A 113,636-nucleotide genomic window follows, 5' to 3' on the forward strand; every position below is an offset into this window, starting at 1 on the left:
AGAACTTAGAACTTAGAACTTCCACATCATCAGGCAGGATATCGAAACCCATCAAAACTCCCGACCCAACCTGTAAGAGGCTAACTCACCCCTCACCCACCACGACGAGCATTAAAAGTCCACCAACCGATAAACCTCATAGGCCGGCGTCTCATACGGATGACTCTGCTTGAGCGCAGCAACAACCTGACGAATCAGGTCATCGCCCACCACAAGCTCTACCCTCCACTCCTCCACCACCTCGACCTGACCCGCCCGCCCAAGAAACGGCGAACTGCCGTCCAATGGACGAAACTGGCCCTGGCCCAAGGTCTGCCAAGCACAGTGGTCATAATCACCCATGTGCCCACCACCTGCGGCGAACACAGCAGCCTTGACCACCTCCACATGGCTGGCAGGGACGAAGAAGGCGAGCTTGTACACGCCTTAGTTCACCCACACCCGCGCATTGCGGAACATACGCATCAGCGCCGCATCTTCCTGCCACTCATCCGGGCGCCACGAGTTCTGCACGGCACGGAACACACGCTCCGGGTGCGGCATCATGATGGTCACGCGGCCGTCGCGGCTGGTGAGCCCCGTGATACCGCGTGGCGAGCCGTTGGGGTTGGCCGGGTAGGCCTCGGTGACCTTGCCGTGGTTGTCCACGTAACGCAGCGCCACGCAACCGGACACATCGGCCTCCAGCAAGGCCTCTTCACTGGCGAACTCGGCATGGCCCTCGCCGTGGGCGATGGCGATCGGCATGCGCGAGCCGGCCATGCCCTGCAGGAAGATCGAGTTGGACTTCTGCACCTCGACCATGGCCACCCGCGCCTCGAACTGCTCGGAGCGGTTACGCACGAAGTGCGGCCAGTACTCGGTGCCCGGAATCAGCTCGTGCAGGTTGGACATCATCTGGCAACCGTTGCACACCCCCAGGGCGAAGCTGTCGTTACGCTCGAAGAACGCCTGGAAGGCATCACGCGCACGGCTGTTGAGCAGGGCCGACTTGGCCCAGCCCTCGCCTGCACCCAACACGTCGCCGTAGGAGAAGCCGCCACATGCGACCAAGCCCTTGAAGGCCTCGAAGTCCACGCGACCAGCAAGGATGTCGCTCATGTGCACGTCGATGGCCGCGAAACCGGCACGGTCGAAGGCAGCCGCCATTTCGACCTGGCCGTTGACGCCCTGCTCACGCAGGATGGCCACTTGCGGGCGCACGCCTTTCTTGATGTAGGGCGCGGCGATGTCGTCGTTGACATCAAAGCCCAACTTGACCGACAGCCCTGGGTTGTCTTCTTCGAGCAGCAGGTCGAATTCCTGATCCGCGCAATCGGCGTTGTCGCGCAGGCGCTGGATCTGGTAGCTGGTCTCAGCCCACTGGCGCTGAAGCATGCGGCGGTCGTCATCGAACAGCACTTCGCCGTTCAGGCTGATGGAGACTTCGGCGTTGTTGACCGGCTTGCCGATCACCGCCACGCACTGCTCACCCAAGCCAGCGGCGCTGAACTGGACCAGTACGTCCGGGGTAGCGTCCTGACGCACCTGAATGACCGCGCCCAGCTCTTCGTTGAACAGGATGGCCGGGATGTCGGCCTTGCTGTCGGTCAGCGGATCGAGGTGCAAGTCCAGACCGCAGTGACCCGCGAAGGCCATTTCCAGCACGGTGGCGAAGAGGCCGCCGTCGGAGCGGTCATGGTAGGCCAGCAGGTGGCCGTCGGCATTCAGGCCCTGGATGACGGCGAAGAACGCCTTGAGGTCTTCGGCATCGTCCACATCCGGCGCCTGGGCACCGAGCTTGCCGTAGGTCTGCGCCAGGATCGACGCGCCCATGCGGTTCTTGCCACGGCCCAGGTCGATCAGGATCAGGTCCGTCTCGCCCTTGTCCATGCGCAATTGCGGGGTCAGGGTGCCGCGGATGTCGGTAACCGGCGCAAAGCCGCTGACGATCAGCGACATCGGCGAGGTCACGCTCTTGTCCACGCCGTCCTCGCTCCACTTGGTTTTCATCGACATGGAGTCTTTGCCGACCGGAATCGTCAGGCCCAGCTCTGGGCACAGCTCCATGCCCACAGCCTTGACGGTGTCGTACAAGCGGGCGTCTTCGCCCGGGTGGCCGGCGGCCGACATCCAGTTGGCCGACAGCTTGATGTCGGACAGTTTGTCGATACGCGCGCCGGCCATGTTGGTCAGGACCTCGCCGATGGCCATGCGCCCGGAAGCCGGGGCATCGAGCAGGGCCAGCGGGGTACGCTCGCCCATGGCCATGGCTTCACCGGTGTACACGTCGAAGCTGGTGGCGGTGACGGCACAGTCAGCCACCGGCACCTGCCAGGGGCCGACCATCTGGTCGCGCGCCACAAGGCCGGTGATGGTGCGGTCGCCAATGGTGATCAGGAAGCTCTTGCTGGCAACGGCCGGGTGGTTCAGCACGCGCTGCGCAGCGCTGTCCAGGTCCAGGGTGCTCGGATCGAAGTCGTCGCCCAACTCGGCTTCGCGGCTGACCGAGCGGTGCATGCGCGGCGGTTTGCCGAGCAGCACGTCCAGCGGCATGTCGACCGGCGTGTTGCCAAAGTGGCTGTCGGTCACAGTCAGGTGCGGCTCGGCAGTCGCCTCGCCGACGACTGCGAACGGGCAGCGCTCGCGCTCGCAGATGGCCTGAAAGCGCTCGAAGTCCTCGGCGCTGACTGCCAGTACATAGCGTTCCTGGGATTCGTTGCTCCAGATTTCGTGCGGGGCCATGCCCGGCTCGTCATTGGGCACGTTGCGCAGCTCGAAGCGGCCACCGCGACCGCCGTCGTTCACCAGTTCAGGGAACGCATTGGAGATACCGCCCGCCCCCACGTCGTGGATGAAGGCGATGGGGTTGTGTTCACCCAACTGCCAGCAACGGTCGATGACCTCCTGGCAACGGCGCTCCATCTCGGGGTTTTCGCGCTGCACCGAGGCGAAGTCGAGGTCGGCCGAGCTGGCGCCGGTGGCCACCGACGAAGCGGCGCCGCCACCCAGGCCGATCAGCATGGCCGGACCGCCCAACACGATCAGCTTGGCACCGACGGTGATCTCGCCCTTCTGCACGTGATCTTCGCGGATGTTGCCCATGCCGCCGGCCAGCATGATCGGCTTGTGGTAACCGCGCACTTCTTCGCCGTGCGGGGTGTTGATGGACTGCTCGAAGGTACGGAAGTAGCCGGTCAGGGCCGGACGCCCGAACTCGTTGTTGAAGGCAGCGCCGCCCAGCGGGCCTTCGACCATGATGTCGAGGGCGTCGACGATGCGGCCAGGCTTGCCGTAGTCCTGCTCCCAGGGCTGCTCGAAGCCTGGGATGCGCAGGTTGGACACGGTGAAGCCGGTGAGGCCGGCCTTGGGCTTGGCGCCACGGCCGGTGGCACCTTCGTCACGGATTTCGCCGCCAGAACCGGTCGATGCCCCGGAGAAGGGAGCGATGGCGGTCGGGTGGTTGTGGGTTTCCACCTTCATCAGAATGTGTACCGGCTCCTGCACCGCACCATACTGGCGGGTTTCAGGGTTCGGGTAGAAACGACCAGCAACGTTGCCGACGATGACCGAAGCGTTGTCCTTGTACGCCGACAGCACACCTTCGCTGTGCATCTGGTAGGTGTTCTTGATCATGCCGAACAGGCTCTTGTCCTGCGCCTGGCCGTCGATGTCCCAACTGGCGTTGAAGATCTTGTGGCGACAGTGCTCGGAGTTGGCCTGGGCGAACATCATCAGTTCGATGTCGTTGGGGTTGCGCTTGAGGCCCTGGAACGCGGTGACCAGGTAGTCCACCTCGTCCTCGGCCAATGCCAGGCCGAGGTCGATGTTGGCCTGGGCCAGAGCGTCGCGGCCACCGGCGAGGATGTCCACTGACGTCATGGGCCTTGGCTGGGCGTGGCTGAACATGTCGGCGGCCTGCTCAAGCTGGCCCAGCACGCGCTGGGTCATGCGGTCGTGCAACTGCGCCGACACCTGCTCGGCCTCGGCGTCGCTGAGGTCACCGGCAACGTAGTACGCAATGCCGCGCTCCAGGCGCTGGATCGACTGCAGGCCGCAGTTGTGGGCGATGTCGCTGGCCTTGCTGGCCCAGGGCGAAATGGTGCCCAGGCGCGGTACGACCAGGAACAGGCGACCGGCGGGCTCCTGCACCGGTACGCTCGGGCCGTACTTGAGCAGACGGCCCAGCACCTGCTGCTGGTCGGCGGTCAGCTCGCCGTCGGTATCGGCGAAGTGGGCAAATTCGGCATACAAACCAGTAACAGCGGGGACTTTCTGGCTCAGTTGCTCGAGTAACTTACCGTGGCGAAAGGCAGAAAGGGCAGGAGCGCCGCGCAGGATCAACATCGTCGGGACAGCCTCAGAAGGGGTGTGCTTGGAGGCCGTGCATTCTAGCCTAATTCGTTGGCTTGCGGCACCCGCTGTAGCGCATGGCTGCCGGGCGGCGGAACCGGACCGGCGGGTCAAAATTTCCGGGGGTTCTACCACTTGTCAGGGGCCGTGTTGGCAGCTCATCGGCAGCGCCTGCCCGGGCTGGCAAAAGGGGGGGCGATCGCTCTGATGCAGGGCCTGCACCCTGTACCAGACCATGAACGCAGCGCTGGACGGTGCGCACGAGTGACAAACCCCAGTAAGCGCTATCAGACAAGCTAGCCGTTGTCGAGATATGGCACGGCCAGTCCTTTGCGTATACTGCAACCTATGTTCACCCACACTGCTTTGCGCCAGCGTTGCGCCAGATGGCTTTTCGCAACCGGACTCTTTCTGCTGCTTGGTGGCTGCGTTGAAAAACCCAGTACCCTCGAGCGCGTGAAGGAGGACGGTGTGCTGCGCGTGATCACCCGCAACAGCCCGGCCACCTATTTCCAGGATCGCAACGGTGAGACCGGCTTCGAGTACGAACTGGTCAAGCATTTTGCCGATGACCTGGGCGTGAAGCTGGAAATCGAGACCGCCGACAACCTCGACGAACTGTTCGACGACCTTGGCAAGCCGTCCGGCCCGGTGCTGGCAGCCGCCGGCCTTGTCAGCAGCGAACGGCGCCAGGTCCAGGCGAAGTTTTCTCACCCCTACCTTGAGGTGACGCCTCAGGTCATCTACCGCAATGGCCGCTCGCGCCCGACCAGCGCCCAAGGCTTGGTCGGCAAGAAGATCATGGTGCTCAAGGGCAGCAGCCATGCCGATCAGCTGGCCGAGCTGAAAAAACAGTACCCGGGCCTGCAATACGAAGAGTCCGATGCCGTGGAGGTGGTCGACCTGCTGCGCATGGTCGACGAAGGGCAGATCGACCTTACCCTGGTCGACTCCAACGAACTGGCCATGAACCAGGTGTACTTCCCTAATGTGCGCGTGGCCTTCGACCTGGGCGAGTCTCGTGACCAGCGCTGGGCCGTCGCCGCAGGCGAGGACAACAGCCTGTTGAACGAGGTGAACGAATTCCTCGACAAGTCCCAGAAGAATGGCACCCTGCAGCGCCTGAAGGACCGCTATTACGGGCATGTCGACGTACTGGGCTATGTGGGCGCCTACACCTTCGCCCAGCACCTGCAGCAACGTTTGCCCAAGTACGAAAAGCATTTCAAGAGCTATGCCAAGGTCGAGCAGGTGGACTGGCGCCTGTTGGCCGCCATCGGCTACCAGGAATCCATGTGGCAGCCGGAGGTCACCTCCAAGACCGGCGTGCGTGGCTTGATGATGCTGACCCAGCGCACCGCCCAGGCCATGGGGGTTTCCAACCGCCTGGACCCCAAGCAGAGCATCAAGGGTGGCGCCAAGTACTTCATGAAGATCAAGGCCGAGCTGGACGACAGCATCCAGGAGCCCGACCGCACCTGGTTCGCGCTGGCCGCCTACAACGTCGGCAGCGGCCACCTGGAAGATGCGCGCACCCTGGCCAAGCGCGAAAAGCTCAACCCCAACAAGTGGCTGGATGTGAAGAAGATGCTACCGCGCCTGGCGCAGAAGCAATGGTACCGCCAGACCAAGTACGGCTATGCGCGGGGCGGCGAACCGGTGCACTTCGTCGCCAACATCCGCCGCTACTACGACATTCTCACCTGGGTTACCCAGCCTCAGCTCGAAGGCCAGGTGGCCGAGGGCGACCTGCATGTACCGGGTGTGAACAAGGCTAAACCGGCAGAGCAATCAGCGCCGTTGTAGCCGGTCCCGTCACGGCTTGGCCCGGCGAGCCTTGAAGAAGTCACTGAGCACTTGCCCGCACGCTTCGGCCATCACGCCCCCCTCCACCAGCACACGGTGGTTCAGGAAGCCTTGCCCGAAGAACTGGCCCTGGCTCTGCACGATCCCGGCCTTGGGTTCCAGTGCGCCGAAGACCACGCGCATCACCCGCGAATGCACGATCAAGCCGGCGCACATGCTGCACGGCTCCAAGGTCACGTACAGCGTGCTACCCGGCAGGCGGTAGTTGCCGACCGCCCGCGCGGCGGCGCGGATCGCCACCATCTCGGCATGGGCGCTGGGGTCGCTGTCGGTGATCGGGCGGTTGAAGCCCTGGCCGATGACCTGGCCGTCCTGCACCAGCACAGCGCCCACCGGCACCTCGCCCAGCTGGGCGCCCTCGGCGGCCAACGCCAACGCCATGCGCATGTAGGTCTGGTCATGGCTACGGTCGATGATCTGCGGTCGCATCAGACCACCGCGATCGCGGCCATCAGGCCGGTTTCCATGTGGTCGATGACGTGGCAGTGGAACATCCAGGTGCCCGGGTTATCGGCGACCAGCGCAACCTGGGCGCGCTCGTTCTTGCCCAGCAGGTAGGTGTCGGTGAACCACGGCTCCTTGATGTCATGCCGGTTGGAACCAATCACCTTGAAGCTCATGCCGTGCAAGTGGATGGGGTGCTGGTACTGGGTCATGTTCTTCAATTCGAAAATGTAGCTCTTGCCCTTGGTCAGCGTCGCGATCGGGCGATCGGCGCAGGTCTTGTCGGTGATGTCCCAGGCCTGACCGTTGATCTGCCACAGGCTCGGCGGCTTGCCCTGGTCGGTGCCGACCGACACCTTGCCTGCCCACTCGAAGTTGAAGTTGAGCTTTTCGGCGTTTTCCAGGTCCGGCTCGGCGATGGGGTTGGGCGGCAGCGCCGCTGGCCAGTCGCTGGGCGCATCCGGGTTGGCCACCGCGCGCAGGGTGCCCAGGCGCACGAAGCCATCGCGAAGGGAGATCTCTTCGCCGGCCTCGGGAATGCGGATCGCCAGGCAAATGCGCATGCCAGGCCCCAGCCAGTAGTCATCCTCCAATGGCCGGGGGGTGACGGGGTTGCCATCGAGCGCGTAGATCCGCGCTTCGCAGTTGCCCTTGAGGTTGATGCGGTACGTCCAGGTGTTGTCCAGATTCAGCAGGCGCACGCGCACCACCTGCCCTGCCGGCAGCTCGGTCACGGCATCGGCTTGGCCGTTGATGGTGATCAGCCGCCCTGCCGTCCCATTGCGCGCCGCCTCGCGCGGGACGCTGAACGGCATCCAGCCCCCCTGCTCGTCCACATGCCAGGTCTTGAGGTTGAGCGTGCGCTCATGCTTGAAACCGGTGGGTTCGCGCTCCTCGACGATCAGCGGGCCCACCAGGCCCCGGCCCAGCTCTTCGGAGCTGCTGACATGGGGGTGGTACCAGTAGCTGCCGGCATCGGGCACCCGGAACTTGTAGTCGAAATACTCCCCTGGCTTGACTGGCAATTGCGACACATACGGCACGCCATCCATTTCCAGCGGCAAGCGGATGCCATGCCAGTGGATGGTGGTCTCGATCGGCAGGTGGTTGATGAAGCGCACGCGCAGCCAGGTACCCTGCCGCACGCGCAGCTCGGTCCCAGGGGCACTGGGCCCGAACGCCCAGGCTTGAGTCGTGTGTCCAGGGACCAGTTCGACGTCAAGGGGCGCTGCGATCAGCTCGTAGTCATGGCCGGCATTGTCATCTTCGACCTTGCCCAGCCAGTACCGCGCGGCGCCCCCCGCGCCCAGGCCAACCACAACCAGGCCGGTCAGGCCCTTGAGCATTTGTCGACGGGTGAAGGACATCGCAGCGGGTACCTCGTGTTCGGCACAAACAGTTCACCAGCAGGCGCTGATGAGGAAGGGCGAATACGATACACCTGCGAATGGGAAAGATTAAGTGAAGGATCAATCCGATGTGTCCTGGGCGCGCTCAATCGGCTTGAGCGCGCGCCCCGTGCACAGTCGGCCGAACCAGTGGCGCTCCTCGACGCCCGGTGCCCGGGTAGCGGCGAACAGCAGCGCCGGGTCGGGCGCAACACCCAACGCCTGCAGGCGGGAAGCGGCTGCAGGGTGAGTGTCGAAGGGGTGCGCCATGGCGGCACCCAGCACCTCGTCGCCCACCTGCAGCGGGTGATGCTCAAGGTAGCCAGGCAGGGCTCGATCGATACCTTGTCCACCGCACGTCGCCAGCACCGTATCGACCGCAGGCTGCAGCGCAATGATGCGCAGCAAGGTCTGCGCAAACAGCCGTTGTCCGCCGACTGCAGCGCCTGCCTGGTCCGCCAGCAGCTCTTGCGACCGCCCCCAGTGCAGCACCGCACGCTGAAAATGATGCAGGAACTGCCAGGCCATCCACAGCGTCGGGCGTTGCGTCCAGGGCGCGGGCTCGTCATGGCCGACCAGCGCCGAGAAATGAGCACGCATCATGCTGAACTGTGCGTTGGTCTGGCTGGCGCGTTCGGTGTCCTGATGCCGGAAATGGCCCAGCTCGTGTCCAATGACCGCACCCGCTTCTGCCTGGCTGAGCATACCCAGGTAAGGCAGCGGCAAGTACAGCGTGCGCCCCGCCAGCGGCAAGCCTGCAGGCTGAAGCAGAATCGGCACGCTGGTGACGAAAAAGCCCTGATCGAGGCCAACCACGATGTTGTCGGGGACCGGTGCCTGAAGCTGCGCCGCCAGGCCCTCGACCCAGCGCCATACCCCCGGTGCACTGTCCCGATCAAGCGCTCTGCCCAGAAAGGACGTGCCTTGATCGAGCACGAGCGGCCAGCGTCGATGCAACCGCCTGGCCAGTTGCAGGCAGACCAGCACGCACGAAGCCAGCGGCAACACGATGAACAGCACCGTCAACCCACCCTCGGCCACCCGGCTGGTCGCAACGCTCAGCTCGTACAGCAAGGCAAGGCTCAATGCGGCAGCCAGCAAGCCCAGATGCAGTACCAGCCACTTGCCCAGGGCACGCCAACGCTGGGTCATGTGCTGCTGCAGGAACTCAGATGAGCGCAGCGCCCGCCAGGCGTCCAGTCTGAGCCTGAGCCACGCCCCGGCCGCAGTGAGCAGGGCCAGAACCGCCAGCAGGCCGCTCGTGACTGCCAGGACCTTGCGCAGAGACTGCCCGCCAAGGCCCGCCTCATAGCGGTCCACTTCACGCTGAAACCGCTCACGTCGGTCTGCCTGGGGCAGGTATGGGTTACGCTCGGCCTTGGGCAGGGCCTGCAAGAGCGTGTCGCTTGGCGTATCCAGCCACTGGCGCATCACCTGAGCCTGCGCCTGTGCCACCTCGAGGCGCCAGAGTTGCACCTGGCTCCACCCCAGTACCAGCAGCGGCAACAGCAGCAGGGCCAAGCCCCAGCCCAGGCGCCTGAGCAGCCGTATGGCCCCGTTGCTCATGGCCCAGCCCGCCGCAGGGCATCACCCTGGCGAGCCACGGCCGGGAACAACTGTGCCAAGGTACGCCTGGCCTGTGCTGCCTGCAGGTAGGGGTAAAGCACGTCCACCAGTTCTGCCAGCGTGAGCCTGCGCCCGGTCAGGGTGAAGTTACAGGCCCACACCTTGAGCCGCAGGCCACCGGCAATCAGCTGGGCATCAGGGGCTGCCAGCGCTTTGAAACTCGAGGCCTTGAGCACAGGTGCAGCACCGAACGCGGCAAGGCTGAACACCAGGTGCGTACTCAGCCGCCGTTGTTCGACATCGAAGCCCTCGAACGCTTCCCATGGTACTGGGGCCAAGGCGTTGGCGAAGCCGACCGTGTCACGGGTCACCGCCAGTGCGCACTGCCCATGGCGCTGATACAGCGCCCAGGCGCAAACCAGGGCCACCAGCCCGATGCCGGCCAGCCCTGCACCGAATGCCCATAGCAACACCACCACCGCGGTGGAGGTCTGCGGGCCGAAGACCATCGGCAAGCTCGCGAGCCAGCCACCGAGCCCAAGTGCCACCAGCCCGATGATTGCACACGCAAGTGCCTTGCCCAGCGAGTGCTCGCGCAGCTCGAACGACTCATCGGGCCCGACGGCATGGACCTGCAGGTAGGCCAGGTCGTCATTGGCGCCGGAGTTATCCATTGGCCTGCAGCAGCTCGAGCTGACGCTGAGCGTGGGCGGCATCGCAGTAGGCCGTCAGCACGGCCAGCACTTCTTCGTTGGACAGCTTGCGTCCGTTCTGCGCCAGCCCAGCCGACATGATACGGATCTGGGGGCGCGGCTTTTTCAGGACCATGGCCTGGTTACCGAAGAACTGCAGCCTCGCCACTCGGTGGGTAGGCAGTGCAGCATCGCTGCTCATCTCCAGCGTCTGCATCATCACCAGCCCTTCATCCTTGACCGAGATGTCCTGCACTTGGGCCAGGTCCACTGGCGCGTCCAACGTGTCGACGAACAGTTGACGGCGTGTCAGGCGCATGAACACCTGGGTACCGGCGTTGCGGTGCTGCCAGGTCACAACAGCGGCGATGAGCACGATGAAGGCGGTGGCCACGATCGGCCCGGTGCGCTGCATGCTGATGCCGATTCCGAACAGAATCAGGGCACCGACCAGCCATACAGGCCCCCACACGCGGTAACGGCGAGAGTTGGTGAATTCGCTCTGCTCCGGCACGCGCTCGATCACTTGCCGAAGCTCGGCGACCACGCGCTCGCGCTGGGCCGTGCGCGACTGGTCGTACTCATTGCCCAGCGAGCCGGACAGGTCGGCCAATGGATCGGTATGTTCGCTCATGATCGATGCCCCTCGATTATTTCTTGGCGGCCAGGTAATCGGTCAGGAACGCCTCGGCGTTGCCCTGATGCGACAAACCTTCCGAGTAACCGACCTGGCGCGGTTGCGCCTCGCCGGGCAGGTACAGCTCGCCCCCCCACATGCCCTGGATGATCAGCACGACGAATTTCTTGCCGTCGACGTCGGTCCAGTAGCGGGTATCCTTGGCGGTTTTCTCGACGTGCATTTTCTGGATGCGCATATCCCAGTCGTGATCGACGCCTTCCACCTGCACCAGCGCCTCGTTGGCCGCGCGATCGCCAATGCGCAGCGTCCACACCTTGGCCCCTTCAGTGCCCAGGTAGGCGACGACGTTCTTGGCCACGTCCGGGCGGTCCTCGGCCTGGGCTTGACCGATACACAGGGTGAGCGCGGCAACCAGCAAGGCAGCCCATTTCCGATAAGCGAACATGATTTTGTTTCCTGATCTGCAACAAAACGCGTATTGAAGGACTCAATAGCCAGGCTGCCAACCCAGTTGCCCGTTCATCACAACAAACAGCCGGTTGGTCACAACGACTATTGTCGAAAATGTGCGCGCGTTACCATTTCCGGTCGACGCTGCCCCCACCGAGAAACCGAGCCTGCATGCAATCGCTAACCCCCTACCTGGATACCGCCTTCTGTTTCGACAGCCCTGGCTCCCTGGCCCAGGCAGGCGTGCTGGATACGCGTGCCGCTCATGTGATGGGCAGTGCCACGGGGCACTATCGGGCACAGACCGTGCGCCAAGGCTTGCAGTACTTCGACTGCCACCTGCACTTTCCGGAGCCCCTGCGCATCGACAAGGTGCTGCCAGAGAGCCTGTGCATCGTGCAAGTGTTCGACGGCGCCTGGCAGCACAAGGTCGACGGCAGGCTGAACCAGTACGACACCGGTCGGCTGCACGTGCTTGGCCTGAGCGAGAGCCTCGAAGCCCAGGACCAGTTGCCGGTCGACAGCCATGCGCGCATGGCCGGCGTGCGCATTGCCGGTGACGCGTTGCGCGAACTGGCTCAGGACGATCCCCAGTTCCACCCACTGCTGGCCCTGCTGGCCGATGGCATGCAGTTCGACCAGTTGCCCCAGTCCCCCTCGCTGAGCCGCCTGTTCCAGCAGCTTTATCGCTCGCCCTACTGCGGGAGCTTGCGCCGCCTGCACTACGAAAGCCTGAGCCTGGGGATCGTGCTGGAGCTGGCCAGCCATCTGTCGAGCCAGGCCCCGACACCTGAGCTGCAGCAAGACCGTGGCCGCCGCGACCTGGCACTGGAAACGCGTCGGCTGCTGGACACCAGCCCCACTGCCCCGCCGTCCGTCGCCGCCCTGGCCAAACAGCTGAAAGTGAGCGAGACCACCCTGCGCCGGGCCTTCAGCCAGCAGTTTGGCTGTTCGATCCTGCAGTACATTCGCCAACAGCGCCTGGAGCTTGCACGCCTCCTGGTACTGGAACGCAAATGGCAAATCTCGCAGATCGCCTATCACATCGGCTATGCCAACCCGGCGAACTTCTGCCATGCCTACAAGGCCTATTTCGGCCACACCCCCGGCACGGAATAACCGGCGCTACTCACCGCGGCGTTGGCAGGCGGGAACGAAATCAAAGTGCCACCAGTCTGAACGATTGCAGCAACCAGAGGATCGGCCGATACGGTCCGTGAGAGCAGCGTCCCGCCCTGCTCGTTTCAAGCTGAAAAAGGGCAATCCGTTCGGTTTGTCACCTGGTTGTACTTTCAGAGCGTCGCCTGATGAAAAAAACACTACTCGGCCTGCGAGCTTTGATGTCCGTACCCAAGGACAACCCCGACCTGGTCAAGGCGCAATACATCGCGCTGTCGCGCCAGCTGCCCATGATGTACTTCATCCTGCTGATCAACACGCTGATGCTGGCGGGCACCCACTTCACGGTGGCGCCGCGCTGGCTGGTGGTGTACTGCCCGATGATCATGACGGTGTTCGGCCTGGTCCGAGGGATAGAGTGGGTACGTACCCGCAGGCGCGTGCGCAGCCCGGCCCAGATGGTCACGGCACTCAAACGCACCAACACGCTCGCACCCTTCGTTGCCGTGGCCTTCACGGCCTGGTCGCTGGCGCTGTTTCCCTATGGCGACAGCTACACCCGGGCGCATGTCGCCTTCTACATGGCCATCACCGTGATCGGCTGCATTTTCTGCATGATGCACCTGTTGCCAGCGGCCTTGGCCACTACCGCTGTGGTCAACACAGCGTTCGTGGTGTTTTTCGCCTCCACCTCCATCATCACGTTCATTGCCACCGCGCTCGATGTGCTGCTGGTATCGATCGCCATGCTGGTCATCCTCAAGGCGCAATACACCGACTTCACCCGGCTGGTGAACATGCAGGCGCAAACGGCCAGGCTCAGCGAGGAAAACCTGCAGCTGGCCAACGTGGACAGCCTGACCGGGCTTGCCAATCGCCGGCAGTTCTTCTCCCGGCTCGACACGCTGTTGACCCAAGCTGGTGACCAGGGCGCCCGCCTGGCCGTCGGGCTGATTGACCTGGATGGTTTCAAGCCAGTCAACGACCTGTATGGCCACAGTGTGGGCGACCGGCTGCTGTATCAGGTCGGTCAGCGCCTCAACGAGTTGCTCGACGACAGCGTGCACCTGAGCCGGCTGGGGGGCGACGAGTTCGGCCTGATCACTACCCAGGCCCTGGATGACGAGCAGCTACGCGCCTTTGGCGAGAAGGTCTGCACGCGCATGCGCGAGCCATTCGTACTGGTGGACATCCCCATTCAGATCAGTGCGTCGCTGGGCATCGCCACCTTTCCGGATCAGGCATCGTCAGCCACGCAAGTGTACGAATATGCCGACTACGCGCTGTACCAGAGCAAGCGTCATCGCCCTGGCACGGCGTGCCTGTTCAGCACTGCCCATCGTCAGCAACTCAATCGACAAGGGCTGACCGAGCAGGCCCTGCGCAGGGCGGACCTTGATCGCGAGTTTCACATGGTGTTCCAACCCATCGTGGATATCCGCAGCGAGCGAACCGTTGCGTTCGAGGCACTGGCGCGCTGGGAAAGCCCGGAACTGGGTAATGTGCCACCCAGTGATTTCATCCCGATCGCCGAGCGCATCGGCATGGTCAATCGCCTCACGCTGCCCCTGCTGACCAAGGCACTGGACACGGCCGCCAGTTGGCCTGCAGGCATGCGCCTGTCTTTCAACCTGTCTACCCATGACTGTGGCTCGGAAGAGGCCGCCCAGCAGATCGTGGCGTTGATCAGGAGCAGCCGGTTCGACCCTGCGTACCTGGACCTGGAAATCACCGAAACCGCAGCCATCCAGGACCTGCCACAAGCCCAGCGCGCCATCAGCCGCCTGCGTGAATTGGGCTGCGGCATTTCCCTGGACGACTTTGGCACCGGCTACTCCAGCCTCAGCCAGATCCATGCGTTGTCGCTGACCAAGCTGAAGGTGGACCGCACCTTCGTCACCGGCATCCAGCTCAACCCGGCCAGCTTGAAAATCGTCAAGTCGCTGATTGCCCTGTGTCAGGACATGCAACTGGAGTGCATCGTCGAAGGCGTGGAGACTGCGGCAGAACTCAACACCCTGAAGACCCTGGGCTGCACCTGGGCACAAGGCTACCTGTTCTCCAGGCCGATGCGCCCCAACGAGATCGGGGCGTGGCTTGAGGCCGAGCAATGGGTCAAGGTGAAGGCGATCTGACAGGCCGCTTTTTCGGCCGTGACAGCCTGCCGGTGTGAGCGCGCTTTACGCCGTGATCAACCTGCGCCGGCAGAACCGCCTGGCAAGCTGTGCATCGCCTCCAACCGCTCCCGAATGAACGCCAGCAGGGCGCGCACCCGCGCCGTCACTGAATGGCGGTGGCTATACGCCGCCAGCAACTGCAAAGGCGCCGGGCACAGATCCAGTACCACTTCCTGCAACCGGCCAGCCGCCAGATCGTCCTGGCAGGGATAAGCCGCCACAATCGCAAACCCTATCCCCTGCCGCGCGCCCGCCACGGCCAGCTCACCGCTGTTGACGCGGTAACGGCTGCGCACCGGTACCTTGACGATTTCGCCCTTGGCACCTTGAAACTGCCAGGGTTGCCCGCCGAGCGCGCTGAGCGTGGTGATGCAAGGCAACGACTTCAGCGCTCGAACGTGCTGCGGGATACCTGTACGGGCCAGCAGAGACGGGGCAGCGACCACGATGCTCGGCAAGCAGGCCAGCTCGCAGGTGATGAACTCGCTGTCTTCCTGGCGGCCACGGTGAAAGAGGATGCACAGGTCCACGTCCTCACGCAGCACTTGCAGCCCAGTCACCCGGGTATCGCACTCAAGCTCGATGCCAGGGTGCAGGCTGCAAAATTCGGCCAGGATGGGCGCCAGCAGCCTGGGAGCCTCACCCGGCATACACAGCTTCAATGGACCTCGCAGCTCGCGCTGTACAGCACCGAGTGCTTCCTGGGTGCTGCGCAAAGCGTCGAGCAAGGGCTTGGCTCGTGCGTATAACAGCCGCCCCGCTTCGGTCATGCGCAGATGACGGGTGCTGCGCTCGAGCAGGCGCGTGCCGAGCTGTCGCTCCAGTGAAGCGACATGGCGACTGACATTCGAAGACGGCATGGCCAGCACACGCGAGGCGCCGACGAAACTCTGCTCATCCACCACCGCTGTATAAACACGGACCGCATTCAGATCGAGCTCATTGCGCACTGACTATCCCACCTGAGGTATGAAAACGTCCCTTTTTTGCACGCTAGTGATCTGAAGCGGGGAAATCTACGATTGCCCTTTGCCCCCAGCGCTCAATGACCTGGCGCGGGGCAGCGAATGAACAAGGAGGGCTGGAACGTGGACATAGCGATAGTGGGTGCAGGCATTGCAGGGCTGAGCGCGGCGCTGGCGTTGCGCAAGCAGGGCTTCAACCCACGGGTCTTTGAGCGCCGCAGTGTACCGGCAGCCGGAGGGGCCGGCGTGACGCTCTGGCCCAACGCCAGCTTTGTGCTGGAGCAGCTCGGCGTGTTGCACGCTATCCAGGCCGTCGGCGGCAGGCCCCTTGCCATGCGCCGGTACGATGCAGCCGGCAATGCGTTGGGAGGCCTGGATATCGAACTGCTGGACCGAACCATGGGCTACCCCACCGTAACGGTGCTGCGCCGGGATTTGCAGGACGTGCTGCTCGTACATGCAAGGCGGGCGGGGATCGCAGTCGAATTCGGCTGCCAGGCAGTTGCCATCGACCTGGATGCCCAGGGCCAAGCCGTGGCCCGTTTCGGCAACGGCACACGCATCCGCCCAGACGTGCTGATCGGTGCGGACGGGCGCATGGCATCGGTGACACGCAAGTTCGTCGCGGGCGACAACACCCCGCGCTATCAAGGGTTCGTGAACTGGATCGGCGTGGCACAAGGGTCGCGTGCACTGGTGGACGATGTGTCGATCCAGGATTACTGGGGAACGGGGCAGCGCTTCGGTGCGGTGGCGGTTCGACCTGACCTGGTGTATTGGGCCGCTGCGCAAGCATGCCCGTCCAACGAAGGGGCTGGCCAAGCCGATGACCGGGCGCAGGTCGAGCATAAATTCGCCCAATGGCCCGAGCCCGTTTCACGCATCATCCGGGCAACCCCCATCCAGGCCGTCCGGCGAATTGCGGTCCACGACTTGGAACCGCTGCACACGTGGAGCCGCGCGAACGTGCTGTTGATCGGCGACGCTGCGCATGCGCCATTGCCCACCTCCGGCCAAGGCGCCTGCCAGGCCCTGGAAGACGCCTGGCACCTGGCTCGCTGCCTGGCCGTTGCCGGCAACGAGCCCACCGAGGCGTTTGAGGTATTTACAACGATCCGCGCCCCCAAAACCGCACGGCTTTCGGAACAGGGCCGGGGCTTTGCCCGCGCCTTGTTCGCAACGGATGCCCAGACGTGTCGGTTGCGCGATGAGAGGGTCAGGGCGTGCGACCCAGCGCGGGACGTGCAGGTGTTGGCCGCGGGATGGGCGCAGGGTTTACCGATGGCGGGAGGGGTGCTTGATACGCCGTTGCCTGAAGACGGCCGGGACAGCGTTTATCGTTTGAGAGGATGACGATGCTTCATGGGTATCAGAAGGTGTGCTCGGCTTTGGCTGATTCCCCCTCGACTCATAGCCTTTTTGCCGCCACCGGTCGTCCGCTCATACGAAACATGATGTAGCACCTCAACTATCGGGCTTGGCTGCCGTAATCAATGAAAGCCAACCTAAATTTTGTGGAGCTTCAGCATGTCGCTACTTCCCAATCGCATCTCCGGGCGCATGACCCTGGGAATCCTGACGTTGCTGGCACTCACCGCATTGGCGATCTATAGCGTCATGACCCTGGGCGGCAAGCCTGAACTGGTTGCAGCTGGCACCGAGGCGGCGGAACAGTCGGCCAGCGCCATCACCCGCCAGCTGGCCATGCAGGTGAACCGCATCGAGGGCACCGCGGCTGCGATGGCGCACCTGGCCGAGACCCTGCCCCGCGACGAGAACCTGATCAAGGCCAACTTGCCCAACGTGATCGACAGCCAAGGCGATACCGCCATTGCAGGCGGCGGGCTGTGGCCAGAACCCAACAGCTTCGTTGCCGGCACCGAACGCCGCAGTTTCTTCTGGGCACGCAACGCCAGCAATGGGTTGGATTACTCGGACGAGTACAACGCTGCGCAAACCGCGCCGTATCAGGCTGAGTCCTGGTACATCGGCGCCAAAGCCGCGCCCTTGGGCCGCTGTGTCTGGTCGGATGGGTACCAGGACCCGGTCAGTGGCGTCGCCATGACGACGTGCAGCGTGCCCTATCACGCCCAAGGCGCGTTCGCCGGCGTCGCCACCATTGACCTGAAGCTCGACGGCCTTGCGGCCTTCCTCAAGGCCAACGGCAATGTCACCGGTGGCTACGCCTTTGCGGTCGACGCCTCAGGTAACCTGCTGTTCTTCCCCGATGCAAAGAGCGCCAAGGGCTTGCCGACCCTTGCTGGCCTGAGCCAGGAACAACCGTGGTTCAAGCCAGTGGCCGATAGCCTGGCGAGCAAGCCGGCTGGCACCACCACCCTTTATCTGGATAACGATGCGCGCCTCGATGGGCCGGCCTACGTCACCCTGACTACCATGGAAGGCACTGGCTGGCGCATTGGCTTGGTCACCCCCGAAGCTCGTGTTGTCGGCCTGGCGAACAAGCTCACCGGCCAGATCCTGCTGTTCCTGCTGCCCTTACTGGCCATTTTGCTGGGGCTGGCATGGCTGGCGGGCAAGCGGCTGCTCACCCAGATCGACGAAACCACGGCGCAAATCGAAAGCCTGGGTCAAGGCGGCCAGGCGGGTGCTCAGCTAGACGTTGTGCGCAATGATGAGCTGGGCGCTTTGCGCACGGCCGTCAACCAGTACGCCGGCTCTCTGCAGGCCATGCTGCGCCACATAGCCGAGGAGTCGGTGTCACTGGAAGAACAAGCCAACGAGCTGGCGCAACTGTCCACTGGCCTGGCCGATCGGGCAGAGGCGCAACGCGTGGACAACACCCTGCTCGCCACCGCCATCACCGAAATGTCGGCCAGCGCCAATGAGGTCGCGCGCAACACCACGGACTGCTCGGACACGGCTCGCAGCTCATTGGTCGAGGCGCAGAAGAGTCAGGACCAAGTCAGTCGCAACGGTGAATCCATCGAAGGCCTGGCGACCGACATCTCGGGCGCGGCCACCGCGATCACCCAACTGGGCGAAGACATCGAGCGCGTAGGCGGCGTGCTGGAGGTGATCAAGTCGATCTCCCAGCAGACCAACCTGTTGGCGCTCAACGCTGCCATCGAGGCCGCCCGCGCTGGCGAACAAGGCCGCGGCTTTGCGGTGGTAGCCGATGAGGTGCGCACGCTTGCCGGCCGTACACAAACGTCTGCCAACGAAATCCAGGAAATGATCACCCATCTACGCGAGGCATCGTACGCTGCGGTCACCACCATGCAGCACGGTGCGCAGCGCACTCGCGAGTCGGTGCAGCAGGCCGTGGGCGTGGCCACGACCCTGGGCACCACCGTGGGTAGTTTCGACGACATCGTCCAGCGCGCCCAGCAGATCGCCGTCGCCGCCCAGGAGCAGAGCCACGTGACGCAGGAAATCAACGAGCTGGCGGTACGGATCCATGCGGCCAGTGAAGAAGGCGCCCGGGATGCGAGTACGCTCAGGGAGTTGGGCAAGGGGATGCAGTCGATTTCGGCGCGGCTGGGTGGGTTGAGTCGCGGCGGTCGTTAGGACTTGGGGCTTGGGCTTGGCAGCCAAGCATTGAGTGAAAGGCTGTTATCCAATGCAAATGGGGCCGCTAAGCGGCCCCGTCCCTTCCGGCCTCCTGTAAGGGAGCCGAGAGCGCTTCAGCGCTATAGCTCGGTGGCCAACACGCTGTTGCTAAATGGCGTGGATCACGCCCACGCTATTCCAAAAACAGCCTTTCGCCTGCGTCGTCTCAATAGCCAATCTCGGCCAGTCGAGCAAATGCATGGTAGTGGCTATGAGATCAAGGGTGATTCATGGCGCCTGAGTTGGGAACCCATACTGGCTTGAATGAGCCAGCAGAAGCTGGCTCTTTCTTTTCTAGAGACCTACTTCAGGATCGGGATCTCAGCCAATCTACCCTTGAGCGTGATGGCGTCTCACGGCAGGTGCTCGGTGATACCCAAACCAACCACATCAGTCGCCTTGGATACACCGTTGATCAATCGCACGCCTTGGGCGACGCTCATTTTCCCTGCAGGGAAGCCTCGTAAGGGTTGCAGGCCGAGTTAGGGTCGCCGAAGAAGACCGAGCGACACTCAGTCGGATCCAGGACATCCAGATCGAAGTGGATGGCCAGATGCTTGATCTCGTTGACGCGGTTCCACTCCAGCACGCTTGCACTAGATAAGATCTGCGCTTCTGGCGGCGCAACGTTCAGGCTATAGCGCTCGATGAACTCAGCCCCCTGACATGTCAGACCATCGTTCCGCAGCCATGCGAACATCACCTTCTTCGGGTCAATATGCACCTTCACCTGCGCAGCGAGTGGGGTGTTTTATAAGTACCATGGAAACATCAATTACCCAGCGCTCTTGCTACACGAGCGACCCGTTGAATTTGCCTGGGTTCAACCGGCGTGCCGCCAGCCAAACGACGACTCCATCACGCATCAGCACTTTCATTCGGGGCGTAGCGACAGGCCTTTTTCTTGAAGATAACCGTTATGACCGCGAGCCTCGCTCAGGCCAGTTGATGCTACTCCAGCAGGTGCCGGAAGGTCATGTTCGTGATGCCTTCAGGTATCGGGACGCTCAACGTCAGGCGTGCAAACTGGATCATGGGCGGCTCGGGTCAGGCGGGCAGGCGGTCAGGCGTCATCACACTGGAGGACTTGACCGAAGACTCCCTCGCCGCGGCCATTACGCTAACACGGCGGTTATCACCTGATATTTTTGCCAGTATGAAAATCTATAAGGGCGCATTACGTTAGGTACGACGAAAGACAGACTTGAAAACCTAGACAGGCTGCACGCGTCTATTTTTCAATGAGTTTCGATTTTGTCTTCTGCGTCATTAACAATGACGCTGGGGCATGAAAATACTGTCTTTTTCCACAGCTGTAACATTCATCAACAGGATAGAGGTGTCTTATGGGAAAGCGAAGAGAGTCTGCCTTTAAACTTTACTTTGGCTATGACGAGAATAACTCTAAAGCCATTGTGAGGTTCACCGATGATGATGGGCTAGGTATCGGTCTTGACGGTGGCGATGTAGCCAAGACGACGGCGGGTGCAATCTACAATAAGGACAGATATGGACGCGCCTTTCGCACAGATCACACCGAAGGCAAATTAAGGTCTACGTTATGGGTTGAAGTTGTAGACAGCTGGGAAAAAGACGGTAACTGGGGTGGTTACCTTAAGGTTGCCTGCGAGCACTTGAAGGGTCAGTACATCGATAGCACAAAAGGATGGGTGAGGCCCTACAGTAAAAAGTTCGACCCCGTGACGTTCGTCGACAAGGGCGATTATTACGAGATCTGGCAAAGAGAGCCTGGGACGGGTAGGCCATTGAGTATTGAGGGGGGGGTCTTGAGGTTCATGGATGACAAGACGAATATTGGCCATTGGAATATCAAGGACTAAATAGCAAAGACCCGTGTTCCGCCCGGGTAGTTCGTTAATCTAAAAGCCTCTGAATCATTGGGCTATTTATTCAAACAGATAACGAACTACCCGTTCGGGGCACTCGTGTGGTGCTTCATAAGTATCATGGAAACATCATTTGCCCAGCGCGCTTGCTGCACGAGCGACTGAGAGGAGGCTGTCACCAGCCTTCTCATGCCACCGGAATGGTTTCGGAGTCTGGTTGACGTTTCCAAGTAGTGCTCAATCGATGCTTCTAGATCTTGACGCTAACCTGTGCCTGCCGCTTGATCCATTTCTCGCTCAGCGTTGAGAAAAAGCGCTCGACCCCATTCAGGCACGAGGCCGGAGTCGGTGTGAAGTGCATGTTGTAGCGCGGACGCGCCGCGAGCCAGGCCCTGACTTTCGATACAGTGTCAATACTGAGGCAAACGACATGGTATTGAGCGTCATGCATGGCATTAGATGCAGTCAATACCCCGTACCATGTCACACAAACACCGTGCTTGGCGATGCAGAACTCTATCCGAATTTGCCAAACGCAAAAAGCCAAAAGCCCGCAATTACGCGGGCTTCAGGGCATTTTTTGCTAGATCGTGCCGGGCTATACCGGACGCAGGATCACTCCCACTCAATCGTCGCCGGCGGCTTGCTCGACACGTCGTAGGTCACCCGCGAGATACCGTCGATCTCGTTGATGATACGGCCGCTCACGGTTTCCAGCAGTTCGTAAGGCAGATGAGCCCAACGCGCGGTCATGAAGTCCACGGTCTCGACGGCGCGCAGGGCGACGACCCAGGCGTAGCGACGGCCGTCACCGACCACACCAACCGATTTCACTGGCTGGAACACCACGAAGGCCTGGCTGGTCTTGTGGTACCAATCAGCCTTGCGCAGCTCTTCGATGAAGATATGGTCCGCGCGACGCAGAATGTCGGCGTATTCTTTCTTCACTTCACCCAGGATGCGCACACCCAGGCCCGGGCCTGGGAATGGGTGGCGGTAGACCATGTCGTAGGGCAGGCCGAGTTCCAGGCCGATCTTGCGCACTTCATCCTTGAACAGCTCACGCAGTGGTTCGACCAGCTTGAGGTTCATTTCCTCCGGCAGGCCACCGACGTTGTGGTGGGACTTGATCACGTGGGCCTTGCCACTCTTGGCGCCAGCCGATTCGATCACGTCCGGGTAGATGGTGCCCTGGGCGAGGAACTGGATGTTGGGCAGCTTGCTGGCCTCGGCATCGAAGATGTCGATGAAGGTGCGGCCGATGATCTTGCGCTTCTTCTCCGGGTCGGCTTCGCCGGCCAGGTTGTCGAGGAACTGCTGTTCAGCGTCGGCACGGATCACCTTGACGCCCATGTTCTCCTTGAACATGGCCATCACCTGGTCACCCTCGTGCAGGCGCAGCAGGCCGTTGTCGACGAAGACGCAGGTCAGCTGGTCGCCGATGGCGCGGTGCAGCAGGGCCGCGACCACCGAACTGTCCACGCCGCCGGACAGGCCGAGCAGGACGTTGGCCGACCCCACTTGCTCACGCACCTGGGCGATGGCGTCCTCGACAATGTTGGACGGGGTCCACAGGGCTTCACAGCCGCAGATGTCCTGCACGAAACGGGACAGGATGCGACCGCCCTGCTTGGTGTGGGTCACTTCCGGGTGGAACTGCACGCCGTAGTAGCCGCGTGTGTCGTCGAACATGCCGGCGATCGGGCAGCTCGGGGTGCTGGCCAGTACGTGGAAACCGGTCGGCAGCTGGGTGACCTTGTCACCGTGGCTCATCCACACGTCCAGGCCCAGTACGCCGTCGGCGTCGATATGGTCCTCGATGCCGTCGAGCAGGCGGCTCTTGCCGACCACGTCCACGCGGGCATAACCGAACTCACGCAGGTCGGACCCTTCGACCTTGCCGCCCATCTGTTCGGACATGGTCTGCATGCCGTAGCAGATGCCCAGCACAGGCACGTTCAGGTCGAACACGGCCTGGGGTGCACGGGGGCTGTTGGCTTCGTGAACCGACTCGGGGCCACCGGCGAGGATGATGCCGCGCGGGTTGAATTCGCGGATCGCTTCATCGTCCATGTCGAACGGGTGCAGTTCGCAGTACACGCCGATCTCGCGCACGCGGCGGGCGATCAGCTGGGTGTACTGGGAGCCGAAATCGAGGATGAGGATCCGGTGAGCGTGAATATCGAGGGCCATGGGGAATCTCTGATTCAGCTGCGAGCTTGAAGCTGCAAGCTGCAAGTTGATCGGGGAAAACGCAGTGGCTGCGCGAACGCAGCCACCGTCTGGAGCTTACCGCTGAGCAATCAGCCAACCCGGTAGTTGGGGGCTTCCTTGGTGATCTGCACGTCGTGAACGTGGGACTCGGCCATGCCGGCGCCCGTGATGCGTACGAATTCCGGCTTGGTGCGCATCTCTTCGATGGTGGCACTGCCGGTGTAGCCCATGGACGAACGCAGGCCGCCCATCAGCTGGTGAATGATCGCGGCCAGTGCGCCCTTGTACGGCACGCGGCCTTCGATACCTTCGGGGACCAGCTTCTCGGCACCGGCCGAGGAGTCCTGGAAGTAACGGTCGGAGGAGCCTTGCGACTGCGCCATGGCGCCCAGCGAACCCATGCCACGGTAGGCCTTGTAGGAGCGGCCCTGGAACAGTTCGACTTCGCCCGGGGCTTCTTCGGTACCGGCGAACATCGAACCCATCATCACGCAGCTGGCACCGGCGACGATGGCCTTGGACAGGTCACCGGAGAAGCGGATGCCGCCGTCGGCGATCAATGGCACACCGGTGCCTTCCAGGGCAGCGGCGACGTTGGCGATGGCGCTGATCTGCGGCACGCCGACACCGGCCACAATACGGGTGGTGCAGATCGAGCCAGGGCCGATACCGACCTTGACCGCGTCCGCGCCAGCTTCGGCCAGGGCCTTGGCAGCCGCGCCGGTGGCGATGTTGCCGCCGATCACCTGCACCTGCGGGTAGGTTTGCTTGACCCAGCGCACGCGCTCAATCACGCCCTTGGAGTGCCCGTGAGCGGTGTCGACCACGACCACGTCCACGCCAGCGGCGACCAGGGCGGCAACACGCTCGCCAGTGTCCTTGCCGGTGCCGACCGCAGCGCCAACGCGCAGACGACCCTGGTCGTCCTTGCTGGCCAGTGGGTAGGCCTTGGCCTTCTCGATGTCCTTGACGGTCATCATGCCCTTGAGGCTGAAGTGCTCGTCGACGATCAGCACTTTCTCGAGGCGGTGCTTGTGCAGCAGCTCGCGCACCTCGTTCTTGTCCGCGCCCTCGCGGACGGTGACCAGGCGTTCCTTGGGCGTCATCACTTCGCGGACCCTGGCGTCCAGGCGGCTTTCGAAGCGCACGTCGCGGGAGGTCACGATACCGACCAGGTCACCGTTTTCCAGCACGGGCACGCCGGAAATGTTGTTCAGGCGCGTCAGGTCGAACAGATCACGCACGGTGGCGTCGGCCTCGATGGTGATCGGGTCCTTGACCACGCCAGCCTCGAACTTCTTGACCTTGCGCACTTCGCCGGCCTGTTGCTCGATGGTCATGTTCTTGTGGATGATGCCGATGCCGCCTTCCTGGGCCATGGCGATGGCCAGGCGCGCTTCGGTGACGGTGTCCATGGCAGCGGAGACCAGCGGGATGTTCAGCTCGATGCCACGGGTCAAACGGGTCTTGAGACTGACTTCATTGGGCAGTACCTCGGAATAACCAGGTACAAGGAGAATATCGTCGAAGGTCAGGGCTTCTTGGCTGATACGCAACATCGCGGGGGCTCCCGGGCGGGAAAAATGGAAGCGCGCCATTATACTCATGCGTGCCGTGCCACTCAATGTAAATCAAGCCTGAAGTTACAAGTGGCCGTTGCTGCCCTGCGCGCTACCGCCCTGCCCGGCCGCTCGTCAGGCGAGCCGGACCTGCACCACCGCCACCGGTTGGTCCAGCCAATCGGCGAAGCTGTCGATGAACGCCTGGGTGAACCCGGCATCGCCCCAGTTGTTGAAGATGAAGCCCAGGTTGGAAAAGGCACAGGGTTGCAGGAACAGAAAGCCATTGATGTCGTCTTCGAACCCGCACAGCGGGCACGTGAAGTTGTCGCTGACCCCAGGCATCCACTCTTCCAGGCTGTCGAACAACGGCTCGCCCACTTCCCGCCGGCACTGCGGGCAGCCTGCCTCTTCCTTGAAGCCTTCGGTGGGCGTATAGATGCAGCGCTTGAGCATCACCTCAAGGCCGTTGACCGGCGCACCGAAGGGCAGTTTGTCGGGGTGCAGCGCCACCTTGCGAGCACCTGGCCCAAGGGCATGGGCCATGCGGTTGCCGGTACGCCCGCAGGTGGTCAGCTGCTCTTCCACGACCTTTTCGCGGACCAGCCAGCGCAGGATGGCGCGGGCGCGGGCCTCGTGCACCGGGACGGTGGACTGCCTGGGAACGATGATGCTTTGGGTATTCATGAGCGGGACAAGCCTTGGATCGGGTAGTCGGCCAATTCTACCCCCTGCTCAAGCGCTCACATAGCGAGCGATGAGCGCCAGGCCGCTGGCCAGCACCAACCAGGTGACCAGCCGCACGAAGACCTCGCGTGACAGCCTGTGCGCGAGCCTGCGCCCAGCCCACAGGCCGATGACCATCACCGGCAACAGGCAGGCCGCCATCAGCAGCAGTTGTCGATCGGCGTAGACACCGGCGACCAGGAACAGCGTCAGGCGCACCAGGGTGCTGCAACTGATCAACGCGCTCTGGGTGGCGCGCACCTGCGCCTTGTCGGGCAGGCGAGCGCTCAGGTAAAGGGCGTAGAGAAAGCCGCCACTGCCGAACAAGGCCCCGAACAGCCCGCCCACGGTGCCCATCGGTGCCGCCCACCACCCGGCAAGCGAGGCCGGGCGTACCTTCAGCGCCAGGCTATAGAGCGCGTAGGCGGTGATGAACAGCCCCATCAGCAGCATCAGCAGGCCCGATTTGAGCTGCAGCAGGAACACAACGCCCAGGGTGCACCCCAGCGCCATGAACGGCAGCAGGCGCAGCAATTCGCCCCGTACCACATCGCGCCGCGAGGGCAGCAGGTTGCCGAACGCCGCCACGAAATCGAGCAACACCAGCAAGGGAATGATCTGCGACAGCGGCATGAAATGGATCAGCACCGGGCCTGCCACCAACGCCGTGCCGAAGCCGGCGATGCCGAACACCACATAGGCCGCCGCGATACCCAGCACGATGGGTAGCCAGTCAAGCCCCGAGAACGGTAGTGCTATGGCGAAGTCAGCAAGCATCGGCGCATTGTCCTTGAAGGTTCAGCGCACCATAACCAAACCCGTGTCATGCCGGCTAATATGCAATCTCGCCTTGATCCATCTCGAAATGGCATCGCTCATGATCTCGACCCGTCAGTTACGTTACTTCGTGGAAATTGCCGAATGTGGCAGCTTCAGTGCTGCGGCCGAACGGCTGTATGTCGCCCAGTCCGCCCTCAGCCGCCAGGTGCGCGAGCTTGAACTGCAGCTGGACACGGCGTTGTTCGAACGCACGGCCAGGTTGCCTCGCCTGACCGATGCGGGCCGGGCGTTCCTGCCGCGTGCGCGCAACCTGCTGCTGGACCTGGACAAGGCTGGCGAGCTGGCCCGAGCCGTTGGCCAGGGCCTGCGCGGCAGCCTGAACATCAGCCACTCCAGCACGGTGCCGCTGACCGGTCGGTTGCTTGAGCACTTGGGTGAGTACTTGCGGACCAACCCAGGCGTGAGCATGGAGATCGCCCAGCTGTCCTCCGAAGGGCAGCTTGCAGCCCTGGCCGAAGGTCGCCTGGACATCGGGCTGCTGAGACTGCCGGTGCTGCGTCAGCACGATGGGTTGTGCGTCGAGCCGCTCTTCGAAGAGCCCCTGCTGCTGGCGCTTGCCCCTACCCATGAGCTGGCAGCGCGCGATTGCATCGCCTTGGCGGAGCTTTCGAGCCAGCCGTTCATCTCCATTCCCCACCACCAACGCGGTGGCCTGAGCTATCTGTCTGCCGAGCTGTGCATGGCGGCGGGGTTCTTTCCCCAGCCTGCGCGGGTGGTGTCGCGCAAGACCACGCAGTTGCAGCTGATCCAGGCGGGGTTCGGGGTGGCTTTGCTGCCACGCTGCATGCAGGACATCGCCCCTCCTGCGCTGCGGTTCATCCCGCTGACGGACCCCGGCTGCGTCAGCACCGTCGCCATCGCTCACCGTCGCGATGCCGGGCCGCTGGTTAGCCAGTTCATCGAGCACATGACCTGCGCAGCTTCGGCAATCGGTACGCCAGGGTAGGCACCCGCGATCCAGGTCAGTTCCTGATCGACCGGGCACGACACCCGGCCCCCTCATCCTTTATAGTGCCTTCCCATGATCAAAGACCCTTTCGAACGCCTCGGCCTTGACCGTGATGTGCTCACCGTCAGCCAACTCAATGGCCGCGCCCGGGTGCTGCTGGAAGACGTTTTCCGCAGCGTGTGGGTGGAGGGCGAGATTTCCAACCTGGCCCGGCCGGCCTCCGGTCACATGTACTTCACCCTCAAGGACAGCGGTGCCCAGGTGCGCTGCGCCCTCTTCCGGCAGAGCGCCACGCGGGTGCGCCAGGCACTGCGTGATGGCCTGGCGGTACGGGTGCGCGGCAAGGTGTCCCTGTTCGAAGGCCGTGGCGACTATCAGCTGATCCTCGATACGGTGGAGCCTGCTGGCGATGGTGCGCTGCGCCTGGCTTTCGAGGCGCTCAAGGAAAAGCTTGGCGCCGAGGGCTTGTTCAGCACCGACAGCAAGCGCGCGCTGCCTGCGCATCCCCAGCGTATCGGCATCATCACCTCCCCCACCGGGGCCGTGATCCGCGACATCATCAGTGTGTTCGCCCGTCGCGCGCCCCAGGTGGAGTTGAACCTGATCCCCACCGCCGTGCAGGGCCGCGAAGCCATCGCCCAGATCGTGCGCGCCATTCGCCTGGCCGACAGCCGCGGTTTCGACGCATTGATCCTGGCCCGCGGCGGCGGTTCGCTGGAGGACCTGTGGTGCTTCAACGAGGAAGCCGTGGCGCGCGCCGTGGCCGCGTGCAAGACGCCGATCGTGAGCGCCGTGGGCCATGAAACCGACGTGTCGATCAGCGACTTCGTGGCCGACGTGCGTGCCCCTACCCCGTCTGCTGCGGCCGAGCTGCTTGCCCCCGACAGCAGCGGGTTGCAGCATCGCCTGGACGGCCTGCAACGGCGCCTGACCCTGCGCATGCAGAACCGGTTGGTGCATGATCGCCTGCGCCTGGAGTCGCTGATTCGCCGCTTGCGCCATCCGGGCGAACGCCTGCGTCAGCAGGCTCAGCGCCTTGATGACCTGGACATGCGCCTGCGCCGTGCCTTCCTGCACAACCTCAATCAGCGCCGCGAGCGCCTGGTGCGCCTGGAGACGCGCCTGGCTGCGCAACATCCCGGGCGCACCCTGGCCCTGCTGGGCCAGCGCCTGGACAGCCTGGCCGAGCGACTGCCACGGGCCATGCGCGACGTGCTCAAGGACCGGCGCCAGCGCTTCCAGGCCCAGCTACAGACCCTGCAGATCGTCAGCCCCCTGGCGACGCTGGCGCGCGGCTACAGCATTCTGCTCGACGAACAAGGCCAGGCCATCCGCAGCGCCGAACAGACGCGCAACGGCCAGCGCCTCACCGCACGCCTCAACGAAGGCGAGCTGCAGGTGCGGGTCGAAGATAACCACCTGACTCCGGTCACGCTCTCACTTCTGGATTGACCCATGCCCCGCTTGCTCGCGTCACTGCTCGCCCTCGCCTTCACCGTCCTGAGCGCCACAGCCCAGGCCAGCTACATCACCCGCACGCTGAACAAGCCGGTGCCCGGCGGCGTTGCAGTGGTCGACCTGGGGCCGGCAGCCAGTGCCCCCAGCGCACGCTTCGATGGCAAGCCGGTGCTGGTGATCAAGGAACAGGACAACTGGTTGGCCATCGTCGGTATCCCCCTGACCCAGAAGCCTGGGCAGGCGGTGGTGCAGCAAGGCAGCCGAAGCCTGCCCTTCACCGTGGGCCACAAGCAGTACCCCGAACAGCGCATCACCTTGAAGAACACCCGCCAGGTCAACCCCAATCCGGCCGACCTCAAGCGCATCGATCGCGAACTGGCCGAGCAGATCAAGGCCTACCGCAGCTTCAGCCCGGCATTGCCAAGCAACCTGATCCTCGACAAGCCGGTCAATGGGCCGCTGTCGAGCAAGTTCGGCGTGCGCCGGTTCTTCAATAGTGAAGAGCGCAACCCCCATGCGGGCCTGGATTTCGCCGTACCAGCGGGTACGCCGATCAAGACGCCAGCCAATGGCAAGGTGATTCTGGTAGGCGATTATTTTTTCAATGGCCGCACGGTGTTCGTGGACCACGGGCAGGGCTTCATCAGCATGTTCTGCCATATGTCCAGGATCGACGTGCAGAACGGGCAGCAGCTGCGTCGTGGCGATGTGGTCGGGCGCGTTGGCTCAACGGGGCGCGCGACCGGGCCGCACATGCACTGGAACGTCAGCCTGAACGATGCGCGTGTTGACCCGGCGATCTTCATCGGTGCCTTTCAGCCCTGAGGCCGGGCTGACTCTGCGTCGATAGACCCTTGAGCCGCCCGACGAAACGGGCGGCGGTTGCCGGGCCAACGCAGATCTGAAGCCCTTCTGAACGGTTGACACACCATTGCGCCAAAGAAAAATACTGCGCAACAGATGCAAAGCATTCAAATGCTAGCCACAAGAAAATCTCGCAATAGCGCTTTTTTTGAGCATTTCTCTCAATTTTTTTTCAACGCTTGCCAACCCTCAGCCCACTGGTTAGGGTTGAGGCCATGAAAACCTTCAGCACCCTCATCTTGCTCCGACAACATCGCAGCCTCTGCCTGGTCAGCGCTCGACTACCAGGCTGAATCGCGTCGCCTCGCCCCCACCTCGTTACTGCTCGGCAGGCCCGATCTCGGCCGCACATAAAAGGATTGCTTCCATGACCATGCTCAAAGACCCTTCGAAGAAATACCGCGCCTTCCCCACCATCGACCTGCCCGACCGTACCTGGCCGTCCAAGACCATCACCGAGGCGCCCATCTGGTGCAGCTCGGACCTGCGGGACGGTAACCAGTCGCTGATCGAGCCGATGGATGCGGAGAAGAAGCTGCGGTTCTGGAAGACCTTGGTGCAAGTGGGCGTGAAGGAAATTGAAGCCTCCTTCCCTTCGGCCTCGCAAACCGACTTCGACTTCGTCCGCACCTTGATCGAAGACGGTCATATTCCAGAGGACACCACCATCCAGGTGCTGACCCAGGCGCGTGAAGACCTGATTGCCCGTACCTTCGAGTCCCTGCGCGGCGCCAAGAAGGCCATCGTTCACCTGTACAACGCCACCTGCCCGGCTTTCCGCCGCATCGTCTTCAACCAGGACAAGCAGGGCGTGAAGGACATCGCGGTAAACGCGGCCAAGCTGTTCGTCAAATACGCCGCACAGCAGCCGGACACGCACTGGACATTCCAGTACTCGCCTGAAACCTTCAGCGCTACCGAGATGGAATTTGCCAAGGAAGTGTGCGATGCGGTCATCGAGGTGTGGAACCCCACGCCCGAACACAAGATCATCCTCAACCTGCCGGCTACCGTCGAAGTCGCCACGCCCAACGTGTACGCCGACCAGATCGAATGGTTCTGCCGCCACATCAACCGCCGTGACAGCGTGATCATCAGCCTGCACTGCCACAACGACCGGGGAACCGGCATCGCCGCGACCGAGCTGGGCCTGATGGCCGGCGCCGACCGTGCCGAGGGCTGCCTGTTCGGCAATGGTGAGCGTACCGGCAACGTCGACCTGGTGACGCTGGCCTTGAACCTGTACACCCAGGGCATCGATCCGGGCCTGGATTTCTCCGATATCGACGGTGTGCGCAAGGTCGTCGAAGAATGCAACCAGCTGCCGGTACACCCGCGCCACCCGTACGTAGGCGACCTGGTGCACACAGCCTTCTCCGGCTCGCACCAGGATGCCATTCGCAAGGGCCTGGCCAAGCAGCAGGAAGGCGAGTTGTGGGAAGTTCCGTACCTGCCGATCGACCCGGCCGATATCGGCCGTAGCTACGAGGCCGTGATTCGCGTCAACAGCCAGTCCGGCAAAGGCGGCATCACCTACCTGCTCGAGCAGGAATACGGCATCAGCCTGCCGCGCCGCATGCAAATCGAGTTCAGCCAGGTTGTGCAGGGCGAAACCGACCGTCTGGGCCTGGAAATGACGGCGCAGCAGATCTACAGCTTGCTGCACAAGGAATACTTGCAAGCCAATGCGCCATACGCGCTGGTCAGCCATCGCCTGCAGGAAGAAAACGGCCACAGTGCCGTGGAAGTGGAAGTCGCTGGCGAAGGCGAGACCACGCTGCACTGGCGCGGCAAGGGCAATGGCGCTCTGGAAGCCCTGGTTGCCGGCCTGCCGGTTGCCGTCGAAATCATGGACTACAACGAACATGCCATCGGCGCCGGCACCAACGCTAAGGCAGCGGCCTACATCGAGTTGCGTGTAGCCGGGGGGCGTCCTGTGCACGGTGTGGGTATCGATGAAAACATCACCACAGCCAGCTTCAAGGCCCTGTTCAGCGCGCTGAACCGCTCGCTGAGCCAGCAAGAGGCCAAGGCGGCCTGAGTGCTGTCAGGGAGAAAGCGGCCTCTTTAGCCGATGTTGTTGACTCGGGATTGTTGGGGCCGCTTTGCGGCCCCAACGTTCTAAAGGCACACTTACCTCTACCGTCTACGCGCTCACCACCCGCAAGCGGCAAACGGCAGGCAAAAAAATGGGCGCCGACCAAGCGCCCAAAAAGCCGTAAAGCACACAACGAAATTCAGTGACCGTCCACCAGCGCCATGGCCTCGGCACTGCAGGCCTCGATGCGAGCCCAGTCGCCATTCTTGATCCAGCTGCTGTCGAGCATCCAGGTGCCGCCTACACACATCACATTGGCCAAGGCCATGTAATTGCGCACGTTGGCCGGGTTGACGCCGCCGGTGGGGCAGAAACGGATATCGCCAAACGGGCCGGCAAAGGCTTTGATCGCCGCCACGCCACCGCTGATTTCGGCGGGGAACAGCTTGAAACGGCGGTAGCCCAGCGCGTAGCCCATCATGATTTCGGACGGGGTGCTGATACCCGGCAGCAATGGGATTTCGCTCTCCACACCTGCTTGGAGCACATCCTGGGTAATGCCGGGCGTGACGACGAACTGGGCGCCAGCGGCCTCGACGGCTGCAAACATGGCGCGATCGAGCACCGTCCCGGCGCCTACACACAGTTCGGGGCGCTGCTCACGCAGCACTTCGATGGCCTTCAGGCCATGCTGTGAACGCAGGGTCACTTCCAGCGTGCGGATACCGCCGGCTGCCAGGGCATCGGCCAGTGGCAGGATGTCCTGTTCGCGGGCGATGGTGATCACCGGCAGGATGCGCGCCGCTTCGCAGATGGCGTCGACCCGCGCGGCCTTGTCGGCCATCGAGAGCTTGGGCTGTGGACGTTCGAGGGTGATCATTGCTGTGGATCCTTGGCTCATGGGCACCAGTAGATGTCCAGGGGTGCGTGAAGAAAAGCGCGAATGGGCATTTCGGCGAGGTCGCCATCCGCCAGCGCGGCGCGCAGGGTAGCGAGTTTGCCTGGCCCTTGCACGGACAATGCGGTGAACCCTGCCGTGGCCAGCAGCGATCGGGTCATGGAAAGACGCTGATGGGGAACGGTTGGCGCCATTAGCGGTAGGCAACGGCGGGGATTGTTTGGATCAAGGCCCTCGGCCAAGTTGGGACTGGCTGGGAACAGCGAGGCCGTATGGCCATCGTCACCCATACCCAGTACCAGCACGTCGATGGGCGGCAGATCGGCCAGGGCGCGATCGGCCTGCTCTGCAGCTTCTTCCAGCGAAGGCGCTTGCTGGTACAAGCCAATGAAGCGCGCTTGGGCGGCCTGCCCTGTGAGCAGGTGCCGGGCCAACAGGCCGGCATTGCTGTCGGCGTGCTCCACCGGCACCCAGCGCTCATCGGCAAGGCTAACCGTCACCTTGCTCCAGTCCATGTCCTGCTTGGCCAGTTGCTCGAGAAAAGGCACCGGGCTGCGTCCACCAGACAGCACGACGCAGGCCTGGCCGTTAGCGTTGATGGCCGCCCGCAGGCGGTCACTCACATCCTTGGCCAATGTGTCAGCCAGGGTGCTTGCGTCGGGCAGTTGATGCACCTTGGTGCTCGTCGGAAACTGCAAGTCGGACAATGTTTCAGATGTCGCCATACCAGGCCCTCCCATCGCGGGTGATCAAAGCAATCGAGCTCATTGGCCCCCAGCTGCCCGCAGCATAGGGCTTGGGGGCGTCGCCTGTGTTGCGCCAGCCGGCAATCAGCTGGTCACACCACTTCCAGGCGTACTCGATTTCGTCCTTGCGCACGAACAGGTTCTGGTTGCCCCGCATCACTTCAAGCAGCAAGCGTTCATAGGCATCCGGAATCCGCGCGCTACGCCAGGCGTCGGAAAAATTCAGTTGCAGCGGGCCACTGCGCAGTTGCATACCCTTGTCCAGCCCTTGCTCCTTGGTCATCACGCGCAGGGAGATACCTTCGTCCGGCTGCAGGCGAATGATCAACTTGTTGCCCACCTGCAAACGCTGTTCCGGGGCAAAGATGTAGTGCGGCGTTTCCTTGAAGTGGATGACGATCTGCGACAGCTTTTGCGGCATGCGCTTGCCGGTGCGCAGGTAGAACGGCACGCCCGACCAGCGCCAGTTGCGAATGTCGGCGCGCAGAGCGACGAAGGTCTCGGTGTCGCTCTGGCTGTTGGCGTTGTCTTCTTCAAGGTAACCCGGCACCGGCTTGCCATCGCTGTAGCCGGCAATGTACTGCCCGCGCACCACCCGCGTGCTCAACCCGTCTCCGGTGATTGGCGCCAGCGCCTTGAGCACCTTGACCTTCTCGTCGCGAATGGCGTCGGCCGACAGCTCGCTCGGCGGGTCCATGGCAATCAGGCACAGCAACTGCAACAGGTGGTTCTGGATCATGTCGCGCAACTGCCCGGCCTTGTCGAAGTAGCCCCAGCGACCCTCGATACCCACCTTCTCCGCCACCGTGATTTCCACGTGGGAGATGGAGTTCTGGTTCCATTGGGTTTCGAACAGGCTGTTGGCGAAGCGCAAGGCGATCAGGTTCTGTACCGTCTCCTTGCCCAGGTAGTGGTCGATGCGATAGACGCGGCTTTCGGGAAAGAACCGCGCCACGGCATCATTGACCCGGCGTGAGGACTCAAGGTCGTGACCGATCGGCTTCTCCAGTACCACACGGGTGCGCTCGCTCAGGCCCGCCTTGTCCAGGTTTTCGCTGATGGCACCATACACAACGGCGGCCGTGGCGAAGTAGGCGATCAGGGGATGCCCGTCAGGCACTTGCGCGGCCAGGGCCTGATAGCCTTCTGGCTGCAGAAAATCCAGGTGCTGGTAATCGAGCCTTGCCAGGAAGCGCTCGAGCGCCGGAGCCTCGATGTCGGCCTCGGGCACATGTTTGCGCAAGTGGGCTTCGATGCTGTTCAGGTGATCCTGGGCGCTGCCAGCCTCACGCGCCAGCGCCAGCAGGCGCGTCTGGGCGTGCAATAGCCCGGCGCGGTCGAGCTGGTACAGCGCAGGGAAGAGCTTGCGCAGGGCCAGGTCGCCCAGGGCGCCAAACAGGGCAAATGTGCAAGGTTCGACACTGATTGCAGCCATGATGTTGGTTCTTTCCTAAAGTTGATTTAGAAATACCGTTTTCAGTTAGGGTTTTCAAGGAAAAATGTAGTAAAAACCATAACATTATTCGGATGTATGACAGACGAGTGGTGCGCAATCGGCGCCGCCAGTACGATAGACGACCCTGCAAACAGGCCTGCTGCTCCCTCAGCTGGCTGTCTTCCCGACCCAAGGACACCCCATGGACCGCGTGAGAAACCTCCTGGAACAGATCCAGGGACGCCTCGACGAGCTGAACAAGGCCGAACGCAAAGTCGCCGAAGTCATCCTGCTCAACCCGCAACAAGCCACACGCTTCAGCATCGCGGCGCTGGCCCAGGCGGCCAAGGTCAGCGAACCGACCGTCAACCGCTTCTGCCGCTCATTCGGTGTCAGCGGTTACCCGGAGCTGAAACTGCAACTGGCGCAAAGCCTGGCCAGCGGCGCTGCCTACGTCAGCCGTGCGGTGGAGGCCGATGACGATCCGGCGGCCTATACCCAGAAAATCTTCGCCAGCGCCATCGCTTCGCTCGACAGTGCCTGCCAGCAGCTGGATCCCCAGCAGGTCAGCCGCGCAGTCGACATGATGATCCAGGCTCGGCAGATTCACTTCTTCGGCCTGGGCGCCTCCGCGCCGGTGGCGCTGGATGCCCAGCACAAGTTCTTCCGCTTCAACCTGGCAGTGTCGGCGCATGCCGACGTACTGATGCAACGCATGCTGGCCTCGGTGACCCATACTGGCGACCTGTTCGTGATCATTTCCTACACTGGGCGTACTCGCGAGCTGGTGGAAGTAGCCCGTCTAGCCAGGGAAAACGGCGCCTCGGTGCTGGGCCTGACAGCGGCCGGGTCGCCGCTGGCCAACGCCTGCAGCCTTAGCCTTCACATCCCCCTGCCCGAAGACACCGACATCTATATGCCGATGACCTCGCGCATCATCCAGTTGACCGTACTCGATGTGCTGGCCACCGGCATGACCTTGCGCCGGGGCGTGGATTTCCAGCCACACCTGCGCAAAATCAAGGAAAGCCTCAACGCCAGTCGCTACCCCATCGAGGACGACGAACTCAGCTGAGCCGGTGCGCCTGCAGACTCAAGTGCGCGCGCTGCCCCGGTGCCAGGCTCAGGCCGTCGTCGCTGCCGCTGGCAGCCTCCACACACACGAAACGCTGGCACTCGCGCCCGGTAACCCCCAATAGCGGCCGGCTGCCGGGGTGCCATACGACCGTGTCGTCGCTGTCGCCGGTGTCGATGCACAGCTGGCGCTGCCAGGCCGGGTCATGCAGTTGCACGCGCGGAATGCCCGGATAGACCCGCTGGCAGCCGCCCTTGGGCTTGAGCGCCCCGTCCTGGCGGCATGCCTGACGGTTGAGGTGGTCGTACCCCTCGATGTCCTCGAGCCCGGACAGCGCTACCTCCGACACGTCACTGATACGCCAGTAGGCCAGCAAGGCATGACTCAACTGGCACGGCTCGCTGTCCTGATGCTCGGTGCTCAGGCTCAACTCCATGCGGCTGCCCAGCCGCGCCTCCAGGTCGACCTGCCAGTCGCACAGTTCCAGGCGCCACTTGAGGACCACGCCCTGCTCATCCTCATGACTGTCCATCAGCTTCCAGTCCAGCAGGCGGGCCCAACCGTGGGCAGGCCACAGGTCTTCACTGGGATGGCGCCCGTACCAGGGCCAGCAGACCGGCACCCCGCCGCGAATGGCGCCCACCTGTGGCCACTGTTCTGCGCACCACAGCCAGGGCCGTTCACCTGTGGGCTGGAAATGCAGCAACTGTGCCCCCTGGCGACTGAAAGCCGCCTGGCACAGGGGGTGATCGATGATCAGCACATCGCGCTGCTGGTAGCGCTCCCATTCGAACGTCGGCCGGGGCCGCCGCGCGGCGAAGAAGCGATGGAGCGGATGCTCAGGCATGGTGCAGGGCTCTTGTTGTTTGAGGTAGCGCTGTCTTGGCCTGTCCACGGCAACCACTGCAGGTCAGTGGTTGCCGGGCGCCAAACGGGATTGGCGTAAATTTACAACAAATGCACTTAGAAAGACGACTGAATCTTCAGGCCTGCCACCAGCGCATTGTCCACTTCATCCACGCCGCCGGGGCTCTTGATGTACTGAAGGTTCGGCCGCACGGTCAGCCAGTTGGTGACGTGGAAGCCGTAGTACAGCTCGGCGTTGTACTCGGTACGTTGCAGCGGGACGAAGCCTGGGTTGTCGTAGTCGTTGATGCCGCTCATGTCGTTGAGCTGGCGCGCACGCTTGCGCACATCGTCATTGACGTGGATGCGGGCGATACCGAAACCGATATCATCCTTGGGCCGGGCGTCGAAGGCGCCTTTGTAGACCATGCCCACCTGCTGGTAGTTGTCGACCACGTTGGTGGCCTTGTCGTGCACCGTGAAGTTGGCGAACAGGCTCAGCCCGCGGTTGACGTCACCCGCCTGGGCCGTCACCTGCTGTTGCGCCACCACCCACCAGCCGTGCTTGCTAGAGTGCGACTTGAAGCCCGAACCACTGAGCCCTTGGGCGTTGCCGTTGACGTCCTTGTACACATCTTCGGCATCGGCGGTGCTGTAGTAATAGCCCAGGCGGTATTCGCCGGGCAGGCCGTTGAGCTTCGGCGTCCAGACCATTTCCACCGGCAGGATCGCGCCCTTGGTGCCGCTGCCGCTCAGCTTGAAGCCATTGCCGGTTTCCAGGTTGGACGGGTTCTGCTCGTAGGCACCGACTTGTACATAGAACTCGGGGGTGACGTTGTACTTGACGCGCGTCGCCCATTGGCTGACGGGCCAGTTGTACCAGATACCGCCCACCCAGTTACCCACTTGCGAGCCGCAGAACGCCAGGTTCTGGAAGTCGCAAGGGAAGCTGTTGAAGTCCTCGCCCGGCCCGAAGCGGCCGAATTTCACGTCCAGCGCGCCGTCGAAGTACTTCTGTTTGAACCACATCTGGGTCAAGCGCCAGGTCTGGCCGCGTCCCCACACTTCCTGCACCGAGCTGAACTGCCCGGCGCGTGGGTCGCTGATGCGGTCGTTGGACAGGTTGCGACCGCTTCGCTCGGTGATGGCCAGTTTGAATTCGGCATCGTGCCAGCCGAAGATCTTCTGCAGGTCCAAGTGCGCACCCAAGGCGAACTGGTCGCTGTAGCGGGCGGTCTTGTCGTTGTTGTAGCCACCGTGGAGGTTGCTGGCCACTTCGCCAACGTAATCGACGGTGAAGTCGTAGCCTTTTTCCAGCAGCTCGGTGCGGGTGCCGCCCCAATCACCGGTCATCCATTTCGACTCGCTGGAGAAAGCTTCGGCAGCCTGCAGGCCAGTACTGACGGCCATCGCCAGCGGCGCAAGCAACGCCAGTGAGCCCCAGGTGGTAATACGATTGCGCTGTTCCATTGCGTTGCGTCCTCTTTTTCTTATTGATGGTGTAGACGATTCAACGGCCACCGAGGGCAGCCATGTTGTCCTTGACGGTATTGGCGATAAGGTTTGCCTGCAGGCGCTCGCCGCTCTGGGCGTCGAACAGCAGCACCCGCGCCGGGTCGAACTGCAGGGCCAGGGTGTCGCCTACCTGGCAGGCCACGTCGGGGGCCAGTCGGCAGCACACCTTGGTCTGGTTGAGTGTCACGAACACCAGCATGTCCGGGCCGGTGGGCTCGGTGACCTGTACCTGGGCGCGAATGCTTGGCCCGCCGTTGCCACCCTCGGCGCCCAGGGCAATCTGCTCGGGACGAATGCCCAAGACGATTTCGCGCCCTTCCAGGCCCAGGTCGGCGCCGGGCAGGGGCAGCTCGCAGCGTGCCTGGCCACTGTCGAGTACCGCATGCAGCTGACCGCCTTGTGCAACCAGCCGCGCCGGCACGAAGTTCATGGGCGGCGAGCCAATGAAGCTTGCGACGAACTGGTTAGCCGGGTCGTTGTAGATCTGCTGAGGCGTACCGAACTGCTGGATGATGCCGTCCTTCATGACAGCTACCTTGTCACCCAGGGTCATGGCCTCGATCTGATCATGGGTGACGTAGACGGTGGTGGTTTTCAGGCGCTGGTGCATCAGTTTCATTTCAGTGCGCATCTCGACCCGTAACTTGGCATCGAGGTTGGACAACGGTTCATCGAACAGGTAGATCTTCGGCCGGCGCGCCAGCGCCCTGCCCATGGCCACGCGCTGCTGCTGACCGCCAGACAGTTGCGCCGGCTTGCGCGCCAGCAGGTGCTCGATCTGCAGCAGCTTGGCCACCCGCGCCACCTCCTCGTCGATGGCGGCTTGGGGCATCTTGCGGATCTTCAGGCCAAATTCGATGTTCTCGCGCACGGTCATGGTCGGGTACAGCGCATAGGACTGGAACACCATGGCGATGTCACGGTCCTTGGGGCTCATGCCGCTGACGTCCTGCTGGTCGATCAGGATGGCGCCACCGGTGATCTGCTCAAGCCCGGCGATGCAGTTCATCAAGGTCGACTTGCCGCAGCCCGAAGGGCCGACCAGGATCAGGAACTCACCGTCCTTGATCGACAGCTGGATGTCCTTGAGGGTATCCGGCAGCCCGGCACCGTAGGTTTTGTTCACGTTGCGAAGTTCGAGCGTTGCCATGACTTACCCCTTAACCGCGCCGGCCGTGAGCCCGCGCACGAAATATTTGCCTGCCACCACGTACACCAGCAGGGTCGGCAGGCCGGCGATCATCGCGGCGGCCATGTCGACGTTGTACTCCTTGGCCCCGGTGCTGGTATTGACCAGGTTGTTCAAGGCCACCGTGATGGGTTGCGAGTCGCCACTGGAGAACACCACGCCGAACAGGAAGTCGTTCCAGATCTGGGTGAACTGCCAGATCAGGCAGACCATGATGATCGGCGTTGACATGGGCAGGATGATGCGCCTGAAGATGGTGAAGAACCCTGCCCCGTCCAGCCGTGCGGCCTTGACCAGGGCATCGGGAATGCTGACGTAGAAGTTGCGAAAGAACAGTGTGGTGAAGGCCAGGCCATAGACCACATGTACCAGCACCAGGCCGGTGGTGGTACTGGCCAACCCGAGCTTGCCCAGGGTGAACGAGGCCGGCAGCAGCACCGTCTGGAACGGCAGGAAGCAGCCGAACAACAGCAGGCCGAAGAACAGCTGCGAGCCACGGAAGCGCCACATCGACAGCACATAGCCATTGAGCGCACCAATGGTGGTGGAAATCAGCACCGCGGGCACGGTGATCAAAATCGAGTTCCAGAAATAGCCGCTGACCGTGCCCCAGGCCTTGACCCAGCCAATGGCCGTGATCGCTGTCGGCCAGCTGAGCAGGTTGCCGGTACTGATGTCCTCGGGGGTTTTGAAACTGGTCAGCAGCATCACCACCAGTGGCACCAGGTACAGCACCACGGCGATCAGCAGCACGGCATGGATGGCGAGCCGGCTGGGGCTGAGCGCGGGTTTGTCGACAGGGCTATGCATGGCGTTTGCTCCGCAACTCTGAATACAGGTAAGGCACCAGGATGGCCAGGATCGCCCCCAGCATGAGGATGGCACTGGCCGAGCCCATGCCCATCTGCCCGCGGCTGAAGGTGAAGGCATACATGAACATCGCCGGCAGGTCGGACGAGTAGCCGGGCCCGCCTGCCGTCATCGCAGCAACCAGGTCGAAGCTCTTGATGGCGATGTGCGAGAGGATCATCACCGAGCTGAAGAACACCGGGCGCAAGCTGGGCAGCACCACGCGCCAATAGATGCGCGGCAGGCTGGCACCGTCGATCTGGGCGGCGCGGATGATCGAGGGATCAACGCCCCGCAGGCCGGCGAGGAACATCGCCATGATGAAACCCGAGGCCTGCCACACGGCCGCGATCACCAGGCAGTACACCACCCGCTCCGGGTCCAGCAGCCAGTCCAGGCGAAAGCCCTCCCAGCCCCAGTCGCGCAGCAGCTTGTCCAGCCCCATGCCAGGGTTGAGCAACCACTTCCAGGCCGTGCCGGTAACGATCATCGACAGGGCCATGGGATACAGGTAAATGGTGCGGATGAACCCCTCGCGGCGAATGCGCTGGTCCAGCAGCACCGCCAGCAGCACGCCAATCGCCAGGCTGATGGTAATGAACAGCCCGCCGAACACCAGCAGGTTCTTGCTCGCCACCCACCAGCGGTCGTTGTCGAACAAACGCACGTACTGCGCCAGCCCTGCCCACTTGTAGGTAGGCAGGAACGTGGACGTGGTGAAGGACAGCACAAAGGTCCAGAGGATGTAGCCGTAGAAGCCCACCAGCACGATGAACATGCTCGGCGCCAGCACCAGCTTGGGCAGCCAGCGCTGTAGCGCATCCATGGGAGAAGCCCGCAGGCGGGCGGTGGTAGTGGTCATGGTTCACCTCGAAGGCGCTGCTGCGCAGGGCGCGCGGCAGCGACTGTCTTGCTCAGGTTTGAAGGTCGCCTTGGGCGCTACGTAGCACCGGGGTGCGAGGCCGGTGGCCGCGCGAGACTGACGCAGCCACAGGTCGATGGGCCACGCAGCCTGCTTGTCACGCCGGGCCACGATGGCGCAGCGGCCCGTCAGGCATCCCCGACACCGGGCCGCATTGGCCAGCCCGTGGGCTACTTGGCCGCTCGGATGGCGGCTGCCAGCTTCTTGGCCGCGTCTGCCGGGTCGGCCCTGGGGTCGTTGATGTAGTTGGTCACCACATCGAAGAAGGCGCCCTGCACGGCCAGCGTCGTGGCCATGTTGTGCGCCATGCTCGGCTGCAGGCCGCCGGTCTTGGCGTCGGCGAGGAAGTCCTTGGCCGAGGTCTGGGCGCACGCATCGAACCCATACTTGCCCATGTCGGCAAGCATGTCGTTGCGCACCGGGATCGAGCCTTTGTTGGTGCTGAACACCTTCTGGAACTCCTCACCCAGCACCTTGCGGGCGATGTCCTGCTGGCCGGCAGCTGTGCCCTCATCGTTCTGCTTGAACACCACCAGCGAATCGATGTTGTACAGGAAGGCCTTCTCGGTGCCGGGGAACGGCACGCACTGGTAGTCCTTGCCGGCGGTTTTCTTGGCCAAGGTCCACTCGCTCTTGGCCCAGTCGCCCATGATCTGCATACCAGCCTTGCCGTTGATGACCTTGGCAGCTTCCAGGTTCCAGTCCTGGCCTTTGCCATCGGGGTCCATGTACGTGGCGACCCGCTTGAGCTCGGTCAGGGCCTTGATCATGTCGGGCCCGGTCAGGGCATCGTTGTCCAGGTCGACCATGGCTTTCTTGTAGCCGTCGACACCCATCACCGACAGCACGACGCTTTCGAAGACGGTGCTGTCCTGCCACGGCTGGCCACCGTGGGCGAGCGGGATGATGCCTGCCGCCTTGAGCTTGTCGGCAGCGGCATAGAACTCATCGAGGGTGGCGGGCGCCTTGTCGATCCCGGCCTTCTTGAAGGCTTCAGGGTTGATCCACAGCCAGTTGGTGCGATGGATGTTGACCGGAACGGCTACATAGTCGCCGTCGTATTTCACGGTGTCGGCGACTTTCTTGTCCAGCAGTGCATCCCACTTTTCCTGCTTGGCCACATCCTTGAGCACGTCGCTGTCGAGCAGGCCGGTTGCAGCCCAATCCTGGATGTCGGGGCCCTTGATCTGCGCGACGCCTGGCGGATTGCCAGCCACCGCTCGGCTTTTGAGCACGGTCATGGCAGTAGCGCCGCCGCCGCCGGCCACGGCGCCGTCCTTCCAGGTGAAACCGTCTTTCTCGACCTGGGCCTTGAGCACATCGACGGCCGCTTTTTCACCACCCGATGTCCACCAGTGCACCACTTCGACGGTGCCCTTGGCATCGGCAGCGTGCGCAGTCAGGGGGAACAAGGATGCCAGGGAGATCGCGGCAGCGAGACGAAGGTAGGAAGTCATTTCTACACCTTATTGTTGTTATGCCGTGCAAGTCGTGCGCTTGCGTTGCATGGAGTCTAAACAGCGTGCGCGCACCGCCAGGTAACGAAGCGATGCGCGAATGTCATCGTTTGGTTACATTCAGGGCCAACCCGCTCGCCAGGCTTCGTGCCAGCGGCAGGCCGGGTAGCAACAGGGCCTGGTAGGCATGGTACAGGTCGGGCTTACCGGGCCATATCGTGCCGGCAGGACGGTTGTCGGCATCGAGTTCGTGGTGCCAACTGCCGCCTTCAAGATCGATGAAATGCTCGGTGATGAAGTCCCAGCAGCGCCGATACCACTGCTCGAAGCGCGCCTGCCCCGTGCGCTGCAACAGGGCTGCTGCGCATGCGCAGGCTTCGGCGTGAACCCAATGCAGCCGGGCGCGTACCCGTGGCTGATCATCCCAGCCGAGGGTGTAGACGAAGCCAGGCTGGCCATCGACGCTCCACGCCTGTGCGCAGGCGGCGTCGAACAGGGCGCGGGCACTGTCGACCAGCCATGGCGGGGGCTGGTGCCCGCAGCGGGCCAGGCTGGCCTCCAGATGAAGCAGAAGCCGCGCCCACTCGAAGGCATGCCCAGGCGTCGTGCCGTAGGGTCGGAAGTGGTCGGCCGGGTGTGCTTGGTTGTAGTCCTTGAGCGGCCGCCAGAAGACGTCGAAGTGTTCCACCACTCGGTAGCCGTTGGCAGCCGCGTGGGCATGGATGATGCGCTCGGCAATGCGCAAGGCGCGGTGCAACCACACTGGGTTGCCGGTGACATCGGCCAGGGCCAGGAACGCCTCGGTCGCGTGCATGTTGCTGTTGGCGCCGCGGTAGGGCTCGGGCATCTGCCAGGCGCGGGCGTAGGCTTCGCGAAGCGCACCTTCCTCCTCGCTCCAGAAATGCCGCTCGATGATGTCGATGGCGTCGCTCAGCAAGGCCTCAGCATCATCGACGCCCGCCACCACGGCGGAGCTGGCGGCCAGGGCGACGAACGCATGCAGGTACGCATCCTTGCCACTGTCCTGACGGCCGCCCGCCTGGGCAAACCAGCCGCCGTAGCGCGCATCCTTCAGGGGGCCGCGCAGGGCACTCACACCGTGGGCAGCCAGCCCTAGGTGGCCCGGCAGGCCTTGAAGGTGAGCCAGGGCGAAACAGTGGGTCATGCGGGCAGTGGTCAGGGTCTGGGCGCTTGCATCAAGGGCAAGCCTGCCTGCCGCATCCAGGTCACCAAACCCTTCTGCGAGCCGTGCAGCCCTGGCGAAGGCCAGCAACCGCTGCCCCTCGGCCAGCCGCCATGCGGTGTGCCCCGGAGCTTGGAGCCAGGACACCTGTGAAGAAAGATCATTGTTCATCGCCAGCGAGGTCCTTGCCAGTCGTGTGCCGATTCTAGCCAGCCAGGCCACGTGGGGTGTCACGAACGCGGGCATGATTGTCACGTGCCCGTGACATTTGGCCCTCTGCGCGCAGGTGCACGTTCAACGCGTACAGGTGGGTCAGTCCACGCCCCGTGGCAGGTACAAGGTCACCCGCAAGCCGCCTTCGCGCAGATTGAGCAGGCTGACCTCGCCACCGTGGCTGTGGGCGATGTTGCGGGCAATGCCCAACCCCAGCCCATAGCCTTGCTGATGACCGGCCAGCCGCACATGGGGTTCGAACACCTGCTCCATCTGCTGTTGCGGCACCCCAGGCCCCTGATCATCGACCTGCAGGACGAAGCCTGCCGCACCGTCGATGATACGCAGCCGCGCCCGCTCGCCGTACTTGATGGCGTTGTCGATCAGGTTGCCGATGCAGCGCCGCAATGCCAGTGGCTTGCCCGGATACGGCGCCAGGGCATGCCCTTCGAGTATGATCCTACCGTCTCGCAGGTACGGCTCGGCCAGCAGTTCGAGGATATGATTGAGGTCCACCGGCTCGATGTTCTCGTGAATGTCGGTGTCCTTCACGCATTGCAGCGCGCCCTTTACCAGCAATTCCAGTTCGTCCAGGTCCTGGCTGAACTTGGCTTGCAGGTGCTCGTCTTCAAGCAGTTCGACACGCAGGCGAAGCCGGGTGATGGGCGTACGCAGGTCGTGGGAGATGGCGCTGAACAATTGGCTACGCTCGGTGAGGTAACGGCTGATCCGCTCGCGCATGCTGTTGAAGGCCCGACCCACCTCCACCACCTCGCTGCCGCCGCCTTCGGCCACAGGCGCAACATCGGCGCCCAGTGACAGCTCCCGCGCTGCACGGGCCAGGCGCTTGAGCGGCCAGCTCTGCCATTGCACCAGCAGCCCGATGAACAGCAACAACAATGCCGTAGTCAGGACGATGAAGCCGATCTGCTGGCGCGGCAGACGCTCGGCTTCCAGGCTGGTATAGGGCTCGGGCAACAACGAGGCGATGTACAGCCATTCGCCTTCGGCCAGACGAATCTGGGTGACCAGTACCGGCGGATTGAGCGGTTCGAGGGTGAGCGAATAATGGGCCCATGACCTTGGCAGCTCGTCGAGCTTGAGCCCGCTGTTGAAGATGCGCAGTTCATCGGGGTCGACGAATTCGACGGAAATGTCCATCTGCGGCCCTAGACGCTCATGCAGCACTTGCTGGAACACCTCCATCACTGCCTGCTTGCGCGGCGTGACAGGCAGCATCTGCATGTCCAGCGGCTTGGCGTTCAGCGAAACGAAAAACCGCGTGCCTCCCATGCTGCGCAACTGGTCGAGCACCATTGGCCGGTAAGCAACGGGCAGCGAGCGAAAGTAACTGACGCTGGCGCTCATCGAGTGGGCCAGGCTGCTGGCACTGGCACGCAGCCCTTGCAACTGGCTGGCGCGCAGCTGGGCCACCCAGATGATGCTCGACAGCCCTTGGGCCAGCAGAACCACCAGCAAGGTCAGCAGCAGCATGCGCCCCAGCAGCGAACGTGGCAGCAGGCGCCACCGCCGCTCAGGGTGCAGTGCAGACATGGGTCGCCAGCAGGTAGCCGCTGCCACGCACGGTGCGGATCAGCCGGGGTGGCTTTTCGGTGTCGCGCAAGCGCTGGCGCAGACGGCTGACGGCCATGTCCACGATGCGGTCCAGTGGCATCGGCTCTCGCCCTCGCGTGGCGTTGCCGATGGTGTCGCGGTCGAGGATCTGCTGGGGGTGGTCCAGAAACAGCTTGAGCAGCGCAAAGTCCGCGCCCGAGAGAATCACCTCCTCTCCGTCGCGGTGGAACAGGCGATGGCTGACCGTGTCGAGCCGCCAATCGTCGAATGCCAGCACCGCCCCACCCGGCGCTGCTTGCCCAAACTCGGCGCGGCGCAGCAAGGCTTTGATGCGGGCCTGTAGTTCACGCGGGCTGAACGGCTTGCCCAGGTAATCATCGGCGCCAAGCTCGAGCCCGATGACCCGATCGGTCTCGTCCGAGCTTGCCGTCAACATGATGATGGGCACCCGCGCATGACGCGGGTGCTGGCGTACCCATCGGCACAGGCTGAAACCGTCCTCGTCCGGCAGCATGACGTCCAGGATAACCAGGTCACAAGCGGTGGTGTCCAGGGCATGACGAAACCCGGCGCCATCGGCCTGGGCATTGACCTGAAAGCCCGAGCGGCTGAGGTAGGTTTGCAACAGTTCGCGAATTTCCTGATCGTCGTCGACCATCAGGATGGATTTGCCGGCAGTGCTCAAGGGGGATGTCCTTTTGTGGTGGCGGGTCTTGTTGCCCGCTGACCTGTGTCGCCTTGCAGGGAGCCCAGGCGCCTAGCCCTGATCCAGCGCTTGCTGCAAGGCCACGCCAGCGCCCAGCAGCCCGGAAAACTCGGCAGTCACCAGCCATACGGGCACGCCTTGGAAGTAACCGCTCATGCAGCCTTTGTCGCCGAAACTGTCGGCGAAACCGCTGCGCAGGAACAGCTCGGCAAAGCGTGGGATCACGCCGCCGACGATATATACCCCACCACGCGCGCCCAGGGTAAGCACGTTGTTGCCCGCCACCCGTCCCAGGAACCGGCAGAATTGCTCGATCACCGCCCGCGCCCGCGGCTCGCCACCCAGGGCCGCATCGGTGATCTGCGCCGGCGAAGTATGTCGCGGATTTTCACCATCCAGGGCGCAAATGGCCTGGTACAGGCGCACCAGCCCGCCGCCGCTGAGCACCGTCTCGGCACTGACATGGCCGATCTGGCCATGGATGTACTGATGGATCGCCGCCTCTCGGGCATTGCCCACCGGCAGGTCGACGTGCCCGCCTTCGCCTGGCAAGGCATGCCAGTGCTTGCCCCCCAGGCGCAACAGCGAGCCGACACCCAGGCCTGTACCGGGTCCGATGACCAGCGCCGGGCGCAGCGGATCGGCCTGACCTGGGCAGACTTCTCGACACTCACCCTCGCGCAGGCGGGTCATGCCAAGGGCCATGGCGGTGAAATCGTTGATCAGCAACAGGTGCCCGATCTGTAAGCGTTGGCAAAAGGCGGTCCGGCTCAGGCGCCAATGGTTGTTGGTGAAGCGAAACTCATCGCCATCGACCGGGCCGGCCACCGCCAGGCAAGCAGCGGCTACGCCACCCCGCGGTATGGCCAGGGCTTCAAAATACGCTTCGATGGCCTGTTCCGGGCTTGTGTAGTCCTCGGTGGCGAATACCTTCACCTCGTGCAGCTGGTTGTCACGCCATAACGCAAAACGGGCATTGGTGCCGCCGATGTCGCCAACCAGCAGGTCATTCATTTCAGGTTCTCCAGGGCAGAGGTAAAGGCGCTGGCGCCCTGCTCTGCCGGGCTGAACGCCATGCGCATGAAGCCGAACAGCTCGCGCCCGCAGCCCAGGTCATTGCCCTGGGGCGCGGTCGCCAGGTCACGCAGGGCCAGCTCGTCGGCCGATACCATTACCCGCAATGTACCTTCAGCGCCATCGACCCGCACGATATCACCATCGCGCAGCCGTGCCAGCGGGCCGCCGTCATAAGCTTCGGGGCACACGTGAATGGCGGCGGGGATCTTGCCCGATGCACCGGACATGCGCCCATCGGTCACCAGGGCTACCTTGTACCCGCGATCCTGCAGCACGCCAAGGAACGGGGTGAGTTTGTGCAGCTCCGGCATGCCGTTGCAGCGCGGGCCCTGGAAGCGCACCACTGCGACGAAGTCCCGCTCCAGCTCGCCTGCCTTGAAGGCGTCGGCCAATGACTGCTGATCGTGAAAGATGCGCGCAGGCGCCTCGACCACGCGGTGCTCTGGAGCCACGGCGGAGACTTTCATCACGCCACGCCCCAGGTTGCCTTCCATCACCCGCAACCCGCCTTCGGCGGAGAACGGCCGCGCCACGGGCCGCAGGATGCTTTCGTCCAGGCTCTGCTGTGGCCCTTCGCGCCAGACCAGCTTGCCGTCCTCCAGGAACGGCTCCTGGGTGTAGCGACGCAGGCCAGGGCCGGCGACGGTGTTGACGTCCTCGTGCAGCAAACCGGCATCGAGCAGCTCGCGGATCAGGAACGCCATGCCGCCGGCTGCCTGGAAGTGGTTGATGTCGGCCTTGCCGTTGGGGTAGACGTGGGACAGGGTCGGTACCACTTCGGACAGGTCGGCCATGTCCTGCCAGGTCAGCTGGATACCGGCGGCCTGGGCTATGGCCGGAATGTGCAGGGTATGGTTGGTGGAACCGCCTGTGGCATGCAGGGCCACGATCGAGTTGACCAGCGCCTTCTCGTCGACGATTTCGCCCAGGGGCATGAAGGTGCCGCTGGCCTTGGTCATGCGCGTGACCTGTTGCGCCGCCTCGGCGGTCAGCGCGTCGCGCAGCGGCGTGTAGGGGTTGACGAAAGAAGCACCCGGTAGGTGCAGCCCCATCACTTCCATCACCAGCTGGTTGGTGTTGGCCGTGCCGTAGAAGGTGCAGGTGCCAGGGCCGTGGTAGGACTGCATTTCCGATTCCAGCAGTTCCTCTCGGCTGGCCTTGCCTTCGGCATAACGCTGGCGCACATCGGCTTTCTGCTTGTTGGAAATACCCGAGACCATCGGCCCGCCCGGTACGAACACCGTGGGCAAGTGACCAAAGCGCAAGGCCCCCATCATCAGGCCCGGCACGATCTTGTCGCAGATGCCCAGCATCAGGGCCGCGTCGAACATGTTGTGGGACAACGCCACGGCAGTGGACATGGCGATCACTTCACGGCTGGCGATGGCCAGTTCCATGCCCGGCTCGCCCTGGGTGACGCCATCGCACATGGCCGGCACGCCGCCGGCGAACTGGCCTACCGAGCCGACTTCGCGCAGGGCCTGCTTGATCTGTTCGGGAAAATGCAGGTAGGGCTGGTGGGCCGACAACATGTCGTTGTAGGCCGAGACGATGGCCACGTTGGCGGCATTCATCAGGCGCAGGGTCTGTTTGTCCTCGCTGCCGCAACCGGCCACGCCATGGGCGAAGTTGGCGCATTGCAGGCTGGCACGCATCGGGCCCTCGCTGGCGGCCCCGCGGATCAGCTGCAGGTAGCGTTCGCGGGTGGCGCGGCTACGCTCGACCAGCCGTTGGGTGACCTCAAGGATGCGCGGGTGCATGTACTGGACTCCAGGCTAATTGTAAGGGCGGTTTACCAAGTGATCGTGCCCGGCCGATTGCCGCCTAGGCTCAAAGGACAGGCGCGCACTGCTTCGGTAGGCTCACGATCGAACCGCTCGTTGTAGGTTTAAACAAAATACTGCCACTAAAAAGGCTTGTTTTCTATCTGCAACTGAATAATCTTGTAATTCCAACAACAAAACCGTTTCAGTGAAGCACCTTTGTGCCACAGGTTTGACTCGGACTGCCAGAGGTATCGCCATGACCCTTCGCATCGCCATCAACGGATTCGGCCGCATCGGGCGCAATGTCCTGCGCGCACTCTATACCCAGGGCTACCGCCAGGACATGCAGGTCGTCGCCATCAACGACCTGGGCGACAGCACCATGAACGCCCACTTGCTCAAGTACGACAGCGTGCACGGCACCTTCGAGGCCAGCGTCGAAGCCGACCACGAAAGCCTGACCGTCAACGGCGACCGCATCGCGGTGAGCGCCATTCGCAACCCGGCCGAACTGCCCTGGAAAGCCCTGGCGATCGATGTGGTCTTCGAATGCACGGGGCTGTTCACCGAGCGCGACAAGGCCGCTGCGCACATCGCTGCCGGCGCGGGCAAGGTGATCGTCTCGGCGCCGGCCAAGGGCGCTGATGCCACCGTGGTGTATGGCGTCAACCACGACGTGCTGCGCGCCTCGCATCAGGTCATTTCCAACGCCTCCTGCACCACCAACTGCCTGGCGCCCATCGCCCAGGTGCTGCACCGCGAGTTCGGTATCGAGCAAGGCCTGATGACCACCATCCATGCCTACACCAACGACCAGGTGCTGACCGACGTGTACCACAGCGACCCCTACCGCGCCCGTTCGGCCACCCAGTCGATGATCCCCAGCAAGACTGGCGCCGCCGAGGCCGTGGGCCTGGTACTGCCGGAGCTGGCCGGCAAGCTGACCGGCATGGCCGTGCGGGTACCGGTGATCAACGTGTCGCTGGTGGACCTCACCGTCAACCTCAAGCGCGAAGCCACGGCCGAACAGGTCAACCAGCTGTTCCTCGAGGCCAGCAAGCATTCGCGAGTATTGGGCTATAACGCCCTGCCCCTGGTCTCGTGCGACTTCAACCACAACCCGCTGTCGTCGATCTTCGATGCCAACCACACACGGGCCAATGGGCGCATGCTCAAGGTGCTGGCCTGGTACGACAACGAGTGGGGCTTCTCCAACCGCATGCTGGACAACTGCCTGGCGCTCTGCCGCGCTCAGTAACGGCTGTGCCAGCACGCCCTGACAACTGGTAGCAGGTGCTGGGTCATCGAGCTCGTATCGCCGTAGCCGCTCTGCGGCACCGGCGATACTCGCGGCGCCGTTACGATTTGCCTACATTTCGCAGCTTGACCTCAAGCACGGATGATAAGCATTATCATTGGCCGCTTGTCAGGTCAGGTCGCTCCGTGAGTCAGTCCCGGTTCAATTCCGTATTCCTCAGCCAGAGGCCCATCTTGCTGCGCACGCTCCAGCGCATGGTAGGCAACCGTTGCACGGCCGAAGACCTGCTTCAGGAAACCTACTTGCGCGTCTCACGCGCACTGGGCGAGCGTTCGGTCCAGCACATCGAACCCTTCGTCTTTCAGACCGCCCGCAACCTTGCGCTCGACCACTTGCGTGCCCGCCGGGTACAGGCCCGAACCCTGGTCGACGACGTGGCTGACGAGGTAGTGAACAATGTCGCCGTGCTCGCCAGCAGCAACGAGGATGCTGCACATGCCCAGCAACTGCTGCGCCACCTGAGCGAAAGCCTGAAGCAACTGACGCCACGCCAGCAAAGGATCTTCACGCTAAGCCGGCTGCACGGCGCCACCTCTCTCGAAATCGCCCAGCAGCTGGGGGTTTCTGCGAGCACGGTGCAAAAGGAGCTGAAGTTGATCATGGGTATCTGCCTGGGTGTCGCCCAGCGCCTGGACGCCTGACGGGCCGCCGCGATGAGGCCCGCTTGCCACATCGCGCCAGCGCCCTGATCATCTGCGCACGCCCGCTCAAGGACTCACCGTGACCGACAGCCCCGAACATCGCCCGTCACCAACCAGGCCCAATGCGCGTCGTCGTGCCACGGACGAGGCTTTGGCGTGGCTGGTCCGTCTTGAAACCGCCGAGCCCGCCGACCACCTCGCATTCGAAACCTGGCTGCAAGCCGCTCCCGAAAATGCCGAAGCGTTCGTGCAAGCCGAGGCATTGTGGAACGGCGCAGCGCTCAAGCAGGCCGCTGCACAGCTGCAGGGCTACCCATCGCGCCCTCGCGCAGGTCGCCTGCGTCGCCAGTGGAAACCGCTGGCCACCGCTGCCGCGCTGCTGGTAGGCCTGTTCACGTTCGGCAACGTGCCAGTGCGCCTGCAGGCTGATCACCTGACGGTCGCGGGGGAACGCCACCGGGTGAACCTTCAGGACGATGCCCGGGTGCTGCTCAATACCCAGTCAGCGTTTGCCAGCGAGCGCAATGACGGGCGGCAGGTCGCCCGCCTGCTGCAAGGCGAGGCATACTTCCAGGTGCCCAAGGGCGCGCCGGCACCGCTCGAAGTGCAAGCCGGCCCTCTGCGCGCCCAGGCACGCGACACCGATTTTGCCGTGCGCCTGCTCGATGGCCAGGCTTGGGTCAAGGTGCAACGCGGCGACGTCGACGTCGACGTGCAAGGGGGCCGCGTCCAACGCATCCGTTTGCAGGCCGGTCAGAGCATTCGCGTCGGGCCCGACGGGCTCGGTGCACGCAGGCAACTGGACATGCGCAAGGACCTGGCCTGGGTCGATGGGCGCCTGGTCTTCGAAAATTGCCCCTTGAGCCAGGTGCTGGCCGAGCTGCGCCGCTATTACCCCGGCTGGATCATCAATCGCAATGAACGGCTGGAGAACATCGCCGTCACCGGCAACTACCGCCTTGACCAGCCGCTTGAGGCGCTACGTGCATTGGCCCATATCACCTCGGCACAACTGCATGAGTATCCAGCGCTGGTCATCCTGAACTGATGCGCCTGCCTTGACCGCTACCAGCCCACCCGCGGCAGCGCCGTACGCCCTGCTGGGCGCCTGGGATTTATTTTTACGCGATACCCCCTCCCTGTCCGTCTCGTCATAGCAAATGCAATTGATTCTTGTTCAATCAAGAACGCACACCCTATGAACAGTTCGCGCGTCAGGGAGCGCTTTCGATGCCCACCAGTCCTACCCGTTCGACCCTACGGCCACGCCTCAAGGGGCAACTGTCCCTGTTTTCACTCGCCTTGCTCGCCACAGGCGCCTGTTCACTCCCCACGCTGGCGGTCGAGCCGGCGTCGGTGAGCACCTCGCGCATGGGCGACTACCACTTCGGCATCGCCCAACAGCCGCTGGTATCGGCCATCAATGCCTTCAGCCAGGTCACGGGCTGGCAGGTGGGCTTCGACGCTCGCCTGGCCGAAGGGGTCGCCTCCCCCGGCATACAGGGTTCACTGCCCCCCGAGCAGGCACTCAAACGCCTGCTACACGGCACTGGCCTGGTCCCGCGGACCATCAGCCGCGGCAACGTGGTGCTCGAGCGCCAGTCAGGTCGCGGGGCCATAGCCTTGCAGCAGGTGACCGTCAGCGCCACCCGCAGTGCCAAGGACGTGAGCCAGGTCCCCAGCACGGTCAGCGTGCGGACCCGAGAGCAGCTGGACCGGCAGAACGTCAACACCCTCCAGGACCTGGTGCGCTACGAGCCGGGCGTCTCGGTGGCGGGGACCGGGCAGCGCAGTGGCCTGAACGGCTACAACATTCGCGGTATCGATGGCGAGCGGATACTCACCCAGATCGACGGCGTGGCGATACCGGACAGCTTCTTCTACGGGCCCTACGCCCAGACCCAGCGCAATTATGTCGACCCGGAAATCATCAAGCGGGTGGAAATCCTGCGCGGCCCAGCCTCAGTGCTCTACGGCAGCAATGCCATCGGCGGTGCAGTGAGCTACTTCACCCTGGATCCTGAAGACATCATCAAACCTGGCCGAGACGCTGGCGCGCGACTCAAAACCGGCTACAGCTCAGCCGATGACAGTTGGCTGACGTCCGCCACCGTGGCTGGCCGTGAGGGCAGCCTGGACGGTCTGCTGCACCTGAGCCAGCGCAACGGTCACGAAACCGAGAGCCATGCCGATCACGGCGGCGTGGGCCTTGCACGCACCCGCGCCAACCCAGTGGATGCGCGTACCACCAACGTGCTGGCCAAGCTGGGCTGGGACTACGCCGACGACGCCCGCCTGGGCGTGACCTACGAACGCTTCAAGGACGACCGCGACCAGAACCTGCTCAGCGCCGTAGGCGGGCCATTCATCCCGGGCGTTGGTGCCATGAATTCGTACCGCATGCGCCAGGGCAACGACACGATTACCCGCGAGCGCTTCGGCCTGAACCAACGTTTCGGCCTGGACAGCCTGTTCGCAGACGATGTCAGGTGGAGCCTGAACTACCAGATCGCCAAGACGGACCAGCGCACCGACGAGCTGTACGTCGCTTCGGGACGTCAGGTACTGCGCGACCGCCAGACCACCTACAAGGACCGCCAGTGGATCTTCGATGCCCAGCTTGAAAAGGCATTCAGCCTTGGCCAGACCGACCACGCCCTGACCTATGGCACTACCCTCAAGCACCAGGACGTCACCGGGGCGCGCAGCGGTACTGGCACGTGCGTGAATGTGGGCGGCACCTGCCGGGGTATCGGCCAGGACAGCCCGCGCGACGGCCAGGCGCTGGTCAGCGACTTCCCGGACCCAACCATCGATACCTACAGCCTGTTCGTTCAGGACGAGATTCGCTGGGGCAGCTGGACGTTCCTGCCAGGTGCGCGCTACGACTACACACGCATGGCGCCTCACTTCACCGATGCTTTCCTGCGCGGCCTTGATGCCAGCGGCACGGCCCCGGCTTTCCAGGATGACTCAGACAAGAAGTGGCACCGCGTGTCACCCAAGCTGGGGATGACCTATGCCTTCAACGACCACTACACAGGCTACGCGCAATACGCCCAGGGCTTCCGTACGCCCACGGCCAAGTCCATGTACGGCAAGTTCGTGAACCTGGAACAAGGCTACCGCGTGGAGGGTAACCCTGGCCTGCGGCCTGAGCGCAGCAAGGGCCTGGAAACCGGGCTGCGCGGTCGCTTCGATACGGGCAGCTTCGATATGGCGGTCTACTACAACAAGTACCGTGACTTCATTGACGAAGACGCCGTGCAAGGCGCCAACCTCGAGCAGACCTTCCAGGCCAACAACATCAAGCGCGCGACCATCAAAGGCGCCGAGGTCAAAGGCCAGCTCGAACTCGACCAATTCGGCGCGCCACAGGGGCTGTATGCACAAGGCTCCCTGGCATACACCTACGGCCGCAACGACGACAGCGGCCAGCCGCTCAACACCGTCAACCCACTCAAGGGCGTCATGGGCCTGGGCTACACGCAGGGCGACATGGGTGGGCTGCTGAGCTGGACGCTGGTCAAGCGCAAGACGCGGGTCGACGACAGCACCTTCTATTCCCCCGATGGCTCGGCGTCGAAGTTCCGCACGCCCGGCTATGGCGTGCTGGACCTGACCGGCTTCTACAACGTTACCGATGACATCACCGTGAACGCCGGCCTGTACAACCTCACCGACAAGAAGTACTGGCAGTGGGACTCGGTGCGCAGCTATGACGGCCAGGGGGAGGCCGCGGTGACCCAGCCGGCCAACATCGACCGCCTGAGCATGCCGGGCCGTAACTTCGCCATCAACGTGGTGTGGGACATCTGAGGCGCTGGCGCAGCTGAAACCGGGCGGGGTCGCTGTGTTCCCGCCTTGGTTCCTGGCACCCACCCCTGTTCCTGCGGGGTTTTTTACGCCCCCGCCCCTGTTGATTCGTCTTGTATTGAAACGCTTCGCTTTCCAAGGACTGCATCATGAGCAACCGCGCTTCTTCGCGTACCCAACGCCTGAACCTGGTGACCCAGGCGCCCCATGCCGCACTCGACGCCCTGGTCAAATCCCATGCGCCATTCGATAGCCGCGAAAGTTTTGCCCGCTTCGTGGTGGCCCAGTACCTGTTCCAGGCCGAACTGCAGCCGCTCTACAACGACCCGCGATTGATCGCCCTCATACCCGACCTTGCCGAGCGCTGCCGAGCCCATCAGGCCCGCCAGGACCTGGCGGACCTGGACATGCAGGCGCCTGCCGAGCTGCCGGGGGCCGTGCAGCGCCCCAGCATTGCAGAGGCATTAGGCTGGATCTTCGTGTCCGAAGGCTCCAAACTGGGCGCCGCGTTTCTAATCAAGCGGGCGGCGGCGCTGGGCTTGTCGGAGACCTTCGGCGCCCGCCACCTGGGCGAGCCAGCCGGTGGCCGCGCCGAAGGCTGGAAGCAGTTCACGCGAACACTCGATGGCCTGATGCTGTCAGCTGGAGAAGAAGTGGCTGCAGAACACGGCGCCGTCGCAGCGTTCGAGCGCTTTACAGTCTTGCTCAAACAGGCCTATGCCGTGGATGCCGAGCAGGTTTGAAACACTTTCAAAGGCCCCCTGACCGGGGCCGTTCGTTCTAGCAGTGAGCCCATGACCCAACCTGCCCGCTCCAAAATTGCCCGACTGCTGTATGCGATCCTGGCTTACGCAAGCCTGGGGGTGGGCCTGGTCGCCATTGTCATTCCGGGCTTGCCGACCACCGAATTCATTCTGTTGTCGGCATGGGCGGCCACGCGAAGCTCGCCTCGCCTGTCCGCCTGGCTGGAAAATCACCGGTTGTTCGGTCCTATTCTGTACAACTGGCGCAACGGCAAGGTGATCCAGCGGCGGGCCAAGGTCAGTGCGACGGTCAGCATGTTGCTCTGCGCGGTTTTGATGCTGGTGTTTCTTGAGCATCACTGGCCGGTGTTCCTGGCCATCGCCGGCATGAGCCTGGGCAACCTGTGGATCTGGTCCCGCCCGGAACGGCCGTTCACAGCCGGCTCACAGGCTCAGCAACCCTGACCAGAGTGCATAGCCTGCCAGCGCCGCCCCCGACAGCACGGCGGCGAAGATCAGTTTCTCCATCAGCGTGAAAAGCGTGAGACCTTGTTCATGCTTGGCCCGCGCAAACAGGATCACCCCCGGTGCGTACAAGAGCGCCGAGAGCAGCAGGTACTTCAGGCCACCGGCATACAGCAGCCAAACGGCGTACACCACCGCGAGCGCGGCCACCAGCAGGTCCTTGCGCCGCCGGGCCGGTTGGCCTGCGTAAGTCTCCCCACGCACGGCCAGCGACATGGCGTAGGCGGCAGACCACAGGTACGGCGCCAGAATCATGGATGAGGCCAGGTAGATCAGGCTGGTATAGGTACCGGCAGATACCAGCGTGATCAGTAGAAAACCCTGGATCATGCAGTTGGTCAGCCACAGTGCATTGGCAGGTACCTGGTTGGCGTTCTCCCTGGCAAGGAAACGGGGCATGGTCTGGTCGCGCGCCGTGGCATAGAGGATCTCGGCACACAGCAGCGCCCACGACAGCAACGCCCCAAGCAACGAGACAGCCAGCCCCAGGCTGATCAGTAACGCGCCCCAGGGGCCAACGATGTGCGACAGAACCGCCGCCAGCGAGGGGTTCTGCAAGCCAGCCAGCTCCGGTTGCGTCATGACCCCAAGGGAGAGGACGTTGACCAGCACCAGCAGGGCCAGCACACCCACAAAGCCAATGACCGTCGCCCTGCCCACGTCGGCCCGGCGCCGTGCCCTGCCCGAATACACGCTGGCGCCTTCGATACCGATGAAGACGAACACCGTCACCAGCATCATGTTGCGCACTTGCTCGAGCACACTGCCGATCGCCGGAGCGCCCTGCCCCCAAATGTCCTGGGTGAAGATATCCAGGCGAAAGGCGCAAGCCGCGATGACGACGAACAGTACCAAGGGCACCACCTTGGCCACCGTGGTGACCAGGTTGATGAACGCTGCCTCGCGAATCCCGCGCAACACCAGAAAATGCACGGCCCATAGCAACATCGAGGCACACCCGATGGCCACTGGGGTATTGCCTTCACCGAACACCGGGAAATAGAACCCCAGGGTGCTGAACAACAGTACGAAGTAGCCAACGTTGCCCAGCCAAGCACTGATCCAGTAGCCCCAGGCCGAAGAAAAGCCCATGTAATCGCCGAACCCAGCCTTGGCATAGGCATAGACCCCCGAATCCAGTTCGGGCTTGCGGTTGGCCAGCGTCTGGAAAACGAACGCCAGGGCCAGCATGCCCACGGCAGTGATCCCCCAGCCAATCAGCACCGCCCCGGCCTGGGCACGGGCCGCCATGTTCTGGGGCAAGGAAAAGATGCCGCCACCGATCATTGAGCCCACGACGAGCGCCACCAATGCCCCCAGCCGGAGTTTCTGTCCTTGTTCGCCCATAGGTCTCCAAATATTTCCTGACAGTCATGCAGTTGTAACAACACACTGTTTATAAAGGCTGGTGTCATTACAGCCGTACTTCCATTTAGCCACTAAGCCATTAACGTCTAAGCGTGCGGTGGTTAAGAACCCCGCAGTTGCCAACCGGTTCACACTATTCCGATAAAAGCATAAATACCCGTAAAAAATTTGCGCTCTGCCCAGAAGCGACTAGTTTCAACCTTCGCAGGCAAAGAGGGATGAAGATGAGCAATACATGGAGGTGCCAGCGTACAAGGCCTGCAGCCATGGCAGTCGGCAGTCTCCAGGAGTTCGGTGAGGTGATTCAACGGCCTTACCTTGCAATGCACTGATCCATATCAGCGTGTGGCCACGGCGTCAGATTTAATCTGAGGCCAACTTTCTCCTGGCAGGAGTTGTTAAATGTCTGATTCTCCCGCAAAACTAAAACTCGGCGCATTAGTTGCGTTGGTCGTCGGCTCGATGATCGGTGGCGGTATATTTTCCCTGCCGCAGAACATGGCCGCCAGCGCCGGCGTGGGCGCGGTACTGATTGGCTGGGCGATCACCGCCGTGGGCATGCTGACCCTGGCTTTCGTATTCCAGACCCTGGCTAACCGCAAGCCTGACCTGGACGGTGGGGTCTATGCGTATGCCAAGGCAGGTTTCGGCGATTACATGGGCTTTTCTTCGGCCTGGGGCTACTGGATCAGTGCCTGGCTGGGGAACGTCGGCTATTTCGTGCTGTTGTTCAGCACCCTGGGCTATTTCTTCCCGGTGTTTGGCGAGGGCAACACGCCGGCCGCGATCATCGGCGCCTCGATCCTGCTGTGGGCCGTGCATTTTCTGGTGCTGCGTGGCATCCGTGAAGCGGCGTTCATCAACCTGGTCACCACGGTGGCCAAGGTGGTGCCGCTGGTGCTCTTTGCGCTGATTTGCCTGTTCGCCTTCCGGCTGGACATCTTCACCGCCGATATATGGGGCACCAGGACCCCTGAGCTAGGCGGTGTGATGAATCAGGTGCGCAACATGATGCTGGTGACGGTGTGGGTCTTCATCGGCATTGAAGGCGCGAGCATCTTCTCGTCACGTGCGGAAAAACGCTCCGATGTGGGCAAGGCCACCGTCATTGGCTTCATCACGGTGCTGTTGTTCCTGGTGCTGGTCAATGTGCTGTCGCTGGGCATCATGACCCAGCCTGAACTGGCAGGGCTGCAGAACCCCTCGATGGCGGCCGTGCTTGAGCATGTGGTCGGCCACTGGGGCGCCGTGCTGATCAGTGTCGGGCTGATCATTTCGCTGCTCGGTGCGCTGTTGTCATGGGTGCTGTTGTGCGCCGAGATCATGTTCGCCGCAGCCAAGGACCATACCATGCCCGCGTTCCTGCGCCGCGAGAACGCCAACCAGGTGCCTGCCAACGCCTTGTGGCTGACCAACGCCATGGTGCAGATCTTCCTGGTGATCACGCTGTTCTCCAACAGTACCTACCTGTCGCTGATCTACCTGGCTACCTCGATGATCCTGGTGCCCTACCTGTGGTCGGCGGCCTACGCCGTGTTGCTGGCGGTGCGCAGTGAAACCTATCAACAGGCGCTGGCCGAACGCCGCAAGGACCTGTTCATCGGCAGCATCGCCCTGCTCTATGCCATCTGGCTGCTGTATGCCGGCGGGGTGAAGTACCTGCTGCTCTCGGCGTTGCTGTACGCCCCTGGCGCCATCCTGTTTGCCAAGGCCAAGCGTGAGGTGGGCCAACCTGTCTTCACCCCCGTGGAAAAACTGATTTTCGCAGCCGTGGTCGTCGGTGCCCTGGTGGCAGCCTTCGGCCTGTACGACGGCTTCCTGACGCTGTGACCCCTCTTCGACTCAATGGAGGATTGAAACCATGTCCGCTGAAAAACAGAAATACGGTGTGCATTCAGAAGCCGGCAAGCTGCGCAAGGTCATGGTGTGCTCGCCGGGCCTTGCGCACAAGCGCCTGACCCCGAGCAACTGCGACGAGCTGTTGTTCGACGATGTGATCTGGGTGGACCAGGCCAAGCGTGACCACTTCGATTTCGTCACCAAGATGCGCGAGCGCGGTGTCGACGTGCTGGAGATGCACAACCTGCTGACCGATATCGTGCAGCAACCCGAAGCACTCAAGTGGATACTGGACCGCAAGATTACGCCCGACACCGTTGGGGTGGGCCTGACCAATGAAGTGCGCAGTTGGCTCGAAGGCATGGAGCCGCGCCATCTGGCCGAATTTTTGATCGGCGGTGTGGCCGGCCAGGATCTGCCGCAAAGTGAAGGTGCCGAAGTAGTCAGGATGTACAACGACTACCTGGGCCATTCCAGCTTCATCCTACCGCCGTTGCCCAACACCCAATTCACCCGCGACACCACCTGCTGGATCTACGGCGGCGTCACGCTCAACCCCATGTATTGGCCGGCGCGGCGCCAGGAAACACTGCTCACCACCGCCATCTACACGTTCCACCCGCAGTTCACAGGCGCCGACTTCCAGGTCTGGTACGGAGACCCGGACAAGGACCATGGCCAGTCCACCCTCGAAGGCGGTGATGTCATGCCCATCGGCAACGGCATCGTGCTGATCGGCATGGGCGAGCGGACCTCCCGCCAGGCCATCGGCCAGTTGGCGCAGAGCCTGTTCGCCAAGGGCGCCGTGCATAAAGTCATCGTCGCCGGCTTGCCCAAGTCCCGCGCCGCCATGCACCTGGATACCGTGTTCAGCTTCTGCGACCGCGACCTGGTCACGGTCTTCCCCGAAGTCGTCAACGAGATCGTGCCGTTCATCATCCAGCCCGACGAAAGCCGGCCCTATGGCATGGACGTCCGCCGCGAGCACAAGTCGTTCATCGAGGTGGTGGGCGAACAATTGGGCGTGCGCCTGCGGGTGGTCGAAACCGGCGGCAACAGCTTCGCCGCCGAACGCGAGCAATGGGACGACGGCAACAACGTCGTGGCGCTGGAGCCAGGCGTGGTCATCGGCTACGACCGCAACACCTACACCAACACTTTGCTGCGCAAGGCCGGGGTCGAAGTGATCACCATCAGTGCTGGCGAACTGGGCCGTGGTCGCGGCGGTGGCCACTGCATGACCTGCCCTATCGTTCGCGACCCCATCGATTACTGACGTCCATCACCCAGGCCGTCCCTACCCGGCGGCGGCCCGGCGTTCACCACACCCAGGAGAAAAGTCATGGCGTTCAACATCCACAACCGCAACCTGCTCAGCCTGGAACACCACAGCACCCGTGAGCTGCGTTACCTGCTGGACCTGTCCCGCGACCTCAAGCGAGCCAAGTACACCGGCACCGAGCAGCAGCACCTCAAGGGCAACAACATTGCGCTGATCTTTGAAAAAACCTCCACGCGTACCCGTTGTGCGTTCGAAGTGGCCGCTTACGATCAAGGCGCCAACGTCACCTACATCGACCCGAATTCTTCGCAAATCGGCCACAAGGAAAGCATGAAGGACACCGCACGTGTACTCGGGCGCATGTACGACGCCATCGAGTACCGCGGTTTCAAGCAGGAAATCGTCGAAGAGTTGGCCAAGTATGCCGGCGTGCCGGTATTCAATGGCCTGACCGATGAATACCACCCGACCCAGATGATTGCCGACGTGTTGACCATGCGCGAACACAGCGACAAGCCGCTGCATGACATCAGCTACGCCTACTTGGGCGATGCGCGCAACAACATGGGCAACTCGCTGCTGTTGATCGGCGCCAAGCTGGGCATGGACGTGCGCATCGCCGCGCCCAAGGACCTGTGGCCCCACGATGACCTGGTGCAACGTTGCAAGCAGTACGCCGAGGAAAGTGGTGCCCGCATCACCCTCACCGAAGATGCCAAGGCGGCAGTCAAGGGCGTGGACTTCATTCATACCGACGTGTGGGTATCGATGGGTGAACCCATCGAAGCCTGGGGCGAACGTATCAAGCTGCTCAAGCCCTACCAGGTCAACGCCGAGCTGATGAAGGCCAGCGGCAACCCCAGGACCAAGTTCATGCACTGCCTGCCGGCGTTTCACAACTGTGAGACCAAGGTCGGCAAGCAGATCGCCGAGCAGTACCCGGACCTTACCAACGGCATCGAAGTGACCGACGACGTGTTCGAGTCCCCGGCCTGCATTGCGTTCGAGCAAGCGGAGAACCGCATGCACACGATCAAGGCGATCCTGGTGTCGACACTGGCCGACCTGTAGATCGCCACCTGCCCAGGCGTTGCGGCTGTTAGCGTGCCGCAATAGCCGTCGGGCAGCGGCTCAAGACTTTCGATAAAGGACATTCTTCATGCGTATCGTTGTTGCACTAGGCGGCAATGCCCTGCTGCGCCGTGGCGAGCCCATGACCGCGGAAAACCAGCGCGCCAATATCCGTACCGCCGCCGAGCAGATTGCCAAGATCCATCCAGGCAACGAGTTGGTGATCGCTCATGGCAATGGCCCGCAAGTGGGCCTGCTGGCATTGCAGGGGCTGTCGTACAAGCCGGACGAGGCCTACCCATTGGACGTGCTGGGCGCCGAAACCGAGGGCATGATCGGCTACATGATCGAGCAGGAACTGGGCAACCTGCTGGACTTCGACGTGCCGTTCGCCACCCTGCTGACCCAGGTTGAAGTGGACGCTCAGGACCCTGCGTTCAAGGACCCGAGCAAGTTCATCGGCCCGGTCTACAGCAAGGATGAAGCCCAGCGCCTGGCCGCTGAAAAGGGCTGGGTGGTCAAGCCTGACGGCGACAAGTACCGCCGCGTGGTGGCAAGCCCCAGACCCAAGCGCATCTTCGAAATCCGCCCCATCAAGTGGCTGCTCGAAAAGGGCAGCATCGTGATCTGCGCCGGCGGCGGCGGCATCCCGACTCTCTATGATGAACACCGTAACCTCAAAGGGATCGAGGCGGTGATCGACAAGGACCTGTGCTCTGCACTGCTGGCCGAACAGCTCGAGGCCGATCTGCTGGTCATTGCCACCGACGTGGAGGCGGCGTACATCGACTTTGGCAAGCCAACCCAACGCGCCATCGCCCAGGCCCACCCTGACGAGCTGGACAGGCTGGGTTTCGCGGCAGGTTCGATGGGGCCCAAGGTGCAGGCGGCCTGCGACTTCGCCCGGCACACGGGCAAGGTGGCGGTGATCAGCTCGCTGGCCAACATCGAGCGCATCGTGAGCGGTACCGCCGGCACGCGGGTTTCGACCGCTGCCCCCGGGATCAGCTACCGTTGACACAGTCGGCGGGCCATGTGCCCGCCCAACCTCGTACAGGAGAGCCCATGGCCAAATATGAACCCGGTCACGTCCACATCGAGCGCACTGCGCTCAACAGCAGTGACCACAGCTATGACCTCAAGGTGGACTACGAGGCCTTCACCGACCCCCGTGAAGGCAGGGGCATTCAGTTCCGCATGCAGGGCAGCATCGAGGGCAAGCCGGTCGACGAGGTTTTCTTTCTGCCCAAGGACCAGGTGCTGCCTAGCTTTCTGATGCAACTGAGTCGCCGCGCCCAGGCCTACCTGGCCCCACCGAAGAAGTTCGAGAGCCTGGCTTCACCTCACAGGATCTACGACTGGATGTTCGAAGACATTCGCGCCAAGCTGGACGTGAAGTCCGGTGACCCCATCAAGCCTGAACATCTGGAGTAGGGCGCGACCCGTCACGAGCAGGATCAGCTTGAGGCATACTAGCGCCCTACCCGGCCATTTCGTATTGCCCCATGCGTATCCACGTCAGCTTCATCGACCGCGTCGGCATCACTCAGGAAGTCCTGGCGCTGCTCGGTGCGCGCAACCTCAACCTCGATGCCGTGGAAATGGTGCCGCCGAACGTCTACATCGACGCGCCTACCCTCAGCCCCGCCGTACTGGAAGAGCTGCATGACGCCTTGTTCGAGGTGCAGGGCGTGGAGGCGGTGGAGGTGGTCGATATCCTGCCGGGGCAACGCCGTCACCTGCAGCTCGATGCGCTGCTGGCCGCCATGAGCGACCCCGTACTGGCGGTTGACAGGGCCGGCAAGGTGCTGCTGGCGAACCCAGCGCTGGTGGCGTTGTGTGGTCGGGAGTCGGCCGGGCGCTGCGTAGGCGAGTTGTTTGGCGACCCGGGCCTGCTGCAAGTATTGCTCGACAGCAACTTTCACCTGCCCATGCGCGAAATGCAGCTCAATGGCCAGAGCCTGCTGCTCGATGCCATGCCAATCACCCATACCGGCGGCTTGCTGACGCTCTACCCGCCTACGCGGTTGGGCGAACGGCTATCGGCCCTGCGCCATGACCATGCCGAGGGCTTCGACGCTCTGCTGGGCGAATCACCTGCCATCCGCACCCTGAAGGCTCGAGCCCTGCGCGTGGCCACCCTGGATGCACCGCTGCTGGTGCATGGCGAAACCGGCACCGGCAAGGAACTGGTGGCCCGCGCATGCCACGCGATCAGCAGCCGTCATGCGGCCCCCTTTCTGGCTCTGAACTGCGCCGCATTGCCTGAGAGCCTCGCCGAGAGCGAACTGTTCGGTTATGCACCAGGCGCCTTCACCGGCGCCCAGCGCGGCGGCAAGCCAGGGCTGATGGAGCTGGCCAATCAGGGCACGGTGTTTCTCGATGAGATCGGCGAGATGTCCCCCTACCTGCAGGCCAAGCTGCTGCGTTTTCTCAGCGACGGCAGCTTCCGCCGGGTGGGGGGCGACCGGGAAGTGAAGGTCAACGTGCGTATCATCAGCGCGACCCACCGTAACCTGGAGCAGATGGTGGCCGAGGGCACGTTCCGCGAAGACCTGTTCTACCGCCTCAACGTGTTGAACCTGCAGGTCCCACCCCTGCGTGACCGCGGCCAGGACATCCTGATGCTTGCGCACTTCTTCATGCAGCAGGCCTGCACACAGATCCAGCGGCCTGCCTGCAGGCTCACCCCCGCCACTCACAGCGCCATGCTGGCTAACCCTTGGCCGGGCAATGTGCGGCAATTGCAGAACGTGATCTTTCGCGCCGCCGCCATTTGCGAAAGCAACCTGGTGGACATCGGCGACCTGGACATCGCCGGCACGTCTGTCAGTCGTACCCATGAAGGTGATGTGGCCAGCCTGGAGCAGGCTGTGGGTGATTTCGAGCGTGAACTGTTGCAACGGCTGTACACCAGTTACCCCTCGACCCGATTGCTGGCGGCCCGGCTGCACACCTCACATACCGCCATTGCCCAACGCCTGCGCAAATACGGCATTCCGGGGAAAACCTGAAGTTGTCGGCAAATGCTGCTGTTTTAGTAGACTTTTCCTAGGCGTTCCCCGGATACGTCCTTCCTCACGCCTCGTAGAATGGCGCCAGTGCAATCCCTGCCTGTCACCCCGCAAGACCACCCCAGAGTGGTCAGCGGTCCGTTATGGATTCAACGAGAGTACCTGATGTTCGAACTCGATTTTTACGGCACGCTGGTGGCCGCTTCCCTGGTGCTGCTGCTAGGTCGCGGCCTGGTCGCACGCATAGGTTTTCTGCGTGCCTACAACATTCCTGAACCGGTCGCCGGCGGCTTGGTGGTCGCGATTGCCCTGTTGGTGCTGCGCACCTTCGATGTGCAAGTTCACTTCGACACCTCCCTGCAAACACCTTTGATGCTGGCGTTCTTCGCTACCATCGGCCTGAACGCCGATTTCGCCAGCCTGAAAAAAGGTGGGCGCGCGGTGGTGCTGTTCCTGGCGGTGGTGACCAGCCTGCTGGTGGTACAGAACGCCCTGGGCATCGGTCTGGCCACGGCGCTGGGGTTGGACCCGCTGATGGGCCTGCTGGCCGGTTCGATCACCCTGTCAGGAGGCCATGGCACCGGTGCTGCGTGGGGCGCCACCTTCACCGAAAAATTCGGCCTGGCCTCGGCCTCGGAACTGGCACTGGCCTCCGCCACATTTGGATTGGTACTGGGGGGTTTGATTGGTGGCCCCGTGGCCCGCTTGCTGATCAAGCGGGTCGCTAGCCCTGGTCGCGCCGACAGCACGCCTCAGTTGCCTTCTGGCTTCGAGCAGCCGGAGAAAGAACGCCTGATCACCTCGATTTCCGTGATCGAGACGCTTGCCCTGATTGCAGTGAGCCTGTTGACCGGCACCGTTTTGAATGAGCTGCTCAAGGGTACTGCCTTCGAACTGCCAAACTTCGTCTGCGTATTGTTCGTGGGCGTGCTGCTGCGCAATGGCCTGTCAGCCTTCGGCTTTTACCAGGTGTTCGAGCGGGAAGTGTCGGTACTGGGCAATGTGAGCCTGTCGTTGTTTTTGGCCATTGCGTTGATGTCGTTGAAACTGTGGGACCTGGCTGCACTGGCACTGCCGTTCTTCGTGCTGCTGGCGGCGCAGACGCTGCTGATGGCACTGTTCGCCATCTTCATCACCTTCCGAGTGATGGGCCGCACCTACGACGCGGCTGTCCTGTCCGCCGGCCATTGCGGCTTCGGGTTGGGGGCAACGCCGACGGCAATCGCCAACATGCAAGCGGTAACCCAGCGGTTCGGGCCTTCGCACGTGGCATTTCTGGTGGTGCCGATGGTGGGGGCGTTCTTCATTGACTTGATCAATGTGGTGGTGATCAAGGTGTATTTGGCATTGCCGTTTTTTCAGTAAGCAGGCCATGATGGCGTTGCTGAACCGCTAAGGTTAAGACTCCCGCATGATGAGCTGCGGGAGTCGTCTGTTCTGGATTCAAGATGGCTTGAACCCTGGAAGTCCCTGCTCAGCCCGCCACCGTTTCACTTCATCAACCACCGCTTGAGGGGAGGATTCAATCCCGACCCTGTGGGGGCGATAAATTAAGTTCCACTTTGCCGGATGCTGTGCCAAGCGATCAAACTCAAGAACGCCGCGCGTGTGCTCTTTGTCATTAGGAAAGTACTGCGGGTCGCCATGATACAGGGCATACACTAATTGAAAAAACTCTTGTTCAGTGTAATCAGTTATTTCTTTAGGCATGTGTCTATTTTCCGTTTGAGTAAGACTTGCCTGTGACCCGCTGTAGCTTGCCTTTCATTCCAGGCATGCTCTGAGGGCCTGTGGATATCATACCGCCTTTAAAGCCACGGTTAATCAGGCATCTTTGAAACCAGGCAACCCCTGCTCTTTGCGCCACCCTTTTCACAGCATCGACTACGGATTGTGTTCAATCGTTTATCCTTACTGCACTTGAGTGAACTATTAAATTAGATCCTTGTGGATGTTCTCAAATTACCTCAAACTTCATGCCCCCTGTGGGTGCGAAGGATCCCAAGAATAAAGGACCGGATCTGCATGATAGAAACCGCAGACAAATTCTAGATTTTTTGTCAGGCCAGATAGTTTATTTCGCATGACCTACTGCCCCTGATAAATAAAATTCATAATTCAATAAACTTCAGCAGTAGATTATTAATATCTTTGCTTTAGAAACACTGGCTTTATGATGTATTTCCCATCCCTTGTTTGATTCCCCCAATGCAGGGTGGCTTATTCAAAACAGTGGAACACATGTAGCCGTATAGAATTCAATACACCGTATCTGAATCGCTACACCTCCAACTCCAAGGTGGGCCGAGAGATTAACGGCGTCGTGTAGCAAAACCAACGTTTTATCGTATCGATTTCGTTACGCCGCCTTACTCGATCTTCAGCGAGCTGGCACTCCCTCCCTGCATCCACAGGGCCCAGAGCTAGTTGGCCACGTTATTGCTTACTGAAAACCCACCAGAGCGCGAACCTAATCGCGCCACCCGGTCCACGAGGATTTTTCATGAGCGAGTTGCGTTTCACCGACGACCACGAATGGCTGCGTGTAGAAGCTGATGGCAGCGTCACCGTAGGTATCACTGCCTACGCCCAGCATGCACTGGGGGATGTGGTGTTCGTGCAGCTGCCGGAGCTGCAGCACTATGACAAAGGCAGCGAAGCGTCCACCGTAGAGTCGGTCAAGGCTGCTAGCGGGGTGTACATGCCGCTGTCCGGCGAGGTGATCGAGGTCAACGCCCAACTCGAAGAGCGCCCCGAGCTGGTCAACGAGGACCCGCTGGGCGAAGGCTGGTTCTTCCGCATCAAGCCTGCCGACGCCAGCGCTGTGAGCGCCCTGCTCGACCAGGAGGCCTATGACCGCCTGCTCAACGCCAACGACGACGCCTGAGGAATCACGCCATGACCATCAACCTCGGCACTGCCAATGAGTTCATTGCCCGCCACATCGGGCCACGCAGCGAAGACGAGCAGGCCATGCTCGCCACCCTGGGCTTCGACTCGCTGGAGGCCATGACCGACGCCGTCATCCCCGCCAGCATCAAGGGCACCAGCGTGCTGGGCACGGACGATGGGCACAGCGAAGCGGATGCGCTCGCCGCCCTGAAGGCCATCGCCGGCAAGAACCAACTGTTCAAAAGTTACATAGGCCAGGGTTACTACAACACCCACACGCCCGCGCCCATCCTGCGCAATCTGCTGGAGAACCCGGCGTGGTACACCGCGTACACGCCCTACCAGCCAGAAATTTCCCAGGGCCGGCTGGAAGCTCTGCTCAATTTCCAGACCCTGATCAGCGACCTCACAGGGTTACCGATCGCCAATGCGTCGCTGCTCGATGAGGCAACGGCCGCTGCCGAGGCCATGACGTTCTGCAAGCGCCTGTCGAAGAACAAGGCCAGCAACCGCTTCTTTGCCTCAATGCATTGCCACCCCCAGACCCTCGATGTACTGCGTACCCGCGCTGAACCTCTGGGCATCGAAGTCGTGATAGGCGACGAGCAGACGCTCGACGATGCCAGCCCGTTCTTCGGCGCCTTGCTGCAATACCCCGCCAGCACCGGTGGTATCTTCGATTACCGGGAGGTGGTGCAACGGTTCCACCACGCCAATGCGCTGGTGGCCGTGGCGGCGGACCTGTTGGCCTTGACCCTGTTGACCCCGCCTGGCGAGTTCGAGGCCGATGTGGCCATTGGCAGCGCCCAGCGCTTTGGCGTGCCCCTGGGCTTCGGCGGGCCTCATGCGGCCTACTTCGCTACCCGCGATGCCTTCAAGCGCGACATGCCAGGGCGCCTGGTGGGCGTGTCGATAGACCGCTTCGGCAAGACGGCACTGCGCTTGGCCATGCAGACACGTGAGCAGCACATTCGCCGCGAAAAGGCCACCAGCAACATCTGCACCGCCCAGGTGCTGCTTGCCAACATTGCCAGCATGTTCGCCGTCTATCACGGCCCTGAAGGTCTCACGCGCATTGCCCAACGTACCCATAGCCTGACCGCCATCCTGGCCCAGGGCTTGCGTGCAATGGCTGTGACGGTGGTGGGCGACACGGCATTCGACACCCTGACCCTGGCCACTGGCGATGCCACCCTCGGCCTGCACGAAAAAGCCCGTGCACAAGGCATCAACCTGCGTCAGGTCGATGCCGGCCATGTGGGCGTATCGCTGGACGAAACCACCACTCCGGCGGATGTGCAGGCGCTGTGGCAGCTGCTTGGCGATGGTCAAACGCAACCTGACTTCCAGGCGCTGGCCGCCAGCAGCGGTACGCTGCTGCCCGAGGCCTTGTTGCGCCGCTCGACGTTCCTGGAACACCCCGTGTTCAACCGCTATCACAGCGAAACGGAGTTGATGCGTTACCTGCGCAAGCTGGCCGACAAGGACTTGGCCCTGGACCGCAGCATGATCCCGCTGGGCTCGTGCACCATGAAACTCAACGCTGCCAGTGAAATGATCCCGGTCACCTGGGCAGAATTCGGCAACCTGCACCCCTTCGCCCCGGCGCAGCAGAGCCAGGGCTACCTGCAATTGACGTCGGAGTTGGAGGCCATGCTCTGCGCAGCCACGGGCTACGATGCCGTATCGCTGCAACCTAACGCCGGTTCTCAGGGCGAGTACGCGGGCCTGCTGGCGATCCGCGCCTATCACCGCAGCCGCAACGAGGGGCATCGCGACATCTGCCTGATCCCTTCTTCAGCCCACGGCACTAACCCGGCAACGGCCAACATGGCCGGCATGCAGGTGGTGGTCACGGCCTGCGACGCGCGCGGCAACGTCGACGTTGCCGACCTGCGTGCCAAGGCCATCGAGCACCGTGAACGCCTGGCAGCGCTGATGATCACCTACCCGTCCACCCACGGGGTGTTCGAGGAGGCGATAGGCGAGATTTGCGCCATCATCCACGACAACGGCGGCCAGGTTTACATCGACGGTGCCAACATGAACGCCATGGTCGGTCTGTGCGCACCGGGCAAATTCGGGGGCGATGTGTCGCACCTGAACCTGCACAAGACCTTCTGCATTCCCCATGGCGGCGGTGGTCCGGGCGTTGGGCCGATCGGTGTGAAATCGCACCTGGCGCCCTTCCTCCCGGGCCATGCTGCCCTGGGCACTGCCGAAGGCGTGGTATGCGCCGCACCCTTCGGCAGCGCCAGCATCCTGCCGATCACCTGGATGTACATTCGCATGATGGGCGGCGCAGGGCTCAAACGGGCTTCGCAGATGGCCATCCTCAATGCCAACTACATCGCCCGCCGCCTGGAGGAGCACTACCCGGTGCTGTACACCGGCGGCAATGGCCTGGTCGCCCACGAATGCATCCTGGACCTGCGCCCGCTCAAGGACAGCAGTGGCATCAGCGTCGACGACGTGGCCAAGCGGTTGATCGACTACGGCTTCCATGCCCCGACCATGTCGTTCCCGGTGGCAGGCACGCTGATGATTGAGCCGACCGAAAGCGAATCCCGGGAAGAACTGGACAGGTTCTGCGCGGCCATGATCCAGATCCGCGAGGAAATCCGCGCGGTAGAGGACGGCACGCTGGACAAGGATGACAACCCGCTCAAGAACGCGCCGCACACCGCAGCGGAACTGGTGGGCGAATGGGCTCATGGTTACTCCCGCGAGCAAGCGGTCTACCCGCTGCCTGGCCTGGTGGAAAGCAAGTACTGGCCGCCTGTGAGCCGGGTCGACAACGTCTTCGGCGACCGCAACCTGGTCTGTGCCTGCCCCTCGATCGAAAGCTACCAGGACGCCTGACAGCGCCGGATCGTGAGTGTGTCATTCGCCTGGCGGTCAATGTCCCCGGACATTGACCGAAAACCCATGCAAGGAGTCATCGATGTCCGAAACACTGCTCAAAACCCCACTGCATGCCCTGCACCTGGAACTGGGCGCGCGCATGGTGCCCTTCGCGGGCTACGACATGCCGGTGCAGTACCCCCTGGGTGTGCTTAAAGAGCACCTGCACACCCGAGAACAGGCCGGGTTGTTCGACGTCTCGCACATGGGGCAGATACTGCTCAAGGGTAGCGACGCTGCCAGGGCGCTGGAAACGCTGGTGCCGGTCGATATCATCGACCTGCCCGTTGGCATGCAGCGCTACGCCATGTTCACCAACGAACACGGCGGCATCCTCGACGACCTGATGGTCGCCAACATGGGTGACGACACGCTGCTGCTGGTGGTGAACGCCGCCTGCAAGGATCAGGACCTGGCGCACTTGCAGCGGCATATCAGCCAACGTTGCGAGGTCCAGCCACTGTTCGATCAACGTGCTCTGCTCGCCTTGCAAGGGCCGGCAGCGGCCAAGGTCCTGCAGCGTCTGGCGCATGAAGTGGCGGACATGACGTTCATGCAGGTGCGACCTGTCACGTTGCTGGGCCACCTGTGCTGGGTCAGTCGGTCGGGCTACACCGGGGAGGATGGTTATGAAATCTCCGTGCCGGTGGCAGGTGCCGAGACGCTCGCCAGAGCGCTGCTCAAGCAGCCAGAGGTCCAGCCGATCGGGCTGGGGGCCCGTGACTCGTTGCGTCTGGAAGCCGGCCTGTGCCTGTATGGCCATGACATGAACGCCGACACTTCACCCGTGCAGGCGAACTTGTTGTGGGCAATGTCCAAGTCGCGCCGGGCCGATGGTGCGCGTGCTGGGGGCTTTCCGGGCGCACAGGCCATCTTCGATCAGCAACGTGAGGGTGTGAAACGCAAGCGGGTCGGTTTGCTGCCCCAGGAACGCACGCCTGTACGCGAAGGCGCCGAGATTGTCGATGCAGAAGGCACCTCGGTTGGCACCATCTGCAGTGGCGGCTTTGGACCCACACTCAGTGCCCCTGTGGCGATGGGTTATGTGGACACCGAACAGTCCGCACTGGACACGCTTCTATATGCACTCGTGCGTGGAAAGAAGGTGGCCTTGAAAGTCAGTAAAACCCCATTCGTTGCGCCCCGTTACTATCGCGGTTGAGGCAGACTCATCAGCGGCGTGGCAACGTTCGGCATCTTCGTTTGCGAACGTTGCCCGCGCCACTGCGAACATGGCGCCAGGCCAGGCACCATGCACTGTTCGGCGGTTTGGCCGCTGGTTGTAAAACAGTCACTTTCCACCCGCTGGAAGGCTTGTTTTTCGCTCGGCAGTTGGCGTAGAGTCAACGCACTGTGTTTGCATGGGTCGCAACAGTTCGTGACCTGGGCCAGTAGCCGCAATCTGCTACAACCCGTTCGACGTCTCTTACTTTCCTGCAACCCAGCCCAGTACTCTTTTGCTTGTTTGAAAGCGAAAGAAAACTGTCATCCAAACCTAAGTTTCATAGGAAATAAGATTATGTCTACCCGTCAGAACGGTATCGTCAAGTGGTTCAATGACGAAAAAGGCTACGGCTTCATCACCCCAGAAAGCGGTGCTGATCTGTTCGTGCACTTCCGCGCCATCGAAGGCAACGGCTTCAAAAGCCTGAAAGAAGGCCAGAAGGTCACTTTCGAAGCCGTTCAAGGCCAAAAAGGTATGCAAGCTGACAAGGTACAGGTTGCTGAATAAGCCTTGTCACCTTCCAAAAAGCCCCTGCTCAGTGCAGGGGCTTTTTTTTGCCCGTAGAATGGCGGCTTTGCATGATGGAGCTGTTCTGCATGTCCAAGCCTGTGCTGCTTCCCCAAGGTGATTTCCCTCCGGTCGGCCTGGGCAGGCGCCTGGCCGCGGTGTTCTATGACTTTTTACTGTGTACGGCCCTGCTGATCGTCACTGCGGGCCTCTACAAGATGGTCCAGATGGCGATCATCGGCCAACAGCGTATGCGCGAACTTACCGAAGCAGGCGCGCTCGACGGCGACCCTTTGCTGTCCACGGTGCTGCTGTTCGTGCTGTTCGGTTTCTTCGCCAAGTTCTGGACCCATGGCGGGCAGACGCTGGGCATGCAGGTCTGGGGCGTGCGTGTGCAGAACGCCGATGGCTCGCCCATCACGCTCTGGCAGGCACTGTTGCGGTTCGTCGTTTCCATTGCCTCGTGGCTGTGCCTGGGACTGGGTTTTTTCTGGGCCCTGATCGACAAGCGCAAACGCAGCTGGCATGACATCTACTCCGAGAGCCAACTGGTTCGAGTCCCCAAGCCGAAGAAATGAGCGCTCTACTCAAGCGGCAGCGGCCATGAAACACAAGGGGCCGCAATAGCGGCCCCCAGGGTCAAGCACGCAGCCATGGGGCTGCGCAGCAGGCTTATCCAGCGCGGCGCAACAACCACAAGCCTGCCACGGCACAGATGCCGGCTGGCAGCACCACCGCAAGCAACGGCGGGAAGCCGAACACCTGGCTGGATGGACCCAGCAGGTCCTGAGCGATACGGAACACGAAGCCCACCAGCACGCCGGTGAAGACACGCTGACCAAGCGTCACCGAGCGCAGCGGGCCGAAGATGAACGAAATGGCCATGAGTACCAGGGCTGCCGTGATGGCCGGTTGCAGGACCTTGGTCCAGAACGCCAGCCAGTAGCGGGCATTGTTCAACCCTTGGTCGGACAGGTAGTGGATGTAGTCCCACAGGCCGGTGATCGACAGCGATTCAGGCGCCAGCACCACCGTGTTGAGCAACTGCGGCGTGACCGACACATCCCACTGTTCTTCAGGGTTTTGCACGACTTCGGTACGGTCACCATGGAACAGCGTGGTGCGCACATCGGTCAGCAGCCAGTGATCGTTTTCGTAACGCGCCCGGCGCGCGAAGCTGGAGCTGATGATCTTGCGCTGGTCGTCGAACCGGTAGCGGGTCACACCCAGCAGAAGGCCGTTGGGCTGCACGGAGTTGATGTGCACGAACTCCTCGCCCTGCCGGTGCCACATGCCGCGCTTGGAGCTTTGCGCTTCACCGCCACCCTGGGCGAGGGAGCGATCGGCCTGGGCTTTGTTTTCGGTAACCGGTGCCACGTACTCGCCGATCAGCAGGCCAACCAGCATCAGCACCAGCATTGGTTTCATCACCGCCCAGACGATGCGACCGATCGACACCCCAGCAGCGCGCATGATGGTCAGCTCGCTGCTGCTGGCCAGCGTACCCAGGCCGATCAGGCAGCCGATGAGCGCGGCCATCGGCAGCATGTCGTACAGGCGCCGCGGTGCGGTGAGCAGCACGTACTTGCCTGCTTCGAGCACCGTGTAGGTATCGCTCAGGTCGCCCATTTCGTCGATGAAGGCGAACAGCGAGGCCAGCCCCAGGATGATGCCCAGGACAGCCAGAATAGCCACCAGCACGCTTTGGCCGATATAACGATCGAGCTTAGCCACGGGCCACCTCCGCACGACGGGCTGCGCGCTTGAGGCGAAGAGGTTCCCAGTACATCAGGCCCAGGCCGATGAGCAGGAACAGCCCATGCACCCACCACATGCCAAGGGCGATGGGCAGCTTGCCCTTCTCGAGTGCACCGCGCACGGAAATCAGCATTGTCAGGTACGCCATGTACAGGAGGATGGCTGGCAGCAGCTTGAGGAAACGCCCCTGCCGAGGATTGGCCCGTGACAGCGGCACGGCGAGCAGGGTCACGATGAACACCAGGATCGGCAGTGACAGACGCCATTGCAACTCGGCGCGTTCACGCAGGTCCGTAGCGCCGAATAGTTGGGTAGTGGGAATGGCCTCCCGCTCGGTGACCTCCTCGCTGACTTCAGGCTTGGGCAACAACACGCCATAGGTGTCGTACTTGATGGCGCGGTAGTCGGCCTGGCCTGGGTTACCGTCGTAGCGGTAGCCGTTTTCGAGCACCAGATAACGGTTGCCATCGGCCTGGATTTCCTGGTGCCCGCGCTCGGCCACCAGCACCGACGGGGCGCGGTCCTTGGTCTTGTCCTGGTTGAAGCGTTTTTCGGAGATGAACACGCCGCCCAGGTTTACCCGGTCATCTGAAAGCTGCTCGGTGTAGGTCACCCGCGAACCATCGCGCAGGGTCTGGAAGCGGCCCGGCACCAGGGTGTCGAATTCGGTCAGGGCATCCTGCTGGCTGATGATCTTCTGCACCTGGGCCACGCCCAGGGGTGCAAGGCTCAGGCTCAGCCAGGCCACTAGCAGGGCCACCAGCGCTGCAGGCGCCATGGTCATGGCCAGCAAGCGCTGCTGGCTCATGCCGGTGGCCGACAGCACGGTCATTTCGCTTTCCAGGTACAGCCGGCCATAGGCCAGCAGAATACCCAGGAACAACCCCAACGGCAGGATCAGTTGCAGGAAGCCCGGCAGGCGGAACCCCATGATCAGGAACAGTACGCCAGGGTCGAGCACCCCCTGTGCAGCCTGGGCCAGGTATTTGATGAAGCGCCCGCTCATGATGATCACCAGCAGCACGGCGCTGACGGCGCTCAAGGTCACCAGGACCTCGCGGGAAAGATAACGAAAGACGATCAAACCAGACACTCCTGGGTTGTCAGCACGGACTGCCAATCGATGGCACCAGACGATGACTTAGTACATCCAAGGCCAATGCTGGTTCGCCCAAGGCGAACCTCCATATAAAGTGCGCGCATTATCCTGTGATTGACCGCGCCTGTCACTTGGCCGCGCATCGCACAGCACGCCGGGGTTGTCAGCACGCCGGCCGCAGGCTCAAACTGGCAGCTTTTCCACTGGCCTGCCACTGCGCAGCCAGTCGCGTTCCAAGCGCCGGCCAGCACGGCGCCACACGTATCGATCATTCGGGGACCCTGAGATGGAACTGGTTGTAAAAAGCGTAGCCGCTGCATCGCTCAAGACCGCAACGCTGGTCATCCCAGTCGGTGAAAAACGTGCCTTGGGCACCGCGGCCCAGGCCGTGGACCTGGCAAGCGAGGGCGCCATCAGTGCGGCGCTCAAGCGTGGCGACCTGGTGGGCAAGCCTGGCCAGACGCTGCTGCTGCACGCCGTTGCAGGCCTGAAGGCCGAGCGTGTGCTGCTGGTGGGTAGCGGCAAGGACGAGGCACTGGGTGATCGCACCTGGCGCAAGCTGGTGGCCAGCGTTGCCGGCGTGCTCAAGGGCCTCAACGGTGCCGACGCCGTTCTGGCACTCGATGACATTGCGCTGAGCAACCGCGATGCAGGCTATGGCAAATATCGCCTGCTGGCCGAAACCCTGCTCGACGGCGAGTACGTGTTCGATCGTTTCAAAAGCCAGAAAGCCGAGCCTCGTGCGCTGAAAAAAGTCACCCTGCTCACCAACAAGCTCGGCCAGGCCGACGTGGAGCGCGCCGTGCGCCACGCCAATGCCATCGCCACTGGCATGGCCTATACCCGTGACCTGGGCAACCTGCCGCCCAACCTGTGCCATCCAAGCTACCTGGCCGAGCAGGCCAAGGAGCTGGGCAAGGCGCACAAAGGCCTGAAAGTCGACGTGCTGGACGAGAAGAAGATCAAGGACCTGGGCATGGGCGCGTTCTACGCCGTCGGCCAGGGCAGCGATCAACCTCCGCGCCTGATCGTGCTCAACTACCAAGGCGCCAAGAAAGGCGACAAGCCTTTCGTGCTGGTGGGCAAGGGCATCACCTTCGACACTGGCGGCATCAGCCTAAAGCCCGGTGCCGGCATGGACGAGATGAAATACGACATGTGCGGCGCAGCCAGCGTGTTCGGCACCCTGCGTGCGGTGCTGGAACTGCAGCTGCCCATCAATCTGGTGTGCTTGCTCGCCTGTGCCGAGAACATGCCCAGCGGCGGCGCCACTCGCCCCGGTGACATCGTGACCACCATGAGCGGCCAGACCGTTGAGATTCTCAACACCGACGCCGAAGGTCGCCTGGTACTGTGCGATACCCTCACCTACGCCGAGCGCTTCAAACCCCAGGCGGTGATCGATATCGCCACGCTTACCGGCGCCTGCATCGTCGCCCTAGGCAGCCACACCAGCGGTCTGATGGGCAACAACGACGCGCTGGTCAGCCAACTGCTCGAGGCGGGCAAGCGTGCCGATGACCGCGCCTGGCAATTGCCGCTGTTCGACGAATACCAGGAACAACTGGACAGCCCGTTCGCCGACATGGGCAACATCGGCGGCCCGAAAGCCGGCACCATCACCGCCGGTTGCTTCCTGTCGCGATTCGCCAAGGCCTATGACTGGGCGCACCTGGATATCGCGGGTACCGCCTGGATCAGCGGCGGCAAGGACAAGGGTGCCTCCGGTCGCCCGGTGCCCTTGCTGACCCAGTACCTGCTGGACCGCGCTGGCGCCTGACCGCAACCGCCGGCAGTGCCTCGGGCATTGCCGGCTGACGGAACCCACATGAGCAAAGTCGACTTCTACATACTGCCTACCGATTCGCTGGAGGCGCGCCTGGATTTCGCCTGCAAGCTGTGCGACAAAGCCTGGCGGCTCGGCCATCGCGTCTACCTGCACTGCCAGGATGAGGATCAGCGTGCCGCTTTGGACACGCGTTTATGGGCATTCAGGGGCGAAGCCTTCGTGCCCCATGACCTGGCAGAAGATCACGCCGATGCGAGCGTGGCGCTTGGCGTCGGTGATCACGCCCAGGGGCACCAGGACTTGTTGATCAACCTGGGCGCCGATGTTCCCGGCTTTGTCAGCCAGTTCGAGCGGGTTGCCGAGATCGTGGTTGAAGAGGCAGCGATCCGCCAATCGGCGCGTGAGCGATTCCGTTTCTACCGTGAACAAGGCTATGCTCTGCAAGACCACCGCTTACAGCGATTTTGATGACGATGGACAAGCACGCTCCCCTGCCCGGCTCTACCCACCTGCTCGACGATCTTGAGTCGATTCGCCAATTGCTTGGCGATGCCGACCTGCAACCGCCTTTGCTCACCGACACGGTGGAGCAGGTGCCTGCACGCGTTGACGCCGCTGCCGATCCGGCTGCCAGCGACACCGCCCAGGACGACCCGCAGGCACGTCGCCAGGACACCCTGCTGCACCTTGAAAGCGAACTGCGCGCTGCAGCGCAGATGATCATGCAGGATGTGATCAACGACTTTACCCCGCACATCGAAAACGAGATCAAGCGTCGCCTCGATGCGCGCATCGAGCGGTTGATCAAGCGTTCGGAGTGAAGGGGCTGCCGGGCACCTGCTCTTCACCCGCCTGCAAGCTACTGCTCCTACTGGCGAAGCTGTAACGTTCTGCTGCGGCGCAGGACGCTTGCCGTCACGCGGCTGTCTTTCCCCGCACCGGGCAAACCCGCCCAGCAGCCGCTTGTCGCCTGCGCCCTCCGGCTTGGTTATACTTCCCGGCTTTCCCGAATAAATGCACAGGGTCCCGCCGCGCATGGATAAGACCTACCAGCCGCACGCCATCGAAACTTCCTGGTACAACACCTGGGAAGCCGAAAACTATTTCGCTCCACAAGGTGCAGGCGAGTCCTACACCATCATGATTCCGCCGCCGAACGTGACCGGCAGCCTGCACATGGGCCATGGTTTCAACAACGCGATCATGGATGCCCTGATCCGCTTCCGCCGCATGCAGGGTCGCGACACCCTCTGGCAGCCTGGTACCGACCACGCGGGCATCGCCACGCAGATGCTGGTCGAGCGCCAGCTTGAAGCCAAGGGCCTGAACCGTCATGACCTGGGCCGCGAACAGTTCCTGGAAAAAATCTGGGAGTGGAAAGACCAGTCGGGCGGCAACATCAGCCGGCAGATTCGTCGGCTCGGCTCCTCCGTGGACTGGAGCCGCGAGCGCTTCACCATGGACGATGGCCTGTCCGAAGCGGTCAAGGAAGCGTTCGTGCGCCTGCATGAAGACGGCCTGATCTACCGGGGCAAGCGCCTGGTCAACTGGGATACCAAGCTGCACACCGCCATTTCCGATCTGGAAGTCGAGAGCCACGACGAGAAAGGTCACCTGTGGAACCTGCGCTACCCGCTGGCCGACGGTGCCACCACCGCCGAGGGGCTGGATTACCTCGTGGTCGCCACCACGCGTCCGGAAACCCTGCTGGGTGACGCTGCCGTCGCGGTCAACCCCACCGACGAACGCTACCAGGCCCTGATCGGCAAGTTCGTCGAGTTGCCGCTGGTTGGCCGTCGCATCCCTATCGTTGCCGATGACTACTGCGACCCTGAGTTCGGCACCGGTTGCGTCAAGATCACCCCGGCCCACGACTTCAACGACTATGAAGTCGGCAAGCGTCATAACCTGCCGCTGCTGAACATTTTCGACAAGAATGCCGTGGTGCTGCCAGCAGCCCAGGCATTCAACCTCGATGGTTCGCTCAATGACCAGGTAGACACCGCCCTGCCGTCCCAGTACGCCGGCCTCGATCGCTTCGTTGCACGTAAGCAGATCGTTGCCGACCTGGAGGCTCAGGGTCTGCTGGTCGGCATCGACGACCATGCCTTGAAAGTGCCCAAGGGCGACCGCTCGGGCACCATCATCGAACCGTGGCTGACCGACCAGTGGTACGTTTCCACCAAGCCGCTGGCCGAGCCTGCCATCGCTGCGGTCGAGGATGGCCGTATCCAGTTCGTGCCCAAGCAGTACGAGAACATGTACTTCTCCTGGATGCGCGACATTCAGGATTGGTGCATCAGCCGGCAGCTGTGGTGGGGCCATCGCATCCCGGCCTGGTACGACGAGGCGGGCCGGGTCTATGTCGGGCGCAACGAGGAGGAAGTGCGCAGCAAGCACGGCCTCGGCGCGGACGTGAACCTGCGCCAGGATGACGACGTGCTCGACACCTGGTTCAGCTCGGGCCTGTGGACCTTCTCAACCCTGGGCTGGCCGGAGCAAACGGAGTTCCTCAAGAAATTCCACTCCACCGATGTGCTGGTCACCGGCTTCGACATCATCTTCTTCTGGGTTGCGCGCATGATCATGTTGACCATGCACCTGATCAAGAACGAGGACGGCACGCCCCAGGTTCCGTTCAAGACCGTGTACGTGCACGGCCTGGTGCGTGACGGCCAGGGCCAGAAGATGTCCAAGTCCAAGGGCAACGTGCTGGACCCACTGGACATCGTCGACGGCATCACCCTCGATGCCCTGCTGGAGAAACGCACCAGCGGCATGATGCAGCCCAAGCTGGCCGAGAAGATCGCCAAGCAGACCAAGGCCGAGTTCCCCGAGGGTATCGCCAGCTACGGTACCGACGCCCTGCGTTTCACGTTCTGCTCCTTGGCCTCGACCGGTCGCGACATCAAGTTCGACATGGGCCGCGTCGAAGGCTATCGCAACTTCTGCAACAAGATCTGGAATGCCGCCCGCTACGTGCTGGACAAGGGTGAGGACTGTGGGCAGAACGGCGAGGCCTACGAGCTGTCGCTGGCCGACCGCTGGATCATCTCGCAGCTGCAGCGCACCGAAGCTGAAGTGACCCGTCAGCTCGAACAGTTCCGCTTCGACCTGGCCAGCCAGGCGCTGTACGAATTCATCTGGAACCAGTACTGCGACTGGTACCTTGAGCTTTCCAAGCCAGTGTTGTGGGATGAGCAGGCCCCTGTGGAACGCGCCCGTGGCACGCGCCGCACCCTGGTTCGCGTGCTGGAGGTGGCACTGCGCCTGGCCCACCCGTTCATGCCGTTCATCACCGAGGAAATCTGGCAGCGCATTGCACCGTTGGCCGGCGTCGAAGGCAAGACCATCATGCTGCAGCCCTGGCCTCAGGCCAATGACGCCCGCATCGACGTGGCCGCCGAAGGCGACATCGAGTGGCTCAAGGAGCTGATGGTCGGCTTGCGCAACATTCGCGCTGAAATGAACATCGGCCCTGGCAAACCCCTGCCGCTGTTCCTGAAGAACGCCAGCGCCGACGACCAGCGCCGCCTGCAGGAAAACGAAGCCTTGCTCAAGAAATTGGCCAAGGTCGAATCGTTCACCGTGCTGGGCGACAACGACGAGGCGCCATTGTCCGCCACGGCGCTGGTGGGTGACCTTCAGGTGCTGGTACCGATGGCCGGGCTGATCGACAAAAATGCCGAACTGGCTCGCCTGAACAAGGAAATCCAGCGCCTGCAAGGCGAAGTGGCGCGCGTGGGCGGCAAGCTGTCCAACGCCGCGTTCGTCGACAAGGCACCGCCTGCCGTCATCGAGAAGGAGCGCGCCAAGCTGGCCGAGTCCGAGCAGGCGTTGGCGAACTTCACCGAGCAGCATGCGCGGATTGCAGCGCTGTAACCTGACCGTGCAGTGCTGACTGACGAGGGCTCAGCCCTCGTTCGCGGCCAGCCCCGGGGCAACCGGGCCGGCCGCGACCGGGCCGTCCAACGGTCTGGGGGCCAGCACCTGCAACACCGGACCCGAGCATGACCCAGAGCAAACCCACCCTGCACCCGCGTAACCGCCATCAAGGGCGCTACGATTTTCCCAGCCTGATCAAGGCACACCCTGATCTGGCGCGCTTCACCCTCACCAACCCCCATGGCAAACCCAGCATCGATTTCGCCAACCCCGAAGCGGTGCGAGTGTTCAACCGTGCCCTGCTCAAGGCCCAGTACGGGATCCAGCATTGGGACATCCCCGCCAACTACCTGTGCCCGCCGATTCCAGGTCGCGCCGACTACCTTCATGTGGCCGCCGATCTGTTGGCTGCCGATAACGCAGGCCAGCTCCTCAAAGGCGCTCAGGTGCGCGTGCTCGACATCGGCGTGGGTGCCAACTGCATCTACCCGCTGCTGGGCCATAGCGATTACCGCTGGCGCTTTCTGGGCTCGGACATCGATCCGGTAGCATTGGCGTCGGCCAAGGCGATCATTCAGGCCAATGGCTTGGACAAGGTCATCAACCTGCGCCAGCAGAGCAACCCTGCGCATATCCTCAGCGGCCTGCTCAAGGACGACGAGCGCTTCGACCTGACCCTGTGCAACCCGCCCTTCCATGCCTCACGCGAGGAAGCCACCCGTGGCAGCCAGCGCAAATGGAAGAACCTGGGCAAACAGGACCCCAAGCGCAAGCTGCCCGTGTTGAACTTCGGTGGCCAGAACAACGAACTGTGGTGCGAAGGCGGTGAAATCCGCTTCGTCACCCAACTGATCAACGAGAGCGCGCAATACGCCAGCCAGACACTGTGGTTCACCAGCCTGGTGTCGAAGGCCAGTAACCTGCCGGCACTGGAGGCAGCCTTGAAAAAGGCGGGGGCCGCGGCTGTGCGCGTTGTTGAAATGGGCCAAGGACAGAAACAAAGCCGCATGCTCGCCTGGAGCTTCCATGACGATGCTGCGCGCCAGGCATGGCGCGCCAAGCCCATTTCACAGGCATGAAAAAACCGCGCTCGGGTAACCCGGGCGCGGTCAGGTCACTGCATCGACAATTACTTGTTGATGGCGTCGGTCAGCACTTTGGCCGGTACGAACTTGACGACTTTCTTGGCAGCGATTTCGATGGCAGCGCCAGTCGAAGGGTTGCGGCCGGTACGGGCAGGACGCTCGGAGACTTTCAGCTTGCCGATGCCTGGCAGGGTGATTTCAGCGCCGTTTTCCAGTTGGTCGGCAACGATCTGGCCCAGTTGCTCCAGAGCGTTCTTGGCGGTGGCTTTAGGCGCTGCGATCGATTCGGCGATGTCGGCAATCAGTTGGTCTTTGGTCAATGCCATGGTGGTGTTCCTTCCCTATCAAATTCGATGGTTATGCAGCGAACGACGACGTTATCGGGCCAGCCCCGACGAGATTGGAGGGCCGCGCCAATTGGGTATGTAGATACGCAAATCAGCGTTTGGTTCGACACGCCGAGCGCGTACTGCAGCAATGCGCCACAACAGGGGCGCAAGACGGCGCAAAACTACCACAGCAGCGGATAAATATCCGCTGCCACCCCTGATTTAATGCAGGTTTTCAGGCCTTGATGATGAAAAGACCGCAGATTTGAGTAAAAAACCGCCAACCTGCGATTCTGCTTCGATCCGCCCACTGAATCACCCAGCGTCTGAGGTAAACTTCAGTGCTTTTGTACCTGTCCGAGACTCCCCATGCCAATCCGACATTGCATCGTTCACCTGATCGACAAAAAGCCCGATGGCAGCCCTGCCGTATTGCACGCACGTGACGCCGAGCTCGCGGCCTCGGACGCCATCGAGAACCTGCTAGCCGACCTCAATGACAGCTACAACGCCAAACAAGGCAAGGCTTGGGGGTTCTTCCACAGCGAGTCCGGCGCTTATCCGCTCAGTGGCTGGCTGAAACAGTACCTAGAGCAGGAGCAGGATTTCACCGCCTTCAGCCGGCAGGCTGTGGAGCATCTGCAAAAGCTGATGGAAGAGTCCAATCTGTCCACCGGCGGGCACATTCTGTTCGCGCATTACCAGCAAGGCATGACCGAATACCTGGCCATCGCATTGCTGCACCACAGCGAAGGCGTTGCCGTGAACGCCGAGCTCGATGTCATGCCTTCGCGGCACCTGGACCTGGGTCAGTTGCACCTGGCAGCACGCATCAATCTTTCGGAATGGAAGAACAACCAGAACTCCAAGCAGTACATCTCGTTCATCAAAGGCAAGAACGGCAAGAAAGTCTCGGATTACTTCCGTGACTTCATCGGTTGCCAGGAAGGTGTGGACGGGCCGGGCGAGACGCGCACGCTGCTCAAGGCGTTCAGTGACTTCGTGGAAAGCGAGGACCTGCCTGAGGCCTCTGCCCGCGAAAAGACCCAGACGCTGGTGGACTACGCCACCACGCAGACCAAGTTGGGCGAACCGGTGACGCTCGAAGAACTGTCCAGCCTGATCGATGAGGATCGGCCCAAGGCGTTTTACGACCATATCCGCAACAAGGACTACGGGTTGTCACCGGAGATTCCTGCCGATAAGCGCACCCTCAACCAGTTCCGTCGCTTCACCGGCCGTGCCGAAGGGCTGTCGATCAGTTTCGAGGCGCACCTGCTGGGCGACAAGGTGGAGTACGACGAAGCTGCTGGCACCTTGATCATCAAAGGTTTGCCCACGACGCTCGTGGATCAGCTCAAGCGTCGCAAAGACTGACCGCACGGCATGCAGGTTCGGCGTTGTAGGAGGACACCAGTGCCTCTTTCGCCGACTTGCGCAGGCGCTTGACCAGCCTTTCCTGGCGCAAGGCTTCGCTTTTGTCTGGCCACCGCTCCATGTAGACCAGGGCCTGGGCAGGGCTGCTTTTGAAAAAGCGTGCCCCCTGGCCTTTGCGGTGCGCCTCGAAGCGCCGCCGCGGGTCATCGCTGATGCCACAGTAGAGCGCGCCATTGGCCGCCCTGACCAGGTACACATACCATGGTTTGATTACCTGATCCGGTACTCTTTCACTCACCACAACGGTTGTATCCATCATTAACTTCATGAGCCCACTCGACGAGGGCTCATCATGCTCCATTTGCAGATTCGTTCACTGCTGGCCACTGCGGTACTCGCTGCAACTGCCAGCGCACAGGCTTCGATTGGCGCCCAGACCGCCGCCCGCATGCAGGAAAACTATAACGCCACCCCCACCCAGTGCGAGGGCAATGCCGTGCCGGCCCATGCCTGCTCTGGCGTCTTGCTGAGGTCCACGCTTCCATCTCCGTACTATCACACCTGGCATCATAGCCAGAACAGCAAGGACAAAGGTGGTGTTTCGTTTTCCTACCTGCGCAGTGACTTGCCGACCACTGGCCTGGCCGCCGATGGTCGCAGTGGCTTCACCTTGTATCCGCTGATACAGCGACCCGCTGGATCCCTGCGCTATGAAATGCTCTGCGCATGGCCCACCGACGGCGACACCTGGGAACGTGACAACCGGGGGTGCGGCGACAATCGACAGACACCCGAACGTGAAACGGCTTGCCATGAGCAAGGCGTGCACACGGCCGAAGACTGGATCGCACGCTTCAGGCTGACCGGCGACTACAAGCGTCAATGCGCCTTCGACATACGCCGGGCGCGCATACCGGAACGCGCGGAAGCCTTCCACCAGACCCTGCGCACGCAACGGTTGTTTGCTGACGAACTGCCCTTTGTCTGGAACGAGATAGTCATCGGCGCTTGGGATGAAGCCCGCGCGGGCGAGCTGCCCATCCAGTCATTCTTTTACATCGACGGGGAGTCCGGTGCCCTGGAGCAGGCCCAGGCAGATCAGAAGGACTGGCACCGCACCCATGGCGGCTTCATACCCGTCATCAAGGTACGGCTACCCTGGCAGGCCGGCGAGCGTGCCACGTTCACCTATCACGACCGTGATCAGGCCGTTGCCGCCCCTTGAGCGTGCTGGTACGCCCGCAAGCCCTTGAATGCCTGGTGGCGTACTTTGGCCTGTAGCCAAGGTGTCCAGCCCAGCAGTAGCCCTGGCGCACCCAGGGCCTGGCGGGACCAGGCCCACAGGTCGAAGTCGTCTTGATGCCGGTGTATCAGCCCATCGCGGATCTCGAAGCGTGCCTGGATGGTGTTGACCACGTCTCGTCCGGTCTGGGCGAAGACGTAAGTGGCAGTCCATTGCGCCGAACCACCGCGCTCATCGGCACACACGTTGTCGTAGCGCAGGGAGAAATCCTTGGCGCGCCGGGTCAGCATTCGCCACATGTCGCCGGCGTCCCTGCCACGCAGCGTGCCGAAGACCGGATCACTGAACACCACGTCATCGCTGTAACAGGCGACCATGGCCTGGGCATCAAGCCGCTGGAACGCCTGGTAGAAACGGGTTATCAACTCGCGGTTGGCATCGCTCATCAAAGGGCCTTCCCTTGGGTTAAAACCGCACGATAATCCGCGTCGCCGGGTTACGCCAGTACCACCGTGAAACCATCAGACCTTCTCGCTGGTGACCTGCACATGCAACGCGCGCCCTGCCCCCAGGCCAAACACGATGGCCCCTGCACCGAGCACCGCAAACACCCAACCCAAAGCACTCCAGCCTCCGGTCAGGTCATGCACCAGGCCCACGGCGAACGGCCCCATCGACGCCAGCGTATAGCCAACGCCCTGAGCCATGCTGGAGAGGTTTGCCGCCACATGCGCATCCCTTGAGCGCAGCACGATCAAGGTCAGTGCCAGGGCAAACGTGCCACCCTGGCCCAGGCCCAGCAGCACTGCCCAGCCCCACAGCCCCGACAAGGGTGCGTAAAGGCAGCCGAACAGTCCGCAAAGGGTCACCAGCATGACCACCACGATCGCTAGGCGCTGATCACGTCCACGGGTGGCCAACCAGGGTGCCGCAAGCGAGCTGAACAGTTGCATGATCACCGACCCCGACAGCACCAGGCCCGCCTGGGTTGGGCTAAGGCCGCGGCCAATCAGGATAGAGGGCAGCCAGCCGAAGACAATGTAGGCGAGCGAGGACTGCAGGCCCATGTACAGTGTGACCTGCCATGCCAGCGGATCACGCCAAAGGCCACGCACGCGATAGGCGACCTTGTGCACGCCATGACCGTTGCGCGCCTGTGGCAGCCATACCAGCATGGCCAGCACGGCTGGTAGCATCCAGAACCCCAGTGCCGGGGCCCAGTTGTCGCCCAAGGCGTGCGCCAGCGGCACGGTCGCCCCCGCCGCCATCGCCGCCCCCAGGCACAGCGCCATGGTATAGACGCCGGTCAGCGTGCCGGCATGCTGTGGAAAGTCGCGCTTGACGATACCCGGTAGCAGTACACCGATGATGCCGATACTGGCACCGGCCAGCAGGCTGCCCAGAAACAGACCCGTCGTGCCCAGGACACTGCGCAGGACGATGCCCACCGCCAAGGTCCCCAGAATGCCCAGCACCACCCGTTCGCTGCCCAGGCGGCGCGCCAGCATGGGCGCGAGCGGCGCGAACAGGCCCAGGCACAGCACCGGCAATGTCGTCAGCAGGCCTGCCTGCGCTGCGCTGAGCCCCAGCCCGTCAGAGACCTGCCCCAGCACCGGCGCCATGCTCGACAACGCAGGGCGCAGGTTCAAGGCCACCAGTATCAGGCCGAGCAACAGCAGCCAGGGTTTGTGCCTGACCGGCGGCTGGCTCTGCACCTGCTCGTCGTCCGCCTCGGCGTCGATGAGCAACGGATCGCTGTCATGATCCACTGCTGGGGTTTTGGGCATTCTGGATTCAGGCATTGGTAACTCGTGTCAGAGGGCGAGCAAGATCAGGTGCGTCGCCTGGGCCGCACCCGTGGTTGGATAACCTCGAAACAAAGACGCACGCCATGAGCCTTGCGGGACATGGCGAACGCAGCGACGTCACGCCAGGGCGTCGAGCAACGCCTGATTCATTTCAGGGGTGCCAATGGTGATGCGCAGGAACTGATCGATACGCGCCTGCTTGAAGTGACGCACGATGACCCCTTGCTCGCGCAACTGCGCCGCGAGGGCAGCGGCATCGTGTCGAGGATGGCGGGCAAAGACGAAGTTGGCTGCCGATGGCAGCACCTCGAAGCCACGCGCTTGCAACTCGGCCACCAACGCTTCGCGGCTGTCGATCACTTTCTGGCAGGTCTGCTGGAAATACGCTCGATCGGCGAATGCCGCTGCTGCACCGACGATGGCGGCGCGGTCCAGTGGGTAGGAGTTGAAGCTGTTCTTGATCCGCTCCAGTGCCTCGATCAGGTCCGGATGACCTACGGCCAAGCCCACCCGCAGGCCGGCCAGGGAGCGCGATTTCGACAGGGTCTGGGTTACCAGCAGGTTGTCGTAACGGCCTACCAGGCTGATCGCCGTCTGACCGCCGAAATCGATGTAGGCCTCATCGACGACCACCACCGAATCCGGGTTCTGCTGCAAGAGTTGCTCGATGGCCTGCAACGGCATCAGGCAGCCAGTCGGCGCATTGGGGTTGGGGAAAATGATACCGGCGTTGGGCTTGCGGTAGTCCTCGACACGAATCTGGAACTGGTCGTCCAGGGGCACCTGCTCATAGGCAATGCCGTACAGCCCGCAATACACCGGATAGAAGCTGTAGCTGATGTCTGGAAACAGCAGAGGCGCATCGTGCTGGAACAGGCCATGGAAGATGTGCGCCAGCACCTCGTCCGAGCCGTTGCCGACGAATACCTGGGCAGCGGTGATGCCGTAGTAGTCCGCGACCGCTTGCTTCAGGTGATCGCCATTGGGATCAGGGTACAGGCGCAGGCTATCGTTGATTTCACCGCGCATGGCTTCGAGCGCCTTGGGCGACGGGCCATAGGGGTTCTCATTGGTGTTCAGCTTGACCAGGCGGGCAAGCTTGGGCTGTTCACCAGGAACATAGGGCACTAGCGCCTTGACGAAAGGGCTCCAGAATCGACTCATGCTCAGTTCCCCTTCTCGGTAGTCAGAATGCGGTATTCGGCACTGCGCGCGTGGGCGGTCAGCGACTCGCCGCGGGCCAGCACGGAGGCCGTGCGCCCCAGTTCGGAAGCGCCCTGCTCCGAACAGAAGATGATCGATGAACGCTTCTGGAAGTCATAGACCCCGAGCGGGGACGAGAAGCGTGCAGTGCCAGAGGTGGGCAGTACATGGTTCGGACCCGCGCAGTAGTCACCCAGTGCCTCGCTGGTGTGACGCCCCATGAAAATGGCGCCAGCGTGACGGATGTGCGGCAACCACGCCTGTGGATCTGCCACTGACAACTCGAGGTGCTCGGGCGCGATACGGTTGGCCACCTCGATGGCCTGCTGCATGTCGCGCACCTGGATCAATGCCCCACGCCCATTGACCGACTTTTCGATGATGTCGGCCCGCTCCATGGTCGGCAGCAACTTGTCGATGCTTTTCGCGACACGGTCGAGGAATGCAGCGTCCGGGCTCACCAGGATGGCCTGGGCGTCCTCGTCGTGCTCGGCCTGGGAGAACAGGTCCATGGCGATCCAGTCTGGATCGGTCTGGCCGTCACACACCACGAGGATCTCGGAGGGGCCGGCGATCATGTCGATCCCGACCTGCCCGAACACATGGCGCTTGGCCGTGGCGACATAGATGTTGCCCGGGCCGACGATCTTGTCGACCTTGGGCACGCTGGCAGTGCCATAGGCCAGAGCAGCCACGGCCTGGGCGCCACCGACGGTGAACACGCGATCGACACCGGCGATACAGGCCGCGGCCAGCACCAGTTCGTTGACCTCGCCACGCGGTGTAGGCACCACCATGACCACCTCGCCCACACCCGCCACCTTCGCGGGAATGGCGTTCATCAGCACGGATGAGGGGTAGGACGCCTTGCCGCCAGGCACATACAACCCGGCGCGATCCAGCGGGGTGACCTTCTGGCCCAGCACGGTGCCATCGGCTTCGGTGTACTGCCAGGAGTCCTGTTTTTGCCGCTCGTGGTAAAGACGCACGCGCTCGGCGGCTTTTTCAAGGGCCGCACGCTGGGTGTCAGTGATGCGGGTCAGTGCGAGCTCGAGCCGCTGACGATCGAGGATCAAGTCCTGGATCGAGTCGGCTTGCAGGCCATCGAAGCGCTGGGTGAACTCCACCAGGGCGTCGTCGCCGCGCTCGCGCACAGCCTTGATGATGTCGAGCACGCGCTGGTTGACCGCCTCATCGGACACACTCTCCCAGCTCAGCAGATGATCCAGATGTCGGGCGAAGTCCGGGTCAGCAGCGTTGAGACGGGCAATTGCAGTGGACACGGTCATGGCGAGGGCCTCGGTTGATGACGAATGCTCAGGCGCCCTAGGCTACCAGTCCATCCGCGCGGGCACCTGAGAAAAGTGGCTATGACGCGGATAGACGGGCGCGACAGCGAAGGTCGCGCGCAGAAGTCAGCCGCGGTGTCGCGATTCGACCGCTTTACGCAGGGTGTCGATCAGGCTCTGGATGCGGGCGTGCTGCATTTTCATGGAGGCCTTGTTGACCACCAGGCGGGAGCTGATGTCGGCGATCATCTCCTGGGGTTCCAGGCCGTTGGCACGCAAGGTGTTACCGGTATCGACCACGTCGATGATCTTGTCGGCCAGGTTGATCAGCGGCGCCAGCTCCATGGAGCCGTACAGCTTGATGATGTCGACCTGACGGCCTTGCTCGGCATAGTAACGTTTGGCCACGTTGACGAACTTGGTGGCCACCCGCAGACGCCCCTTGGGCTCTGGCGCACCAACCACCCCGGCGGTCATCAGCTTGCAGCGGGCAATCTGCAGGTCCAGCGGTTCGTAGAGACCTTGGCCGCCATACTCCATCAACACGTCCTTGCCAGCCACGCCCAGGTCGGCGGCGCCATGCTCGACATAGGTCGGCACGTCGGTGGCACGCACGATCAGCAAGCGCACGTCGTCCTGCGTGGTGGGAATGATCAGCTTGCGGCTCTTGTCCGGGTTCTCGGTGGGTACGATACCGGCTTCGGCCAGCAACGGCAGGGTATCGTCGAGAATACGGCCTTTGGAAAGCGCGATGGTCAGCATTGGAACGTCAGTCCTTAAGCGGCTACTGCTGGCCAGGTCAACGACCTGGCGGCATTCAATTCATGAGGCACAGGCAGGGCAAGCGAGGCTGCACGCTTCCCTGCACTGCGCCAACGGGCTCCTAGCCCGGCACGCGACGGATCTTCGCGCCCAGCATCTGCAGTTTTTCCTCGATGCATTCGTAACCACGGTCGATGTGGTAGATGCGGTCGATCAGGGTGTCCCCTTCGGCTACCAGGGCCGACAGTACCAGACTGGCCGAGGCGCGCAAGTCGGTGGCCATGACCGGGGCGCCCTTGAGCGCATTGACCCCAGTGACGATGGCCGTGTTGCCCTCGACCTGGATCTGCGCGCCCATGCGGTGCATTTCATACACGTGCATGAAGCGGTTTTCGAAGATCGTCTCGATGACGGCGCCAGTGCCTTCAGCGATGGCGTTGAGCGAGATGAACTGCGCCTGCATGTCGGTCGGGAAGGCAGGATAGGGCGCGGTGCGCAGGTTGACGGCCTTGGGCCGCTTGCCGTGCATGTCCAGCTCGATCCAGTCGGTACCGGTGCTGATGTCGGCACCGGCTTCCTTGAGTTTTTCCAGCACCGCTTCAAGGATGGTCGGATCGGTGTCCTTGACCTTGACGCGGCCACCGGTCACGGCAGCGGCGACCAGGTAGGTACCGGTCTCGATACGGTCGGGCATGACCCGGTAGTTGGCCGAACCCAAACGCTCCACGCCATCGATGGTGATGGTGTCGGTGCCTGCGCCTTGCACGTTACCGCCCATGGCATTGATGAAGTTGGCCAGGTCGACCACTTCAGGCTCGCGCGCGGCGTTCTGCAACACGCTGCGACCCTTGGCCAGGGCTGCGGCCATCATGATGTTCTCGGTACCGGTCACGCTGACGGTATCGAAGAAGAAGTGCGCGCCGCGCAGCCCGCCTTCGGGCGCCTTGGCCTTGATGTAGCCGGCCTCGACTTCGATCGTTGCGCCCATGGCTTCCAGGCCGCGGATGTGCAGGTCGACCGGGCGTGAGCCAATGGCGCAACCGCCGGGCAACGCCACTTCGGCTTCACCGAAGCGGGCAACCATGGGGCCGAGCACCAGGATGGAGGCACGCATGGTCTTGACCAGCTCATACGGCGCTACCAGGGTCTTGATGCTGCGCGGGTCGATTTCCACCGCCAGCTTTTCGTCGATCACAGGCTCGATGCCCATGCGCCCGAACAGCTCGATCATGGTGGTGATGTCGTGCAGGTGCGGCAGGTTGCCTACGGTGACCGGGCCATCGGCCAGCAAGGTGGCGGCCAGGATTGGCAGGGCGGCGTTTTTCGCACCCGAAATGCGGATCTCGCCGTCAAGACGAGCGCCACCAGTGATAATCAGTTTGTCCATTTGGAATCTCGCCGCCTTGTGGCTCAGGTGCGCTCAGCCCAAGCTGCGCTGCTGAAAAATTTCATGGTTACCGCATGGATGCTGCCATTGGCGATCCATGGATTGAGGTGGGCGTAGATCGCCTGCTGACGCTTGACCGGGCTAAGGCCAGCCAGCTCGTCGCTGATCACGTTCAACTGGAAGTTGCAGCCTTCGCCTTCAACTTCGACCCGGGAACCCGGCAATTTTTCTTCAAGGAAGCTTTTAACTTCTAGGGCCTGCATGCTCAACCTCAATCGGCGCCCGATGCGCACGGGTCGGCCATCATACAAAAAAGCCCCTCGCCTGCGAAGCCCAACGAGGGAGTTCACTGACCGAGGGGCGATTCTACCGCCAGCGTTTCAGCTCGCCAGCACCTCGTCGAGGTCATAAACCTGGGCGATGTCACGCATGTCATCAGGCAGGCCCTGCACCTGGCAACGCTTGCCAGCGGCCTGAGCATCGCGCATGAAAGCCAGCAACAGCGACAGGCCCACGCTTGTGGAATGCTCGACGGCCGTGCAGTCGATGATCAGCTGCGCATCACCGCTGGCCTTGATCAGCGCCTGGCCCTGCTTGCGCAGCGCAGGGCCACTGCGGTAGTCCAGCACGCCGGCCAGGCGCAGTACGCCAGGCTCGTTCATGCTTGCGGTGGCGGCCGGGCTCATTTGACAGCCTTCTCCGGGGAGCTGTCGGCGCTCTGCTTGGCCTTGGCCACTTCGCCGGCCCAGCCGTCGATGGTCTTGTCCAGGTTGTTGCCATTGCGCTGCATGGCATCGGCGAACTGATCACGGAACAGCTTGCCGATGTTGATGCCGTTGACAATCACATTGCGCACCTTCCACTCGCCAGCGATGTTCTCCAACGTGTACTGCACCGGGTACACCGCACCGTTGTTACCGGTGACCTTCATGCCAACACTGGCACGCTTGCCATCATCGGCCTTGGCCGGGTCGACCACGATCCCTTCGTTGTTGTACTCAAGCAGGGCATTGCCGTAGAACTGCAGCAGGCTGCGCTTGAAGTTTTCCTGGAAGCGCTGCATCTGCTCGGGCGTGGCCTTGCGCGAATACTTGACGGTCATGATGCTCCTGGAGATACCGTCGGCATCGACCACCGGGCCGAGAATCCGATTGAGCGACTCGTAGAACGCATTGGGGTTGGCCTTGTACTGCTGCTTGTTGGCCTTCAGGTCACTCAGCAACTCGTTGGTGGTGCTCTGGATCACATCGTGGGGCGATTGTGCCGCCACGGCCAGCAAGGGGAAAGCCGCCAGCAGAACCAGCAGGCCACGTCGCAGAATCGATATCATGGAAACTCCTCAGTTGTCCGGTTGCGCGTCTCTGGGTTCCTTGCCAACGGAGTTGAGCAGGAACTTGCCAATCAGGTCTTCGAGTACCAGCGACGATTGGGTATCGTGAATGGTCGCACCCTCCTTGAGCACCTCTTCCTCACCGCCCACGCTGATGCCAATGTATTTCTCGCCAAGCAGCCCGGCAGTCAGGATCGACGCCGTGGAGTCGGTCGGCAGGTTATCCACCGACTTGTCCAGTTGCAGCGTCACCCGACCGGTGTACGAATCACGGTCCAGGTCGATGGCGGTGACCTTGCCGATGGTGACGCCGGCCATGGTCACCTTCGCTCTGACAGTCAAACCGGCGATATTGTCGAAGTAGGCATAAACTTTGTACGTATCGGTGGCGGGGCTGGCCGACAGGCCACTGACGCGCAGGGCCAGCATCAGCAACGCCAGAATGCCGGCCAGGAGGAACAGGCCGACACCGATTTCCAGGGTGCGGTTTTGCATCAGAAATCTCCAAACATCAAAGCGGTCAGAATAAAGTCCAGACCCAGTACAGCCAGCGAGGCATAGACCACGGTCTTGGTAGTGGCACGGCTGATCCCTTCGGAAGTGGGCTCGCAGTCATACCCTTGGAACACGGCAATCCAGGTGGTGACGAAGGCGAACACCAGGCTCTTGATCAACCCGTTGAGCACATCGTCGGTAAAGGAGACACTGTTCTGCATGTTGGCCCAGAAAGACCCTTCATAGACGCCCAGCCAGTCGACCGCCACCCACGAGCCACCCCAGATCCCCACCACGCTGAAGATCAGCGCCAGCAACGGCAATGAGATGAACCCTGCCCAAAGGCGCGGCGCAACGATGTATTTGAGGGGGTCTACGCCGATCATCTCGAGGCTGGAAAGCTGCTCGGTGGACTTCATGTTGCCGATCTCGGCCGTCAGGGCGGAACCGGCTCGGCCCGCGAACAGCAAGGCGGTCACCACCGGGCCCAGTTCGCGCAGCAGGGTCAGGGCAACCATCTGCCCCACCGCCTGCTCGGAGCCGTACTTGGTGAGGATGCTGTAGCCCTGCAGGGCCAGCACCATGCCGATGAACATGCCCGAGACCACCACGATGGCCAGGGACAGCACACCCACCGAATACAGCTGGCGAGTGAGCAGTTGGAAGCCGCCGCCGATGCCGCCGCGCCCAACCAGGGCATGGAACAGGAACAGGCAGGACCGCCCTAGCACCGCCAGCACGTCAATGGACGAGCGCCCCAGCAGGCGCACACGCTCAAGAATGGATTTCTGACGCATCAGCGCGCCCCCAACAGGTCGGCGCGGTAATCGGGCGCGGGGAAATGGAACGGCACGGGGCCATCGGGATCGCCTTTCATGAACTGGCGAATGCGCGGGTTATCGGAACCCATCAATTCGTCCGGCGTACCTTGCCCCAGCACCTGGCCATCGCCCACCACATAGATGTAGTCGGCGATGCTGGCAGTTTCTGCCAGGTCATGGGACACCACGATGCTGGTAATGCCCAGGGCATCGTTGAGCAGGCGAATCAAGCGCACCAGCACCCCCATGGCGATCGGGTCCTGGCCTACGAAGGGCTCGTCGTACATGAGGATCTGCGGGTCCAGGGCGATGGCCCGGGCCAGAGCCACGCGCCGCTTCATGCCGCCGGACAATTCGTCCGGCATCAGGTCGATGGCGCCGCGCAAGCCCACTGCCTGCAGCTTCATCAGCACGATGTCGCGAATCATCTCGTCCGGCAGTTGTGTGTGCACGCGCAGGGGGAACGCCACGTTTTCGAAGACATCGAGGTCGGTGAAAAGGGCACCACTCTGGAACAGCACGCCCATCTGCTTGCGTGCATCGAACAGGTCACTGCGCGAAAGCGCCGGCAGGTTCTGCCCGGCCACCCACACTTCCCCACTTGCAGGGCGCAGTTGCGCACCCATCAGACGAAGCAACGTGGTCTTGCCGCAACCCGATGGCCCCATGATGCCGGTGACCTTGCCGCGTGGGATACGGATGTCGACATTGTTGAAAATGCTGCGTGAACCGCGTTTGAAGGTAACCCCCTTCAACTCGACCGCGCAGGCGCTATCCACACTCATCTAGACTCCTTGCTAGTGCAGCCCTGTCCTAGTGGACGTCAGCCTTCATCGGGAAGGCACACGCCCCGGGCCAGGCCGAATAGCCGCGAACTATAACACCGCTCTGAACGCCGCCCCAAGGCCGTACCGCCCGCTGTTCAGCTAGTCGACAGCGTTTGGGGATATTGCCTACGACAATCGAAAGCGTGAGGGTTTCAATCATTACCGCTATAATCGCCGCCTTTTTATCAGACACTGCTTTTTCGACATGAGCCAATCCAGCGAGCTGATCCAATCCGCCCAACGCACCCTGCGCCTGGAACTCGAGGCCGTCACGGCCCTGATCGAGCGTATCGGCGACGACTTCGTCAAAGCCTGCGAGCTGATCCTGGCCAGCAAAGGCCGCGTCGTGGTGGTCGGCATGGGCAAGTCCGGGCATATCGGCAACAAGATCGCCGCCACCCTGGCCAGTACCGGCACACCGGCCTTCTTCGTGCACCCGGCCGAAGCCAGCCATGGCGACATGGGCATGATCACCCGCGACGACGTGATTCTCGCGCTGTCGAACTCTGGCAGTACTGCCGAAATCATCACCCTCTTGCCACTGATCAAGCGCCTGGGCATCAAGCTGGTGAGCCTGACCGGCAACCCGGCCTCGTCCCTGGCCCAGGCCGCCGACGTCAATCTCGACGCCAGCGTCGCCCAGGAAGCCTGCCCGTTGAACCTGGCGCCCACATCCTCCACCACCGCCTCGCTGGTGCTGGGGGATGCCCTTGCCATCGCCCTGCTCGAAGCACGCGGGTTCACCGCCGAGGATTTTGCCTTCTCCCACCCCGGCGGTGCGCTGGGGCGCAGGTTGCTGCTCAAGGTCGAGAACGTGATGCACGCCGGCGACGACCTGCCCAAGGTGACGCGCGGCACACTGCTCAAGGACGCCCTGCTTGAAATGTCCCGCAAAGGCCTGGGCATGACCGTGATCATCGAAGACGATGGCACGCTGGCCGGCGTCTTCACCGACGGCGACCTGCGCCGCAGCCTGGACCGCAACATCGATGTGCGCACCGCCTTGATCGAGGAGGTGATGACGGTACACGGCAAGACCGCCCGGGCCGAAATGCTGGCCGCCGAAGCGTTGAAAATCATGGAAGACAACAAGATTGGCGCACTGGTGGTGGTGGACGCCCACGACCGCCCCACCGGCGCCCTGAACATGCACGATCTGCTGCGCGCTGGCGTACTGTGAGGAGCTCCACGATGAATCAGGATCTGATGCAACGCGCCAAGGCCATCAAGCTGGCGGTCTTCGACGTCGATGGTGTACTCACCGACGGGCGTCTCTATTTTCTTGAAGACGGCAGCGAGTTCAAGACCTTCAATACCCTCGACGGGCACGGCATCAAGATGCTGATGGCGTCTGGCGTTACGACCGCGATCATCAGTGGGCGCAAGACACCGGTCGTCGAGCGCAGGGCGAAGAACCTCGGCATCGCGCATCTGTATCAGGGGCGCGAAGACAAACTCGTGGTGCTCGACGGCCTGCTCGCCGAGCTGGGCCTGAGCTATGATCAGGTGGCTTACCTTGGCGATGACCTGCCGGACTTGCCGGTCATTCGGCGCGTAGCTCTGGGCATGGCCGTCGCCAACGCGGCGCCGTTCGTGCGCGAGCACGCTCACGGCGTGACCCAGGCCCGCGGCGGCGAAGGCGCCGCACGTGAATTCTGCGAACTCATCATGCAGGCCCAGGGCACCCTGGATGCTGCCAACGCCAACTACCTGTAAGGTTGCCCATGTTCAGCAAGAAAGCCAGAAACATCGTGCTGCTCGGGGCCATTGCGGCCCTGCTGGTGGCCGTCGGCTACTGGAACGTCAGCCCGGAGAGCTTCCTGGAGAAGCCAGTCGCCCAGGTCGACGAGAGCGCCATCGACTACTACGCCATCAACGCCCACAGCGTCCAGTTCCTGCCCGACGGCAGGCTCCAGTACGAAATGACCGCCGACAAAGTCGAACATCTCAAGGCCAGCGAGGTCACGATGTTGACCACGCCGGACTTGCACCTGTACCGCGGCACGGCGTTTCCGTGGCATGTACAAAGCACCCGCGCCGAGGTCAACCCCGACGGCAGCGAGGTCGAGTTGATCGACAATGTGCGGGTTGCCCGCACTGACGAACAGAAGCGTGAGACCATCATCACCAGCTCGCGCATGACCGTGTTCCCGCAGAAGCAATATGCGCAGACCGAGCAAGCCGTTAGAATCGACGGCGCCGGTGGAACGACCACGGGCAAAGGAATGAAAGCGTACCTGAAAGAAGGCAGGATGGACCTGCTCTCTAACGTAAGAGGACAGTATGAGGCTCGTTAAAACCCTCCCCCTTTTGCTCAGCCTGAGCGCAGCACTGGGAAGCGCGAGCGCCCTCGCCCTGCCGAACGACCGTGACCAGCCGATTCGCATCCAGGCCGACAATGCGCACCTGGACGACAAGAAAGGCGTGGCCACCTATACCGGTGACGTGATCATCACCCAGGGCTCTATGATGATCAAAGGCAACACCGTAACCATCACTCGCACGAACGGTGGCGACATCGACGTGGTGACCTCGGTGGGCAACCTGGCCTATTTCGAGCAGCAACAAAGCGCGTCCAAGGCGGACAAGATGAAAGGCTGGGGCGTTACCATCCAGTACCAGGCCCAGAAAGACCTGGTGGTGCTCACCGACCGAGCCAAGGTGGAAAACGAAGGCAACACCACCGAAGGCGAGAAAATCGTCTACAACACCCAGACACAAGTGGCCACTGCCGGTCGGGGTGGCAACGTAACCACGCCACGTCAGCGTATCGACATGGTGATCCAGCCCAAGAAGAAGGCCGAGTAAATGGCAACCCTCAAAGCCCAGCACCTGGCCAAGAGCTACAAGGGCCGCCAGGTCGTGCGAGACGTCAGCCTGTCGATCGACAGCGGTCAGATCGTCGGCCTGCTCGGCCCCAATGGCGCCGGCAAGACTACGTGCTTCTACATGATCGTTGGCCTGGTTCAGGCCGATCAGGGGCGCGTGCTGATCGACAGCCTCGATGTCAGCCACCAGCCCATGCACGGTCGCGCCCGGGCCGGTATCGGCTATCTACCGCAGGAAGCGTCGATCTTCCGCAAGCTGTCGGTGGCCGACAACATCAAGGCGATCCTGGAAACCCGCAAGGACCTTGATCGCGAGGGCCAGCGCCAGGAGCTCGAAAGCCTGCTTCAGGAATTCCACATCAGCCACATTCGCGACAACCTGGGCATGAGCCTGTCCGGCGGCGAGCGGCGGCGTGTCGAGATTGCCCGGGCATTGGCAACCTCTCCAAAATTCATCTTGCTCGACGAGCCCTTCGCAGGCGTGGACCCCATTTCGGTCGGTGATATCAAGCAGATCATTCATCACCTCAAAGCCAAGGGCATCGGTGTGCTGATCACGGACCACAACGTGCGTGAAACGCTGGATATCTGTGAAACGGCCTACATCGTCAACGACGGCCGCCTGATCGCCGAGGGCGATGCCCAGACCATCCTGGCCAATGACCTGGTGAAAGAAGTTTATCTGGGGCACGAGTTCAGGCTTTGATCACGACGCGCGCCTTGGGCACGAACTAAGACGCCCCCAAGTCGGGCCAAGTTGTTATAGTGCTCTAGGCAAACGCTACAATTTAAGGCATAAATCTTGCTTGAAATGGCGCCCCGGCGCCCTCGTGTAGTGGAAGGCGCATGTGCGCCGGCGAACAAGGTACAAAGCATCTGCCATGAAACCATCGCTCGTCCTAAAAATGGGCCAGCAACTGACGATGACACCGCAGTTGCAACAGGCCATCCGCCTGCTCCAGCTTTCCACCCTGGACCTTCAGCAGGAAATCCAGGAAGCCCTGGAGTCCAATCCGATGCTCGAGCGCCAGGAAGACGGCGACGACTTCGACAACACCGACCCCATGGCGGACAACGCCGAGAACAAACCGACCAGCGACGTCCAGGACAACAGCTTCCAGGAAACCACTGCCAGCGCCGAAAACCTCGAAGACGGCGAGTGGAACGAACGCATCCCCAACGAGCTTCCTGTCGACACCGCCTGGGAAGACATCTACCAGACCAGTGCCAGCAGCCTGCCAAGCAATGACGACGACGAGTGGGATTTCACCACCCGCACTTCGGCTGGCGAGAGCCTGCAAAGCCATCTGCTGTGGCAGTTGAACCTGGCGCCGATGTCCGACACCGACCGGCTCATTGCAGTCACCTTGATCGACAGCATCAACAATCAGGGCTATCTGGAAGACAGTCTGGAAGAGATTTGTGCAGGGTTTGACCCTGAGCTCGACATCGAGCTGGACGAAGTCGAGGCAGTGCTGCATCGTATCCAGCAATTCGAACCTGCTGGTGTCGGCGCCCGCACGCTGGGCGAATGCCTGTTGCTGCAACTGCGCCAGCTGCCGGCCAGCACCCCGTGGATGACCGAGGCCATGCGCCTGGTCAGCGACTTCATCGACCTGCTGGGAAGCCGCGACTACAGCCAGCTCATGCGCCGCATGAAACTCAAGGAAGATGAGCTGCGCCAGGTCATCGAACTGGTGCAGAGCCTCAACCCTCGCCCAGGGTCGCAGATCGAGTCCAGTGAGCCCGAGTACGTGGTGCCGGATGTGATCGTGCGCAAGGACAGCGAGCGGTGGCTGGTGGAACTGAACCAGGAGGCGGTGCCACGCCTGCGCGTTAACGCGCAATACGCCGGGTTCGTACGCCGCGCCGACACCAGTGCCGACAACACCTTCATGCGCAACCAGTTGCAGGAAGCCCGCTGGTTCATCAAGAGCCTGCAAAGCCGCAACGAAACCTTGATGAAGGTGGCTACGCAGATCGTCGAGCATCAGCGCGGTTTCCTGGACCACGGCGACGAGGCGATGAAGCCGCTGGTGCTGCACGACATCGCAGAAGCTGTGGGCATGCACGAGTCGACCATTTCCCGGGTCACCACCCAGAAGTACATGCACACCCCCCGCGGCATCTACGAGCTGAAATACTTTTTCTCGAGCCACGTCAGCACCTCCGAAGGCGGGGAATGCTCGTCCACGGCGATCCGCGCGATCATCAAGAAACTGGTTGCGGCGGAAAATCAGAAAAAGCCATTGAGTGACAGCAAGATCGCTGGTTTACTGGAGGCACAAGGCATCCAGGTCGCCCGTCGCACTGTCGCCAAGTACCGCGAGTCCCTGGGTATCGCACCCTCGAGCGAGCGCAAGCGATTGATGTAGCCCCTGAGATGTGCCACCGCGTTTGTGTGGCAGGTGCAACACCTGCCTCTTTGATGCACGGGCAACAAAAGGAGAAGCTGTATGCAAGTCAATATCAGTGGACAGCATGTAGAAGTCACCCAACCCTTGCGTGATTACGTGCTCGAAAAGCTCGCCCGCGTGGAGAGTCACTTCGACAAGATCACTAACGTGCAGGTCATCATGAAAGTCGAGAAGCTGCAGCAGAAGGTCGAAGCGACCTTGCAGATTCCTGGCGGTGAAGTGGTAGCCAACGCCGAACACGAAGACATGTATGCAGCCATCGACGCCTTGGCCGACAAGCTCGACCGCCAACTGAAAAAACACAAGGAAAAACAGCAAAGCCTGCTGCAAGGTGCAGCAGCCCGCTGATCCCCCTCATCCATGATCCGACTTGAAACCATCCTGACCCCCGGCCGTTCCCTCGTGAACGTGCCGGGCGGCAGCAAGAAGCGCGCCCTGGAAAAGGTCGCCACCCTGATTGCCGATCAAGTACCTGAACTTGAGATGCAAGACGTCTTCGAAAAACTGGTGGCCCGCGAAAAGCTGGGCTCCACTGGTTTCGGCAATGGCATCGCCATCCCCCATTGCCGCCTCGAAGGGTGCTCCTCACCGGTCAGCGCCCTTCTGCACCTTGACGCCCCCATCGATTATGACGCGATCGATGGCGCGCCCGTGGACCTGCTTTTCGTTCTGCTGGTTCCGGTTGCGGCCACCGATGCTCATCTGGAACTGCTGCGCCAGATAGCCAGCATGCTCGATCGCAAGGACGTTCGTGATCGCCTGCGTGCAGCCCAGAGCAGCGAGGCCTTGTTCCAGGTCGTCCTGGACGTACAGAACGAGCATTGAACATGCGCTTGATCATCGTAAGTGGCCGGTCCGGCTCCGGTAAGAGCACGGCCCTCGATGTCCTCGAAGACAACGGTTTCTACTGCATCGACAATTTGCCCGCCGGGCTGCTGCCGCAGTTGGCGGAAAGCGCGCTGCTCAACACCGAATTGCCGCAGCCCAAGGTTGCCGTATCGATTGACGCACGCAACCTGCCAAGCCACTTGTCGCGCTTTCCCGAACTGCTCGAACAAGCGCGTGCTCGTCACATCCAGTGCGACGTGCTGTACCTCGATGCCGACGAAGACACGCTGCTCAAGCGTTTTTCCGAAACCCGCCGACGCCACCCGTTGACCAATGCCGATCGCTCACTGGCCGAGGCGATTCGCGTCGAACGGGATTTGCTGGGGCCGATAGCTGACCTGGCCGATCTCAAGATCGACACCACCCGCCTGAATCTCTATCAGCTGCGTGACTCGATCAAGCTGCGCTTGTTGGACAAGCCAGAACCGGGTACGGCTTTTCTGGTGGAGTCATTCGGCTTCAAGCGGGGCATGCCGGTCGATGCCGATCTGGTGTTCGACGTGCGCTGCCTGCCCAACCCTTACTGGAAGCCAGAACTGCGCGAGCATTCCGGCCTTGAACAACCCGTCATCGACTACCTCGCGGCTCAGCCGGACGTCGAAGAGATGTTCACCGATATTTCCAGCTACCTGCTCAAGTGGCTGCCACGGTTCGCCGCCAGCAACCGTGCCTATGTCACCATCGCCATCGGATGCACTGGCGGCCATCATCGCTCGGTGTACCTCACCGAACGGCTGGGCCAGTTGCTCCAGCAATCTTTGAAAAACGTCCAGGTTCGCCACCGCGACCTCTAGCCCAAGGATCCGCCAGCTCATGCCCGCCCGCGAAATCACCATCATCAACAAACTGGGTCTGCATGCCCGGGCGGCAGCCAAATTCGTCGGGGTTGCCGGTCGCTTTCCCTGCCAGGTCAAGGTAGGTCGTGCACCGGACAAGCTGGTCGATGGCAAGAGCATCATGGGGGTCATGATGCTGGCGGCGGGTAAAGGCACTCAGGTCCACCTGCTCACCGAAGGCGAACAGGACAGCGAAGCCATGGAGGCACTGGTCGAGTTGATCAACAACTATTTCGACGAGGGGGAGTAACACCTCGGCACGGCCAGCAAGCGTTTACATCGGCCGCCGCCAAGCGTGACGCCCTCCTCCTCGCGCCCGCAGTCTGGCGGGCGCTTCAGGACATCGCGGTATCCATCACCATCATCAGGCAGAAACCGATGCACAGCCCCAGGCTGGCCAGGCGGTGATTACCGTGGCTGCGTGATTCGGGGATGATTTCCTGGGTCACGACCAGCAGCATCGCCCCTGCAGCGCAGGCGAGGCCCAGGGGCAACAGCAGTTGCGCCACATTCACCAGCCAGGCGCAGATAACGGCTGCCACGGGCTCCACCAGACCGGAGGCGGCGCCGATGAGAAAGGCCTTGAAGCGCGACATGCCAGCCCCGGCGAGCACCAGCGCAATGACCAGCCCCTCCGGTACATCCTGCAAGGCGATGCCCATTGCCAGGCTGTCGGCATCTGCCATGCCCCCGCCTGCAGACACGCCTATGGCCATGCCCTCTGGAATGTTGTGGGCGATGATGGCGAACACGAACAGCCACACGCGCGAAGCGATGACCGGCTCGTCAGGGGTCAGCCCTGAGGACGAGCCTGGCGAGAGTTTCAGGTCCACCAGGTAAAGGCACAACGCGCCTGCCAGCAGGCCCGCGCTGATGAGGCCGCCGGCTCCCCATGCACCAAAACCAATGGCCTGAGCGGCCTCCAACCCAGGCACTATCAGCGAGAAGGCCGTGGCCGCCAACATGACGCCAGCACCAAAGCCCAACAGTGTATCGGCCAATGCCACGGGCATGGTGCGGATAACCAGTACCGGCACCGCACCCAGGGCCGTCCCCAACGCGCACAGCGCGCCGCCCTCAAGCGCGCGCAACATACGTGGGTCCAGGTCGAGCCAGGCAAATGCGCGCGCCACCAGCAGCGCGGTACCCGCCAGCAGCAACAGGGTTCCAAGCGCCAGCCTGAACAGGCGCACGCTGCTGACGGACATGACTTCGGCGCGCATACCTGCCTGGCTCATTTCATGGCATCGAGGTAGCGGCGATTCACTTGCGCCCAGTCGATGACGTTGTAGAAGGCCCCGATGTACTCAGGCCGACGGTTCTGATACTTCAGGTAGTACGCGTGCTCCCAGACGTCCAGGCCGAGGATCGGTGTGTGGCCATGCATCAACGGGCTGTCCTGGTTGCCACTGCTCTCGACCACGAGGGTCCGCTGCGGGGTAACGCTCAGCCAGGCCCAACCACTGCCGAAGCGGGTGAGCGCGGCCTTGGTGAAGGCTTCCTTGAATGCCTCGAAGCCACCCAATTGTGTGTCGATGGCACGGGCAACTTCGCCCTGGGGCTCGCCTCCACCACGGGGGGACATCACTGTCCAGAACAGGCTGTGGTTGGCATGCCCGCCGCCATGGTTGGTCACGGCGCCTCGCAGGTTTTTAGGTAACTGCTCGACCTGCGCCACCAGCTTTTCCACCGGCCAGTCGGCCCATTCACTGTTCTCGACCGCTGCGTTGAGGCCATTGACGTACGTCTGGTGATGCTTGGTGTGATGGATCTCCATGGTCTGCGTGTCGATGTGCGGTTCCAGCGCATCGTAGGCGTAGGGCAGTGCAGGCAATGCATGAGGCATGTCAATGGACTCCGTGGGCAGGTTGAAGTGAACAGGCGCTGTGTCGGTTGAGCAGGTGCTCGGTGCGCGGGTACTGGCCGTGTTCGGCGATGAAACTCAACAACTCGGTGTAGGTACGGGCGCTGTGGTGCAGTGCGGCATCACGCAGCGCCCGTGGCAGGCACACGTCCTGACTGGCCTGCAACAGCCGTTGGTGCACGGCGCACAGGTAATCGGCGCTTTCATGGGGCTGCTGCAGACGCAGGTGCAGGTCGGCCAGGTTGTGATGCGCGATCACCAATGAGGCCACGGCTTGATCGGCATCCTCCCAGCGCGTGAACAGCACTTGGGCCAATGCCAGGGCCTGGAGGTAATGTTCGCGAGCATCCACCAGCTCACCTTGCGAGAACAGCTGATTGGCGACTTGCGTGATGCGTTTCCAGTGCTGCATGACGAGCCTCCAGGGCCATTGCGCTGTTCAGATACCACCAGCGGTCAGCTTTTCCGGATTCAGCAAGGCCTGCAACCGATCACGGGAAAGGTCGGTGTGCTCCAGCGCCACATCGATGATGGGCCGCCCTTGCGCATAAGCGGCCTTGGCGATCTCGGCTGCCTTGAGGTAACCAATGATCGGGTTCAGTGCCGTGACCAGGATTGGGTTACGCGCCAACGCCTCGTTGAGTTTGTTTTCATTGACCTTGAATGTGGCAATGGCTTTGTCTGCCAGCAACCGGCTGACATTGGCCATCAGCTCGATGCTTTCGAGCAGGTTACGGGCGATGACCGGCAACATGACATTGAGCTCGAAGTTGCCGGACTGCCCCGCTACCGCGATCGTTGCGTCATTGCCGATGACCTGAGCGGCGACCATGGCGGTGGCTTCAGGAATCACCGGATTGACCTTTCCAGGCATGATCGACGAGCCAGGTTGCAAGCCCTGCAGCTCGATTTCACCCAAGCCCGCCAAGGGCCCCGAGTTCATCCAGCGCAGGTCGTTGGCGATCTTCATCAACGCCACCGCCGTGGTCTTGAGCTGGCCAGACAGTGCAACGGCAGTGTCCTGGGAGCCGATCAGGGCAAACAGATTCTGAGCAGGGCGAAACGCTACGCCCGTCAACGCGCTGAGGTGACGGGCGAAGCCGGCTGCGAAATCAGGATGGGCGTTGATCCCGGTGCCCACGGCCGTGCCGCCCTGGGCCAGGGCCTGCAGGCTAGGCAAGGTGGCCTCTATGTGCGCCTTGGCACCTGCGACCTGCGCCGCCCAGCCATCGAGTACTTGGCTCATGCGTACAGGCATGGCATCCATCAAGTGCGTACGGCCTGTCTTGATATAGGGACGAACCTGGATCGACTTGGCTTCGATCACCTGCACAAGGTGGCTCAGCGCTGGCAGCAGTTGCTCGTGGAGCGCAAGGGCTGCGCTCACATGAATGGTGGTAGGAATGATGTCATTGCTGCTCTGCCCGCAATTGACGTGGTCATTGGGATTGACCGCTTCGCTCGAGGCTCGGCTGGCCAGCGTTGCAATCACTTCGTTGGCGTTCATGTTGGAACTGGTGCCGGAACCGGTCTGGAACACATCGACCGGAAAATGCACGCTGAAGTCTTCTGCCAGCAGTTGCTGTACGGCCGTGACGATCGCCTGGCCTTGCTGCTCAGACAACTGCTCCAGTTCGACGTTGGCGTTAGCCGCCGCTGCCTTGGCCAGCAGCAGCGCGCGTAAGAACTGGGCAGGCATGCGCTGGCCACTGATGGGGAAATTGTCGACCGCACGCTGGGTCTGCGCGCCGTACAGCGCGTCTGCCGGCACGTGCAACTCGCCCATGCTGTCACGCTCGATGCGGGTATTGGTCATCATCGGGTCCTTGCATCAATTCATCGGGGGAAATCGAGGGCAGCAAACGGCAATTGGCCAGTTGCAGGGCATAGGGCTGCCAGCGTTGGTTCTGTTCCTGTCGGTCGAGGTTGCGCAGGATCAACAGTGGCCGCCAGGCCTGATCCAGGCACTGGCAGCGCCAGTGCCAAGGCAGCATGCGGTCGCAGGCGGTATCGAGCAGCAGGCGGAAGGAGGTCAATGCCACCGTCCAGGGTGACGTCTGGGTGCAACACACCAGGTAACGCCCTTCCGCCAGGTAATGTTCGATCAGGCGCGGCTCATCGGGCTCGAGCGCACAGCGGATCCGGCGACTGAGCCAGCGCCAGTTTTCAAGATAGGGCAGTTCGCGAAGGGCGGTCGTCATGAACATCATCATCGTGCAGCTGTGAAATGATATTCATTATTAATTGATAAACAGAATCAATTCAACCCGTAGATGGTGTGAAGGGGCCGCCGCTTGATCTTCTGCCGCGAAAAAAAAAGGGGCCGCTGCGCGGCCCCAACGGCTTCACATGAAGAGGATCAACTACCGGCAACCATCATCCGCTCGATCAACACCGAGCCTGTATGAATGTTGCTGCGGGTCTCCAGGTCGCTGCCAATCGCCACGATCTGCTTGAACATGTCCTTCATGTTGCCCGCGATGGTGACTTCCTGGACGGCGTGCTGGATCTCGCCATTCTCGACCCAGAAACCGGCCGCGCCACGGGAATAGTCCCCTGTCACCATGTTCAGGCCATGCCCCATCAATTCGGTGACCAGCAGGCCGCGCCCCATGCGTCGGATCAACGCGGCCTGGTCTTCACTGCCATGGGTGACGAACAGGTTGTGCACGCCGCCTGAGTTGGCGGTACTGGGCAGACCCAGTTTGCGCCCCGAGTAGGTACCGAGCAGGTAGGACACCAGCTGGCCCTTATCCACGAACGGTTTGGCGTAGGTTGCCAGGCCATCACCATCGAAGGCTGCGCTGCCCAACGCGCGCGGGATGTGAGGGCGCTCGTCCAAGGTCAGCCAGGCCGGGAACAACTGTTGGCCGAGGGCGCCTTCAAGGAAGGAGGACTTGCGGTACAGGTTCCCACCGGAAACCGCCGACAGGAAGCTGCCGAACAGCCCGCCTGCCAATTCGGCCGAGAACAGTACCGGCACCTCACAGGTCGGCACCGGCCGTGCGCCCAGGCGACTGGCGGCGCGTTGGGCGGCGCGGATACCGATGCTGCGCGGGTCAGCCAGCAGGTTACCTTGGCGATTGACGTCGTACCAGTAGTCACGCTGCATCTGCCCATCGCCCTCGGCGATCATCACGCAGCTCAGGCTGTGACGGGTGGAGGCGTAGCCACCGACAAAGCCGTTGCTGTTGCCATACACCCTGCACCCCTGGTGGGTGTTGAGCGAGGTGCCATCGGCGTTGAGAATTCGAGGATCAGCGTCGAAGGCCGCAGCTTCGCACGCCAAGGCCATTTCAATGGCCTTCTCCGGCTCCAGGTTCCAGTCGTGGTAGAGGTCGAGGTCCGGAACATCGCGGGCCATCAGGGCGGCGTCGGCAAGCCCGGCGCATTCGTCCTCGGAGGTGTGCTTGGCAATGGCCAGCGCAGCTGCGACGGTTTCGCGAATGGCGTCCGAACCACTGGCCGAGGTGCTGGCCGAGCCTTTGCGCTGCCCGACGTACAGGGTGATACCAAAGCCCTGGTCACGGTTGAACTCAACCGTCTCGACCTCGCGCTGGCGGACCGTGGTGGACAGGCCCTGCTCCAGCGACACCGCCACTTCGCAGGCGCTGGCACCCTGGCGGCGGGCCTCGGCAATGATCGCTTCGACCTGCTCTTGCAAGGCTGGCAGATCGTTCGGGCCGATACTCTGGACTGCACTCATGGTTTTCTCCACTCAGAATTCTGCGTTCGGCAAGGGCCATTCAACGGCCGGGCCGGACAAGCGGCCCCCGACTGGTTATCATGGCGGCGATCTTTAGCGGACTGCCACCATGGTTGATTCAAACGACGACGCCTTCGACGGCGAAAAAAGCAAAACCCAGATCAAGCGCGAACTGCATGCGCTGGTCGAACTCGGCGAGCGGCTCACCACCCTCAAGGCCGACACCCTGGCGCGCCTGCCCTTGACCGATGAACTGCGCAAGGCATTGGCCGAAGCCAGCAAGCACACCGCGCATGGGGCTCGCAAACGCCACATGTCGTTCGTCGGCAAGCTGATGCGTGTACAGGACCTGGACGCCATTCACGCCCTGCTGGAACAGATGGACAGCTCCACCCGCCAGTACAACGAGCGTTTTCACGGCCTTGAACGCTGGCGTGATCGGTTGATCGACGGCAACGACGAGGACCTCGAACGGTTCGTCAACGAATACCCGGAGACCGACCGCCAGCAGCTGCGCTCGCTGGTGCGCCATGCCCAGCACGAAAAGGCCAGGAACAAACCCCCTGCCGCTTCGCGCAAGGTGTTCAAGTACATTCGCGATCTGGACGAGCTGCAGCGCGGGCTGCGCTGATCGCGGCGGGGCCGCCTTGCGGCCCCAGCCAACCCTCACGCCCCGGTACCACCCACCGTGATCGCATCGAGTTTCAAGGTCGGTTGGCCTACACCGACCGGCACGGACTGCCCGTCCTTGCCGCATGTCCCTACCCCACTGTCGAGCGACAGGTCGTTGCCGACCATCGACACACGGCTCATCGCCTCCGGGCCATTGCCAATCAAGGTCGCGCCTTTGACCGGGGCGGTGATCTTGCCATCCTCGATCAGGTAGGCCTCGCTGGTCGAAAACACGAACTTGCCGCTGGTAATGTCCACCTGTCCGCCACCCAAATTCGCGCAGTAGATGCCCTTCTTCACCGACGCGATGATCTCCTGCGGGTCGCTTTCACCGGCCCGCATGTAAGTGTTGGTCATGCGCGGCATCGGCAAGTGGGCATAGGATTCCCGTCGGCCGTTACCCGTCACCGCCATGCCCATCAGGCGCGCATTGAGCTTGTCCTGCATGTAGCCCTTGAGCACGCCGTTTTCGATCAGGGTGGTGCACTCGGTCGGCGTACCTTCGTCGTCCACGCTCAAGGAGCCACGTCGGCCTTCCAAGGTGCCATCATCGACGATGGTGCACAGGCTGGACGCGACCTTCTGGCCGATTCGGCCGCTGAATGCCGAACTGCCCTTGCGGTTGAAATCGCCTTCCAGGCCATGGCCAACCGCCTCGTGCAACAGCACGCCGGACCAACCAGGCCCCAGCACCACGGGCAGGGTGCCGGCAGGCGCAGCAACGGCCTCCAGGTTCACCAACGCCTGGCGCAGTGCCTCGCGGGCATAGCCCATCACCCGCTCCTCGGTGAAGAAGCGATAGTCGGTGCGCCCGCCGCCGCCCTGCCCGCCGCGTTCGCGACGGCCGTTCTGCTCGACGATGACGCTGACGTTGAAGCGCACCAGGGGCCGTACGTCGGCCGCCAGGCTGCCATCGGCGGCCGCGACCAGGATCCGCTCCCAGACGCCGGCCATGCTGACGCTGACCTGCTGGATACGCGGGTCCAGTGCACGGGTGGCGGCATCGACACGCTTGAGCAGCTCGACCTTCTCGGCACGGCTGAGCACGTCCAATGGATTATCCGCCGGGTAGAGAGTGGTCACGTCCTGGGCACGGAATGCCTGAACCGTGCCGTTCTGCCCGGCACGGGAAATCGATCGCGCGGCGCGCGCGGCAGAGGTCAAGGCTTCGAGATTGATGGCATTGCTGTAGGCAAAGCCGGTTTTTTCGCCGGCCTGGGCACGGACACCGACCCCCTGATCGAGGTTGAAGCTGCCTTCTTTGACAATCCCATCCTCCAGCGCCCAGGTTTCCGAAATCTGGCCCTGAAAGTACAGGTCGGCGGCGTCGATGCCTGGGCCGGCCAATTCACCCAGCACACTTTGCAGGCTGTCCAGGGTCAAGCCGCCTGGGGCCAGGAGCTGCTCGCTGACGGTGGATAACATCTGGCTCATAGTCACTCCGAGGTGTGCGCAGGCCGCAATGCGCCCTGCGAGAAGAAGCGCCGGTGATCGATCACCGGCATGCGCGCCCGAATGGACGCCTGTTCGTCACTGTCGCGCTCGGCAAGCAGTACCGCTTCGCCTTGCGCCTGTTGCGCCACGATGCGCCCCCATGGGTCGACGATCGCCGCGTGGCCGTGAGTCTGGCGCTGGCCGGGGTGAAGCCCGCCTTGGGCTGCGGCCAGCATGTAGCATTGCGTTTCGATGGCGCGTGCGCGGATCAGCACGTCCCAATGCGCCGCCCCTGTCACCGCCGTGAACGCCGACGGTGCACTGATCAGTTCTGCCCCGGCTGCGCGCAGGTGGCTGTACAACTCGGGAAAGCGCAGGTCGTAGCACACGCTCAGGCCCAACCGCCCCACCGGCGTATCGGCAACCACCACCTGCGCACCGGCGGCGTAATCATCGGATTCACGATAGCGGCCACGATTGTCGGCGACATCCACATCGAACAGGTGCAACTTGTCATACCGCGCGACCTGCTGCCCATGCTCGTCGATCAACAACGAACAGGCATGTGCCTTGGCCTTGGGCTGACCGGTCGGCGGCAGGGCAATGGTGCCTGCGACAATCCATAACTTGAGGTCACGAGCCACGCGTTTCAACCAGGGCAGGATCGGGCCTTCGCCGAGGGCCTCGGCGCGGCCGATCGCCGCGGCGTCTGCACGCCCCATGGCGGCGAAGTTCTCCGGCAGCACGGCCAGCCTGGCGCCACCTGATGCCGCCTGTTCCAGAAGCTTGCTCGCCTGGCGCAGGTTACCCTGCACATCATCCTGGCTGACCATCTGGATCACTGCCGCCTTCATCGACCCTCCTGGCGCTATTTCTGGAATGGTTTCACAAAGGTAATCTTAGGCTCTTTCCACGGCCCTACTACCCGGTAATGCACGCTGGCAAAGCGCGACACCCGATCGCCAATCAGCCGGTCGACCAGAAACAGTGCGCCGCCCACGGCCGGGGCGCCGACGATCAGCGCTGCCAGGGGAAGGTTGTTGGTGACCGGCAGGCTGACCTGCAGGTTGGCAGCGACCCGCTCACGCACCATGTCCAGGGTACCATCGAGTTCGAAATCGCTCGACGGGCCGGTTACCTTGATCGGCGTGCGGGTTACGTATACCCCTTCACTGGCCACCAGCAGCCCCTTGAGCCGGTCGTAGGCCAGGCCCTTTTCGAACAAGTCGGAGAAGTCCAGGCGCAAGCGCCGACCAATGGCGTTGAAGTTCAGCAAGCCGAATACACGCAACGCTTGTGCGCCACCGTCCACCTCGACGAACTGCCCGCTGTGCAGCACTGCATCGAGGCTCCCGGAGAACCGCTTCAGGCTGATTGCCGCCGGGGAGCCCGGCCACCGCCCGTCTACGTCCATGCGAAAATCCCGGGCGGTTACCGTCGGGGCAAAGCCCCAGGCCGTGAGCACGTCACCCAGTTGCTTGCCTTGCACGCGGCCTTTGTACCAGCTCGTGCCGCCTGCGCCATCCCAACCACCGGCGCCGTCGATGCGCAGCCCCTTGAGGTTCAGATCGATGTCGCTGGCGTTCACACCGGTACGGGTCGGCCGCAGCTTGATCGCAGCGCTGCCGTACAGATCGTCACCGCGGTAAAACGTGTCGATGCGCACGTCCAGCGGCGGCACCTTGCGCGGATCGAACGACGCCAGCGGGTCGGCGCCGTCTTCGTCCTGCGCCTGGTCGGCATTGCCTGCCGGCAGGCGCAAGGTTTGCAGCCGCACCACGATAGGGGCGCCCTCGGCGTCGGGCACGCGCGCGTCGCCCACCACCTGCCGACTGTCCAGGCGCACGTCCCAGGCCGCCGACCCACGTGCCAGACGCACCCTCGCCTGGTTCAGCTCGGTACCGTACGCCTTCAGGGCCCCGATGCTCAGGTCAACGCTCTGCAGTGTCTGGCGCGCATTGCCACCTGGATCGTCGCCCCCTAGCTTCTGCGCCTGAGCCTGCCAAGGCTCAAGGTCCAGGGTATCGAGGTGCCCACGGATACGCAGGCCGCGACCGCCAGGAGGCTGCGCTTGACCAGCACCAAGCAGCAGCTCACCAGCGCCCTGGTCCAGGTGCTCGGCTGGCGCCACGTAGGCTAGCCGGGCAAGATCGGTGTAGGCGGCGTCGATGTGCCGTTGCGCGCCTTGCAGGTTCATGCTGAAACGGCTAGCCCGACTGTCGGCAGGCGCTTTGCCAAAGGGCGCCGGCAGGTCGATCGACAGGCCTTTGAGGTCCGAATCGACGTTAATCAGGTTTTCACGTGCGCCAATGCTCAACTGCAGCTGGTACGGCAGCTCGCCAGACGCCGGCAGTGCCTGGTCGAAGTGCAGCCATTGGGTCAGTGCTTGCAGCGAAACCCGGCCGCTGGCGCTGATTCTGGTCTGCATCTGTCCCGGTTCGCCTACAGCGGCAATCTGTGCAGTGACCGGCTTGCCGAATGCCTGCAGGGAAATGCCCTTGCCACTGAGGCCCTTGTCGTAGTCGAAGCTGAAGTCGCCCTTCAGGCGCGTGAGTTCCAGCTCGGGCGATGCAATCTTGAGCCGTGCATCGCGCGTGGCGAAATCCACCTTCACCTTAGGTTGTTGCCCATGGGCCAGCGGGATGTCCAGCTTGACCTTGCCTCTGAGGGGGCCCTCACCTTCCCATCCTGCAAAGATTTCATTGGTGCCAATGGGCGCTTGCTTGAGTATCTTGAGCCCGTCCACCAGGCCACCCTCGAAATTGCCGTCCAAGTGCAAGTGGCTGTCACCCATGCCTTCCACATGTGGAATGTCGACTTTCACGTCGCTGACCTTGGTATCGAGCAGCACACCGCTTTGCGCCTTGATGCGCACACCGCTGTCCTCGATGAACACGTCGCCGTCCACATGCTGTACCTGTGGCCAGCCGGGCTGGAAGTCCAGGGTGGCATCATGAACTTTGAAGAACAGGCTGATGCTGCGAGCTTCGGGCTTGGCACCGTGATTGAGCGAGCCCTGGTACTGGAAGTAACCCTGGTCGACACTGCCTTTGACGATGGCGCTGCGCAGCCATTGGTCCAAGGCCGGGCTCAACACCTCGGGCAAGTACTTGGCGGTGTAGCGGCCATCGCCGTCGGTCAGACCGACACGCAGGTCCATGTAGTCTTCACGCCCTTCCTCGAACAACAGGCGGATGAGGAAGTCGCCTGCAATGTTGCCCTCCTCGCCCACGACCTTCAGGTAAGGAGCGATCAGGGTGAAGCCTTCCTTGTCCAGTGCCCAGGTCAGGCGCGCATTGGCTTTCTGGTAGTGCCAGGGTTTGGCGAAGATCGGATCCAGGTGCAGCATGAAAGCGTCGGTGTCCAGGCGCAGTTCGCCATGCCCAAGGTCGCCGCTGATGCTGCCGCTCACGTTACCGGCAGCCGGGGCGCCGTGATACGCATCGAAACCCACGCGCTCCAGGTTGCTTTCGAACGCCAGCCGGCGATCGCCGTCGGCCTTGGGCCGGGCCGTCAGGTGCACATTGCGCAGGACACCTGTGACATTGAGGCCATCGATCACCGCCAGCACTTGCTGGCCCATGGGCGCCAAGGCGTGGATCAGCGGCGTGAGAGGGGTCAGCTCCACACGGTCGGCCTGCACCTGCCAGCTTTCATCGGCCGGGGCCGCACCGTTGCGCTGCATCAACCGCAGCCGCGAGGCCCAATGCGTGTCGCCAATGTCCATCGCCAACGCGTCGACAATGACGTCGAAGCCCTCATCCTGACGCTCGAACCAGGCATTGAGGGCGAGGCTGTCTACCTTGACCGGTTTGCGCGTGTCATAGGCCCCTTGCAGGTGCGGCGCATTCAGGCGTACGGCGCCTTGGTGCAACTGACGGTCGCGCCAGTCGAACCAGGCTTCACCGCCTGCCTGAAGCACCTGGGCATGCCACTGCCCCAACAGCCGGGGCGGCAACCAGCGTGCCCAGTCACTGTGCGGCAGGTTGAGATAGCCCTGTACCTGCGCATCACGCCAGGCTTCGGCCGAAGCGCGGCTGCGCGCGCTCAGCGTCAGGGGTTGGCCATCTGGCAAGGTTGCCCGCAGGTCCAACGATTGCCGCGAGGGCCCCGCCAGCAAGCCTGCGCTGACATAGGTCAGCGTCAGCGGATCACGCTGCCAGGCGTGGAGGGTAACTTGGCTGTCGAACACATCGACCCGCC

Annotated in this window: 103 protein-coding genes and 3 pseudogenes (1 of these 106 running past the window's edge); 49 read left to right on the plus strand and 57 right to left on the minus strand. The window is 62.5% G+C overall.

Annotated elements, in window-relative coordinates; genetic code table 11:
* Window positions 1-111: 111 nt before the first annotated feature.
* Both B2Y33_RS04050 and purL read right to left on the minus strand, forming a co-directional pair.
* Window positions 112-423: an NGG1p interacting factor 3 protein, NIF3 gene (locus tag B2Y33_RS04050; RefSeq protein WP_027913812.1), complete on the minus strand. Its 312-nt coding sequence runs from the start codon at window positions 421-423 to the stop codon at window positions 112-114.
* 3 nt (window positions 424-426) lie between these two features.
* Entirely contained in the window at window positions 427-4,326 is a 3,900-nt protein-coding gene (gene purL, locus B2Y33_RS04055) for a phosphoribosylformylglycinamidine synthase (protein WP_288632769.1), read from the minus strand.
* Between the two features lie 354 nt (window positions 4,327-4,680).
* On the opposite strand from purL, the gene mltF reads away from it, so the two are divergent.
* Window positions 4,681-6,138, plus strand: coding sequence for a membrane-bound lytic murein transglycosylase MltF (mltF, locus tag B2Y33_RS04060; protein ID WP_028687083.1), 1,458 nt, complete (start codon window positions 4,681-4,683; stop codon window positions 6,136-6,138).
* 9 nt (window positions 6,139-6,147) lie between these two features.
* Here mltF and tadA read toward each other — a convergent pair whose 3' ends face one another.
* The 6 genes from tadA to B2Y33_RS04090 form a co-directional block, all read right to left on the minus strand.
* Entirely contained in the window at window positions 6,148-6,627 is a 480-nt protein-coding gene (gene tadA / locus B2Y33_RS04065; RefSeq protein ID WP_023533384.1) for a tRNA adenosine(34) deaminase TadA, read from the minus strand.
* Entirely contained in the window at window positions 6,627-8,009 is a 1,383-nt protein-coding gene (locus B2Y33_RS04070; protein WP_028687082.1) for a multicopper oxidase family protein, read from the minus strand. The genes tadA and B2Y33_RS04070 overlap by 1 nt, the downstream gene beginning before the upstream one ends.
* A 102-nt stretch (window positions 8,010-8,111) precedes the next feature.
* A complete protein-coding gene (locus B2Y33_RS04075) occupies window positions 8,112-9,596 on the minus strand; it encodes a M48 family metallopeptidase (protein ID WP_033694924.1) in 1,485 nt (494 codons plus the stop codon).
* A complete protein-coding gene (locus B2Y33_RS04080; RefSeq protein WP_027913807.1) occupies window positions 9,593-10,270 on the minus strand; it encodes a hypothetical protein in 678 nt (225 codons plus the stop codon). The genes B2Y33_RS04075 and B2Y33_RS04080 overlap by 4 nt, the downstream gene beginning before the upstream one ends.
* Window positions 10,263-10,922: a hypothetical protein gene (locus B2Y33_RS04085; protein WP_027913806.1), complete on the minus strand. Its 660-nt coding sequence runs from the start codon at window positions 10,920-10,922 to the stop codon at window positions 10,263-10,265. Before B2Y33_RS04085 ends, B2Y33_RS04080 begins: the two co-directional genes overlap by 8 nt.
* Window positions 10,923-10,938: 16 nt before the next feature.
* Window positions 10,939-11,373, minus strand: coding sequence for a hypothetical protein (locus B2Y33_RS04090; protein ID WP_027913805.1), 435 nt, complete (start codon window positions 11,371-11,373; stop codon window positions 10,939-10,941).
* 176 nt (window positions 11,374-11,549) lie between these two features.
* Here B2Y33_RS04090 and B2Y33_RS04095 point away from each other — a divergent pair, with 176 nt between their 5' ends.
* Window positions 11,550-12,497, plus strand: a complete 948-nt coding sequence (locus tag B2Y33_RS04095) for a helix-turn-helix transcriptional regulator (protein ID WP_128610233.1) — start codon at window positions 11,550-11,552, stop codon at window positions 12,495-12,497.
* 188 nt (window positions 12,498-12,685) lie between these two features.
* Complete coding sequence (locus B2Y33_RS04100; protein ID WP_033694923.1) at window positions 12,686-14,632, plus strand: putative bifunctional diguanylate cyclase/phosphodiesterase; 1,947 nt, start codon at window positions 12,686-12,688, stop codon at window positions 14,630-14,632.
* Window positions 14,633-14,688: 56 nt separating this feature from the next.
* Here the strand turns inward: B2Y33_RS04100 and B2Y33_RS04105 are convergent, their stop codons facing one another.
* Window positions 14,689-15,624, minus strand: coding sequence for a LysR family transcriptional regulator (locus B2Y33_RS04105; RefSeq protein ID WP_027913802.1), 936 nt, complete (start codon window positions 15,622-15,624; stop codon window positions 14,689-14,691).
* A gap of 138 nt (window positions 15,625-15,762) precedes the next feature.
* On the opposite strand from B2Y33_RS04105, the gene B2Y33_RS04110 reads away from it, so the two are divergent.
* The 3 genes and pseudogenes from B2Y33_RS04110 (at window position 15,763) to B2Y33_RS23150 (ending at window position 19,167) form a co-directional block, all read left to right on the plus strand.
* Window positions 15,763-16,992 carry an FAD-dependent oxidoreductase gene (locus B2Y33_RS04110; protein WP_206405463.1) on the plus strand — a complete coding sequence of 410 codons (1,230 nt, stop codon included), beginning with the start codon at window positions 15,763-15,765 and terminating at the stop codon, window positions 16,990-16,992.
* 264 nt (window positions 16,993-17,256) lie between these two features.
* Window positions 17,257-18,048, plus strand: a pseudogene (locus tag B2Y33_RS23145) (cache domain-containing protein); the annotation flags it as partial.
* Window positions 18,049-18,465: 417 nt separating this feature from the next.
* Window positions 18,466-19,167 (plus strand): methyl-accepting chemotaxis protein, encoded by a 702-nt coding sequence (locus tag B2Y33_RS23150; protein ID WP_371920045.1) that lies wholly within the window; start codon window positions 18,466-18,468, stop codon window positions 19,165-19,167.
* A gap of 481 nt (window positions 19,168-19,648) precedes the next feature.
* Here the strand turns inward: B2Y33_RS23150 and B2Y33_RS04120 are convergent, their stop codons facing one another.
* Both B2Y33_RS04120 and B2Y33_RS23155 read right to left on the minus strand, forming a co-directional pair.
* Window positions 19,649-19,933, minus strand: coding sequence for a hypothetical protein (locus B2Y33_RS04120; RefSeq protein WP_141400912.1), 285 nt, complete (start codon window positions 19,931-19,933; stop codon window positions 19,649-19,651).
* A 159-nt stretch (window positions 19,934-20,092) separates the two neighbouring features.
* A pseudogene (locus B2Y33_RS23155) lies at window positions 20,093-20,247 on the minus strand (IS5/IS1182 family transposase); the annotation flags it as partial.
* Here B2Y33_RS23155 and B2Y33_RS23160 point away from each other — a divergent pair.
* Window positions 20,186-20,395, plus strand: a complete 210-nt coding sequence (locus B2Y33_RS23160) for a hypothetical protein (protein ID WP_027913798.1) — start codon at window positions 20,186-20,188, stop codon at window positions 20,393-20,395. The pseudogene B2Y33_RS23155 and the gene B2Y33_RS23160 overlap by 62 nt on opposite strands.
* 160 nt (window positions 20,396-20,555) lie before the next feature.
* Window positions 20,556-21,050 (plus strand): hypothetical protein, encoded by a 495-nt coding sequence (locus tag B2Y33_RS04130; protein ID WP_027913797.1) that lies wholly within the window; start codon window positions 20,556-20,558, stop codon window positions 21,048-21,050.
* 135 nt (window positions 21,051-21,185) lie between these two features.
* On the opposite strand, the pseudogene B2Y33_RS04135 reads toward B2Y33_RS04130, so the two are convergent.
* The 5 genes and pseudogenes from B2Y33_RS04135 to B2Y33_RS04155 all read right to left on the minus strand — a co-directional run.
* Window positions 21,186-21,456 (minus strand): annotated as a pseudogene (locus B2Y33_RS04135) (IS630 family transposase); the annotation flags it as partial.
* Window positions 21,457-21,671: 215 nt separating this feature from the next.
* Window positions 21,672-23,249, minus strand: coding sequence for a glutamine-hydrolyzing GMP synthase (gene guaA, locus B2Y33_RS04140; protein WP_023533313.1), 1,578 nt, complete (start codon window positions 23,247-23,249; stop codon window positions 21,672-21,674).
* 110 nt (window positions 23,250-23,359) lie between these two features.
* The gene (guaB, locus tag B2Y33_RS04145; RefSeq protein ID WP_023533362.1) at window positions 23,360-24,829 is read right to left on the minus strand and encodes an IMP dehydrogenase; all 1,470 of its coding nucleotides are present in this window, start codon (window positions 24,827-24,829) and stop codon (window positions 23,360-23,362) included.
* 135 nt (window positions 24,830-24,964) lie between these two features.
* Complete coding sequence (locus tag B2Y33_RS04150; RefSeq protein WP_027913795.1) at window positions 24,965-25,516, minus strand: hypothetical protein; 552 nt, start codon at window positions 25,514-25,516, stop codon at window positions 24,965-24,967.
* Window positions 25,517-25,564: 48 nt separating this feature from the next.
* Window positions 25,565-26,332, minus strand: coding sequence for a sulfite exporter TauE/SafE family protein (locus tag B2Y33_RS04155; RefSeq protein WP_059183672.1), 768 nt, complete (start codon window positions 26,330-26,332; stop codon window positions 25,565-25,567).
* 100 nt (window positions 26,333-26,432) lie between these two features.
* On the opposite strand from B2Y33_RS04155, the gene B2Y33_RS04160 reads away from it, so the two are divergent.
* From B2Y33_RS04160 to leuA, 4 genes are all read left to right on the plus strand, one after another.
* The gene (locus tag B2Y33_RS04160) at window positions 26,433-27,341 is read left to right on the plus strand and encodes a LysR family transcriptional regulator (RefSeq protein ID WP_049695560.1); all 909 of its coding nucleotides are present in this window, start codon (window positions 26,433-26,435) and stop codon (window positions 27,339-27,341) included.
* 75 nt (window positions 27,342-27,416) lie between these two features.
* Window positions 27,417-28,796, plus strand: a complete 1,380-nt coding sequence (xseA, locus tag B2Y33_RS04165) for an exodeoxyribonuclease VII large subunit (RefSeq protein ID WP_023533297.1) — start codon at window positions 27,417-27,419, stop codon at window positions 28,794-28,796.
* A gap of 3 nt (window positions 28,797-28,799) precedes the next feature.
* Window positions 28,800-29,627, plus strand: coding sequence for a M23 family metallopeptidase (locus tag B2Y33_RS04170; protein WP_206405464.1), 828 nt, complete (start codon window positions 28,800-28,802; stop codon window positions 29,625-29,627).
* A gap of 406 nt (window positions 29,628-30,033) precedes the next feature.
* A complete protein-coding gene (gene leuA / locus B2Y33_RS04175; RefSeq protein ID WP_023533308.1) occupies window positions 30,034-31,707 on the plus strand; it encodes a 2-isopropylmalate synthase in 1,674 nt (557 codons plus the stop codon).
* A 196-nt stretch (window positions 31,708-31,903) separates the two neighbouring features.
* Here leuA and B2Y33_RS04180 read toward each other — a convergent pair whose 3' ends face one another.
* Genes B2Y33_RS04180 through zwf form a run of 3 tightly spaced genes read right to left on the minus strand, consistent with a single transcriptional unit; the run spans window position 31,904 to window position 34,783 of the window.
* A complete protein-coding gene (locus B2Y33_RS04180) occupies window positions 31,904-32,584 on the minus strand; it encodes a bifunctional 4-hydroxy-2-oxoglutarate aldolase/2-dehydro-3-deoxy-phosphogluconate aldolase (protein ID WP_023533406.1) in 681 nt (226 codons plus the stop codon).
* Between the two features lie 17 nt (window positions 32,585-32,601).
* Window positions 32,602-33,327 carry a 6-phosphogluconolactonase gene (pgl, locus tag B2Y33_RS04185; RefSeq protein WP_376743996.1) on the minus strand — a complete coding sequence of 242 codons (726 nt, stop codon included), beginning with the start codon at window positions 33,325-33,327 and terminating at the stop codon, window positions 32,602-32,604.
* On the minus strand, window positions 33,314-34,783 hold the full coding sequence (gene zwf, locus B2Y33_RS04190) for a glucose-6-phosphate dehydrogenase (protein ID WP_027913791.1): 1,470 nt from the start codon (window positions 34,781-34,783) through the stop codon (window positions 33,314-33,316). Before zwf ends, pgl begins: the two co-directional genes overlap by 14 nt.
* Before the next feature lie 211 nt (window positions 34,784-34,994).
* On the opposite strand from zwf, the gene hexR reads away from it, so the two are divergent.
* Window positions 34,995-35,858 (plus strand): DNA-binding transcriptional regulator HexR, encoded by an 864-nt coding sequence (gene hexR / locus B2Y33_RS04195; protein ID WP_173645906.1) that lies wholly within the window; start codon window positions 34,995-34,997, stop codon window positions 35,856-35,858.
* Here hexR and B2Y33_RS04200 read toward each other — a convergent pair.
* The 11 genes from B2Y33_RS04200 to edd form a co-directional block, all read right to left on the minus strand.
* Entirely contained in the window at window positions 35,851-36,705 is an 855-nt protein-coding gene (locus B2Y33_RS04200; protein ID WP_023533397.1) for a D-hexose-6-phosphate mutarotase, read from the minus strand. The genes hexR and B2Y33_RS04200 overlap by 8 nt on opposite strands.
* A gap of 116 nt (window positions 36,706-36,821) precedes the next feature.
* Window positions 36,822-38,114, minus strand: a complete 1,293-nt coding sequence (locus B2Y33_RS04205) for a carbohydrate porin (protein WP_225806717.1) — start codon at window positions 38,112-38,114, stop codon at window positions 36,822-36,824.
* A gap of 100 nt (window positions 38,115-38,214) precedes the next feature.
* On the minus strand, window positions 38,215-39,369 hold the full coding sequence (locus B2Y33_RS04210; protein ID WP_206405466.1) for an ABC transporter ATP-binding protein: 1,155 nt from the start codon (window positions 39,367-39,369) through the stop codon (window positions 38,215-38,217).
* A gap of 3 nt (window positions 39,370-39,372) precedes the next feature.
* Window positions 39,373-40,218, minus strand: coding sequence for a carbohydrate ABC transporter permease (locus B2Y33_RS04215; protein ID WP_023533435.1), 846 nt, complete (start codon window positions 40,216-40,218; stop codon window positions 39,373-39,375).
* Window positions 40,211-41,119, minus strand: coding sequence for a carbohydrate ABC transporter permease (locus B2Y33_RS04220; RefSeq protein WP_027913788.1), 909 nt, complete (start codon window positions 41,117-41,119; stop codon window positions 40,211-40,213). The genes B2Y33_RS04215 and B2Y33_RS04220 overlap by 8 nt, the downstream gene beginning before the upstream one ends.
* A gap of 230 nt (window positions 41,120-41,349) precedes the next feature.
* On the minus strand, window positions 41,350-42,636 hold the full coding sequence (locus tag B2Y33_RS04225) for an ABC transporter substrate-binding protein (RefSeq protein WP_288632771.1): 1,287 nt from the start codon (window positions 42,634-42,636) through the stop codon (window positions 41,350-41,352).
* Window positions 42,637-42,739: 103 nt separating this feature from the next.
* Window positions 42,740-43,990: an AGE family epimerase/isomerase gene (locus B2Y33_RS04230; RefSeq protein WP_027913786.1), complete on the minus strand. Its 1,251-nt coding sequence runs from the start codon at window positions 43,988-43,990 to the stop codon at window positions 42,740-42,742.
* Window positions 43,991-44,131: 141 nt separating this feature from the next.
* Window positions 44,132-45,586 (minus strand): ATP-binding protein, encoded by a 1,455-nt coding sequence (locus B2Y33_RS04235; protein ID WP_027913785.1) that lies wholly within the window; start codon window positions 45,584-45,586, stop codon window positions 44,132-44,134.
* The gene (gene gltR / locus B2Y33_RS04240) at window positions 45,567-46,292 is read right to left on the minus strand and encodes a two-component system response regulator GltR (protein WP_027913784.1); all 726 of its coding nucleotides are present in this window, start codon (window positions 46,290-46,292) and stop codon (window positions 45,567-45,569) included. The genes B2Y33_RS04235 and gltR overlap by 20 nt, the downstream gene beginning before the upstream one ends.
* 72 nt (window positions 46,293-46,364) lie before the next feature.
* Window positions 46,365-47,327 carry a glucokinase gene (locus tag B2Y33_RS04245; protein WP_027913783.1) on the minus strand — a complete coding sequence of 321 codons (963 nt, stop codon included), beginning with the start codon at window positions 47,325-47,327 and terminating at the stop codon, window positions 46,365-46,367.
* Complete coding sequence (gene edd / locus B2Y33_RS04250; RefSeq protein ID WP_027913782.1) at window positions 47,324-49,150, minus strand: phosphogluconate dehydratase; 1,827 nt, start codon at window positions 49,148-49,150, stop codon at window positions 47,324-47,326. Before edd ends, B2Y33_RS04245 begins: the two co-directional genes overlap by 4 nt.
* A gap of 262 nt (window positions 49,151-49,412) precedes the next feature.
* On the opposite strand from edd, the gene gap reads away from it, so the two are divergent.
* The 6 genes from gap to B2Y33_RS04280 all read left to right on the plus strand — a co-directional run bounded on the left by gap (window position 49,413) and on the right by B2Y33_RS04280 (window position 56,139).
* Window positions 49,413-50,414: a type I glyceraldehyde-3-phosphate dehydrogenase gene (gene gap / locus B2Y33_RS04255; protein WP_027913781.1), complete on the plus strand. Its 1,002-nt coding sequence runs from the start codon at window positions 49,413-49,415 to the stop codon at window positions 50,412-50,414.
* A 185-nt stretch (window positions 50,415-50,599) separates the two neighbouring features.
* Entirely contained in the window at window positions 50,600-51,115 is a 516-nt protein-coding gene (locus B2Y33_RS04260) for an RNA polymerase sigma factor (RefSeq protein ID WP_027913780.1), read from the plus strand.
* 79 nt (window positions 51,116-51,194) lie between these two features.
* Window positions 51,195-52,163, plus strand: a complete 969-nt coding sequence (locus B2Y33_RS04265) for a FecR family protein (protein WP_027913779.1) — start codon at window positions 51,195-51,197, stop codon at window positions 52,161-52,163.
* 182 nt (window positions 52,164-52,345) lie between these two features.
* Window positions 52,346-54,934 carry a TonB-dependent receptor gene (locus B2Y33_RS04270; RefSeq protein WP_059183667.1) on the plus strand — a complete coding sequence of 863 codons (2,589 nt, stop codon included), beginning with the start codon at window positions 52,346-52,348 and terminating at the stop codon, window positions 54,932-54,934.
* A 146-nt stretch (window positions 54,935-55,080) separates the two neighbouring features.
* Entirely contained in the window at window positions 55,081-55,674 is a 594-nt protein-coding gene (locus tag B2Y33_RS04275; protein ID WP_027913777.1) for a biliverdin-producing heme oxygenase, read from the plus strand.
* 51 nt (window positions 55,675-55,725) lie between these two features.
* Entirely contained in the window at window positions 55,726-56,139 is a 414-nt protein-coding gene (locus B2Y33_RS04280) for a YbaN family protein (protein WP_027913776.1), read from the plus strand.
* On the opposite strand, the gene arcD (B2Y33_RS04285) is transcribed toward B2Y33_RS04280, so the two are convergent.
* Window positions 56,119-57,546 carry an arginine-ornithine antiporter gene (gene arcD, locus B2Y33_RS04285; protein ID WP_027913775.1) on the minus strand — a complete coding sequence of 476 codons (1,428 nt, stop codon included), beginning with the start codon at window positions 57,544-57,546 and terminating at the stop codon, window positions 56,119-56,121. The two genes, B2Y33_RS04280 and arcD (B2Y33_RS04285), sit on opposite strands and share 21 nt — an antisense overlap.
* A 423-nt stretch (window positions 57,547-57,969) precedes the next feature.
* Between arcD (B2Y33_RS04285) and arcD (B2Y33_RS04290) the strand changes: the two genes are divergently transcribed.
* The 7 genes from arcD (B2Y33_RS04290) (at window position 57,970) to gltS (ending at window position 66,138) form a co-directional block, all read left to right on the plus strand.
* Entirely contained in the window at window positions 57,970-59,397 is a 1,428-nt protein-coding gene (gene arcD, locus B2Y33_RS04290; RefSeq protein ID WP_027913774.1) for an arginine-ornithine antiporter, read from the plus strand.
* 31 nt (window positions 59,398-59,428) lie between these two features.
* Window positions 59,429-60,682, plus strand: a complete 1,254-nt coding sequence (gene arcA / locus B2Y33_RS04295) for an arginine deiminase (RefSeq protein WP_027913773.1) — start codon at window positions 59,429-59,431, stop codon at window positions 60,680-60,682.
* A gap of 66 nt (window positions 60,683-60,748) precedes the next feature.
* Complete coding sequence (locus B2Y33_RS04300; protein ID WP_027913772.1) at window positions 60,749-61,759, plus strand: ornithine carbamoyltransferase; 1,011 nt, start codon at window positions 60,749-60,751, stop codon at window positions 61,757-61,759.
* An 88-nt stretch (window positions 61,760-61,847) separates the two neighbouring features.
* Complete coding sequence (gene arcC, locus B2Y33_RS04305) at window positions 61,848-62,777, plus strand: carbamate kinase (protein ID WP_028687065.1); 930 nt, start codon at window positions 61,848-61,850, stop codon at window positions 62,775-62,777.
* A gap of 47 nt (window positions 62,778-62,824) precedes the next feature.
* Window positions 62,825-63,193: a DUF5064 family protein gene (locus B2Y33_RS04310; protein ID WP_027913770.1), complete on the plus strand. Its 369-nt coding sequence runs from the start codon at window positions 62,825-62,827 to the stop codon at window positions 63,191-63,193.
* Between the two features lie 71 nt (window positions 63,194-63,264).
* Window positions 63,265-64,773 (plus strand): sigma-54-dependent transcriptional regulator, encoded by a 1,509-nt coding sequence (locus B2Y33_RS04315; protein ID WP_027913769.1) that lies wholly within the window; start codon window positions 63,265-63,267, stop codon window positions 64,771-64,773.
* A gap of 165 nt (window positions 64,774-64,938) precedes the next feature.
* Entirely contained in the window at window positions 64,939-66,138 is a 1,200-nt protein-coding gene (gene gltS, locus B2Y33_RS04320; RefSeq protein ID WP_027913768.1) for a sodium/glutamate symporter, read from the plus strand.
* A 78-nt stretch (window positions 66,139-66,216) separates the two neighbouring features.
* On the opposite strand, the gene B2Y33_RS04325 is transcribed toward gltS, so the two are convergent.
* A complete protein-coding gene (locus tag B2Y33_RS04325; protein ID WP_080671996.1) occupies window positions 66,217-66,483 on the minus strand; it encodes a bacteriocin immunity protein in 267 nt (88 codons plus the stop codon).
* Between the two features lie 793 nt (window positions 66,484-67,276).
* Here B2Y33_RS04325 and gcvH point away from each other — a divergent pair.
* The 5 genes from gcvH to B2Y33_RS04350 all read left to right on the plus strand — a co-directional run bounded on the left by gcvH (window position 67,277) and on the right by B2Y33_RS04350 (window position 72,879).
* Entirely contained in the window at window positions 67,277-67,660 is a 384-nt protein-coding gene (gene gcvH / locus B2Y33_RS04330) for a glycine cleavage system protein GcvH (protein WP_027913767.1), read from the plus strand.
* 11 nt (window positions 67,661-67,671) lie between these two features.
* Window positions 67,672-70,527 carry an aminomethyl-transferring glycine dehydrogenase gene (gene gcvP, locus B2Y33_RS04335; RefSeq protein WP_027913766.1) on the plus strand — a complete coding sequence of 952 codons (2,856 nt, stop codon included), beginning with the start codon at window positions 67,672-67,674 and terminating at the stop codon, window positions 70,525-70,527.
* 82 nt (window positions 70,528-70,609) lie between these two features.
* Window positions 70,610-71,731, plus strand: coding sequence for a glycine cleavage system aminomethyltransferase GcvT (gene gcvT / locus B2Y33_RS04340; RefSeq protein ID WP_059183665.1), 1,122 nt, complete (start codon window positions 70,610-70,612; stop codon window positions 71,729-71,731).
* A 357-nt stretch (window positions 71,732-72,088) separates the two neighbouring features.
* The gene (locus B2Y33_RS04345; RefSeq protein WP_027913764.1) at window positions 72,089-72,301 is read left to right on the plus strand and encodes a cold-shock protein; all 213 of its coding nucleotides are present in this window, start codon (window positions 72,089-72,091) and stop codon (window positions 72,299-72,301) included.
* Window positions 72,302-72,390: 89 nt separating this feature from the next.
* Window positions 72,391-72,879: an RDD family protein gene (locus B2Y33_RS04350; protein WP_028687061.1), complete on the plus strand. Its 489-nt coding sequence runs from the start codon at window positions 72,391-72,393 to the stop codon at window positions 72,877-72,879.
* Between the two features lie 94 nt (window positions 72,880-72,973).
* On the opposite strand, the gene lptG is transcribed toward B2Y33_RS04350, so the two are convergent.
* Together lptG and lptF are read right to left on the minus strand one after the other, a co-directional pair.
* Window positions 72,974-74,035 carry an LPS export ABC transporter permease LptG gene (lptG, locus tag B2Y33_RS04355; protein WP_023533306.1) on the minus strand — a complete coding sequence of 354 codons (1,062 nt, stop codon included), beginning with the start codon at window positions 74,033-74,035 and terminating at the stop codon, window positions 72,974-72,976.
* Window positions 74,028-75,143 carry an LPS export ABC transporter permease LptF gene (gene lptF / locus B2Y33_RS04360; protein WP_023533424.1) on the minus strand — a complete coding sequence of 372 codons (1,116 nt, stop codon included), beginning with the start codon at window positions 75,141-75,143 and terminating at the stop codon, window positions 74,028-74,030. Before lptF ends, lptG begins: the two co-directional genes overlap by 8 nt.
* Window positions 75,144-75,444: 301 nt before the next feature.
* On the opposite strand from lptF, the gene B2Y33_RS04365 reads away from it, so the two are divergent.
* The 5 genes from B2Y33_RS04365 (at window position 75,445) to rlmF (ending at window position 81,911) form a co-directional block, all read left to right on the plus strand.
* The gene (locus tag B2Y33_RS04365) at window positions 75,445-76,938 is read left to right on the plus strand and encodes a leucyl aminopeptidase (protein WP_027913762.1); all 1,494 of its coding nucleotides are present in this window, start codon (window positions 75,445-75,447) and stop codon (window positions 76,936-76,938) included.
* A 48-nt stretch (window positions 76,939-76,986) separates the two neighbouring features.
* Window positions 76,987-77,415 carry a DNA polymerase III subunit chi gene (locus tag B2Y33_RS04370; protein WP_027913761.1) on the plus strand — a complete coding sequence of 143 codons (429 nt, stop codon included), beginning with the start codon at window positions 76,987-76,989 and terminating at the stop codon, window positions 77,413-77,415.
* A 5-nt stretch (window positions 77,416-77,420) separates the two neighbouring features.
* A complete protein-coding gene (locus tag B2Y33_RS04375) occupies window positions 77,421-77,768 on the plus strand; it encodes a hypothetical protein (RefSeq protein WP_027913760.1) in 348 nt (115 codons plus the stop codon).
* 214 nt (window positions 77,769-77,982) lie between these two features.
* A complete protein-coding gene (locus B2Y33_RS04380) occupies window positions 77,983-80,829 on the plus strand; it encodes a valine--tRNA ligase (RefSeq protein ID WP_023533311.1) in 2,847 nt (948 codons plus the stop codon).
* Between the two features lie 128 nt (window positions 80,830-80,957).
* Complete coding sequence (gene rlmF, locus B2Y33_RS04385) at window positions 80,958-81,911, plus strand: 23S rRNA (adenine(1618)-N(6))-methyltransferase RlmF (RefSeq protein WP_027913759.1); 954 nt, start codon at window positions 80,958-80,960, stop codon at window positions 81,909-81,911.
* A gap of 50 nt (window positions 81,912-81,961) precedes the next feature.
* On the opposite strand, the gene B2Y33_RS04390 is transcribed toward rlmF, so the two are convergent.
* On the minus strand, window positions 81,962-82,243 hold the full coding sequence (locus B2Y33_RS04390) for an HU family DNA-binding protein (RefSeq protein WP_003255106.1): 282 nt from the start codon (window positions 82,241-82,243) through the stop codon (window positions 81,962-81,964).
* A gap of 372 nt (window positions 82,244-82,615) precedes the next feature.
* Between B2Y33_RS04390 and yejK the strand changes: the two genes are divergently transcribed.
* Complete coding sequence (gene yejK, locus B2Y33_RS04395) at window positions 82,616-83,623, plus strand: nucleoid-associated protein YejK (RefSeq protein WP_206405467.1); 1,008 nt, start codon at window positions 82,616-82,618, stop codon at window positions 83,621-83,623.
* On the opposite strand, the gene B2Y33_RS04400 is transcribed toward yejK, so the two are convergent.
* Complete coding sequence (locus tag B2Y33_RS04400; protein ID WP_104926496.1) at window positions 83,604-83,939, minus strand: GIY-YIG nuclease family protein; 336 nt, start codon at window positions 83,937-83,939, stop codon at window positions 83,604-83,606. The two genes, yejK and B2Y33_RS04400, sit on opposite strands and share 20 nt — an antisense overlap.
* 36 nt (window positions 83,940-83,975) lie before the next feature.
* Between B2Y33_RS04400 and B2Y33_RS04405 the strand changes: the two genes are divergently transcribed.
* Window positions 83,976-84,848, plus strand: coding sequence for a hypothetical protein (locus tag B2Y33_RS04405; protein WP_027913756.1), 873 nt, complete (start codon window positions 83,976-83,978; stop codon window positions 84,846-84,848).
* Here the strand turns inward: B2Y33_RS04405 and B2Y33_RS04410 are convergent.
* From B2Y33_RS04410 to B2Y33_RS04465, 12 genes are all read right to left on the minus strand, one after another.
* Window positions 84,827-85,312, minus strand: coding sequence for a nuclear transport factor 2 family protein (locus B2Y33_RS04410; RefSeq protein WP_027913755.1), 486 nt, complete (start codon window positions 85,310-85,312; stop codon window positions 84,827-84,829). The two genes, B2Y33_RS04405 and B2Y33_RS04410, sit on opposite strands and share 22 nt — an antisense overlap.
* A 75-nt stretch (window positions 85,313-85,387) precedes the next feature.
* A complete protein-coding gene (locus B2Y33_RS04415; protein WP_027913754.1) occupies window positions 85,388-86,668 on the minus strand; it encodes a CynX/NimT family MFS transporter in 1,281 nt (426 codons plus the stop codon).
* 123 nt (window positions 86,669-86,791) lie between these two features.
* Complete coding sequence (gene hisC, locus B2Y33_RS04420) at window positions 86,792-87,838, minus strand: histidinol-phosphate transaminase (RefSeq protein ID WP_206405468.1); 1,047 nt, start codon at window positions 87,836-87,838, stop codon at window positions 86,792-86,794.
* Window positions 87,839-87,840: 2 nt separating this feature from the next.
* Window positions 87,841-89,166, minus strand: coding sequence for a histidinol dehydrogenase (gene hisD, locus B2Y33_RS04425; RefSeq protein ID WP_027913752.1), 1,326 nt, complete (start codon window positions 89,164-89,166; stop codon window positions 87,841-87,843).
* A 126-nt stretch (window positions 89,167-89,292) separates the two neighbouring features.
* On the minus strand, window positions 89,293-89,928 hold the full coding sequence (gene hisG, locus B2Y33_RS04430) for an ATP phosphoribosyltransferase (RefSeq protein ID WP_023533364.1): 636 nt from the start codon (window positions 89,926-89,928) through the stop codon (window positions 89,293-89,295).
* A gap of 121 nt (window positions 89,929-90,049) precedes the next feature.
* Window positions 90,050-91,315, minus strand: a complete 1,266-nt coding sequence (gene murA / locus B2Y33_RS04435) for a UDP-N-acetylglucosamine 1-carboxyvinyltransferase (RefSeq protein WP_027913751.1) — start codon at window positions 91,313-91,315, stop codon at window positions 90,050-90,052.
* A gap of 23 nt (window positions 91,316-91,338) precedes the next feature.
* Window positions 91,339-91,578, minus strand: coding sequence for a BolA family protein (locus B2Y33_RS04440; RefSeq protein ID WP_019471361.1), 240 nt, complete (start codon window positions 91,576-91,578; stop codon window positions 91,339-91,341).
* Between the two features lie 117 nt (window positions 91,579-91,695).
* Complete coding sequence (locus tag B2Y33_RS04445) at window positions 91,696-92,001, minus strand: STAS domain-containing protein (protein WP_027913750.1); 306 nt, start codon at window positions 91,999-92,001, stop codon at window positions 91,696-91,698.
* Entirely contained in the window at window positions 91,998-92,645 is a 648-nt protein-coding gene (locus tag B2Y33_RS04450) for an MlaC/ttg2D family ABC transporter substrate-binding protein (RefSeq protein WP_027913749.1), read from the minus strand. Before B2Y33_RS04450 ends, B2Y33_RS04445 begins: the two co-directional genes overlap by 4 nt.
* A gap of 9 nt (window positions 92,646-92,654) precedes the next feature.
* The gene (mlaD, locus tag B2Y33_RS04455) at window positions 92,655-93,140 is read right to left on the minus strand and encodes an outer membrane lipid asymmetry maintenance protein MlaD (RefSeq protein WP_027913748.1); all 486 of its coding nucleotides are present in this window, start codon (window positions 93,138-93,140) and stop codon (window positions 92,655-92,657) included.
* Complete coding sequence (gene mlaE, locus B2Y33_RS04460; RefSeq protein ID WP_023533432.1) at window positions 93,140-93,937, minus strand: lipid asymmetry maintenance ABC transporter permease subunit MlaE; 798 nt, start codon at window positions 93,935-93,937, stop codon at window positions 93,140-93,142. Before mlaE ends, mlaD begins: the two co-directional genes overlap by 1 nt.
* Window positions 93,937-94,746: an ATP-binding cassette domain-containing protein gene (locus B2Y33_RS04465; protein WP_023533446.1), complete on the minus strand. Its 810-nt coding sequence runs from the start codon at window positions 94,744-94,746 to the stop codon at window positions 93,937-93,939. Before B2Y33_RS04465 ends, mlaE begins: the two co-directional genes overlap by 1 nt.
* Window positions 94,747-94,993: 247 nt before the next feature.
* Between B2Y33_RS04465 and B2Y33_RS04470 the strand changes: the two genes are divergently transcribed.
* The 10 genes from B2Y33_RS04470 (at window position 94,994) to B2Y33_RS04515 (ending at window position 102,007) form a co-directional block, all read left to right on the plus strand.
* Window positions 94,994-95,968, plus strand: coding sequence for a KpsF/GutQ family sugar-phosphate isomerase (locus B2Y33_RS04470; protein ID WP_027913746.1), 975 nt, complete (start codon window positions 94,994-94,996; stop codon window positions 95,966-95,968).
* A gap of 11 nt (window positions 95,969-95,979) precedes the next feature.
* The gene (locus B2Y33_RS04475) at window positions 95,980-96,504 is read left to right on the plus strand and encodes a KdsC family phosphatase (protein ID WP_027913745.1); all 525 of its coding nucleotides are present in this window, start codon (window positions 95,980-95,982) and stop codon (window positions 96,502-96,504) included.
* Window positions 96,505-96,512: 8 nt separating this feature from the next.
* Entirely contained in the window at window positions 96,513-97,085 is a 573-nt protein-coding gene (gene lptC, locus B2Y33_RS04480) for an LPS export ABC transporter periplasmic protein LptC (RefSeq protein ID WP_028687057.1), read from the plus strand.
* Entirely contained in the window at window positions 97,072-97,596 is a 525-nt protein-coding gene (gene lptA / locus B2Y33_RS04485; RefSeq protein WP_023533341.1) for a lipopolysaccharide transport periplasmic protein LptA, read from the plus strand. Before lptC ends, lptA begins: the two co-directional genes overlap by 14 nt.
* Window positions 97,597-98,322, plus strand: coding sequence for an LPS export ABC transporter ATP-binding protein (gene lptB, locus B2Y33_RS04490; RefSeq protein ID WP_027913743.1), 726 nt, complete (start codon window positions 97,597-97,599; stop codon window positions 98,320-98,322).
* Window positions 98,323-98,497: 175 nt separating this feature from the next.
* The gene (locus B2Y33_RS04495; RefSeq protein ID WP_023533448.1) at window positions 98,498-99,991 is read left to right on the plus strand and encodes an RNA polymerase factor sigma-54; all 1,494 of its coding nucleotides are present in this window, start codon (window positions 98,498-98,500) and stop codon (window positions 99,989-99,991) included.
* Between the two features lie 81 nt (window positions 99,992-100,072).
* On the plus strand, window positions 100,073-100,381 hold the full coding sequence (gene hpf / locus B2Y33_RS04500) for a ribosome hibernation-promoting factor, HPF/YfiA family (RefSeq protein WP_003255135.1): 309 nt from the start codon (window positions 100,073-100,075) through the stop codon (window positions 100,379-100,381).
* A 12-nt stretch (window positions 100,382-100,393) separates the two neighbouring features.
* Window positions 100,394-100,858, plus strand: coding sequence for a PTS IIA-like nitrogen regulatory protein PtsN (gene ptsN, locus B2Y33_RS04505; RefSeq protein ID WP_027913742.1), 465 nt, complete (start codon window positions 100,394-100,396; stop codon window positions 100,856-100,858).
* A gap of 2 nt (window positions 100,859-100,860) precedes the next feature.
* Window positions 100,861-101,715 carry an RNase adapter RapZ gene (gene rapZ / locus B2Y33_RS04510; RefSeq protein WP_023533444.1) on the plus strand — a complete coding sequence of 285 codons (855 nt, stop codon included), beginning with the start codon at window positions 100,861-100,863 and terminating at the stop codon, window positions 101,713-101,715.
* A 19-nt stretch (window positions 101,716-101,734) separates the two neighbouring features.
* Window positions 101,735-102,007: an HPr family phosphocarrier protein gene (locus B2Y33_RS04515; RefSeq protein ID WP_027913741.1), complete on the plus strand. Its 273-nt coding sequence runs from the start codon at window positions 101,735-101,737 to the stop codon at window positions 102,005-102,007.
* Window positions 102,008-102,092: 85 nt separating this feature from the next.
* Here B2Y33_RS04515 and B2Y33_RS04520 read toward each other — a convergent pair whose 3' ends face one another.
* From B2Y33_RS04520 to pmbA, 6 genes are all read right to left on the minus strand, one after another.
* Window positions 102,093-102,980, minus strand: a complete 888-nt coding sequence (locus B2Y33_RS04520) for a ZIP family metal transporter (RefSeq protein WP_027913740.1) — start codon at window positions 102,978-102,980, stop codon at window positions 102,093-102,095.
* Window positions 102,981-102,991: 11 nt separating this feature from the next.
* Entirely contained in the window at window positions 102,992-103,603 is a 612-nt protein-coding gene (locus tag B2Y33_RS04525) for a superoxide dismutase (RefSeq protein WP_027913739.1), read from the minus strand.
* A 1-nt stretch (window position 103,604) separates the two neighbouring features.
* Entirely contained in the window at window positions 103,605-104,033 is a 429-nt protein-coding gene (locus B2Y33_RS04530; RefSeq protein ID WP_206405469.1) for a hypothetical protein, read from the minus strand.
* A gap of 27 nt (window positions 104,034-104,060) precedes the next feature.
* Window positions 104,061-105,437, minus strand: a complete 1,377-nt coding sequence (locus tag B2Y33_RS04535; RefSeq protein ID WP_027913737.1) for a class II fumarate hydratase — start codon at window positions 105,435-105,437, stop codon at window positions 104,061-104,063.
* Window positions 105,412-105,831, minus strand: coding sequence for a hypothetical protein (locus B2Y33_RS04540; RefSeq protein WP_027913736.1), 420 nt, complete (start codon window positions 105,829-105,831; stop codon window positions 105,412-105,414). Before B2Y33_RS04540 ends, B2Y33_RS04535 begins: the two co-directional genes overlap by 26 nt.
* Window positions 105,832-105,980: 149 nt before the next feature.
* Window positions 105,981-107,327 (minus strand): metalloprotease PmbA, encoded by a 1,347-nt coding sequence (gene pmbA, locus B2Y33_RS04545; RefSeq protein ID WP_049695486.1) that lies wholly within the window; start codon window positions 107,325-107,327, stop codon window positions 105,981-105,983.
* A gap of 109 nt (window positions 107,328-107,436) precedes the next feature.
* Here pmbA and yjgA point away from each other — a divergent pair, with 109 nt between their 5' ends.
* On the plus strand, window positions 107,437-107,958 hold the full coding sequence (gene yjgA, locus B2Y33_RS04550) for a ribosome biogenesis factor YjgA (protein WP_023533376.1): 522 nt from the start codon (window positions 107,437-107,439) through the stop codon (window positions 107,956-107,958).
* A gap of 35 nt (window positions 107,959-107,993) precedes the next feature.
* Here the strand turns inward: yjgA and tldD are convergent, their stop codons facing one another.
* The 3 genes in view from tldD to B2Y33_RS04565 are tightly spaced (at most 14 nt apart) and all read right to left on the minus strand, a layout consistent with a single transcriptional unit that may run on beyond the window.
* On the minus strand, window positions 107,994-109,433 hold the full coding sequence (tldD, locus tag B2Y33_RS04555; RefSeq protein ID WP_028687050.1) for a metalloprotease TldD: 1,440 nt from the start codon (window positions 109,431-109,433) through the stop codon (window positions 107,994-107,996).
* Window positions 109,434-109,435: 2 nt separating this feature from the next.
* On the minus strand, window positions 109,436-110,287 hold the full coding sequence (locus B2Y33_RS04560) for a carbon-nitrogen hydrolase family protein (protein WP_110606872.1): 852 nt from the start codon (window positions 110,285-110,287) through the stop codon (window positions 109,436-109,438).
* A 14-nt stretch (window positions 110,288-110,301) separates the two neighbouring features.
* Window positions 110,302-113,636: the 3' portion of a YhdP family protein gene (locus B2Y33_RS04565; protein ID WP_206405470.1), read on the minus strand. Its footprint extends 475 nt past the window's final position; 3,335 of the gene's 3,810 nt are visible here — the last part of the coding sequence; the start codon falls outside the window, past its right edge; the stop codon is at window positions 110,302-110,304.

The organism is Pseudomonas sp. UBA5666 (genome assembly GCF_002420785.1).
Taxonomy (GTDB): Bacteria; Pseudomonadota; Gammaproteobacteria; order Pseudomonadales; family Pseudomonadaceae; genus Aquipseudomonas; species Aquipseudomonas fulva.

Excerpts from the sequence above, each read along its gene's own strand:
- purL (WP_288632769.1), bottom strand. The coding sequence starts at position 4,326 with ATGTTGATCCTGCGCGGCGCTCCTGCCCTTTCTGCCTTTCGCCACGGT.
- mltF (WP_028687083.1), top strand. The coding sequence starts at position 4,681 with ATGTTCACCCACACTGCTTTGCGCCAGCGTTGCGCCAGATGGCTTTTC.
- tadA (WP_023533384.1), bottom strand. The coding sequence starts at position 6,627 with ATGCGACCGCAGATCATCGACCGTAGCCATGACCAGACCTACATGCGC.
- B2Y33_RS04070 (WP_028687082.1), bottom strand. The coding sequence starts at position 8,009 with ATGTCCTTCACCCGTCGACAAATGCTCAAGGGCCTGACCGGCCTGGTT.
- B2Y33_RS04075 (WP_033694924.1), bottom strand. The coding sequence starts at position 9,596 with ATGAGCAACGGGGCCATACGGCTGCTCAGGCGCCTGGGCTGGGGCTTG.
- B2Y33_RS04080 (WP_027913807.1), bottom strand. The coding sequence starts at position 10,270 with ATGGATAACTCCGGCGCCAATGACGACCTGGCCTACCTGCAGGTCCAT.
- B2Y33_RS04085 (WP_027913806.1), bottom strand. The coding sequence starts at position 10,922 with ATGAGCGAACATACCGATCCATTGGCCGACCTGTCCGGCTCGCTGGGC.
- B2Y33_RS04090 (WP_027913805.1), bottom strand. The coding sequence starts at position 11,373 with ATGTTCGCTTATCGGAAATGGGCTGCCTTGCTGGTTGCCGCGCTCACC.
- B2Y33_RS04095 (WP_128610233.1), top strand. The coding sequence starts at position 11,550 with ATGCAATCGCTAACCCCCTACCTGGATACCGCCTTCTGTTTCGACAGC.
- B2Y33_RS04100 (WP_033694923.1), top strand. The coding sequence starts at position 12,686 with ATGAAAAAAACACTACTCGGCCTGCGAGCTTTGATGTCCGTACCCAAG.
- B2Y33_RS23150 (WP_371920045.1), top strand. The coding sequence starts at position 18,466 with ATGTCGGCCAGCGCCAATGAGGTCGCGCGCAACACCACGGACTGCTCG.
- B2Y33_RS23160 (WP_027913798.1), top strand. The coding sequence starts at position 20,186 with ATGTTCGTGATGCCTTCAGGTATCGGGACGCTCAACGTCAGGCGTGCA.
- B2Y33_RS04130 (WP_027913797.1), top strand. The coding sequence starts at position 20,556 with ATGGGAAAGCGAAGAGAGTCTGCCTTTAAACTTTACTTTGGCTATGAC.
- guaA (WP_023533313.1), bottom strand. The coding sequence starts at position 23,249 with ATGGCCCTCGATATTCACGCTCACCGGATCCTCATCCTCGATTTCGGC.
- guaB (WP_023533362.1), bottom strand. The coding sequence starts at position 24,829 with ATGTTGCGTATCAGCCAAGAAGCCCTGACCTTCGACGATATTCTCCTT.
- B2Y33_RS04150 (WP_027913795.1), bottom strand. The coding sequence starts at position 25,516 with ATGAATACCCAAAGCATCATCGTTCCCAGGCAGTCCACCGTCCCGGTG.
- B2Y33_RS04155 (WP_059183672.1), bottom strand. The coding sequence starts at position 26,332 with ATGCTTGCTGACTTCGCCATAGCACTACCGTTCTCGGGGCTTGACTGG.
- B2Y33_RS04160 (WP_049695560.1), top strand. The coding sequence starts at position 26,433 with ATGATCTCGACCCGTCAGTTACGTTACTTCGTGGAAATTGCCGAATGT.
- xseA (WP_023533297.1), top strand. The coding sequence starts at position 27,417 with ATGATCAAAGACCCTTTCGAACGCCTCGGCCTTGACCGTGATGTGCTC.
- B2Y33_RS04170 (WP_206405464.1), top strand. The coding sequence starts at position 28,800 with ATGCCCCGCTTGCTCGCGTCACTGCTCGCCCTCGCCTTCACCGTCCTG.
- leuA (WP_023533308.1), top strand. The coding sequence starts at position 30,034 with ATGACCATGCTCAAAGACCCTTCGAAGAAATACCGCGCCTTCCCCACC.
- B2Y33_RS04180 (WP_023533406.1), bottom strand. The coding sequence starts at position 32,584 with ATGATCACCCTCGAACGTCCACAGCCCAAGCTCTCGATGGCCGACAAG.
- pgl (WP_376743996.1), bottom strand. The coding sequence starts at position 33,327 with ATGGCGACATCTGAAACATTGTCCGACTTGCAGTTTCCGACGAGCACC.
- zwf (WP_027913791.1), bottom strand. The coding sequence starts at position 34,783 with ATGGCTGCAATCAGTGTCGAACCTTGCACATTTGCCCTGTTTGGCGCC.
- B2Y33_RS04200 (WP_023533397.1), bottom strand. The coding sequence starts at position 36,705 with ATGCCTGAGCATCCGCTCCATCGCTTCTTCGCCGCGCGGCGGCCCCGG.
- B2Y33_RS04205 (WP_225806717.1), bottom strand. The coding sequence starts at position 38,114 with ATGGCCGTCAGTACTGGCCTGCAGGCTGCCGAAGCTTTCTCCAGCGAG.
- B2Y33_RS04210 (WP_206405466.1), bottom strand. The coding sequence starts at position 39,369 with ATGGCAACGCTCGAACTTCGCAACGTGAACAAAACCTACGGTGCCGGG.
- B2Y33_RS04215 (WP_023533435.1), bottom strand. The coding sequence starts at position 40,218 with ATGCATAGCCCTGTCGACAAACCCGCGCTCAGCCCCAGCCGGCTCGCC.
- B2Y33_RS04220 (WP_027913788.1), bottom strand. The coding sequence starts at position 41,119 with ATGACCACTACCACCGCCCGCCTGCGGGCTTCTCCCATGGATGCGCTA.
- B2Y33_RS04225 (WP_288632771.1), bottom strand. The coding sequence starts at position 42,636 with ATGACTTCCTACCTTCGTCTCGCTGCCGCGATCTCCCTGGCATCCTTG.
- B2Y33_RS04230 (WP_027913786.1), bottom strand. The coding sequence starts at position 43,990 with ATGAACAATGATCTTTCTTCACAGGTGTCCTGGCTCCAAGCTCCGGGG.
- B2Y33_RS04235 (WP_027913785.1), bottom strand. The coding sequence starts at position 45,586 with ATGTCTGCACTGCACCCTGAGCGGCGGTGGCGCCTGCTGCCACGTTCG.
- B2Y33_RS04245 (WP_027913783.1), bottom strand. The coding sequence starts at position 47,327 with ATGAATGACCTGCTGGTTGGCGACATCGGCGGCACCAATGCCCGTTTT.
- edd (WP_027913782.1), bottom strand. The coding sequence starts at position 49,150 with ATGCACCCGCGCATCCTTGAGGTCACCCAACGGCTGGTCGAGCGTAGC.
- gap (WP_027913781.1), top strand. The coding sequence starts at position 49,413 with ATGACCCTTCGCATCGCCATCAACGGATTCGGCCGCATCGGGCGCAAT.
- B2Y33_RS04270 (WP_059183667.1), top strand. The coding sequence starts at position 52,346 with ATGCCCACCAGTCCTACCCGTTCGACCCTACGGCCACGCCTCAAGGGG.
- B2Y33_RS04275 (WP_027913777.1), top strand. The coding sequence starts at position 55,081 with ATGAGCAACCGCGCTTCTTCGCGTACCCAACGCCTGAACCTGGTGACC.
- B2Y33_RS04280 (WP_027913776.1), top strand. The coding sequence starts at position 55,726 with ATGACCCAACCTGCCCGCTCCAAAATTGCCCGACTGCTGTATGCGATC.
- arcD (WP_027913775.1), bottom strand. The coding sequence starts at position 57,546 with ATGGGCGAACAAGGACAGAAACTCCGGCTGGGGGCATTGGTGGCGCTC.
- arcD (WP_027913774.1), top strand. The coding sequence starts at position 57,970 with ATGTCTGATTCTCCCGCAAAACTAAAACTCGGCGCATTAGTTGCGTTG.
- arcA (WP_027913773.1), top strand. The coding sequence starts at position 59,429 with ATGTCCGCTGAAAAACAGAAATACGGTGTGCATTCAGAAGCCGGCAAG.
- B2Y33_RS04300 (WP_027913772.1), top strand. The coding sequence starts at position 60,749 with ATGGCGTTCAACATCCACAACCGCAACCTGCTCAGCCTGGAACACCAC.
- arcC (WP_028687065.1), top strand. The coding sequence starts at position 61,848 with ATGCGTATCGTTGTTGCACTAGGCGGCAATGCCCTGCTGCGCCGTGGC.
- B2Y33_RS04310 (WP_027913770.1), top strand. The coding sequence starts at position 62,825 with ATGGCCAAATATGAACCCGGTCACGTCCACATCGAGCGCACTGCGCTC.
- B2Y33_RS04315 (WP_027913769.1), top strand. The coding sequence starts at position 63,265 with ATGCGTATCCACGTCAGCTTCATCGACCGCGTCGGCATCACTCAGGAA.
- gltS (WP_027913768.1), top strand. The coding sequence starts at position 64,939 with ATGTTCGAACTCGATTTTTACGGCACGCTGGTGGCCGCTTCCCTGGTG.
- B2Y33_RS04325 (WP_080671996.1), bottom strand. The coding sequence starts at position 66,483 with ATGCCTAAAGAAATAACTGATTACACTGAACAAGAGTTTTTTCAATTA.
- gcvH (WP_027913767.1), top strand. The coding sequence starts at position 67,277 with ATGAGCGAGTTGCGTTTCACCGACGACCACGAATGGCTGCGTGTAGAA.
- gcvP (WP_027913766.1), top strand. The coding sequence starts at position 67,672 with ATGACCATCAACCTCGGCACTGCCAATGAGTTCATTGCCCGCCACATC.
- gcvT (WP_059183665.1), top strand. The coding sequence starts at position 70,610 with ATGTCCGAAACACTGCTCAAAACCCCACTGCATGCCCTGCACCTGGAA.
- B2Y33_RS04345 (WP_027913764.1), top strand. The coding sequence starts at position 72,089 with ATGTCTACCCGTCAGAACGGTATCGTCAAGTGGTTCAATGACGAAAAA.
- B2Y33_RS04350 (WP_028687061.1), top strand. The coding sequence starts at position 72,391 with ATGTCCAAGCCTGTGCTGCTTCCCCAAGGTGATTTCCCTCCGGTCGGC.
- B2Y33_RS04365 (WP_027913762.1), top strand. The coding sequence starts at position 75,445 with ATGGAACTGGTTGTAAAAAGCGTAGCCGCTGCATCGCTCAAGACCGCA.
- B2Y33_RS04370 (WP_027913761.1), top strand. The coding sequence starts at position 76,987 with ATGAGCAAAGTCGACTTCTACATACTGCCTACCGATTCGCTGGAGGCG.
- B2Y33_RS04375 (WP_027913760.1), top strand. The coding sequence starts at position 77,421 with ATGGACAAGCACGCTCCCCTGCCCGGCTCTACCCACCTGCTCGACGAT.
- B2Y33_RS04380 (WP_023533311.1), top strand. The coding sequence starts at position 77,983 with ATGGATAAGACCTACCAGCCGCACGCCATCGAAACTTCCTGGTACAAC.
- rlmF (WP_027913759.1), top strand. The coding sequence starts at position 80,958 with ATGACCCAGAGCAAACCCACCCTGCACCCGCGTAACCGCCATCAAGGG.
- B2Y33_RS04390 (WP_003255106.1), bottom strand. The coding sequence starts at position 82,243 with ATGGCATTGACCAAAGACCAACTGATTGCCGACATCGCCGAATCGATC.
- yejK (WP_206405467.1), top strand. The coding sequence starts at position 82,616 with ATGCCAATCCGACATTGCATCGTTCACCTGATCGACAAAAAGCCCGAT.
- B2Y33_RS04400 (WP_104926496.1), bottom strand. The coding sequence starts at position 83,939 with ATGGATACAACCGTTGTGGTGAGTGAAAGAGTACCGGATCAGGTAATC.
- B2Y33_RS04405 (WP_027913756.1), top strand. The coding sequence starts at position 83,976 with ATGCTCCATTTGCAGATTCGTTCACTGCTGGCCACTGCGGTACTCGCT.
- B2Y33_RS04410 (WP_027913755.1), bottom strand. The coding sequence starts at position 85,312 with ATGAGCGATGCCAACCGCGAGTTGATAACCCGTTTCTACCAGGCGTTC.
- B2Y33_RS04415 (WP_027913754.1), bottom strand. The coding sequence starts at position 86,668 with ATGCCTGAATCCAGAATGCCCAAAACCCCAGCAGTGGATCATGACAGC.
- hisC (WP_206405468.1), bottom strand. The coding sequence starts at position 87,838 with ATGAGTCGATTCTGGAGCCCTTTCGTCAAGGCGCTAGTGCCCTATGTT.
- hisD (WP_027913752.1), bottom strand. The coding sequence starts at position 89,166 with ATGACCGTGTCCACTGCAATTGCCCGTCTCAACGCTGCTGACCCGGAC.
- hisG (WP_023533364.1), bottom strand. The coding sequence starts at position 89,928 with ATGCTGACCATCGCGCTTTCCAAAGGCCGTATTCTCGACGATACCCTG.
- murA (WP_027913751.1), bottom strand. The coding sequence starts at position 91,315 with ATGGACAAACTGATTATCACTGGTGGCGCTCGTCTTGACGGCGAGATC.
- B2Y33_RS04440 (WP_019471361.1), bottom strand. The coding sequence starts at position 91,578 with ATGCAGGCCCTAGAAGTTAAAAGCTTCCTTGAAGAAAAATTGCCGGGT.
- B2Y33_RS04445 (WP_027913750.1), bottom strand. The coding sequence starts at position 92,001 with ATGAGCCCGGCCGCCACCGCAAGCATGAACGAGCCTGGCGTACTGCGC.
- B2Y33_RS04450 (WP_027913749.1), bottom strand. The coding sequence starts at position 92,645 with ATGATATCGATTCTGCGACGTGGCCTGCTGGTTCTGCTGGCGGCTTTC.
- mlaD (WP_027913748.1), bottom strand. The coding sequence starts at position 93,140 with ATGCAAAACCGCACCCTGGAAATCGGTGTCGGCCTGTTCCTCCTGGCC.
- mlaE (WP_023533432.1), bottom strand. The coding sequence starts at position 93,937 with ATGCGTCAGAAATCCATTCTTGAGCGTGTGCGCCTGCTGGGGCGCTCG.
- B2Y33_RS04465 (WP_023533446.1), bottom strand. The coding sequence starts at position 94,746 with ATGAGTGTGGATAGCGCCTGCGCGGTCGAGTTGAAGGGGGTTACCTTC.
- B2Y33_RS04470 (WP_027913746.1), top strand. The coding sequence starts at position 94,994 with ATGAGCCAATCCAGCGAGCTGATCCAATCCGCCCAACGCACCCTGCGC.
- B2Y33_RS04475 (WP_027913745.1), top strand. The coding sequence starts at position 95,980 with ATGAATCAGGATCTGATGCAACGCGCCAAGGCCATCAAGCTGGCGGTC.
- lptC (WP_028687057.1), top strand. The coding sequence starts at position 96,513 with ATGTTCAGCAAGAAAGCCAGAAACATCGTGCTGCTCGGGGCCATTGCG.
- lptA (WP_023533341.1), top strand. The coding sequence starts at position 97,072 with ATGAGGCTCGTTAAAACCCTCCCCCTTTTGCTCAGCCTGAGCGCAGCA.
- lptB (WP_027913743.1), top strand. The coding sequence starts at position 97,597 with ATGGCAACCCTCAAAGCCCAGCACCTGGCCAAGAGCTACAAGGGCCGC.
- B2Y33_RS04495 (WP_023533448.1), top strand. The coding sequence starts at position 98,498 with ATGAAACCATCGCTCGTCCTAAAAATGGGCCAGCAACTGACGATGACA.
- hpf (WP_003255135.1), top strand. The coding sequence starts at position 100,073 with ATGCAAGTCAATATCAGTGGACAGCATGTAGAAGTCACCCAACCCTTG.
- ptsN (WP_027913742.1), top strand. The coding sequence starts at position 100,394 with ATGATCCGACTTGAAACCATCCTGACCCCCGGCCGTTCCCTCGTGAAC.
- rapZ (WP_023533444.1), top strand. The coding sequence starts at position 100,861 with ATGCGCTTGATCATCGTAAGTGGCCGGTCCGGCTCCGGTAAGAGCACG.
- B2Y33_RS04515 (WP_027913741.1), top strand. The coding sequence starts at position 101,735 with ATGCCCGCCCGCGAAATCACCATCATCAACAAACTGGGTCTGCATGCC.
- B2Y33_RS04520 (WP_027913740.1), bottom strand. The coding sequence starts at position 102,980 with ATGCGCGCCGAAGTCATGTCCGTCAGCAGCGTGCGCCTGTTCAGGCTG.
- B2Y33_RS04525 (WP_027913739.1), bottom strand. The coding sequence starts at position 103,603 with ATGCCTCATGCATTGCCTGCACTGCCCTACGCCTACGATGCGCTGGAA.
- B2Y33_RS04530 (WP_206405469.1), bottom strand. The coding sequence starts at position 104,033 with ATGCAGCACTGGAAACGCATCACGCAAGTCGCCAATCAGCTGTTCTCG.
- B2Y33_RS04535 (WP_027913737.1), bottom strand. The coding sequence starts at position 105,437 with ATGACCAATACCCGCATCGAGCGTGACAGCATGGGCGAGTTGCACGTG.
- B2Y33_RS04540 (WP_027913736.1), bottom strand. The coding sequence starts at position 105,831 with ATGATGTTCATGACGACCGCCCTTCGCGAACTGCCCTATCTTGAAAAC.
- pmbA (WP_049695486.1), bottom strand. The coding sequence starts at position 107,327 with ATGAGTGCAGTCCAGAGTATCGGCCCGAACGATCTGCCAGCCTTGCAA.
- yjgA (WP_023533376.1), top strand. The coding sequence starts at position 107,437 with ATGGTTGATTCAAACGACGACGCCTTCGACGGCGAAAAAAGCAAAACC.
- tldD (WP_028687050.1), bottom strand. The coding sequence starts at position 109,433 with ATGAGCCAGATGTTATCCACCGTCAGCGAGCAGCTCCTGGCCCCAGGC.
- B2Y33_RS04560 (WP_110606872.1), bottom strand. The coding sequence starts at position 110,287 with ATGAAGGCGGCAGTGATCCAGATGGTCAGCCAGGATGATGTGCAGGGT.